This window comes from Variovorax sp. CCNWLW225, from assembly GCF_037204045.1.
Classification (GTDB): domain Bacteria; phylum Pseudomonadota; class Gammaproteobacteria; order Burkholderiales; family Burkholderiaceae_C; genus Variovorax.
Genome location: NZ_JBBCBV010000005.1, coordinates 1 through 110,487 on the forward strand (window position 1 = coordinate 1; position 110,487 = coordinate 110,487).

General features: G+C 65.8%; 108 protein-coding genes and 1 pseudogene (1 of these 109 only partly in view). 58 read left to right on the plus strand and 51 right to left on the minus strand.

Annotation, left to right across the window (positions count from 1 at the left end; all coding sequences use genetic code 11):
- Positions 1-185: 185 nt before the first annotated feature.
- The 5 genes from V9L20_RS11400 to V9L20_RS11420 all read left to right on the plus strand — a co-directional run bounded on the left by V9L20_RS11400 (position 186) and on the right by V9L20_RS11420 (position 7,570).
- On the plus strand, positions 186-1,178 hold the full coding sequence (locus V9L20_RS11400; RefSeq protein ID WP_337296679.1) for a Bug family tripartite tricarboxylate transporter substrate binding protein: 993 nt from the start codon (positions 186-188) through the stop codon (positions 1,176-1,178).
- Positions 1,179-1,233: 55 nt separating this feature from the next.
- Complete coding sequence (locus V9L20_RS11405) at positions 1,234-2,238, plus strand: Bug family tripartite tricarboxylate transporter substrate binding protein (RefSeq protein WP_443098568.1); 1,005 nt, start codon at positions 1,234-1,236, stop codon at positions 2,236-2,238.
- Between the two features lie 42 nt (positions 2,239-2,280).
- Positions 2,281-3,612 carry a sulfatase family protein gene (locus tag V9L20_RS11410; protein WP_337296680.1) on the plus strand — a complete coding sequence of 444 codons (1,332 nt, stop codon included), beginning with the start codon at positions 2,281-2,283 and terminating at the stop codon, positions 3,610-3,612.
- 329 nt (positions 3,613-3,941) lie between these two features.
- The gene (locus V9L20_RS11415) at positions 3,942-5,849 is read left to right on the plus strand and encodes a hypothetical protein (RefSeq protein ID WP_337296681.1); all 1,908 of its coding nucleotides are present in this window, start codon (positions 3,942-3,944) and stop codon (positions 5,847-5,849) included.
- On the plus strand, positions 5,846-7,570 hold the full coding sequence (locus V9L20_RS11420) for a hypothetical protein (RefSeq protein WP_337296682.1): 1,725 nt from the start codon (positions 5,846-5,848) through the stop codon (positions 7,568-7,570). The genes V9L20_RS11415 and V9L20_RS11420 overlap by 4 nt, the downstream gene beginning before the upstream one ends.
- A 99-nt stretch (positions 7,571-7,669) precedes the next feature.
- Here V9L20_RS11420 and V9L20_RS11425 read toward each other — a convergent pair whose 3' ends face one another.
- Positions 7,670-8,818, minus strand: coding sequence for a YaaC family protein (locus V9L20_RS11425; protein WP_337296683.1), 1,149 nt, complete (start codon positions 8,816-8,818; stop codon positions 7,670-7,672).
- Positions 8,819-9,008: 190 nt separating this feature from the next.
- Entirely contained in the window at positions 9,009-10,526 is a 1,518-nt protein-coding gene (locus V9L20_RS11430) for a ComEC/Rec2 family competence protein (protein ID WP_337296684.1), read from the minus strand.
- Between the two features lie 232 nt (positions 10,527-10,758).
- Here V9L20_RS11430 and V9L20_RS11435 point away from each other — a divergent pair, with 232 nt between their 5' ends.
- The 3 genes from V9L20_RS11435 to V9L20_RS11445 all read left to right on the plus strand — a co-directional run bounded on the left by V9L20_RS11435 (position 10,759) and on the right by V9L20_RS11445 (position 13,210).
- The gene (locus tag V9L20_RS11435) at positions 10,759-11,586 is read left to right on the plus strand and encodes an HDOD domain-containing protein (RefSeq protein WP_337296685.1); all 828 of its coding nucleotides are present in this window, start codon (positions 10,759-10,761) and stop codon (positions 11,584-11,586) included.
- 190 nt (positions 11,587-11,776) lie between these two features.
- Positions 11,777-12,346: a PadR family transcriptional regulator gene (locus tag V9L20_RS11440; protein WP_337296686.1), complete on the plus strand. Its 570-nt coding sequence runs from the start codon at positions 11,777-11,779 to the stop codon at positions 12,344-12,346.
- 15 nt (positions 12,347-12,361) lie between these two features.
- The gene (locus V9L20_RS11445) at positions 12,362-13,210 is read left to right on the plus strand and encodes a siderophore-interacting protein (RefSeq protein WP_337296687.1); all 849 of its coding nucleotides are present in this window, start codon (positions 12,362-12,364) and stop codon (positions 13,208-13,210) included.
- 135 nt (positions 13,211-13,345) lie between these two features.
- Here the strand turns inward: V9L20_RS11445 and corA are convergent, their stop codons facing one another.
- Together corA and V9L20_RS11455 are read right to left on the minus strand one after the other, a co-directional pair.
- Positions 13,346-14,323 (minus strand): magnesium/cobalt transporter CorA, encoded by a 978-nt coding sequence (gene corA / locus V9L20_RS11450; RefSeq protein WP_337296688.1) that lies wholly within the window; start codon positions 14,321-14,323, stop codon positions 13,346-13,348.
- A gap of 34 nt (positions 14,324-14,357) precedes the next feature.
- Complete coding sequence (locus tag V9L20_RS11455) at positions 14,358-14,981, minus strand: hypothetical protein (protein ID WP_337296689.1); 624 nt, start codon at positions 14,979-14,981, stop codon at positions 14,358-14,360.
- A gap of 185 nt (positions 14,982-15,166) precedes the next feature.
- On the opposite strand from V9L20_RS11455, the gene mutS reads away from it, so the two are divergent.
- The 4 genes from mutS to V9L20_RS11475 are packed head-to-tail and all read left to right on the plus strand — an operon-like array spanning position 15,167 to position 20,171.
- A complete protein-coding gene (gene mutS / locus V9L20_RS11460) occupies positions 15,167-17,764 on the plus strand; it encodes a DNA mismatch repair protein MutS (protein ID WP_337296873.1) in 2,598 nt (865 codons plus the stop codon).
- Positions 17,765-17,792: 28 nt separating this feature from the next.
- Positions 17,793-18,632, plus strand: coding sequence for a proteasome-type protease (locus V9L20_RS11465; protein WP_157614818.1), 840 nt, complete (start codon positions 17,793-17,795; stop codon positions 18,630-18,632).
- Positions 18,633-18,649: 17 nt separating this feature from the next.
- On the plus strand, positions 18,650-19,459 hold the full coding sequence (locus V9L20_RS11470) for an alpha/beta hydrolase (protein ID WP_337296690.1): 810 nt from the start codon (positions 18,650-18,652) through the stop codon (positions 19,457-19,459).
- Between the two features lie 10 nt (positions 19,460-19,469).
- On the plus strand, positions 19,470-20,171 hold the full coding sequence (locus V9L20_RS11475; RefSeq protein WP_258501315.1) for a response regulator transcription factor: 702 nt from the start codon (positions 19,470-19,472) through the stop codon (positions 20,169-20,171).
- 31 nt (positions 20,172-20,202) lie between these two features.
- Here V9L20_RS11475 and V9L20_RS11480 read toward each other — a convergent pair whose 3' ends face one another.
- Positions 20,203-21,477, minus strand: coding sequence for a YadA family autotransporter adhesin (locus tag V9L20_RS11480; protein ID WP_337296691.1), 1,275 nt, complete (start codon positions 21,475-21,477; stop codon positions 20,203-20,205).
- An 821-nt stretch (positions 21,478-22,298) separates the two neighbouring features.
- On the opposite strand from V9L20_RS11480, the gene V9L20_RS11485 reads away from it, so the two are divergent.
- A complete protein-coding gene (locus V9L20_RS11485; protein WP_337296692.1) occupies positions 22,299-24,083 on the plus strand; it encodes a sensor histidine kinase in 1,785 nt (594 codons plus the stop codon).
- A 47-nt stretch (positions 24,084-24,130) separates the two neighbouring features.
- The gene (locus tag V9L20_RS11490) at positions 24,131-24,814 is read left to right on the plus strand and encodes a response regulator transcription factor (protein WP_337296693.1); all 684 of its coding nucleotides are present in this window, start codon (positions 24,131-24,133) and stop codon (positions 24,812-24,814) included.
- Positions 24,815-24,817: 3 nt separating this feature from the next.
- Here the strand turns inward: V9L20_RS11490 and V9L20_RS11495 are convergent, their stop codons facing one another.
- The 4 genes and pseudogenes from V9L20_RS11495 to V9L20_RS11510 form a co-directional block, all read right to left on the minus strand.
- Entirely contained in the window at positions 24,818-25,642 is an 825-nt protein-coding gene (locus V9L20_RS11495) for an undecaprenyl-diphosphate phosphatase (protein ID WP_337296694.1), read from the minus strand.
- A gap of 81 nt (positions 25,643-25,723) precedes the next feature.
- On the minus strand, positions 25,724-26,389 hold the full coding sequence (locus V9L20_RS11500) for an aspartate/glutamate racemase family protein (RefSeq protein ID WP_337296695.1): 666 nt from the start codon (positions 26,387-26,389) through the stop codon (positions 25,724-25,726).
- Between the two features lie 13 nt (positions 26,390-26,402).
- Positions 26,403-27,318, minus strand: a pseudogene (locus V9L20_RS11505) (transporter substrate-binding domain-containing protein).
- Positions 27,319-27,377: 59 nt separating this feature from the next.
- Positions 27,378-28,712, minus strand: a complete 1,335-nt coding sequence (locus tag V9L20_RS11510; RefSeq protein ID WP_337296697.1) for an aspartate aminotransferase family protein — start codon at positions 28,710-28,712, stop codon at positions 27,378-27,380.
- A 146-nt stretch (positions 28,713-28,858) separates the two neighbouring features.
- Here V9L20_RS11510 and V9L20_RS11515 point away from each other — a divergent pair, with 146 nt between their 5' ends.
- Positions 28,859-29,725, plus strand: coding sequence for a MurR/RpiR family transcriptional regulator (locus V9L20_RS11515; protein ID WP_258501324.1), 867 nt, complete (start codon positions 28,859-28,861; stop codon positions 29,723-29,725).
- Positions 29,726-29,839: 114 nt separating this feature from the next.
- A complete protein-coding gene (locus V9L20_RS11520) occupies positions 29,840-30,205 on the plus strand; it encodes an SPW repeat protein (protein ID WP_337296698.1) in 366 nt (121 codons plus the stop codon).
- Between the two features lie 11 nt (positions 30,206-30,216).
- Here the strand turns inward: V9L20_RS11520 and V9L20_RS11525 are convergent, their stop codons facing one another.
- From V9L20_RS11525 to V9L20_RS11540, 4 genes are read right to left on the minus strand one after another with little or no spacing between them, the layout of a single operon-like run.
- Entirely contained in the window at positions 30,217-31,659 is a 1,443-nt protein-coding gene (locus V9L20_RS11525; RefSeq protein WP_337296699.1) for an efflux transporter outer membrane subunit, read from the minus strand.
- A gap of 8 nt (positions 31,660-31,667) precedes the next feature.
- On the minus strand, positions 31,668-34,910 hold the full coding sequence (locus V9L20_RS11530) for an efflux RND transporter permease subunit (RefSeq protein ID WP_258501445.1): 3,243 nt from the start codon (positions 34,908-34,910) through the stop codon (positions 31,668-31,670).
- Positions 34,907-38,014: an efflux RND transporter permease subunit gene (locus V9L20_RS11535; RefSeq protein WP_337296700.1), complete on the minus strand. Its 3,108-nt coding sequence runs from the start codon at positions 38,012-38,014 to the stop codon at positions 34,907-34,909. Before V9L20_RS11535 ends, V9L20_RS11530 begins: the two co-directional genes overlap by 4 nt.
- A 43-nt stretch (positions 38,015-38,057) precedes the next feature.
- Positions 38,058-39,392, minus strand: a complete 1,335-nt coding sequence (locus V9L20_RS11540) for an efflux RND transporter periplasmic adaptor subunit (RefSeq protein WP_337296701.1) — start codon at positions 39,390-39,392, stop codon at positions 38,058-38,060.
- A 229-nt stretch (positions 39,393-39,621) separates the two neighbouring features.
- On the opposite strand from V9L20_RS11540, the gene V9L20_RS11545 reads away from it, so the two are divergent.
- The 4 genes from V9L20_RS11545 to V9L20_RS11560 all read left to right on the plus strand — a co-directional run bounded on the left by V9L20_RS11545 (position 39,622) and on the right by V9L20_RS11560 (position 42,431).
- Positions 39,622-40,143: a DUF6622 family protein gene (locus V9L20_RS11545; RefSeq protein WP_337296702.1), complete on the plus strand. Its 522-nt coding sequence runs from the start codon at positions 39,622-39,624 to the stop codon at positions 40,141-40,143.
- Between the two features lie 64 nt (positions 40,144-40,207).
- Positions 40,208-40,501 carry a 2TM domain-containing protein gene (locus V9L20_RS11550; RefSeq protein WP_337296703.1) on the plus strand — a complete coding sequence of 98 codons (294 nt, stop codon included), beginning with the start codon at positions 40,208-40,210 and terminating at the stop codon, positions 40,499-40,501.
- A complete protein-coding gene (locus V9L20_RS11555) occupies positions 40,498-41,595 on the plus strand; it encodes a sensor histidine kinase (RefSeq protein WP_337296704.1) in 1,098 nt (365 codons plus the stop codon). Before V9L20_RS11550 ends, V9L20_RS11555 begins: the two co-directional genes overlap by 4 nt.
- Positions 41,592-42,431 carry a LytR/AlgR family response regulator transcription factor gene (locus tag V9L20_RS11560; protein ID WP_337296705.1) on the plus strand — a complete coding sequence of 280 codons (840 nt, stop codon included), beginning with the start codon at positions 41,592-41,594 and terminating at the stop codon, positions 42,429-42,431. The genes V9L20_RS11555 and V9L20_RS11560 overlap by 4 nt, the downstream gene beginning before the upstream one ends.
- Positions 42,432-42,525: 94 nt before the next feature.
- Here V9L20_RS11560 and V9L20_RS11565 read toward each other — a convergent pair whose 3' ends face one another.
- On the minus strand, positions 42,526-42,876 hold the full coding sequence (locus V9L20_RS11565) for a hypothetical protein (RefSeq protein WP_258501455.1): 351 nt from the start codon (positions 42,874-42,876) through the stop codon (positions 42,526-42,528).
- A gap of 134 nt (positions 42,877-43,010) precedes the next feature.
- Between V9L20_RS11565 and V9L20_RS11570 the strand changes: the two genes are divergently transcribed.
- The 4 genes from V9L20_RS11570 to V9L20_RS11585 all read left to right on the plus strand — a co-directional run bounded on the left by V9L20_RS11570 (position 43,011) and on the right by V9L20_RS11585 (position 47,334).
- A complete protein-coding gene (locus V9L20_RS11570; RefSeq protein WP_337296706.1) occupies positions 43,011-44,825 on the plus strand; it encodes a glutamine--tRNA ligase/YqeY domain fusion protein in 1,815 nt (604 codons plus the stop codon).
- A complete protein-coding gene (locus V9L20_RS11575; protein ID WP_337296874.1) occupies positions 44,825-45,361 on the plus strand; it encodes a pseudouridine synthase in 537 nt (178 codons plus the stop codon). Before V9L20_RS11570 ends, V9L20_RS11575 begins: the two co-directional genes overlap by 1 nt.
- Positions 45,362-45,403: 42 nt before the next feature.
- Entirely contained in the window at positions 45,404-46,318 is a 915-nt protein-coding gene (locus V9L20_RS11580; RefSeq protein WP_337296707.1) for a peptidoglycan DD-metalloendopeptidase family protein, read from the plus strand.
- Positions 46,319-46,386: 68 nt separating this feature from the next.
- Positions 46,387-47,334 carry a restriction endonuclease gene (locus V9L20_RS11585; protein WP_337296708.1) on the plus strand — a complete coding sequence of 316 codons (948 nt, stop codon included), beginning with the start codon at positions 46,387-46,389 and terminating at the stop codon, positions 47,332-47,334.
- Between the two features lie 5 nt (positions 47,335-47,339).
- On the opposite strand, the gene V9L20_RS11590 is transcribed toward V9L20_RS11585, so the two are convergent.
- From V9L20_RS11590 to V9L20_RS11605, 4 genes are all read right to left on the minus strand, one after another.
- The gene (locus V9L20_RS11590; protein ID WP_337296709.1) at positions 47,340-48,275 is read right to left on the minus strand and encodes a succinylglutamate desuccinylase/aspartoacylase domain-containing protein; all 936 of its coding nucleotides are present in this window, start codon (positions 48,273-48,275) and stop codon (positions 47,340-47,342) included.
- A gap of 78 nt (positions 48,276-48,353) precedes the next feature.
- Positions 48,354-49,484, minus strand: a complete 1,131-nt coding sequence (locus tag V9L20_RS11595; RefSeq protein ID WP_337296710.1) for a Fic family protein — start codon at positions 49,482-49,484, stop codon at positions 48,354-48,356.
- 73 nt (positions 49,485-49,557) lie between these two features.
- Positions 49,558-50,760 (minus strand): ammonium transporter, encoded by a 1,203-nt coding sequence (locus V9L20_RS11600; RefSeq protein WP_337296711.1) that lies wholly within the window; start codon positions 50,758-50,760, stop codon positions 49,558-49,560.
- Between the two features lie 179 nt (positions 50,761-50,939).
- Complete coding sequence (locus tag V9L20_RS11605; RefSeq protein WP_337296712.1) at positions 50,940-51,839, minus strand: LytTR family DNA-binding domain-containing protein; 900 nt, start codon at positions 51,837-51,839, stop codon at positions 50,940-50,942.
- 161 nt (positions 51,840-52,000) lie between these two features.
- Between V9L20_RS11605 and V9L20_RS11610 the strand changes: the two genes are divergently transcribed.
- The gene (locus tag V9L20_RS11610) at positions 52,001-53,233 is read left to right on the plus strand and encodes an acyltransferase family protein (RefSeq protein ID WP_337296713.1); all 1,233 of its coding nucleotides are present in this window, start codon (positions 52,001-52,003) and stop codon (positions 53,231-53,233) included.
- On the opposite strand, the gene V9L20_RS11615 is transcribed toward V9L20_RS11610, so the two are convergent.
- Positions 53,169-53,588: a PaaI family thioesterase gene (locus tag V9L20_RS11615; RefSeq protein ID WP_337296714.1), complete on the minus strand. Its 420-nt coding sequence runs from the start codon at positions 53,586-53,588 to the stop codon at positions 53,169-53,171. The two genes, V9L20_RS11610 and V9L20_RS11615, sit on opposite strands and share 65 nt — an antisense overlap.
- Positions 53,589-53,789: 201 nt before the next feature.
- Here V9L20_RS11615 and V9L20_RS11620 point away from each other — a divergent pair, with 201 nt between their 5' ends.
- On the plus strand, positions 53,790-55,439 hold the full coding sequence (locus V9L20_RS11620; protein WP_337296715.1) for a DUF4139 domain-containing protein: 1,650 nt from the start codon (positions 53,790-53,792) through the stop codon (positions 55,437-55,439).
- A gap of 11 nt (positions 55,440-55,450) precedes the next feature.
- Here the strand turns inward: V9L20_RS11620 and ylqF are convergent, their stop codons facing one another.
- Positions 55,451-56,422, minus strand: coding sequence for a ribosome biogenesis GTPase YlqF (ylqF, locus tag V9L20_RS11625; protein ID WP_337296716.1), 972 nt, complete (start codon positions 56,420-56,422; stop codon positions 55,451-55,453).
- Between the two features lie 209 nt (positions 56,423-56,631).
- On the opposite strand from ylqF, the gene V9L20_RS11630 reads away from it, so the two are divergent.
- The 3 genes from V9L20_RS11630 (at position 56,632) to V9L20_RS11640 (ending at position 58,269) form a co-directional block, all read left to right on the plus strand.
- Positions 56,632-57,240 carry a cell envelope protein SmpA gene (locus V9L20_RS11630; protein ID WP_337296717.1) on the plus strand — a complete coding sequence of 203 codons (609 nt, stop codon included), beginning with the start codon at positions 56,632-56,634 and terminating at the stop codon, positions 57,238-57,240.
- Positions 57,241-57,383: 143 nt separating this feature from the next.
- Complete coding sequence (locus tag V9L20_RS11635; RefSeq protein WP_126746152.1) at positions 57,384-57,812, plus strand: CBS domain-containing protein; 429 nt, start codon at positions 57,384-57,386, stop codon at positions 57,810-57,812.
- Positions 57,813-57,909: 97 nt separating this feature from the next.
- Positions 57,910-58,269 (plus strand): HPF/RaiA family ribosome-associated protein, encoded by a 360-nt coding sequence (locus V9L20_RS11640; protein ID WP_126746153.1) that lies wholly within the window; start codon positions 57,910-57,912, stop codon positions 58,267-58,269.
- 19 nt (positions 58,270-58,288) lie between these two features.
- Here V9L20_RS11640 and V9L20_RS11645 read toward each other — a convergent pair whose 3' ends face one another.
- From V9L20_RS11645 to V9L20_RS11670, 6 genes are all read right to left on the minus strand, one after another.
- A complete protein-coding gene (locus V9L20_RS11645) occupies positions 58,289-58,744 on the minus strand; it encodes a MerR family transcriptional regulator (protein WP_337296718.1) in 456 nt (151 codons plus the stop codon).
- The gene (locus V9L20_RS11650) at positions 58,734-59,159 is read right to left on the minus strand and encodes a nuclear transport factor 2 family protein (RefSeq protein WP_126746155.1); all 426 of its coding nucleotides are present in this window, start codon (positions 59,157-59,159) and stop codon (positions 58,734-58,736) included. Before V9L20_RS11650 ends, V9L20_RS11645 begins: the two co-directional genes overlap by 11 nt.
- Before the next feature lie 101 nt (positions 59,160-59,260).
- Complete coding sequence (locus V9L20_RS11655) at positions 59,261-60,184, minus strand: SDR family NAD(P)-dependent oxidoreductase (RefSeq protein WP_337296719.1); 924 nt, start codon at positions 60,182-60,184, stop codon at positions 59,261-59,263.
- A gap of 118 nt (positions 60,185-60,302) precedes the next feature.
- Positions 60,303-60,683, minus strand: a complete 381-nt coding sequence (locus V9L20_RS11660) for a response regulator transcription factor (RefSeq protein ID WP_337296720.1) — start codon at positions 60,681-60,683, stop codon at positions 60,303-60,305.
- A gap of 189 nt (positions 60,684-60,872) precedes the next feature.
- Positions 60,873-62,429: a glutamate--cysteine ligase gene (gshA, locus tag V9L20_RS11665; RefSeq protein ID WP_337296721.1), complete on the minus strand. Its 1,557-nt coding sequence runs from the start codon at positions 62,427-62,429 to the stop codon at positions 60,873-60,875.
- Between the two features lie 183 nt (positions 62,430-62,612).
- A complete protein-coding gene (locus V9L20_RS11670) occupies positions 62,613-63,278 on the minus strand; it encodes an alpha/beta hydrolase (RefSeq protein ID WP_337296722.1) in 666 nt (221 codons plus the stop codon).
- A 108-nt stretch (positions 63,279-63,386) separates the two neighbouring features.
- On the opposite strand from V9L20_RS11670, the gene V9L20_RS11675 reads away from it, so the two are divergent.
- Positions 63,387-63,878, plus strand: coding sequence for a Fur family transcriptional regulator (locus V9L20_RS11675; protein WP_337296723.1), 492 nt, complete (start codon positions 63,387-63,389; stop codon positions 63,876-63,878).
- A gap of 14 nt (positions 63,879-63,892) precedes the next feature.
- Here V9L20_RS11675 and zigA read toward each other — a convergent pair whose 3' ends face one another.
- Positions 63,893-65,086 (minus strand): zinc metallochaperone GTPase ZigA, encoded by a 1,194-nt coding sequence (gene zigA, locus V9L20_RS11680; RefSeq protein ID WP_337296724.1) that lies wholly within the window; start codon positions 65,084-65,086, stop codon positions 63,893-63,895.
- 110 nt (positions 65,087-65,196) lie between these two features.
- Between zigA and V9L20_RS11685 the strand changes: the two genes are divergently transcribed.
- Complete coding sequence (locus tag V9L20_RS11685; RefSeq protein ID WP_337296725.1) at positions 65,197-65,853, plus strand: glutathione S-transferase; 657 nt, start codon at positions 65,197-65,199, stop codon at positions 65,851-65,853.
- On the opposite strand, the gene V9L20_RS11690 is transcribed toward V9L20_RS11685, so the two are convergent.
- From V9L20_RS11690 to V9L20_RS11700, 3 genes are all read right to left on the minus strand, one after another.
- A complete protein-coding gene (locus V9L20_RS11690) occupies positions 65,854-66,651 on the minus strand; it encodes an enoyl-CoA hydratase/isomerase family protein (protein ID WP_337296726.1) in 798 nt (265 codons plus the stop codon).
- Positions 66,652-66,710: 59 nt separating this feature from the next.
- Positions 66,711-67,133 (minus strand): hypothetical protein, encoded by a 423-nt coding sequence (locus V9L20_RS11695; RefSeq protein WP_337296727.1) that lies wholly within the window; start codon positions 67,131-67,133, stop codon positions 66,711-66,713.
- Positions 67,134-67,260: 127 nt separating this feature from the next.
- Positions 67,261-67,533 carry a DUF2164 domain-containing protein gene (locus V9L20_RS11700; RefSeq protein WP_337296728.1) on the minus strand — a complete coding sequence of 91 codons (273 nt, stop codon included), beginning with the start codon at positions 67,531-67,533 and terminating at the stop codon, positions 67,261-67,263.
- A gap of 94 nt (positions 67,534-67,627) precedes the next feature.
- On the opposite strand from V9L20_RS11700, the gene V9L20_RS11705 reads away from it, so the two are divergent.
- Entirely contained in the window at positions 67,628-67,834 is a 207-nt protein-coding gene (locus V9L20_RS11705; protein WP_337296729.1) for a hypothetical protein, read from the plus strand.
- Between the two features lie 19 nt (positions 67,835-67,853).
- Here the strand turns inward: V9L20_RS11705 and V9L20_RS11710 are convergent, their stop codons facing one another.
- Positions 67,854-68,753, minus strand: coding sequence for a DUF808 domain-containing protein (locus tag V9L20_RS11710; RefSeq protein ID WP_337296730.1), 900 nt, complete (start codon positions 68,751-68,753; stop codon positions 67,854-67,856).
- Positions 68,754-68,839: 86 nt separating this feature from the next.
- Complete coding sequence (locus tag V9L20_RS11715) at positions 68,840-69,358, minus strand: GNAT family N-acetyltransferase (RefSeq protein WP_258501488.1); 519 nt, start codon at positions 69,356-69,358, stop codon at positions 68,840-68,842.
- Between the two features lie 93 nt (positions 69,359-69,451).
- Here V9L20_RS11715 and V9L20_RS11720 point away from each other — a divergent pair, with 93 nt between their 5' ends.
- From V9L20_RS11720 to V9L20_RS11730, 3 genes are read left to right on the plus strand one after another with little or no spacing between them, the layout of a single operon-like run.
- Positions 69,452-69,601: a hypothetical protein gene (locus V9L20_RS11720; protein WP_164547877.1), complete on the plus strand. Its 150-nt coding sequence runs from the start codon at positions 69,452-69,454 to the stop codon at positions 69,599-69,601.
- Positions 69,598-69,882, plus strand: a complete 285-nt coding sequence (locus V9L20_RS11725; protein ID WP_337296731.1) for a VF530 family protein — start codon at positions 69,598-69,600, stop codon at positions 69,880-69,882. The genes V9L20_RS11720 and V9L20_RS11725 overlap by 4 nt, the downstream gene beginning before the upstream one ends.
- Entirely contained in the window at positions 69,879-70,160 is a 282-nt protein-coding gene (locus V9L20_RS11730; protein WP_337296732.1) for a 2Fe-2S iron-sulfur cluster-binding protein, read from the plus strand. Before V9L20_RS11725 ends, V9L20_RS11730 begins: the two co-directional genes overlap by 4 nt.
- 12 nt (positions 70,161-70,172) lie before the next feature.
- Here V9L20_RS11730 and V9L20_RS11735 read toward each other — a convergent pair whose 3' ends face one another.
- A complete protein-coding gene (locus tag V9L20_RS11735; protein WP_443098569.1) occupies positions 70,173-71,375 on the minus strand; it encodes an MFS transporter in 1,203 nt (400 codons plus the stop codon).
- Positions 71,376-71,570: 195 nt separating this feature from the next.
- Here V9L20_RS11735 and V9L20_RS11740 point away from each other — a divergent pair, with 195 nt between their 5' ends.
- The gene (locus V9L20_RS11740; RefSeq protein ID WP_337296734.1) at positions 71,571-72,272 is read left to right on the plus strand and encodes an RluA family pseudouridine synthase; all 702 of its coding nucleotides are present in this window, start codon (positions 71,571-71,573) and stop codon (positions 72,270-72,272) included.
- On the opposite strand, the gene V9L20_RS11745 is transcribed toward V9L20_RS11740, so the two are convergent.
- From V9L20_RS11745 to egtB, 5 genes are all read right to left on the minus strand, one after another.
- The gene (locus V9L20_RS11745; RefSeq protein ID WP_015866434.1) at positions 72,256-72,699 is read right to left on the minus strand and encodes a universal stress protein; all 444 of its coding nucleotides are present in this window, start codon (positions 72,697-72,699) and stop codon (positions 72,256-72,258) included. The genes V9L20_RS11740 and V9L20_RS11745 overlap by 17 nt on opposite strands.
- A gap of 109 nt (positions 72,700-72,808) precedes the next feature.
- Entirely contained in the window at positions 72,809-73,558 is a 750-nt protein-coding gene (locus V9L20_RS11750; protein ID WP_337296735.1) for a 2OG-Fe dioxygenase family protein, read from the minus strand.
- Positions 73,555-73,839 (minus strand): DUF427 domain-containing protein, encoded by a 285-nt coding sequence (locus V9L20_RS11755; RefSeq protein WP_015866436.1) that lies wholly within the window; start codon positions 73,837-73,839, stop codon positions 73,555-73,557. The genes V9L20_RS11750 and V9L20_RS11755 overlap by 4 nt, the downstream gene beginning before the upstream one ends.
- Positions 73,840-74,225: 386 nt before the next feature.
- The gene (gene egtD, locus V9L20_RS11760) at positions 74,226-75,248 is read right to left on the minus strand and encodes an L-histidine N(alpha)-methyltransferase (RefSeq protein ID WP_337296736.1); all 1,023 of its coding nucleotides are present in this window, start codon (positions 75,246-75,248) and stop codon (positions 74,226-74,228) included.
- Positions 75,249-75,251: 3 nt separating this feature from the next.
- Positions 75,252-76,508, minus strand: coding sequence for an ergothioneine biosynthesis protein EgtB (gene egtB, locus V9L20_RS11765; protein ID WP_337296737.1), 1,257 nt, complete (start codon positions 76,506-76,508; stop codon positions 75,252-75,254).
- 168 nt (positions 76,509-76,676) lie between these two features.
- Here egtB and V9L20_RS11770 point away from each other — a divergent pair, with 168 nt between their 5' ends.
- Both V9L20_RS11770 and V9L20_RS11775 read left to right on the plus strand, forming a co-directional pair.
- Positions 76,677-78,026, plus strand: coding sequence for an NAD(P)/FAD-dependent oxidoreductase (locus V9L20_RS11770; RefSeq protein WP_337296738.1), 1,350 nt, complete (start codon positions 76,677-76,679; stop codon positions 78,024-78,026).
- 27 nt (positions 78,027-78,053) lie between these two features.
- A complete protein-coding gene (locus V9L20_RS11775; RefSeq protein WP_258501503.1) occupies positions 78,054-78,305 on the plus strand; it encodes a hypothetical protein in 252 nt (83 codons plus the stop codon).
- Positions 78,306-78,338: 33 nt separating this feature from the next.
- Here V9L20_RS11775 and V9L20_RS11780 read toward each other — a convergent pair whose 3' ends face one another.
- Both V9L20_RS11780 and V9L20_RS11785 read right to left on the minus strand, forming a co-directional pair.
- A complete protein-coding gene (locus V9L20_RS11780) occupies positions 78,339-78,875 on the minus strand; it encodes a thermonuclease family protein (RefSeq protein WP_337296739.1) in 537 nt (178 codons plus the stop codon).
- A 99-nt stretch (positions 78,876-78,974) separates the two neighbouring features.
- On the minus strand, positions 78,975-80,675 hold the full coding sequence (locus tag V9L20_RS11785; protein WP_337296740.1) for a long-chain fatty acid--CoA ligase: 1,701 nt from the start codon (positions 80,673-80,675) through the stop codon (positions 78,975-78,977).
- Positions 80,676-80,900: 225 nt separating this feature from the next.
- On the opposite strand from V9L20_RS11785, the gene V9L20_RS11790 reads away from it, so the two are divergent.
- From V9L20_RS11790 to V9L20_RS11820, 7 genes are all read left to right on the plus strand, one after another.
- Positions 80,901-81,341: an OsmC family protein gene (locus V9L20_RS11790; RefSeq protein ID WP_281147979.1), complete on the plus strand. Its 441-nt coding sequence runs from the start codon at positions 80,901-80,903 to the stop codon at positions 81,339-81,341.
- Between the two features lie 44 nt (positions 81,342-81,385).
- Complete coding sequence (locus V9L20_RS11795; protein WP_337296741.1) at positions 81,386-82,357, plus strand: Bug family tripartite tricarboxylate transporter substrate binding protein; 972 nt, start codon at positions 81,386-81,388, stop codon at positions 82,355-82,357.
- A gap of 420 nt (positions 82,358-82,777) precedes the next feature.
- A complete protein-coding gene (locus V9L20_RS11800; protein WP_258501508.1) occupies positions 82,778-83,548 on the plus strand; it encodes a GntR family transcriptional regulator in 771 nt (256 codons plus the stop codon).
- A complete protein-coding gene (locus V9L20_RS11805; protein WP_337296742.1) occupies positions 83,545-84,345 on the plus strand; it encodes a transporter substrate-binding domain-containing protein in 801 nt (266 codons plus the stop codon). The genes V9L20_RS11800 and V9L20_RS11805 overlap by 4 nt, the downstream gene beginning before the upstream one ends.
- Positions 84,346-84,389: 44 nt before the next feature.
- A complete protein-coding gene (locus V9L20_RS11810) occupies positions 84,390-85,046 on the plus strand; it encodes an amino acid ABC transporter permease (protein WP_337296743.1) in 657 nt (218 codons plus the stop codon).
- 17 nt (positions 85,047-85,063) lie between these two features.
- Complete coding sequence (locus V9L20_RS11815; RefSeq protein ID WP_337296744.1) at positions 85,064-85,717, plus strand: amino acid ABC transporter permease; 654 nt, start codon at positions 85,064-85,066, stop codon at positions 85,715-85,717.
- Positions 85,701-86,468: an amino acid ABC transporter ATP-binding protein gene (locus tag V9L20_RS11820; RefSeq protein ID WP_337296745.1), complete on the plus strand. Its 768-nt coding sequence runs from the start codon at positions 85,701-85,703 to the stop codon at positions 86,466-86,468. The genes V9L20_RS11815 and V9L20_RS11820 overlap by 17 nt, the downstream gene beginning before the upstream one ends.
- A gap of 33 nt (positions 86,469-86,501) precedes the next feature.
- Here V9L20_RS11820 and V9L20_RS11825 read toward each other — a convergent pair whose 3' ends face one another.
- The gene (locus tag V9L20_RS11825; RefSeq protein WP_337296746.1) at positions 86,502-87,464 is read right to left on the minus strand and encodes a DUF72 domain-containing protein; all 963 of its coding nucleotides are present in this window, start codon (positions 87,462-87,464) and stop codon (positions 86,502-86,504) included.
- Positions 87,465-87,607: 143 nt separating this feature from the next.
- Between V9L20_RS11825 and V9L20_RS11830 the strand changes: the two genes are divergently transcribed.
- Genes V9L20_RS11830 through V9L20_RS11845 form a run of 4 tightly spaced genes read left to right on the plus strand, consistent with a single transcriptional unit; the run spans position 87,608 to position 89,917 of the window.
- Positions 87,608-88,174 (plus strand): DUF1439 domain-containing protein, encoded by a 567-nt coding sequence (locus V9L20_RS11830; protein ID WP_337296747.1) that lies wholly within the window; start codon positions 87,608-87,610, stop codon positions 88,172-88,174.
- Complete coding sequence (locus tag V9L20_RS11835; RefSeq protein ID WP_337296748.1) at positions 88,171-89,163, plus strand: glycerophosphodiester phosphodiesterase; 993 nt, start codon at positions 88,171-88,173, stop codon at positions 89,161-89,163. The genes V9L20_RS11830 and V9L20_RS11835 overlap by 4 nt, the downstream gene beginning before the upstream one ends.
- Positions 89,160-89,438 carry a hypothetical protein gene (locus V9L20_RS11840; RefSeq protein ID WP_337296749.1) on the plus strand — a complete coding sequence of 93 codons (279 nt, stop codon included), beginning with the start codon at positions 89,160-89,162 and terminating at the stop codon, positions 89,436-89,438. Before V9L20_RS11835 ends, V9L20_RS11840 begins: the two co-directional genes overlap by 4 nt.
- 11 nt (positions 89,439-89,449) lie before the next feature.
- Complete coding sequence (locus V9L20_RS11845) at positions 89,450-89,917, plus strand: DUF411 domain-containing protein (protein ID WP_337296750.1); 468 nt, start codon at positions 89,450-89,452, stop codon at positions 89,915-89,917.
- 29 nt (positions 89,918-89,946) lie between these two features.
- Here the strand turns inward: V9L20_RS11845 and V9L20_RS11850 are convergent, their stop codons facing one another.
- Complete coding sequence (locus V9L20_RS11850; RefSeq protein WP_337296751.1) at positions 89,947-91,245, minus strand: NAD(P)/FAD-dependent oxidoreductase; 1,299 nt, start codon at positions 91,243-91,245, stop codon at positions 89,947-89,949.
- Between the two features lie 40 nt (positions 91,246-91,285).
- Between V9L20_RS11850 and V9L20_RS11855 the strand changes: the two genes are divergently transcribed.
- Together V9L20_RS11855 and V9L20_RS11860 are read left to right on the plus strand one after the other, a co-directional pair.
- Complete coding sequence (locus V9L20_RS11855) at positions 91,286-92,335, plus strand: P1 family peptidase (protein WP_337296752.1); 1,050 nt, start codon at positions 91,286-91,288, stop codon at positions 92,333-92,335.
- Positions 92,336-92,342: 7 nt separating this feature from the next.
- Positions 92,343-93,737 carry a TAXI family TRAP transporter solute-binding subunit gene (locus tag V9L20_RS11860; RefSeq protein WP_258501527.1) on the plus strand — a complete coding sequence of 465 codons (1,395 nt, stop codon included), beginning with the start codon at positions 92,343-92,345 and terminating at the stop codon, positions 93,735-93,737.
- Between the two features lie 74 nt (positions 93,738-93,811).
- Here the strand turns inward: V9L20_RS11860 and V9L20_RS11865 are convergent, their stop codons facing one another.
- Both V9L20_RS11865 and ettA read right to left on the minus strand, forming a co-directional pair.
- On the minus strand, positions 93,812-95,095 hold the full coding sequence (locus V9L20_RS11865; protein WP_337296753.1) for a PQQ-dependent sugar dehydrogenase: 1,284 nt from the start codon (positions 95,093-95,095) through the stop codon (positions 93,812-93,814).
- A gap of 109 nt (positions 95,096-95,204) precedes the next feature.
- On the minus strand, positions 95,205-96,866 hold the full coding sequence (gene ettA / locus V9L20_RS11870) for an energy-dependent translational throttle protein EttA (protein ID WP_126746195.1): 1,662 nt from the start codon (positions 96,864-96,866) through the stop codon (positions 95,205-95,207).
- A gap of 300 nt (positions 96,867-97,166) precedes the next feature.
- Here ettA and V9L20_RS11875 point away from each other — a divergent pair, with 300 nt between their 5' ends.
- On the plus strand, positions 97,167-98,984 hold the full coding sequence (locus V9L20_RS11875) for a DEAD/DEAH box helicase (RefSeq protein ID WP_337296754.1): 1,818 nt from the start codon (positions 97,167-97,169) through the stop codon (positions 98,982-98,984).
- Positions 98,985-99,059: 75 nt separating this feature from the next.
- On the opposite strand, the gene V9L20_RS11880 is transcribed toward V9L20_RS11875, so the two are convergent.
- Positions 99,060-99,491: a hypothetical protein gene (locus tag V9L20_RS11880; RefSeq protein WP_337296755.1), complete on the minus strand. Its 432-nt coding sequence runs from the start codon at positions 99,489-99,491 to the stop codon at positions 99,060-99,062.
- Positions 99,492-99,695: 204 nt separating this feature from the next.
- Here V9L20_RS11880 and V9L20_RS11885 point away from each other — a divergent pair, with 204 nt between their 5' ends.
- Positions 99,696-100,709 (plus strand): endonuclease/exonuclease/phosphatase family protein, encoded by a 1,014-nt coding sequence (locus V9L20_RS11885; RefSeq protein WP_337296756.1) that lies wholly within the window; start codon positions 99,696-99,698, stop codon positions 100,707-100,709.
- Between the two features lie 19 nt (positions 100,710-100,728).
- Here V9L20_RS11885 and V9L20_RS11890 read toward each other — a convergent pair whose 3' ends face one another.
- The 5 genes from V9L20_RS11890 to V9L20_RS11910 form a co-directional block, all read right to left on the minus strand.
- Positions 100,729-101,925, minus strand: a complete 1,197-nt coding sequence (locus tag V9L20_RS11890) for a mandelate racemase/muconate lactonizing enzyme family protein (protein ID WP_337296757.1) — start codon at positions 101,923-101,925, stop codon at positions 100,729-100,731.
- A 73-nt stretch (positions 101,926-101,998) separates the two neighbouring features.
- Positions 101,999-103,009, minus strand: coding sequence for a TRAP transporter substrate-binding protein (locus V9L20_RS11895; protein ID WP_258501533.1), 1,011 nt, complete (start codon positions 103,007-103,009; stop codon positions 101,999-102,001).
- A 47-nt stretch (positions 103,010-103,056) separates the two neighbouring features.
- Positions 103,057-104,358 (minus strand): TRAP transporter large permease, encoded by a 1,302-nt coding sequence (locus V9L20_RS11900; protein ID WP_258501534.1) that lies wholly within the window; start codon positions 104,356-104,358, stop codon positions 103,057-103,059.
- Positions 104,355-104,900: a TRAP transporter small permease gene (locus tag V9L20_RS11905; protein WP_258501537.1), complete on the minus strand. Its 546-nt coding sequence runs from the start codon at positions 104,898-104,900 to the stop codon at positions 104,355-104,357. Before V9L20_RS11905 ends, V9L20_RS11900 begins: the two co-directional genes overlap by 4 nt.
- Positions 104,901-104,948: 48 nt before the next feature.
- Positions 104,949-105,698: a FadR/GntR family transcriptional regulator gene (locus tag V9L20_RS11910; protein WP_126746203.1), complete on the minus strand. Its 750-nt coding sequence runs from the start codon at positions 105,696-105,698 to the stop codon at positions 104,949-104,951.
- Positions 105,699-105,896: 198 nt separating this feature from the next.
- Between V9L20_RS11910 and V9L20_RS11915 the strand changes: the two genes are divergently transcribed.
- From V9L20_RS11915 to V9L20_RS11935, 5 genes are all read left to right on the plus strand, one after another.
- Positions 105,897-107,636, plus strand: a complete 1,740-nt coding sequence (locus V9L20_RS11915) for an IlvD/Edd family dehydratase (RefSeq protein WP_337296758.1) — start codon at positions 105,897-105,899, stop codon at positions 107,634-107,636.
- 1 nt (position 107,637) lies between these two features.
- On the plus strand, positions 107,638-108,546 hold the full coding sequence (locus V9L20_RS11920; protein WP_337296759.1) for a 2-dehydro-3-deoxygalactonokinase: 909 nt from the start codon (positions 107,638-107,640) through the stop codon (positions 108,544-108,546).
- On the plus strand, positions 108,543-109,184 hold the full coding sequence (locus tag V9L20_RS11925) for a 2-dehydro-3-deoxy-6-phosphogalactonate aldolase (protein ID WP_337296760.1): 642 nt from the start codon (positions 108,543-108,545) through the stop codon (positions 109,182-109,184). Before V9L20_RS11920 ends, V9L20_RS11925 begins: the two co-directional genes overlap by 4 nt.
- 40 nt (positions 109,185-109,224) lie before the next feature.
- Positions 109,225-109,962, plus strand: a complete 738-nt coding sequence (locus tag V9L20_RS11930; protein ID WP_126746207.1) for an aldolase — start codon at positions 109,225-109,227, stop codon at positions 109,960-109,962.
- Between the two features lie 158 nt (positions 109,963-110,120).
- Entirely contained in the window at positions 110,121-110,447 is a 327-nt protein-coding gene (locus tag V9L20_RS11935; RefSeq protein WP_258501542.1) for a hypothetical protein, read from the plus strand.
- Positions 110,448-110,483: 36 nt separating this feature from the next.
- Here V9L20_RS11935 and V9L20_RS11940 read toward each other — a convergent pair whose 3' ends face one another.
- Positions 110,484-110,487, minus strand: partial view of an MATE family efflux transporter gene (locus V9L20_RS11940; protein ID WP_337296762.1) — the final stretch only. The gene runs 1,406 nt beyond the window's last position; only the last 4 of its 1,410 coding nucleotides appear in the window; its start codon lies beyond the right edge, outside the window; the stop codon is at positions 110,484-110,486.

Consider the following 110,487-nt stretch of genomic DNA (forward strand, 5'->3'; position numbering starts at 1 on the left):
GCTCGACGTAATGTTCCTTGGCTTCATCAGCTTTGCGCTGATCGCCGACGGACTTCGATTGTGTTAACAGGCCCTAGTCCGGGGGATGGTTGATTAGATCAATCGAATGTAGCGTCTCTAAAGTCGTTCGCAGCCGCGGCACCCAGTCCAAGCGGCGCCACCGAACGAGAACCGGAGACATCGACATGCCCTGCCCTGATTTCGACCGCCGCCAGATCGTTGCCGCCCTGGGCGGCCTTGCGCTGGCCCCGCTGGCACCATTGGCCAACGCACAGGCGTTTACGCCCGGCCAACCCATCAAGGTGCTGATTGGCGTGCCCGCCGGCGGCACACAAGACGTGCTGACCCGCGCCATTGCAGAGCAGGTGCGCGACACGCTGGGCCCGCTCATCGTGGACAACCGCTCGGGCGCGGCAGGCCGCATTGCGGTGGAAGCGGTAAAAACCGCGGCGCCCGACGGCCGCACCCTGCTGCTGGGCACCGCCAGCATGATGACCATGTTTCCGAGCGCCTACCGCCAGCTGTCGTACGACCCGATCAAGGACTTTGTGCCCATCATCAACGCGGCGCGCTTCGAGCTGGCACTGGTCGTGCACAAGGACGTGCCGGCCAACACGCTGGCCGAGTTCATCGCCTGGGCCAAGGCGCAGGGCGACAAGCTGAGCTTTGCCTCTTACGGCGCCGGAACGCCTTCGCACTTTTTGGGCGAAATGCTCAACCGCGCGGCAGGGCTCAAGATGGTTCATGTGCCGTACCGCGGCTCTACGCCGGCACGGCAAGACGTGATGGGCGGCTCGGTGCCCGTGTACTTCGACACCATTGGCGGCGCGCAGCAGCTGCTGCCTTCGGGCCGCGTGAAGGTGCTGGCCACCAGTGGCGACAAGCGTTCTCCGCTGATGCCCAACCTGCCCTGCTTTGTGGAGGGCGGCTACAAGGACGTGGTGGCCACCGCCTGGTTTGCCTACTACGCGCCTCTTAAAACGCCGCAGCCCATCGTCGAGAAACTGCGCGCCGAATTCACCCGCGCCATCAATTCGCGCGATGTGCGCCAGCAACTGCTGCAGAACGGCATGTACCCCGTGGGCGACAACAGCGAGGCGCTTTTGAAGACCATGCGCGAAGACACGGCCCGCTGGGCAGGCATCATGAAGGCCGTGAACTTTCAGGCCAACGATTGACTGAACGACTGAACAACCAAACGACACTGATCGACTGAACGAGGAGGAACCCGACATGCTGAACAACACCCCCACCCACACGCCCATTACCCGACGCCTAGCCGCGCTGCTTGCCGCAGCCGGCCTCATGGCCTCCATGGCCGCCGTAGCCCCCCAGGCGAGCGCGCAAACGCTCGACAGCCCGCTGCACATCGTGGTCGGCTACGCACCGGGCGGCGCCACAGACCGCGTGGCGCGCATCGTCGGCGACAAGCTGGCAGCCCGCCTGGGCGTGCCCGTGGTGGTCGACAACAAGCCCGGCGCCGGCGGCCGCCTTGCGGCCCAGCAGGTCAAGAACACCCCCGCCAGCCAGAACGTGCTGATGCTTGCCAACCCCGCGGTGATGGTGGTGGCGCCCCTCGTCTTCAAGGACAACAACTACGACCCCGAGCGCGACTTCGTGCCCGTGTCGCACGTCAACGCCTACGACTTTGCGCTGTCTGTGTCGCCCCACCTGCCGGTGCGCGAACTGAACCACCTGCTCGCCTGGATGCGCGCCAACCCCAACCAGGCCAACGTGGGCGTACCCGCCACCGGCAGCCTGCCGCACTTCTTTGGCCTGATGGTGGGCGAAAAGGCCAAGGTGCAAACGCAGATCATCGGCTACCGCGGCTCCGCCCCGCTGCTGAACGACCTCATCGGCGGCCAGGTGCCGATTTCGGTCGACACCGAAGACGTGGTGCTGCCGCAGCACAACGCGGGCAAGCTGCGCATCCTGGCCCTTTCGGGCGCCAAGCGCTCGCCCTTTGCGCCCAACATTCCCACCTTCAAGGAAGCCGGCCTCGACCTGGCCGCCACCGGCTGGAACACCTTCTTCGCGCCCGCCAGCATGCCCAAGGACAAGGTCGAGCGCCTGTCCAACATGATTCGCGACGTGATGCAGGACGCCGACACCCAGCGCAAGTTCAAGGACGCCGGCATGACCCCCGTGGTGAGCACCCAGGCGCAAACCGCCGCAATGCTCAAGACCTACAAGGCGCAGTGGGCGCCCGTCGTTCAAAAGTCTGGCTACCAGCCCTGAACAACCGCCTTGCTTCAGACAGACCGACAGACAGACAAGCACATGAAAAGACCCAACATCATCTTCATAGTGGCCGACGACCTCGGCTATGCCGACCTTGGCTGCTATGGCGGCCGCGACGCCGCATTCGGCCCAGTGTCGCCCGTGCTCGACGGCCTGGCCGCCAACGGTTTGAAGCTCACCCAGGGCTATTCGAACTCGCCCGTGTGCTCGCCCACCCGCTTTGCCATGATTACCGCGCGCTACCAATACCGCCTGCGCGGCGCGGCCGAAGAGCCCATCAGGAGCAGCAGCCGCGGCAGCACCACGCTGGGCCTGCCCACCGACCACCCCACCCTGCCCTCATTGCTGAAGGCCGGCGGCTACCAGACCGCCCTCATCGGCAAATGGCACCTGGGCTACCCGCCCCACTTCGGGCCGCTGCGCTCGGGGTACGACGAATTCTTCGGGCCCATGTCGGGCGGTGTCGACTACTTCACGCATTGCGACTCCACCGGCCAGCACGACCTGTGGTTTGGCGAACAAGACAAGAAAGAAGACGGCTACCTGACCGACATTCTTTCCAAGCGCGCCGTGGACTACGTGGAACGCATGGCCGTCAAACAAAAGCAAGAGGAAGAAGCCCCCTTCTTCCTGAGCCTGCACTACACCGCCCCGCACTGGCCCTGGGAAACTCGCGACGACGCCGAGAAGGCGCCGACAGTGAAAGACAACCTCTTCGACCTGGCCGGCGGCAACATTCATGTGTACCGCCGCATGATCCATCACATGGACGAAGGCATCGGCTGGATCATGGCCGCGCTCGAAAAGCACGGCATGGCCGACAACACCCTGATGGTGTTTACCAGCGACAACGGCGGCGAACGCTTTTCAGACAACTGGCCCCTGGTCGGCGGCAAGATGGACCTGACCGAAGGCGGCATTCGCGTGCCATGGATCGCGCACTGGCCCGCCGTGATTGCCAAGGGCGGCGAGAGCAAGCAACTGTGCATGACCATGGACTGGTCCGCCACCATGCTCGACGCGGCTGGTGTGAAGGCCGATGCGGCCTACCCGCTCGATGGCGTGTCGCTGATGCCCGTGCTGAAAGACGCAAAGCACAGCTTCCGCAGGCCGCTGCACTGGCGCATGAACCATCGCGGGCAGGAAGCGATGCGCGACGGGGACTGGAAGTACCTGAAGGTGGACGGCAACGAATACCTGTTCAACATTCCGGCCGATGAGCGCGAGCGGGCGAATTTGGGGAAGAAGGAGCCGGACAGGTTGGCTGCGATGCGGGCGGACTGGCTGGCTTGGAATGCGACGATGCCTGGGATTCCGGAGGATGCGACTGTTAGTTTGGGGTATTCGGTGAAGGATATGCCGCAGAGGTGAGAGGTGCGCCCCGGCATAGAGCGGCAACCGCTTGAGGCTGAACTCGAACACCCGGTGCCGGAGCTCGGATGACGGCGCCTTTGAACACTGTCAGTTGGACAGGCAGCACTTCAACGACCGCTGCCCATTGGCGCGTGGGCTCCCCGGTACGTTGTTCTTCGTGGCACCACAGTCCCGGTTTGCCGCAGAGCCCCTATCGGCAAGCGTGCGTGAGCCCAGGATATGCAAGAAGGTCTATGCTCGCCGCTTTCCGACAGGGACTGTTTATGCGTGACTCCTCACCCGCCAGTACTACCTGCGGCCCGGACGAGCCTGCTAGCGTTGGTCACTTGGCTTGCGCGCTACACAACAAGAACGGCCAAGACCTCGAAATCGAGATACCACCGGGCGCGCAGCTGCAGCTCGCTGGGGTCCAAGGCGCGTCGGTCTCCCAAGGCGAGCTACGCTTTGCGACGCTAGGTGACCGGAATCGGGCGGTCGCCGCGCACGTGCTTGCCGAACTAGGTGAGCGCCGCAGCGATTCCGACACCCTTTGGAACGCAGCGCGAGCTCTATGGCGCAAGGAAATCGGTCACGCCGATCTGGCCAGCGGACGGCTTCTGGCCGCAGCGCACACCGACCAGGATCTTCTGCGCACTGCCGCATGTCGGATGACGAGCGCTTCAGAGGTGTTTGAGGTGCTACACCTAGTCAAGGCAGCGTTGCCTCACTTGGACGACCTCGATCTTGATGCCCTCATCAACCTTTGCGACGTTGAGCAGCCTTTGACGCAAGGCGATATGGCTGCCGGCATTTTCTACGGCGACCTACAGCGATGGCTTGCAACGCGCCCCGCGACGGCACATGCGCTCGTTGAAAAGATCCTGGATACGCCGGCACAGACGCGAGGAAACTTGCTAGGCGCCGCTTGGATGGCTTGGTTCGGCATCGACCCTCAAGCTGCTGCCAGCGAATTGCTCGCCGTTTGCACTCGCGTGGAGGCGCCGGTGCCCAGCGTCACCTGCTGGATCGCCGGGCGGATGCTTGCCGAGTTGCCCAACGAGCCTGTGCCCGCGACTCGCCTAGAGGATTTGATCTTGCGCAGAATCTCGAGCGCGGACGCACAGGAGCACCGTGCGGGTTTGGCGGCTGCGACCTCTTTGCTTCATCTTCGTAGGCGGTTTGACGGTGCTCTGCGCAAGCAAATTGACAGCGGTGATGCCGAAGCACGTGCCTATGTCGCGCGGGCGCTTTCCCGCGAGGCCGAAGCTTTTCTCGTCGCTGACGTGTTCTTCGAATGGCTGCAACGATGTGTGGCGCTGGACGAGACGTTCGCAGGTGTACTGAGCGAACTCGACTACACGCTGTCTACCCTGTTGCGGCCAGGCTCGCAGCACATAGACGGCGTATTTGGTTTTTTCGAAGGTTGGGTCGCGGCGCAGCCTCAGGCCAAGGGCGGGCGCGATGGACGATTCGCTGAGCAATTCGACCAATGCGCCAACAAGATCTTGGAGCAACCTCATTTGAGCGCTCGCATGGTCACCCAATGGATGCTTAGGGACGGCTTGGCCTTCCCCTCCGCCACCGCAGGCGTGATTTCCAGGGTGGACCATCGTCGGGGCGGCTCGAGCCTTCGATTCGACCCAGCTTTGCTGGTCACTGCGACTGAATCTGATTTGCGGTTCCTTGGCAAGCGCGTGCTCGGCTTTTTGATCGAAGTCGATCACATGCTCTCACTCGCCCTCTCTTTGCTCGATGTGACCGATGCGAAGAATCGTGTTCACCCAATGATGAGATGGCTCCTGCTGCAGGAGATCGGCTATGACTACCCCTCCACTACGGCTAAGCAGCTACGCATTCACGCTGGGAGGACCGTCGATCCCGAAACCACGACGCTTCTGCTAGACATTGCAGCCGAACTTGACGCCCACCTCGCCGATCTTGACGACTTACCACGCCTGCGCGAATTGGCGCTGCCGCGCGCCGTGCGACGTGAATTTCGAAAGGCGCGCGCCAAGCAGATGGAAAATTCGATGCGCGAAGGACGCAAAGATTCGGCGCTGGCGCAACTGATGTCCACCGTGCACATCAAGGCGGGAGAAAGCTCTTTTCAATACGTGCAGGACGAGTTCTCGCAACCGATGCACTTCACGTCTCACTCAATTTCCGTCGAGCTCCCTCGCCGGGAGAGCTTGGACCCAGTAGGCAATGCGTACCGGATGCACACGCTGCGTGTGGCGAAGCGGGGTGGTGCATGAGCGCGGGCAACCCGATGCGCCTTGCACTGTCGCATTACCTGCGCACCCTGCGCGAACGCGACGAGTTCGATCGTCTTTTACCGGAGCTCCTGACGGAGATGGGCTACATCGCGCTGGTGAAACCGAAAGCAGGCGTACGCCAATTCGGCGTGGACTTTCCCGCCGCGGGGAAGTCGCCTGCGGACGGAATAGACGAACTGTTGCTGTTCGTCATCAAGCAAGGCGACATCGGTCGGCGAACATGGGACGGAGACCACAACGCTGTGCGACAAAGTATGGACGAAATCATTGATGTGTACCTCGCCAGTCACGTGCCACTTGGTTACGAGAACCACCGTAAGGTCGTCATCGTTGCGACCACCGGCGATCTCGGACAGGAGGTTCAAGCGAACTGGGCGGGGTACACGAACAGGCATCGGCAACTGCGCTTCGAGTTCTGGGGAGCCGATAGGGTGTCGGACCTCATTGAGTCGCACTTGTTGAACGAGCACCTCTTCGACGGACAAGATCGCGCGGATCTGCGCAAGTCTCTTGTTATGGGCGCCGACAGTGAATATCGCTTCGACGACTTGTGCCGGTTAATGCTGCGTCAGCTGGGCCTGGCCGCGGACGGCCAGTTGTCGGATACCGGCTTGAACCAGTCGCCGGCGACGCTATTGAAGGCCTTGCGTCGGGTGCATCTAGCTGCCCTTGTCTGCTCGTACTGGGCAGACGCGGAAGGCGAGCGCCGTCAGGCGCTATGGGTCATGGAACGTACCGTGCTCTGGAGTTTCCACCGCGCAGTACTGCAGCAACTGCACGATGACGCTGACATCCAATTGGCGATCCGTGACATCTGGGAATCGTACCTCGCTGCGGCGCGTCGTTATCACGATCGGATTGAGAGGCACATCCGGATCAAAGATGGCTTGTCGGGATATACCCGCGAAGGCGCAGAGTACGCCATCACCCTGCTTGAGCAAGTGGGGTTGCTTGCGTCAATCGGGCTATCAATGGTAATGACCGGTCACGCGACGCCCGATGGCGAAGATCAAAGGGAATTGATGGCAGACGCGCTGGAGAATCTGCTGCGCAACCATCCGGCAGCCGCCTCACCCCGGTTGGATGAGCAAGTCGTCGACGTTTGCTTGGCCTTGGTGCTTCTGACGCAATGTGGCCGCTTTGACACCGCGCGTTGGTGGGTAGCCGAAATCGCCGGGCGCATGAACTTTGCGTTCACACTGGACAGGATGTTCCCCGTCGGCACCGATTCACTAGACGACTTAGTTGAGCTAGAAGTAGACGCAGGCGACGAACTGAAAAAGCTGTTGAAACAATGTTCTTGGCTGCTGGCGACTATCGCTTCTTGGAGCGTGATGCTTGGCTTGGATGATATGTATGAAGCGATCGCCAAGGGTCATGCGCAAAGTTACCCTGAGGTGGGCAGCCAACTTTGGCATCCTCCGCTGAATTGGAGCGCCGGGTGGTACTACGGGCCCGCACACCACGAACGGGGAAGCAGCGAAGCACCCTATCTTCTTCCAGCGAGCGCACAAGGCCTGCGAGATCGAATCACCAAGTTCAACATCAGCGGCCGCCTCAAGTGGGAGGAGACCTCACCGGCGCTGCAGGCGGGATTGTGGGCCGTTGATTTTGTGGCTTGCCGGCACTTTCGCACGCCGGTTCCCGCGTCTATGTGGTACCACCTGCGCGACGAGCCCACATCGATGCCAAGCAGATAGGCGCTGATGACTGAACGAAAGAACCGGTCACCGGGCGGCCGCGTTTCAGGGGCCATACCTTTAAGGCTGGTAGTGGCGCACGGCGCAAGTCGAATGGAGCTATAGGATCGAGGGTTTGGCAATTTCTCGGCGACTGAATTCCGAGGCCAAGAGGTAGAGAAACTGCTGCGGCTGACCCGTGATGAAATCTTGAACACGGGGACCGAATGGCCCGTCAGTGATGAGTGGAAAGTGATGTGGCCGATAGCGCGTTATCGATCCTAGATAGTAAGCCACCGCGTATATCGAAAGTAATTGCGAAACCGTCTGCGCCGCTTCGACAGGCGGCCGCAAATAAACGTAGTGCCTTCGGTACGGCGGGATGGTCGCAACGGTAGCCCAAAGGAAGGGGCGTGCCGTATTGAAGAGTTGCTGCAGCGAGTTCCCGTATTTTGTGTTGGGGCTGACGATTGGGACGTTTTGCTGGAAGCAAACCAGCGAGCGACCGGAGCCATCGGTCTCACTGCAGGCGACTTGAGCGAACGACGCTGCCAAGCCGGATTCGACCAGAAAGGTCTTGTGGCTAACACCGATCCTCGAGAGATCATCAGTGACAAAATACAGCCCAAGCCAGAGCTCTCTCGTGGTCTTGCTGACAAAAGTTCTGATCTCATGGATCGCGACGAAGCGCTCCTTCTTGTTCGCCGCGGATGACCACAGCCGATGACCTGGAAGTATCTGAGGCAGCAGAACCGAAAGATCGTAGTCGATTTGTGCAGTAAGTCCGGCACCGTTCAGCACCGCCATGAACTCGGAGAAATTCTGCAGATCACCTCTGGCATTCGGACTTGGAAAAGCTCGCAAAAACGCATCAGTTAGCTCGCGGTTCGCAGGTCGCAGCATCTCTGACAAGCCATGTTGCGCTTTGTTGAAAGTCGTCTGCGTGCCTTTGGTGAGACAGAACGCCTTCACGAGATTCATGAAGCAGTAGTACAGAGACAATGGCCTAGCGGAAACACGCTGAGAGTCAACCGCACCCTCGTAGAAATCGCGGGCCTGCCGAGTGCACGCGAGAGCCTCAAGCCGGTTCGCCTGGGGACACGAAGTCTTAATGGATTGATCAATGATCGACCAGGGGTCAAGCGAAAAGAGAAGAGTCTGGAGGCTCGCATTGCCCTTAGGTCCAAGCTTGGTCGGCCAGAAGCTATAAGGGATCAACTTGTTGTTGACGCGTAGCCTTTCGCCGACGCGCGAAGCTGCAAGTTTCATTTTCGTCCCTCGTAAGCGATCATCAAAGCGGCGATTGTGTCCGACGGACGACTCGTGGCGAAACTGAGCGTGGCTTATTACGTTAGACAGGCCAGTAGATCAAGACAGAGCTCGCGGTCGACGGGCCGCATCCGCTGCACACCGGGACTCCGAGTCCGCTACCTTGTTCGACGCATATGTCCATTGCCTCTCAATCCTCCCGAACCAGCACATCCCCCTCAAACCGATACCGAAAATAAAACCACTTCTCAATCTCCGACTTAGCCTCAATACGAAACGCCGTAATCAGCCTTTCCCCATCGGTCTTCAGGTAGATCGCGCCGTACACCTCGACGTTGCTGCGCGCGAGCTCCTTCACGTCGGCCTTGAGCTGGACGATCTTGTCCGGCGAGAGCGTGCCCGCGGCGAGCTTGTCGATGCCGGCCAGCAGCTTGTCGACGGAGTTCTTGTCTTCCATCGCGCGCGAAGAGCGCTGGAGCTCGGTGGAAAGAATGACCGGTGCGCCGCCGCGGCCGAAGCGGCCCAGGCGGCCGAGCAGGTCGGGCCTCGGGTGGATGTGGCCCTCTTCGTCTCCCGACGAGATGATGAAGGCCGCCGGATTGACGGCATCCAGAAACGCATCGGTCACCTTTTCGGAGCCGTGGTGGCACGACTTCATGATGTCTGACCTGAAGATGTCGCGCGCCTTGGTCACCATGTCGTCGTAGGCCGGGGTGCCGGTCTTCGGGAACTTGCTATCGGCAGTGCCGGTGTAGTGCTGCAGCAGGAATTTCTCGGCTCCCTCGTTCAGGTCGCCGCCGAACAGCACGCTGAACTTGCCGTACTGGAGCCGCAGGATGACGGAATGCCCGTTCTTGGTTTCGTTGAACGAGCCCAGTTGCCGCAGCGCCGGCATGCCGTCGGGGCCTTCTTCGACGACAGGGGCCAGCACCCGAATCGTGTAGCCGCGGTCGTCGGACGGGGCAAAGTCGGGCATCCAGGCAATGTCGTCTTCCATCGTCGCGTGCTGCACAGAGAGCATGCAGATGTCCTGGATCTTCGGGTTCTCGAGCGCGGCTTTCATGACCTGCGGAAACAGGTGGTTGGTGCCGGCGTTCTCGAAAATGGTCTTTACGGTTGCGTAGTCGGTCGCAAGGTCGCCGATGTAGGCAACGGAAGCGCCGTCTTCCTTCACGGGCTTGCCGCCCAGCTTCTCCCAGGTTCCGCTCACGGGCCGCTCGACGAGCCCGTTGTGATAGACCGTGCCGAATCCGATGCCGGGGCCTGCAAACACATCCTTGAAGCCGAGGTAGTGGTCGCTGTCGGGGTGGGTCATGACGGCGGCGGCAAAGTCGAAGCCGCGGTAGGTCTGGAACCTTGCGGCGAGAAAGGCGCGCATGTTGCCGCCCTCGCCGGCGTCGATGACCACAATGCGCTCTTCGCCGTCGGTCTCGGGCGAGATCAGCACGGCGCCGTCGCCCTGGCCCACGTCGACGAAGATGATTTCCAGCGGCCGGCGGGCGACGGTGTCTTCCTTGCGGATGTAGAGCGTGCGCCGCTTGGTGGGCGAGCGGGCGGCCCAGTCGATTTCGAGCCAGCCGTCGCCAAGGTCTTTCTTGACCTTGAGGAAGTCGCCCCAGATGACTTCGCGGATCTTTTTCTTCTTGTCGTCGAAGAGGTGAACGGGGCTTCCGTCCGCGCGCAGATTGACGAATCGGTGTGCTGCCATGCGCCCGCTCCCTCTTTTTTTGACGAATCCCGCACTTTTAGCAGCGAGGGGGGGCAGGCGCATCACTCAAAAGCGGTATGGCAATAGGCAGGCGGCTCCGGACAATGGCGGCTTTGTTGCTGGAAGTCTGCATTCGGACTATGGGAGTTGACCCGATCCCTGAAGACATCAACATGTAACACTATAGTTGCAGCACAATTCCGGGCAGCGAAAACTACAGCCTGAGATCGCCATGACCCTGGACGAACTGTTTGCCGAAAGCCATTTGCTTCCCACGGTGCCCAAGGTGGTGTTCGACTTGATCGAGCTCTTGCGCAACGAGGACGCCTCTATTCCCGTGGTTGCACGCAAGGTCGAGCTCGACCAGGTGCTGACGGCCCGGGTGCTGCGCATGGCCAACTCTCCGTACTTCGGGCTGCGCCGCAAAATCCTCTCGATCCAAGACGCGATCCAGCTGCTGGGTTTCTCGTCGATCCGCTCGCTGGTGGTGAGCTCTGGCCTTACGGGCACGTTCCGCAAGGTCGACGGGGTGCATCTGCCGTCTTTCTGGTCGCACAGCCTGCGCGTGGCGGCGGTGGCCCGCTACCTTGCCGGCAAAACGCGCAGCGTGGACCAGAGCCTTGCGTTCACCGTGGGCAGCATGCACGCCATCGGCCACCTGATCATGGCCGGTGCCATGAAGGAGCAAATGGCCAAGCTCAACGCCGTGCACCCGTTCGACATGATGGGCCGGCTGGAGGTCGAACGGCAGAAGTTCGGCTTTCACTACGGCGAAGTGGGCGCCCGGCTGGCTGCCCGCTGGGAGTTTGCGCCCGAGTTCATCAGTGCCCTCTCTTGCTTTGCCAACCCGATGGAAGCCGAGCAGGTCGACCCGCTGGCCAATGTGCTGCACCTTGCCGTCTGGCGCGTTGCGCTGGAGCGCGAAGGCCTGCGCATTGGCGACTCGCAGCACATGTGGCCTGCCCAGTCGGCGGATGCCATTGGCATTTCTGAAGACGTGATGCAAGACATGCCGGCGCCCCGCGAGCTGGCGTCCGACCTGGAATCGATGATCGCCTGATCGTCGTTTGACCGTCCGTTGAGGGTGGCGCCTGCCGCCCCATTTTGCCTGGCTTCGGCCAGCGCCCTCTTCTCTCCCCTCCCCCTGGCCGAGCCTTGAACGGTGCCGCACGACGATGTGGCAGGCACAGTCGTTTGACTTTTTTAGATATATCGAAAATAATTTCGACATACTTCGAGAGGACATCGATATGCGACACCCCCACTTCGGCCACCACCATCACCACCCCTGCCACACGCCCCGCGGCGAGCACGAAGACGGCCTTTCGGGTGGCCGTGGCGGACGCGGCGGCGGGCGGGTGTTCGGCCACGGCGGCCTGCGTTTTGTGCTGCTGCGGCTCATCGCCGACAAGCCGGCCCACGGCTACGAGCTCATCAAGGCCATTGAAGACCGCCTGGGCGGCAGCTATGCGCCGAGCCCGGGCGTGGTGTACCCCACGCTCACGCTGCTCGAAGAAATGGGCTACCTGAGCGTGGAAACCGCCGACACGGGCGGGCGCAAGCGCTACAGCATCACGGCCAGCGGCCAGGAGTTTCTGGCCGTCAACAACGACATGGCCGACGCGATGATGGCCCGCATGAACGGCGGCGTCGACGGAGCCGGCCCGCGCGGCGGGCGCCCGCCGCAGGTGACGCGCGCTATTGAGAACCTGAAGCTCGCCATGCGCATGCGCCTTTCGGGCCCGCCCCTCACAGAACAACAAGCCCACGATTTCGCCGCGGTGCTCGACAGCGCCGCTCAGCAACTGGAACGCATCTAGAAAGCTTTTTCTGAAATGACCGACTTCTCGACCGACACATCTCCCGCTTCTTCTTCCCCGCCCGACCGCACGCCGCGCCGCGTGCGGCACGAGCTTCGCTTCAGGCAGCTCACGGTAAAAACGGTGCAGCGCGTCACGCCGCACCTGATCCGCGTCACGCTCACCGGCGATGACCTTGCCGGCTTTACGAGCCTGGGCTTCGACGACCACGCGAAGATCTTTTTTCCCGACGCCGCGACCGGCAAGCTCACGCTGCCTACCGTGGGGCCTGACGGCCCGGTGTGGCCCGCAGGCGGCCGGCCGACCATGCGCGACTACACGCCGCGCCGGTATGACCCGCAGGCCAACACGCTGGAGCTCGACTTTGCGCTGCACGAAGCCGGCCCCGCTACCCAATGGGCCGAACAGGCCAAGCCGGGCGACATGCTCGGCGTGGGCGGGCCGCGCGGCTCGTTCATCGTGCCGACCGATTTCGACTGGCACTTGCTCATCGGCGACGACACCGCCCTGCCCGCGATCGCACGGCGCCTGGCCGAGTTGCCGGCCGGTGCGCGCGTGGTGGTGCTGGCCGAGGTCGGCAGCGAGGCGGACCAGGTGCCGTTCGAAACGCAGGCCGAGCTCACGCTGCAATGGGTGCACCGCAAGGGCGCTGAACCGGGGCTGAGCCCGGTGCTGCTCGATGCACTCAAGGCAATGAAGCTGCCGGCCGGCGACTTTCACGCCTGGGTGGGGTGCGAGTCGGCCATTGCGAAGGCCCTGCGCGCGCACCTGGTGGGCGAGCGCGGCGCCAATCCGAAGTGGGTTCGCGCGTCAGGCTACTGGCGCCGCGGTGCCGTGGCCACGCACGACACGCACGACGAGTAAGCGCCTTGGTTTTGCTCCTTCCCCTTCCGGGGGAAGGTTGGGATGGGGGCACGGGGCGTATCAAGCGTTCGCTGCTCTCGATGCGCCGCCTGCCCCCATCCCTGCCCTCCCCCGGAAGGGGAGGGAGAAAGAAATTCAGAGCCAGCCGGCGCGCCTGAAGCGGTAGTAAAGGTAGCTGCAGGTGCCGCCCATCAGCGCCAGCGCGGCCGCATAGCCGTAGCGAAGTTTCAGCTCCGGCATGTGCTCGAAGTTCATGCCCCAGATGCCGGCAAACGCGGTGCACACCGCAAAAATGCTGGCCCAGGCGGCAAGCCGCTTGGTCACTTCGCTCTCTTCGATGGTGACCATCGACAGGTTCACCGAAATGGCCGTGCCGATGGTGTCGCGCATCGCGTCGATGGAGCCGTTGATGCGAACTAGGTGGTCGGCCACGTCGCGAAAGTATTCCTGCGAGCTCATGCAGATCTGCGGCACCCGCCCGCCGTGCAGCTTGCCGGCCGCCTCGGTCAGCGGCGCCACCGCGCGCTTGAGGATCATGCTGCGCCGCTTCAGGTCATAAAGCTGCTTGATCTTGTCGCGCGCCGCGCCGCCCTGGGTAAAGATCTGTTGCTCGATGGATTCAAGCTCCACCTCGAGCGCGTCGATCACCGGAAAGTAGCGGTCGACCACCGCATCCATCAGCGCATAGAGCACAAAGCCCGCGCCGTTGCGGAGCAAGTCGGGCTCGCGCTCGCAGCGCTCGCGCACGCCCAGAAAGCCCTGCTGGCTGCGGTTGCGCACTGAAAGCACGTAGTTCTTACCGACGAACACGTCGACCTCTCCCACGTTCACGCAATGAGCGCCTTCGGTAGAGGGCTCGACGAGGTGCATCACCACGAAGAGCGAGTCGCCGTACTCCTCGACCTTGGGGCGCTGGTGGCCGTGATGGGCGTCTTCGACCGCCAACGGATGCAGGTTGAACTCGTCCTTCATCTGCGCCAGCTCTTCCGGCGTGGCGTCGCTCAGCGCCACCCACACAAAGCAGCCGGGGCGGGTGATGTATTCGCTGATGTCCTCGACCGGGATATCGGCGAGCTTGGCGCCGTTTTCGTAGGCCACGCAGTTGATCAGCATCGGTACTCGTCCATGGTCAATCTTTGAATCGGAGTCAGGCTGCCGAGGCCGGATTCGAAGCCGCCGCCAGCGCCGCGGTGGCGGCCAGCGAAGCTTCGATGGCCTGCGTCTCGCTCTTGAGCAGCGCCAGGCCTTTCTCGGCCAACGCAGAGTGGCTTGCAACGTCGGCCCACAGGCTGGCTGCGGCTTCGGCGCAGGTCAACGATGTGAAGCGGATGCGGCCCTTTGCCAGTTCCGTGAAGCGCTTCTCGCGCAGGGGGTCGGCCCGGTCCCAGGCGCCGCCGATAAGCACTCGCCTGCCGCGCTTGACGCGGGGTTCCAGCTCGGCAAAGAACGGCAGCTTGGCGGACACCCAGCCCAGCATTCCGGAGTTCAACGCGGTGTCGAACGCCGTTGGGGCGGTGTGGGCCTTCGCAAAGCTGCGCAATGTGCCAAGCGTGTAGAGCAGCGGGTCTTTCGGCCCGGCTGCACCGCCTTCCACCGGCCTGATGACGGACGGGCCGTTGCCTGCGCGCCCGTCGGGCCGCTTCGATTTGCGCAAGTCGGCAAGCTGGGCTGGCGACATGCAGAGGTACAGCGCGGCAAACTCTGCGGGCAAGGTGGCGGTGTCGGGCAGTGCGTCCGCGTCAGGGCCTTTGAATTCATCCGGGTGAGCCATGGGCGCCTTGTTCTTCACGCGGGGTTTGCGTCGGCGGATTTTAGAGCGGCGGGTGCGCGCCGGCCGGCCGCAACCGCCGCAATGTGCACCGGCTTGCCGCTCGCTCGTCCCCGATAATCGCCCGAGTGAAAACGACGACTGCCCAACCCTCCCCCTCGACCAGCGACTTCTCGGGCCACACGCCCATGATGGCGCAGTACCTGGGCCTCAAGGCCAACCATCCGGACACCCTGCTGTTCTACCGGATGGGCGATTTCTACGAGCTGTTCTGGGCCGACGCCGAAAAGGCCGCGCGCCTGCTCGACATCACGCTCACCCAGCGCGGCCAGTCGGCCGGCCAGCCGGTGGTGATGTGCGGCGTGCCCTTTCATGCGGTCGATACTTATCTTGCGCGGCTCATCAAGCTGGGCGAATCGGTAGCCATTTGCGAGCAGGTGGGCGAAGTCGGCGCGAGCAAGGGGCCGGTCGAGCGCAAGGTGGTGCGGGTGGTTACGCCCGGCACGCTGACCGATTCGGAACTGCTCAACGACAAGAGCGAATCGCTGCTGCTCGCGGTACATGCGGGCACGCGCAACTTCTGCGGCCTGGCCTGGCTCAGCGTGACCGGCGCCGAGCTGCGGCTGGCCGAATGCCCGGCCGATGCGCTCGAAACCTGGATTGCCCGCATCGCCCCAAGCGAGCTGCTGTACAGCGCCGAGGTAACGCCGGCTTTCGAGCAGCGCCTGAAGGCCGCACGCGCGGCCACGCCTTTCACGCTTTCTATTCGCCCGGCCTGGCAGTTCGACGGCGGCCTGGGCGAACGCAAGCTCAGCGAGCAAATGGGCAGCAAGAGCTTGGCCGCGTGGAACGCCGAATCGCTCGCCAACGCGCATGCCGCCGCCGCCGCGCTGCTGGGCTATGCCGAGCACACGCAGGGCCGCGCGCTTTCGCACGTGCAGCGCCTTTCGGTTGAGCGCGACGGCGACCTGATCGAGCTGCCGCCCACCACGCGGCGCAACCTGGAGTTGGTGCAAACGCTGCGCGGCGAAGATTCGCCCACCATGTTCTCGCTGCTCGACACCTGCATGACGGGCATGGGCAGCCGCTTGCTGAAGCGCTGGCTGCTGTCGCCCCGGCGCGACCGCAGCGAGGCGCAGGCGAGGCTCGAAGCCATCGGCGCGCTGCAGTCCACAGTGCTGGGCGGCACGGCCGCGCCCTGGCGCACGCTGCGCGAACAACTCAAGAACACGAGCGACGTGGAGCGAATTGCAGCGCGCATTGCGCTGCGCCAGGTGCGCCCGCGCGAACTGCTGGCGCTGCGGCTTGCACTGGCCAAGGCGGAGCAGCTGTCGCCGCTCCTCCCCGGTTCCGCCGCGCTGCTCGACCAGATTGCCGAGCGCCTTGCGCCGCCGCCGGGATGCGCCGACCTGCTGGCAAGCGCCATCAAGCCCGACCCGTCGGCGCTGGTGCGCGACGGCGGCGTGATTGCCACCGGCCACGACGCCGAGCTCGACGAGCTGCGCGCCATCAGCGAGAACTGCGACGACTTCCTGCTGAAGCTCGAAGTGAGCGAGCGCGAACGCACCGGCATCAGCAACCTGCGGGTGCAGTTCAACCGCGTGCACGGCTTCTACATCGAGGTGACGCAAAGCGCGCTCTCGAAGGTGCCCGACAACTACCGCCGCCGCCAGACGCTGAAGAACGCCGAGCGCTTCATCACGCCCGAGCTCAAGGCTTTCGAAGACAAGGCGCTGAGCGCGCAAGACCGGGCGCTGGCCCGCGAGAAGTGGCTCTACGAGCAACTGCTCGATGCGCTGCAGCCCTCGGTGCCGGCGCTCACGCAACTGGCTGGCGCCATTGCCACGCTCGACGCGCTCTGCGCGCTGGCCGAGCGCTCGCACACGCTGCACTGGCGCGCGCCGAGCTTCGTTTCGCACCCCTGCATCGAGATCCAGCAGGGCCGGCACCCGGTGGTGGAAGCGCGGCTGGCCGAAAAGTCTTCCGGCGGCTTCATCGCCAATGACACGGTGCTCGGGCCGCAGCAGCGCATGCAGATCATCACCGGCCCCAACATGGGCGGTAAGTCGACTTACATGCGGCAGGTGGCCATCATCGTGCTGCTGGCCTCCATTGGCTCGCACGTGCCGGCGGCGGCGTGCCGGCTGGGGCCCATCGACGCGATTCACACCCGCATTGGCGCGGCGGACGACCTGGCCAATGCGCAGTCGACCTTCATGCTCGAGATGACCGAGGCTGCGCAAATCCTGCACAGCGCCACCGCGCAGTCGCTGGTGCTCATGGACGAAATCGGCCGCGGCACCAGCACCTTCGACGGCCTGGCGCTGGCGGCCGGCATTGCGGCCCAGCTGCACGACCGCAGCAAGGCCTTCACGCTCTTTGCCACCCACTACTTCGAGCTGACCGAGTTTCCGGCCACGCACCACTGCGCCGTGAACATGCACGTGAGCGCCACCGAGGCGGGCCGCGACATCGTGTTCTTGCACGAAATGCAGCCCGGCCCGGCCAGCAAGAGCTACGGCATTCAGGTGGCGCGGCTCGCGGGCATGCCCTCTGCGGTGGTCAACCATGCACGCCAGGCGCTCGAGGCGCTGGAGTCGCAGCATGCCCAGACGCGCGCGCAGGTCGACCTGTTCGCACCTCCGCCGGCGGCCGAAACGCCCATGGCCAGCGCCGTAGAATCCGCCCTGGCCGCGCTCGACCCCGACGCGATGACGCCACGGGAGGCGCTCGACGCGCTCTATGCCTTACAAAAACTGAACACGCGCGAACGCAGCGCCATGTGAGCGGGCATCCTTCGTGCGAGATGAAAAAATGACTTATTGCGTAGGCATCAAACTCAACGCCGGACTGGTGTTTCTTTCCGACTCGCGCACCAATGCGGGGGTGGACCACATCAGCACCTTCCGCAAGATGATCGTCTACGAGCAGCCGGGCGACCGCGTCATGGTGCTGCTGTCTTCGGGCAACCTGAGCATCTCGCAGTCGGTGCGCGAAATTTTGCAGATAGAAGAGCTGCGCGAAACCCGTGAAGACGGCTCGCAGGGCGACCCCATCACCATCTGGAACGCCAAGAGCATGTTCGACGCCGCGCGCGTGCTCGGCTCGGCCGTGCGCCATGTGTACGACCGCGACGCCGAGGCACTCAAGCATGCGGGGCTCGACTTCAACGTGTCGTTCATCTTCGGCGGGCAGGTCAAGGGCGAAGGCATGCGCCTCTTCCTGGTGTATTCGGCGGGCAACTTCATCGAGGCCACCACCGAGACGCCCTACTTCCAGGTGGGCGAATCGAAATACGGCAAGCCGGTGCTCGACCGCGTGCTCACGCCCGAAACCCCGCTCGACGAAGCCGCCAAGTGCGCGCTGGTGTCGATGGACTCGACCATGAAGTCGAACCTCTCGGTGGGCCTGCCGCTCGACCTGGTGGTGTACGAGGCCAACAAGTTCGAAACCGACCGCGTGATCTGCATCGACGCCGACAACCCCTACTACCGCATGATGCACAACAGCTGGGGCCAGAAGCTGCGCGAAGTGTTCGACAGCATTGAAGACCCGGTGTGGGACGACTCCGCCACCCAGCACCCGCTGAAGATGCCGGCCACGCGGCACAGCCCGCTGCGCAAGATTTCCACGCCGGACGAAAAGCTCATCTGAGCCCGGCCGCAGCAGCCATGGCGATGCCGCCCATCGTCTTCTCGCACGGCAACAGCTTTCCGGCGAGCACCTACCGCGTCGTTTTAGACAGCCTGCGCAACCGCGGCTTCGAGGTCGACGCCATAGAGAAGTTCGGGCACGACCCGAAGTACCCCGTCACCGACAACTGGCCGCACCTGGTGCAGCAGTTGGCCGACTTTGCCAAGCAGCACGCCGACCGCGCGGGCGGCCCGGTTTTTCTGGTCGGCCATTCGCTCGGCGGATTCTTGAGCCTGATGTGCGCGGCGCTGCATCCGGCGCTCGCCCGCGGCGTGGTGCTGCTCGACTCGCCGATTCTGGGCGGCTGGCGCGCAAACACGCTGAGCCTGGTCAAGCGCACCCCGCTCATGAAGACCGTGTCGCCCGGCGCCATCAGCCGCCGGCGCAAGAACAAGTGGGAGCACCGCGAAGCCGTGTTCGAGCACTTCCGCAGCAAGAAGGCCTTTGCCAAGTGGGACGAGCAGGTGCTGCACGACTACATCGACCACGGCACCTTCGACAGCGAAGACACGCGCGAACTGAGCTTCGACCGCAACGTGGAAACGGCCATCTACAACACCTTGCCCCACAACCTGGGCGCGCTGCTGCGCCGCCATCCGCTCAAGTGCAAGGTGGCCTTCATCGGCGGGCGCCAATCGGCCGAGATGAAGCAGGTGGGCATGGCCATGACCCAGAAGGTGACCAAGGGCCGTATTGCAATGCTCGACGGCACGCACCTGTTTCCCATGGAAAAGCCCCTGGCCACGGCCGCGGCAGTCGAGGCGGCGCTGCGCAACCTGCTGGACTGATCGGAGCCCCATGTCTTCCTCCCAACCGGCAGTGATTGAAGCGGTCTCCCTGAGCCCTTCGCTGGTTGTCGAAGACGACCCCGCAATGCGCGAGCGCCTGGGCCGCGTGTTGGCCATGCTCGGCTACGGTGGCCCGCAGATCGCCTGGGCGGAGAGCATTGCCTCGGCAAAGGAACTGCTTCGCACACAGAGCTTTGGGGTCGCGCTGGTCGACATCGGCCTGCCGGACGGCAGCGGCGTCGAACTCATCGGCTGGATGCAGGCGGCGCATCCCAAGGTGCCTGCCGTGGTGATTTCAGCCTGGCGCACCGAAGAAACCATTTTCGCGGCGCTGCGAGCCGGCGCCATCGGCTACCTGCTGAAAGAGCGCGACGACCTCGAGCTCAGCATTGCGCTGCGCAGCATCGAACAAGGGGGTGCGCCGATCGACCCAGCCATTGCACGCCACATCCTCGCCTGGCTGGCAACGCAGCTGGCTTTGCCGGCGGTGGCAGCCGATGCGCCTGCCCCGCTGCCCGTGGCGCTGACACCGCGAGAGCTGAGGATTCTCGAGCTCGTGTCGCAAGGGCTCAGCAACCGCGACATGGCCGAGCTGCTGTCGATCTCGAAGCTGACGGTGGAATGCCACACCAAGAACATCTACCGCAAGCTGGCCGTCACGTCTCGCACCGAGGCCGTCTACCAGGGCCGCAGGCACGGGCTGCTGCCCTGACCGGCACCTCGCTCTTTCTTTTCTTAGCGCCTTACCAGGCGTAGCCCGCCTGCACGCGGGCTGCAATGCGGCTGCTGCTGCCGCTGTTGGTTGCGGTGGAAACACCCAGCCCCAGGTTGAAGTTGTCGCTGATCTGATAGCCGAAAGCGAAGCCGACGGCCGAAGCTCCGGCGTAGTTGCCCATGGCGGCCCCCATCCATTTCTTGCCCACGGCCAAGGTCGGCATCGAAGGCATGGCCAGTGCGGCCGCAACGCCCTGGGCTGCAAAAGCGTTGGCCTGGCTGGTCGCGTTGCTCACCGCCTGCTGCAGCTGGTTGACGTTGACGGCGTCGGTGCCCAGCAGGCCGGGCGCGACGTTCGCAATGCTGCGCAACAGACCGGTGGCGGCGTTGCCCACCGACACGGTGTTGTCACGGTCGGCCACCGACCCCTGGCCCAGCGCGACCGCGTTGCTGCCCGATGCCAGCGTGTTGGCCCCCAGCGCCACGGCGTTGTTGCCCGTGGCCACCGCGTTGTTGCCGACGGCCGTGGTGGGGTCTGCCAGCGCCCTGGCGCCGGCACCAATGGCTACCGAACCCGCATGGCTGGCTTGTGCACCGTTGCCGACGGCCACGGTGTCCTGGCCATTGGCCTGTGCATTGGTGCCCATCGACGTGCTGCCGGCACCGCTAGCGCCCGCTCCAGGCCCGCAGGCCACGGCGCCGCCCGCTCCCACTGCGCAGACCCCGCTGGACAGTGCCTGGTTCATCAAGGCCTGCAATGCCGTGACCTGCTGAACGGTGAAGTTGTTTGCCGTGGTGATGGCGGTCTGCTGAGCCTGCTGCACCTGGCCCACATTGGCGGCATCGGTTGCCACCTGGCCCGCACCGACGTTGCTGATGGTGGTGCCGGCGCCGCCGTTGGCATTGAGTTGCAGCGAAGTGCCGCCCGCGCCGTACTGCGCCGAGTTCTGCGCCAGGCCGAGCGCGGAGTCGGCCGTGCCTTGTGCGGCCGAGGCTGCGGATACCGCCGTGTTGGCTGTCTGCTGCACGGTGTACAGCTGGCTGCCGTTGACTGCATCGGTGCTTGCGGCGGTCACCGCTCCGGCGCTCACGTTGACCAGGCCGCGCGTCTGGCCCGCGCTCCCGAAAGACACCGTGTTGGCCGCCGTAGCGACAGAATTCGCGCCGATGGCCACGCTGCCGTTCGCGCCGCTTGCGACCCGGCTGCCGGAACCCATCGCCACGCTACCCGTGGCCAATGCGGCCGCGCCCGAGGCTACGCCGTTGGCGCCACCGATCGCAGTGCTGCCGCTGCCGGATGCCACGGCGCCTTGGCTGGTCCCTGAAGCGCTCCCGATGGCGATCGCGGCAGTGCCCGAGGCCTGGGCCCCGCTGCCACCTGTCGGGCCGGTGTCGAGGCAGCAAGCCTCGGGGCCCACGCTTCCCGCGCCGAGCGCAATCGCACCGCTCGCCGAGGCTTGGGCCCCGCGCCCCCCTGTGCCCCCCGTTCCCCCCGCCCCGCCGAGCGCGCCGGTTCCTCCGCCTCCGATGGCCGTTGCCCCGTTCGCAGTTGCGCTGGCCCCCGCCCCGCCCGTACCGCCGGTGCCACCGGCCGTTCCTACGCCGCCATCGCCGCCCGCACCAAGTGCGGTGGCCCCGTCTCCCGAGACACTGGCCGCAGCGCCTCCCGTTCCCGCCGTTCCGTTGATGGTTCCGGGCCCGACATTGCCTGCGGAGCCATCGACAAATCCGGCCGCGAAAGCGCTGCTCGCACACAGCAGCGAAAGGGCTGGCAGATGCCCAAGCGCTCCCCGCGCCAGCCCTTTTCTGTTCGGCTTTTTGCGCTGTACTTGGTGCGCAACGGCAGCGCGGGTCGGGAATGCCATGGCTTCTTCTTTCTTGAAAGCAAACAAAACAATAGAGACAAAGTGTGTGTTTTCGGTCTCTACTAGGCCATCCCCGAAAATTGGTAAATGAAATGCCTGATGAAGAAGCTGCGCTGCAGGCTGGCCTTCCGTTTGCGCACCGAGGCCGCCGCTTGTCGGGACCGAAGGCATGGTTTTGCAAGCTGATCGGCGCATGCGTGCTTCTCTTGGCGGCCGGCTCCGCCGTAGCGCAGCCCTCGCCTGATATCCACGTAGAAGCGGTGCGCGGCACTGGATGGAACGAGGCCGCACCTCCGGCCGACGGCTGGGCCCCCGTCACCCTGCCCGACAGCTGGGCCGCGCGCTGGCCCGGCTTCGACGGCGTGGTCTGGTACCGGTTGACCTGGAACCAGCCCACGCAAGTAGCCGAAACCGGCTTGCTGCTGCACTACCTCAACATGGCCGGTGCGGTGTCGCTCAACGGCACACCCATCTGGCGCGACGAGAGCCTGGTCGAGCCGCTTACCCGCGCCTGGAACAGCCCGCGCTACTGGCTGCTGGCCCCACCGCTGCTGCAGACGGGCCGCAACACGCTGCTGATACGGGTTTCGGGCCTTTCGGCCTATCAGGCAGGCCTCGGTCCGGTCAGCCTCGGTCCGCCGGCGGCCATGCAGGCGGCATACGGGCATGAGCGTCTCTTGCGCCGCGATCTCCAGATGCTCGGCCTGGCGGTGAGCGCGGCGGTGTCGGCCTTCTTCGCTGCGCTTTGGCTATTGCGGCGGCGCGAAACGGCCTATGGCTGGTTTGCTTTGATGTCGGTGCTGTGGCTGCTGTTCGGCTACAACCAGATCGCGACCAGCCCCTGGCCTTTTGCGAGCAACCACAGCTGGCAGGCGTCGAACACCTCGCTGCTGCTTCTGTTCAGCGTGTCTTATGCCGTTTTTGCGCTGCGCTTCTGCGAGCGCCGCATGCCGCGCCTGGAAGGCTTTGCGCTGCTGGTCGCGGTGGCCGGCGTGCTCGACCTGTGGCTTGCCGGTTCCGCGAACCTGGTCACCCACCGCGCCCTCTGGACGCTGGTAGGCGGCCTCACGATCATTGCCGTGAACAGCGCCTCGCTGGTTCACGCCGCGCGGCACCGGGGCAGCCCCATGCGTTCGCTTGCGCCCTTCATGGCACTGTCGGCGGTAACCGGCGCTCACGACCTGCTGGTGTTCACCCAGGTGATCGACAGCAACATCTACTACACGACCATGTCCTCATATGGCTTGCTGCTGGGCATGGCGCTGACGCAGGCCGGCCGCTTCGTGAGCAGCCTGAAGCGCATCGAGAACTTCAACACCGAGCTGATCGAAGAAGTGAACGCCGCCAAGTCGGAGCTGGCCGCCACGCTTGCGCAGCAGCACGCGCTGGAGCTCGCGCATGCGCGCATCGGCGAGCGCGTCAATCTTGCGAGCGACCTGCACGACGGCCTGGGCGGCATGCTGGTCGGCAGCATTGCAACGCTCGAGCGCAGGCCGGAGGAGCTTTCGGCACCGGCCCTTCTCGCCATGCTCAAGAGCCTGCGCGACGACTTGCGGCTCATCATCGACGCCACGGGCCGGCACGACGGTGCACGCGCGTTCGGCGAGCTGCTCGCGCCCCTGCGGCATCGCACTTCGCAGCTGCTCGACGCCAACGGCATCGACTGCCGGTGGCAGGTGTCAGGCATCGAGACGCTCGAGCTGCCGCCCTCGCAAAGCCTCGACCTGCTGCGCTTTTTGCAGGAGGCGCTGACGAACACCCTCAAGCACAGCGGCGGCCGGCGTGTGGATGTGGCCGTAACCTGCGCCGGCGCCGACCTGCAACTCGACGTGCGCGACGACGGCCAAGGCTTTGTCGTGGCAGACGCTGCCAAGGGCGGCGGCTCGGGTCTGCGCAGCCTGCACGCACGCGCCCGCAGGCTGGGCGCCGAGCTTCGGCTGGAGTCTCGCCCAGGTGCCACTCAGCTCGCGCTGCGCATGCCTGTCAAGACGGGAATAAACGGGGCGATACAAATTGCAATCATCGGTAACAATGGACGAGAATAAGTAAAAACGTCCCAGTTCATCGGCCCCAGCTTCAAAATGTCGAGCAAATGTCAACTTCCTACCCGGAAGCCGTTGAAGCCGTTTCTCTGAGTCCGACGCTCGTCGTCGAAAACGATCCGTCGATGCAGGAACGTTTTCGCTACATCCTGTCGACGCTCGGATGCGACGAGCCCCAGATCGTCTGGACCGAGAGCGGTGAGACGGCCATGCAACTGCTCGAGAGCCAGCGTTTTGGTGTGGCTCTTGTTGACATCGGCTTGCCCGATGGCAGCGGTATCGAACTCATCGACTGGCTGCAGGCCCACCAACCGAAAGTGCCCGCCGTCGCGGTTTCCGCGAAGCGCACCGACGAAACCATTTTTTCAGCGCTGCGCGCCGGCGCGGTGGCCTACCTGCTGAAGGAGCGCGACGATCTCGAGCTCAGCATCGGCCTGCGCAGCATCGAGCAAGGCGGCGCGCCGATCGACGCAGCCATTGCGCGGCGCATCCTGGCGTGGGACTCGAGTCACGCGGCCGATTCACCGGCCGATTCGGACACGACGCTGTCGCTGCGCGAACGCAAGATGCTCGAGCTGGTGGTGCAGGGGCGCAGCTACAGCGACATTGCCGAAACGCTTTCGGCGCCCAAGCTGGCGTTGGAGCGCCGCACCAAGGGCATCTACAGGAAGTTGGCGCTCGGCTCGCGGGCCGAGACGGCGCACGCGGGCGGCGAAGATTCCTTTTCGCGCTAAGGCTTACTCCGCCCAGACCACCATGCCGGTCCACGCCGTGGCCAGCACCACGATGCCGAAGGCGATGCGGTACCACGCAAAGGGAATGAAGTTGTGCGTGCTGATGTACCGCAGCAGCCAGCGCACGCAGAGCCACGCGCTCAAAAACGAAAACACCAGCCCCACCGAGAACAGCGGAATGTCGGCCACCGACAGCAGCGCGCGCTCCTTGTAGAGGCTGTAGGCCCCGGCGCCGATGAGCGTCGGAATGGCCAGGAAGAACGAAAAATCGGTGGCCGCCTGGCGCGAGAGGCCCAGCAGCATGCCGCCGATGATGGTCGAACCGCTGCGGCTGGTGCCCGGAATCATTGCAAAGCACTGCACCAAGCCCACCTTGAGGGCGTCCCACGTCGTCATGTCGTCGACATGCTCGATGCGCACCGAACCGGGCGGCCGCTTCTCGGCCCATAGGATGATGAAGCCGCCGATGATGAAAGTACTTGCCACGACCACCGGGGTGAAGAGATGCGCCTTGATCATCTTGCCGAAAATCAGGCCCAGCACCACGGCGGGAAGAAAGCCGAGCACCACGTTGATGGCCAGGCGCCTGGCCTTGGGCTGCCGCGGCAGCGCCACCACGGTGGAGTGAATCTTCTGCCAGTACACCAGGATCACCGCGAAGATCGCGCCCGTCTGAATGGCAATGTCGAACACCTTGGCCTTGGCGTCGTCGAAGCCGAGCAGCGAGCCCGCAAGAATCAGATGCCCGGTCGACGAGATCGGCAGAAACTCTGTCAGCCCCTCGACGATGCCCATGACAGCGGCCTTCACCAGCAAAACGATGTCCACGCTTACTCCTTTAAAGAGCGCCAATTATGGCGAGGCATCGAGTCAGGCCGGGTTCAGGCGGCCCCGTGCGGCTGCGGGCTTTTATCGGCGGCCCTGCCCGGAGCGCGCCCGCAGCGCTCGCACGGCGCTGTCTACGGTGGTGAGCACCGGCAGGCCGCTGGCTTGCTCGCAGGCGGCACGGGCGCGCGCCATGCTGAACTGTGCGAGCGCAATGCGCGTGCAGCCGCGCTCGCGCAGGGCCAGTGCCTGCGCGGCAATCAGGGCGTCGTGCCGCGCCGTATCGCCGGCATTCAACGCGTCGAGCGCGCCTTCGGCCAAGGCGGGCTCCAAAGCGAAGCCGGGCGGAAACTCGGGCGGCACCGACGCCAGCGTGGCTGCGAAGGTTGCAATGAGGCCGAGCCGGCCCTGCCCTTGGCCTTGCGCCTGCACGGCCTCGGCCACCATCGCCTCGTTGGGCTTGAGCACCGGAATGCCCGCGTGCCGCTTTGCTACCGCCTCGATGCATGGGCCGAAGGCCGAACAGGTGAAGAGAATGCCCCGCGCGCCGGTGTCGACCGCGTACTGCGCAAGCCGCTGAAAGCGCTCGTGCATCGCGGCGTCGAGCCCCCGGCCTCCGCGTGCCAGGTCGGCCGAGAGGCTGTCGTCCAGCAGGTTCATGCGCTCGGCCTCGGGCCAATCGCGCTCGAAGGCGGCGTTGATGGGCGCAACCGAATGAGAAAGCGCGTGGATCAGGGCGATGCGGATCATGCGGCAGGAATCGTCAGATGCCCTTGGACGACGGGTTGGCAAAGGCCTCCTTCGTCTCGGCGTTGAGCGGATAGTTGATGTTGATGCCCTTGGGCGGAATCGGCGACATGAACCACTTGCTGTAGAGCTTTTCCATTTCGCCCGACTTCATCATGCCCGACACCACGCGGTCGACCAGCGCCTTGAAGGCCGGGTCGTCCTTGCGGAACATGAGCGACTGGTTCTCTGCGCAGGCTCTCGCCGGTAATGACAAAGTCCTTCGGGTTGCGCGCGTTCGCAATCTGCCCGGCCAGCAGGATGTCGTCGAGCACAAAGGCCTGCGCCCTGCCGCTTTCCACCAGCAGGAACGAATCGCTGTGGTCCTTGCCGCCGAGGTTGTTCACCTCGAGGTTGCGGCCCTTGTCGGCCTCGCGCAGCAGGCGGAACGACGTGGTGCCCGTGGTGGTAACCACCGTCTTGCCCTGCAGGTCGGCAATGCTCTTGATGCCTGAATCGGCCTTGACCAGCATGCGCACGTTGTAGCGGAAGATGTCCGGTGAAAACGCCACCTGCTTCTGGCGCTCGACCAGGTTGGTGGTGGAGCCGCACTCGATGTCGATCGTGCCGTTCTGCACCAGCGGAATGCGGTTGGCCGAGGTCACGGCCTGGTATTTGATCTCGATGGCCGGCAGCTTCAGCTCGCTCTTCACCGCTTCGACGATGCGGTTGCAGATCTCGATGCTGTAGCCCACGGGCTTCAGGGCGCCGTCGAGGTAGGAGAAGCCGAACGACGACTCGCGGTACCCGAAGGTGATGGCGCCGCTCGCCTTGATCTTGGCGAGCGTGTCGTTGTTGTCCTGGGCCCGCGCGGCCGTATGCGGCAACAACAGGGCGAAGGCCACCGCGAGAGCGGCAGCACCGAAGGGAATCGGCAGACGAAGCTTGGGCATGGAAGCGCTCCTCGGAACGGCGGTTGAAAAAAACAGCGAAAGAAATTCGAGAGCGGTCGTCAGCGCGCGGCGGCGCTCGTCACCGCATCGATGGAAGCCGCGAGGCGGGCGGCGATTTCCCGCAGGTCTTGCCGCGTGGCGATAAAAGGCGGCGCGAGCAGCACGTGGTCGCCCTGTCGGCCATCTACGGTGCCGCCGAAGGGGTAGCACAGCAGGCCGCGCGCCATGGCGTCTTTCTTGATGGCTGCGTTGACCTTCAAGGACGGATCGAACGGTGCCTTGCTCGCACGGTCGGCCACGAGCTCGATGCCCCAGAAAAAGCCGCGACCGCGGATGTCGCCGACATGCGGGTGGCCGCCGAGCGCCTCGGCCAGCATGGCGCCGAACGCCACGCCGTCGTCGCGCACCTTGGCAACGAGGCCGTCGCGCCGGATCACCTGCTGCACCGCGAGCGCCGCCGCGCAGGCCATCGGATGGCCGAGGTAGGTATGGCCGTGCCGGAAAAAGCCGCTGCCCTTCGACATGGCATCGACGATCTTTCGCTGCGCCAGCACCGCGCCAATCGGCTGGTAGCCACCGCCAAGGCCCTTGGCAATGGTCATGAGGTCGGGCACCACGCCCTCCTGCTCGCAGGCGTGCAGCGTTCCGGTGCGGCCCATGCCGCACATCACTTCGTCGAGGATGAGCAGCACGCCGTATTTGTCGCACACCGCGCGCACCGCCTTGAAGTAGCCCGGCACCGGCGTGAGCACGCCGGCCGTGGCGCCGCCCACTGTTTCAGCCACGAAGGCGATCACGCGATCAGCGCCCTGCGCGACGATGGCAGTCTCGAGCTCGGCCGCGAGGCGCAGGCCGTATTGCTCGGCGCTTTCATCGGCGCGTTGCTCGCGGTACGGGTAGCACGGCGCGACGTGCGTGGCCGGCACCAGAATGGGCGCGAACGGTTCGCGGCGCCACGCATTGCCGCCCACCGCAAGCGCGCCCAGCGTGTTGCCGTGGTAGCTCTGGCGGCGCGCGATGAAGTGCGTGCGCTGCGGCTGGCCAATCTCTACGAAGTACTGCCGCGCCATCTTCAGCGCCGCCTCCACCGCCTCGGAGCCGCCGCTCACCAGGTACACATGGCTCATGCCTTCGGGCGCCGAGGAAATCAGCTCGTCGGCCAACTGCTCTGCCACCTCGCTGGTGAAGAAGCTGGTGTGCGCGTACGCCAGCTTGTCGAGCTGCGCGTGCATGGCAGCCAGCACTTCGGGGTGCGCATGGCCGAGCGAAGACACGGCTGCGCCGCCCGATGCGTCGAGGTATTCGCGCCCTTCGGCGTCGCGGATGAACATGCCCTTGGAGCCCGCGGCAACCGGCGGGCTGTGGCGAAGGTGGCGATGAAAGACGTGCGTCATGGTGGCGGGTGGCAGCAAGATGGCGGATTCGCGTTTGGAACTAACGTTTCGACGGATTATTGTTTGGAACATTTGTTCCGTCAACCGTTCCGTCGTTCCATGTCCGGTACATTCGTTCCAACAGCAGCTGCCAAAGAGACACCGCCATGGGCGCCAGAGACCAGATCCGCCAGCGTTTCAACGAACTGAGCCCCGCCTTGCAGCAGGTGGCGCGCTATGTGCTCGACCATCCGAACGAAGTGGTGACCACCTCGATGCGCAACGTGGGCACGCGCGCGCAAAGCACGCCCGCCACGCTGGTGCGCTTTGCGCAGCACCTGGGCTATGCGGGCTGGCCGCAGCTGAAGGAAGCCTTTGCCGGCGACATGGGCCTGGGCACCGAAACTTACGGCGGGCGCGCCAAGCAGCTCATCGGCCGCGCGCAGGACAGGAGCCTCACGGGCGAGATGTTCGAAGTGCAGCGCCGCAACCTGGAGGCCACGCACCAGCAGAGCGAGCAGGCGCTGCAAAAGGCCTGCGCATTGATCGAGAAGGCGCCCGCGGTGCACGCGGCGGGGTTCAGGGCCTGCTTTCCGATCGCGTTCTCGTTCGTCTACGTGTACCGGCTCTTCCGCGCCAGCGTGCACCTGGTCGACGGCCAGGGCGGCTCGCTCGAAATGCAGCAGCGCGCCTTTGCCAAGGGCGATGCGCTTGTGGTGGCCAGCTTCATGCCCTACTCGCGCGAGGCGCTGCAGGTGACGGAGGCGGCCAAGGCGGCGGGCTGCCGCATCGTTGCCATTACCGACAGCGTGGCTTCGCCGCTTTCGCTGCTGGCGGACGAAACGCTGCTCTTCACGATCAACAGCCCCTCGTTCTTTCCCTCGGTGGCGGCCGGCGTGGCCGTGACAGAGGCACTGGTCGAACTGCTCGCGAGCCGCGCGGGCAAGCCGGTGATCCGGCGCATCGACCAGGCGGAGGCGCAGTTGTTCGAATCAGGCGCGTACCTCGTGCCGCCGGTGGCGCGCGGTAGCTAAAAAAATAGGTATGGCCAACCAATCGCATGCTGCGGTGCCGCATTGCGGAACCCGGCCAGAACCGCCCGGTCAAACAGCTGTCGCAGCTTTGTGTTGCGACAGGAGGTAATGACCATGAAGCAAGTGAAACACTGGCAAGACCCGGTCAACATCGTTCTGGGTGTGTGGCTGATCGTCTCGCCCTGGGTCCTGGGTTTCCAGGACGTGACCTTCGCGATGTGGAGCACGGTAGCGACCGGTATCGCACTGGGCGCCGTGGCGCTGGGGGCGACCCTGGTTCCCCGTGCCTGGGAAGAGTGGACCGAAGGCGCGCTCGCCATCTGGCTGGCCGTATCCCCCTGGGTACTCGGCTTTGCCACCGTCGAGAACGCAATGGTCAACGCGGTGCTCGTGTCCGCGGCCATCCTGGTGCTTGCGCTCTGGGTGCTTGTGACCGACAAGGACTACCTGGGCGGGTCGATGGACCGTCACGCGCACTGAAGGCACGTTGACTACGTTGCCCCTGCCTGCCAGCCGCCGCCGAGGGCTTGGATGAGCGCCACTGCGGCGGTCTGGCGATTTACAAGCAGCTGCACCAGCGTGCGGCGTGCGTTCAACGCGGCTGCCTGCGCAGTGACCACCTCGGTGTAGCTGACCTGGCCGGCGCGATAGCGGTTGAGCAACTGCTGCTCGGTCTTGTCGGCCGCGGCCGAGGCTTCGCGCCGCAGGCCTTCCTGCTGCGCCAGTGCGGCACCGGCGGTCAGCTGGTCTTCCACGGCCTGGAAAGCGGTGAGCACCGTCTGCCGGTAACGCGCCACGCTGGCTTCGTGGCCCGCCTTGGCCGAATCGACGCTCGCACCGATGGCGCCTGCGTCGAACACCACCTGCGCCACCGAAAGGCCGAGCGCCCACAGCGTGTTGGATGCATTGAACAGGTCTTTCACGCGGCTTGCGTTGCCGCCCACCGAGGCGCTGAGCCCAAAGTTGGGAAAGTACGCCGAGCGCGCAATGCCGATCTGCGCATTGGCGGCCGCCACCGCGCGCTCGGCCGCCGCGATGTCGGGCCGGCGCTGCAGCAGCGTCGATGGCACGCCGGTCGGAATCCCCGGTACCGTGGGCGTCCACTGCGCCGCGGGCAGGCTGAAGTCGGCCGGCGCCACGCCCACCAGCATGGCGATGGCGTGCTCCAGCGTGGCGCGGGTGCGCTGCAGGCCCACACGCTCAGCCTGGGCGCTCACGAGCTGGGTCTGTGCCTGCAGCACGTCGGTCTGCGCGGCAATGCCGGCCTTGTAGCGGTTGTTCGTGATCTCGAAGGCACGCTGGTAGCCCTCGATGGTCTGGTCGAGCAGCACGATCTCGGCATCGGTTTCGCGCAGCGAGAAGTAGTTGGTGGCCAGGTCGCCAATGGCCGAGAGTCGCGCCGAAGCAAGATCGGCCTCGCTGGCCTCTGCACTGGCCTGCGCGCTGCTCACGGCCTGCCGCAGCCGGCCCCACACATCGGGCGCCCAGTCGACACCCAGCGTTGCGGCAAAAGTGCTGCTTGCGTTGCTGGTGCTGCCGGCGTTGCCGCTCCGCCTGCCGCTGCCGTCGAGCGACACCGTCGGGAACAGCGCGGCGCGCTCTCCGCGCACCAGTGCCTGGGCCTGCGCGTAGTTGGCCACGGCCGCGGCAATGTTCTGGTTCGACACCTGCACGCGGGCAGCCAGCTCGTCGAGCGTCGCATCGCCGAAAAGCTTCCACCATTCGCCGCGGTCGAGCGCGTCGGCCGGCGCGGCGGGCAGCCAGCCTTCGGCGGCCTTCTGCTCTTTCCATTCGACAGGAGCGGCCGAGCTTGGCACCTGGTACGTCGGGCCTACGGCGCAGCCGGCCACCATGGCGGCCAACACGAGTGCGGACAGCCTGCCGGGCAGATGCGAGCGAATGCGTGGTCGTTGTTTCATGGCAGGTTCGTTCATTCTTCTGTTCATGTCGGCGAGCTTGCGGCGCGGCTCAGGTGGCGCTCGTTGCCGGAGCGCCGGCGAAGCTTGTCGAGCAGCACATAGACCACAGGCGTTGTCAGCAGCGTAAGCAGTTGGCTCGCCACCAGGCCGCCGATGATCGCGACGCCCAGCGGCTGGCGCAGCTCGGAGCCCTGGCCGAAGCCGATGGCCAGCGGCAGTGCGCCGAGCGCGGCGGCCAGCGTGGTCATGAGAATCGGCCGGAAGCGCAGCAGGCAGGCCTCGCGCACCGCTTCCACGGCCGAAATGCCGCGCGCACGCTCGGCCTCGAGCGCAAAGTCGATGATCAGGATCGCGTTCTTCTTCACGATGCCGATCAGTAGAAAGAGCCCGATCAGCGCAATGATCGAAAACTCCATGCGGAACAGCAGCAGCGCCAGCACCGCGCCCACGCCCGCAGAAGGCAGCGTGGTGAGCACGGTGATCGGGTGGATCAGGCTTTCATAAAGCACGCCCAGCACGATGTAGATGACCACGATGGCCGCCACGATGAGCGCCAGCTGCTGCCCCTGCGATTGCTGCGCCGCCAGCGCCGTGCCCTGGAAGCTGCCGCGCACATTCACAGGCATGGCAATGTCCGCCTCGGCCTGCGCGACGATGCGCCGCGCATCCTGCAGCGTGACGCCCTCGCCCAGGTTGAACGAGACGGTGCTCGCGAGCTCGGTGTCCTGGTGGTCGATGGAGCTGGGCACCGCCCGCTCGCTCACCTTGGCAATGGCCGAGAGCGGCACCATGAGCGTGGTGTTGGCCGCCAGCGCCTGGCCGGTGGAAGCGGTACGCAGCCCCGGGTTGGCCGACGTGGTGGTCGATGTGCCGGTGCTCGCGTCGGTGGTGTTGGCCAGCGAGCTCACGGTGGTGGCGCCGCTCGCGGTGGTGCTGGTGGTGAGCGTCGAAGGCACGTACAGGTCCTTCAGCACCACGGGCGCGCGCTGGTAGCGCGGGGCCCATTCCATGATGACGGAATACTGGTTGAGCTCGTCGTAGATGGTGGCAACCGAGCGCTGGCCGTAGGCGTTGTAGAGCGCGTTGTCGACCGCGCTCGAGGTCACGCCCAGCCGCGCGGCGCTGTCGCGGTCCACGTCGACGAAGGTTTCCACCCCGTTGTCGGCCTGGTCGCTGTCCACGTCGGTGAGCGCGGTTTCCTGGCGCAGCCGGTCGGCCAGCTTCGCAGTCCAGGTGCGCAGGTCGGCAAGGTTGTCGCCCTTCAGCGTGTACTGGTAGGTCGAATTGCTCGAACGCCCGCCCATGCGCAGGTCTTGCACCGGGCTCAGGAAAACGCGCAGGCCGGTCAGCTGGTTGAGCTGCGGCCGCAGCCGGTTGACGACCGCCGCGGTCTTTTCGGTGCGCTGCGACAGCGGCTTGAGATTGACGAACATGAAACCGCCACCCGAGCGGCTGCCGCCCGCAAAGCCCACCACGGAATCGACCGCCGGGTCCTTGTGAATGATGTCGACCGCCTGGCGCAGCTTTTCGCTCAGTGCCACCGATGAAATGCTCTGGTCCGCGCGCAGGCCCGCATTCAGCTGTCCGTTGTCCTGCTCGGGGAAGTAGCCCTTGGGAATGGCGGCAAACAGGTAGAAGTTCAGGCCGACCACGGCCAGCAGCACCACCATGACCACGGCCTTGCTCGCGAGCGCCCAGTCGAGGCTGTGGGCATAGGTGCGCAGGCTCCACTGGTACACGCCTTCCGACATGCGCGCCAAGCGCCCCGGCGGCTTGGCATTGGGCTCCTCGGGCTTGAGCAGCATGGCGCAGAGCATGGGCGTGGTGGTGAGCGATATGACCAGCGAGATCAGCACTGACACCGACAGCGTGACCGCGAATTCGCGGAACAGCCGGCCGATCTGCCCGTCCATGAACAGCAGCGGAATGAACACCGCCACCAGCGAGAGGCTGATCGACAGCACGGTAAAGCCCACCTCGCGCGCACCGCGCAGCGCAGCCTCCACGCGGCCCATGCCGGCCTCGATGTGGCGGCTGGTGTTTTCGAGCACCACGATGGCGTCGTCCACCACGAAGCCCGTTGCCACGGTGAGCGCCATCAGGCTCAGGTTGTTGAGGCTGTAGCCCAGCAGGTGCATCACCCCGAAGGTGCCGAGCAACGACACCACCGTGGCCACCGCAGGGATGATGGTGGCGCGCGCCTTGCGCAAAAAGAGGCCGACCACCAGCACCACCAGCGCAATGGAGATCATGAGCGTGGCCTCGATCTCGCGCAGCGAGGCGCGGATGGAGTTGGTGCGGTCGGAAGCCACCTGCACCTCGATGTCCTGCGGCAGCTGCGCGCGCAGCTCGGGCAGCAGTTCGCGCACGCCATCCACGGTTTCGATGATGTTGGCGCCGGGCTCCTGCGTCACCAGCACGATCACCGCCGGCTGCCCGTTGAAGAGGCCCAGCGTGCGCGTGTTCTCCACGCTGTCGATCACCCGCGCCACGTCGCCCAGCCGTACGGCCGCGCCGTTGCGCCAGGCAATGACCATGTCGCGGTATTCCACCGCGTGGCGGCCCGGCGAGGGCGTGTAGATCTGCAGTCGGCGGTCATCGTTCTCGATCGCGCCCTTGGGCCGGTTGGCGTTGTTGGCCTGGATGGCGGCGCGCACGTCTTCGCTGCTGATGCCGAAGCGGTTGAGCGAGAAGGGTTCGAGCTCCACCCGCACGGCCGGCAGCGAGCCTCCGCCGATCTCGACCTCGCCCACGCCTTCCACCTGCGAGAGCTTCTGGCTCACGATGTTGGACACGGCCTCGTAGATCTGCCCCGGCGTGCGCGTCTTGGAGGTGAGCGCAAGAATCGCGATGGGAGCAGCCGTCGGGTTGCGCTTGCGGTAGGTCGGGTTGCTGCGCAGCGTGGCAGGCAGGTCGGCCCGCGCCGCGTTGATGGCCGCCTGCACCTCGCGCGCGGCGCTGTCGATGTTGCGCTTCAGGTCGAACTGCAGGCTGATGCGGGTCGAGCCGTTCGAGCTGGTCGAGGTGAGCTCGTTCACGCCAGCAATTACGCCCAACCGCCGCTCCAGCGGCGTGGCAACGCTCGACGCCATGGTGCTCGGGCTCGCACCCGCGAGACTGGCGGTCACCGAAATGGTCGGAAAGTCGACCTGCGGCAGCGGCGACACAGGCAGCACGAAGAACGCCGCAATCCCGGCCAGCGCGATGCCGACGGTCAACAAGACCGTGGCGATCGGGCGTTCGACGAAAGGCCTGGAGAGGTTCATTCGGCCACAGCCTCCCGCTTGCGCCCGAATCGGCGGCCCATGCGGTCAAAGGCCAGGTACACCACCGGCGTGGTGAACAGCGTGAGCACCTGGCTCACCACCAGGCCGCCGAAGATGGCCAGGCCCAGCGGCCGGCGCAGCTCTGCGCCCTCGCCCCAGCCGAACATCAACGGCAGCGCTGCAAAAAGCGCCGCCAGCGTCGTCATCAGAATGGGCCGGAAGCGCAGCAGAGCCGCCTGGTGAATGGCCTCCTGCGGCGACTTGCCCTCGCGACGCTCGGCGTCAATGGCAAAGTCGATCATCATGATTGCGTTCTTCTTCACGATGCCGATCAGCAAGATGATGCCGATGATGCCGATCACGCCCAGGTCGTTGCCCGTGACCATGAGCGCAAGCAACGCGCCCACGCCGGCCGAAGGCAGCGTCGAGAGAATCGTCAGCGGGTGGATGTAGCTCTCATACAGCACGCCCAGCACGATGTACACGCACACCACCGCCGCCAGAATGAGCCACAGCTGGTTGGAGAGCGACTTTTCGTAGGCCCCCGCCGCACCCAGGAAGCTCATCGTCATGCTCGCCGGCATGCCGATTTCCTTTGCCGCCGCGCGAATGGCCGCCACCGATTTCCCGAGCGCCACGTTCTCGGCCGTGTCGAAGCCCACCGTGGCCGCAGGGTACTGCGCCACGTGCGTCACCTGCAGCGGCGCGGACTGCTCGCGCACCGTGGCAATCGACGACAGCGTGGTCGGCGCGCCGCTGCCGGTGCGCAACTGCAGGTTGCCCAAGAGCTGCGGCGAGGCCAGCGCTTCGCGCTGTGCTTCGAGGATCACTCGGTACTGGTTGGTCTCGGTGAAGATGGTCGAGACAATGCGCTGGCCGAATGCGCTGTAGAGCGTGTCGTCCACCGAACTGGCCGTGACGGAGAGGCGCGACGCCGTGTTGCGGTCGATGTCGACATAGGCGGCCAGTCCCTTGGCGCCCGCATTGGTGGTGGCATTGCGCACCAGCGGCTCGGAGCGCAAGCGCTCCACGAGCTTTTGGGCCCAGGTGTCGACCGTATTGGTGTCCACCCCTTCGAGCGATACGCGGAATTCGGTCGGGCCGGTTTCGGCGTCGATGGTCAGGTCTTGCGTGGGCTGCAGGTACAGCGTGACGCCGGCCACCGAGCGCACCCTCTCGCGCAGGCGCTGCATGGTGGCTTCCTGGTTGCCCCGGTCGGCCTTCATGTTGATGAGCATGCTGCCGGTGTTCAGCGCCGTGTTGTTGGCCGCGTCCACCCCCACCACGGAGCTCACGCTGGCCACCTCCGGGTCGGCCAGGATGGCATTGGCGGCCTGCTGCTGCAGCTCGGCCATGCGGGTGTACGACACGTCTTGCGCGGCTTCGATGCGCGCCTGCAGCTGGCCGGTGTCCTGCGTGGGAAAGAGCCCCTTCGGAATCACCATGTAGAGCAGCACCGTGAGCGCCAGCGTGGCCACCGCCACCACGAGCGTCAGCGGCTGGTGGCGCAGCACCCATTGCAGCCACACGTCGTAGCGGGCGATCACGCGGTCGAAAAAGCGCTGCACGCTGGCACCGAAGCGCCCGCCCTCTTCGGCTTGCGGCTTGAGCCAGCGCGCCGACATCATCGGCACCAGCGTGAGCGACACCACGGCGGAAATCAGGATGGTGATGGCCAGCGTGACGGCAAACTCGCGGAACAGCCGGCCCACCACGTCGCCCATGAACAGCAGTGGAATCAGCACCGCGATGAGCGACACGGTGAGCGAGATGATGGTGAAGCCGATTTGCGTGGCGCCCTTGAGCGCGGCCTTGAACGGCGGGTCGCCCTCTTCCAGGTAGCGCGCGATGTTTTCGATCATCACGATCGCATCGTCGACCACGAAGCCCGTGGCAATGGTCAGCGCCATCAGGCTCAGGTTGTTGAGGCTGTAGCCCAGCAGGTACATCAGCCCGCAGGTGCCGATGAGCGAAATTGGCACCGCAAGGCTTGCAATGATGGTCGCGCGCACGCTGTGCAAGAAGAAGAAGATCACCAGCACCACCATCACCACGGCCAGCCCGAGCTCGAGCTGCACGTGCGAGACCGACGCGCGGATGCCGGTGGTGCGGTCGCTCAGCACCTCCACCTTCAGCGAGCCCGGCAGCGAGGCCTCGAGCTCGGGCAGTTGCTTCTTGATGGCGTCGACCGTGCCGATCACGTTGGCGCCGGGCTGGCGCTGCACGTTCAAGATGATGGCCGGGTACAGCACGGGGTCCCGCTCGCCCACGCGCAAGGCGGCCCAGGCGCCCAGCTGCGTGTTCTCGGCGCCGTCGACCACGCGCGCCACGTCGGTCATGCGCACCGGCGCGCCGTTCTTCCAGGCGACGATGAGATTCTTGTAGTCGTCCGCCGTCACGAGCTGGTCGTTGGCGTTGATGGTGTATGCCCTGCGCGGTCCGTCGAAGCTGCCCTTGGCGCTGTTGGCATTGGCCGCGGTGATGGCGCTGCGCAGCGTGTCCAGGCCAATGCCCACCGAAGCCAGCGCGTTGGTGTCCGCCTGGATACGCACCGCCGGCCGCTGCCCGCCCGAAAGCGACACCAGCCCCACGCCGCTCACCTGGCTGATCTTCTGCGCGAGCCGCGTGTTCACGAGGTTCTGCACCTCGGTGAGCGGCATGGTTTCGGAGCTCACGGCCAGCGTGAGAATGGGCGCGTCCGCCGGGTTCACCTTGGCATACACGGGCGGCGCCGGCAAGTCGGCCGGCAGCAGCGAGCCGCCGGCGTTGATGGCCGCCTGCACCTGCTGCTCGGCCACGTCCAGCGTCTGGTCGAGCGCGAACTGAAGCGTGACGATCGACACGCCCGCCGAGCTCACGGAGCTCATGCGGTTGAGCCCGGCCATCTGGCCGAACTGGCGCTCCAGCGGCGCGGTGACGGTGCGGCTCATCACCTCGGGGCTGGCGCCGGGGTAGAGGGTCTGCACCTGGATGGTCGGGTAGTCGACCTGCGGCAGCGCGGCCAGCGGCAGCAGCCGCAGGCCCACGAAGCCGGCCAGCACAATGGCCACCATCAGCAGCGCCGTGGCCACCGGCCGATCGATAAAAGGGCGTGAGGGGCTCATCGCGAACGCGCTCGCTTGTTCCGTGGGTTGATGCCGATGCTCTTCATTGCGGCGGGCGCTGGCGCCGCCGCTCTCCACCGCCTTCGCCGCGCTCTCCGCGCGGGCCCGATGCCGCACCGCGGGGCCCCGAGGCGCCGCCGCGCGGGCCCATGGCCGGGCGCTCGCCCTGCAGCTGAACAACGGCGCCGTCCTTGATGCGGTCGCCGCCTTCGGTCACCACGTTCTCGCCGGCCTGCAGGCCTGAAGTGATGGCGACCACATCGACATTCGCCTCGCCGCGCTTCACCTGGCGCATCGAGACGGTGCGGTCCTGGTTGATGACATACACGTAGTCGCCATTGGGGCCGGTGCGCACCGCCGTGACCGGTACCACCACCGCGCGCACCTTGCGCAGCAGCATCTGCACGTTGACGAACTGGCTCGGGAACAGCGTGGTCTGCGCATTGCCGAAGCGGGCCTTGGCCTTGACCGTGCCGGTGGTGGTGTCGACCACGTTGTCGAGCGTGGAGAAGGTGCCCGTGTCGAGCGTTGCCGCGCGGGTGCGGTCGAACGCGGTAACCGGCAGCGGCTCGCCCTTGGCAAGCTGCGTCTGGATGTCGGGCACGCGATCTTGCGGCACCGAGAACTGCACGTCGATCGGGTTCATCTGCGTGATGACCGCAATGCCCGTCGTTGCATTGGCTGTGACGGTGTTGCCCGCGTCCACCGCGCGCAGGCCGATGCGGCCGGCCACTGGCGCGGTGATGCGGGTGTAGTCGAGGTTCAGCTTGGCGGCGGCTTCGGCGGCCAGGTCGGTGGTGACCGTGCCTTCGAGCTGCCGGACCAGCGCGGCCTGGGTGTCCACGTCTTGCCGGGCGATGGAGTCTTGCGTCAGCAGCGTGCGGTAGCGCGCCAGGGTGACGCGCGCGGCCTCGAGCTGCGCCTCGTCGCGCTGGCGCGTGCCGCGTGCCTGCATGAGCGCCTGCTCGTAGGGCCTTGGGTCGATGCGCGCGAGCAGCTGGTTCTTGGCAACGGTTTGCCCTTCGGTGAACAGCACCTCGGTGAGCACCCCGCCCACTTGCGCCCTCAGCGTGATGGTTGCGAGCGGCGTGACCGTGCCGAGCGCGTCGATGGTCACCGGCAGCTCGATCTCGCGCGCCAGCGCATTGCCAACGGTAACGGTGGCGCCGCCGAAGCCCGGCCCGCCGGCGGAGCTGGTCTTGCGGTTGATGAGGTACCAGGCGCCGCCTCCCAGCAGCAGCAATAACAGCAGCGCAATCAGGCTGCCAAGCCAGAGCCGGCGGCGCGAAGGCGGCCGGGGCGGCGGGGACGAGGCGGGGTGTACCGGTTGAACAGCAGGCGAATCGCCGGAAGAAGGCTCGGAGTTCGGTGATTCCATGTGTGGTGTGGCAATGCGCAAGTACGGCCGCTAGTGGAGCGCTGGATCGTAGCGCTCCTGTCTTATGAACCGTAAAGCATCGGTAAAGCTTCGGAAAACGGCGCGTTTCGCGCCCCTGGGCGGCATTCCGCGCGCCCGGCCCGCATTTCGTCGCAGACCCATGGCCCGGGCTCGCATGCGCCGGCACAGTCCGGCCCATCGAATCATCTTTTCACCCAGGAGAAACGCCATGCTGCTGCAGATCATTCTTCATACCCCGAAGTGGGTCTTTGCCGTTTTTGCGCTGCTCCTGTGGCTTGGCTGCAGGCAGTTGCTGACCGGCCAAGTCAGCCTGGCCAAGGTGACGGTGATGCCCGTTGCCATGACCGGCCTTTCGCTGGCGGGCGTGATCTCGGCCTTCGGCGATTCGCCGGGTGCCCTGCTCGGCTGGGCCGTGGCCGCCGCCGCGCTGGTGCTGGTGGTGCTTCAGCAGCCCCTGCCCGCCACCACGCGCTATGACCGCGACGCTCGCAAGTTTCATGTGGCCGGGAGCGCCGTGCCGCTGGTGCTGATGATGGGCATCTTCTTCACCAAGTCCGCGGTGGGCGTGTCCCTCGCCATGCACCCTGAACTGCGCCAGCAGGCCAGCTTTGCCGCTGCAATCCCGATGCTGTACGGCGCCTTCAGCGGCATCTTCGCGGCGCGCGCCGTGCGGCTCTGGAAGCTGGCCCTCCGCACCGACGCCATGGCCGTGCAGGCCCGTGCGGCCTAAGATCGCCAGCCGATTCATCGACTGCCCCAGACCATTCGACCCATTCGTTTTTTGGAGAACCGTCATGAACACCACACAAGCCAACCCGTCCTCCCGCGACGTCGAAAAACTCGCCCGCCGCCGTGCCGGCGCCAAGATGGGCTGGTACATCCATGCCCTGGTCTACGTGCTGGTCAACCTCGGGCTGGTGGCGCTTTCCGCATCGCGCGGGCACACCTGGGCGATCTATCCGCTCATGGGCTGGGGCCTGGGCCTGCTGATCCACGGCGCGGTCATCTGGTTCATTGCGCCGGGCGGCAGTTTTTATGACCGGCTGGTGGAGCGCGAACGACGCGCGCTGCATGGAGGCAATTCTTGACGCCTGCTCCCGCTCCACGGGTCGTCTCTCTGGCAGAAAACCTGCGCGACCTGCTGCGGCATGGCCTCATCACCGCGGCCTGCTGCTGCGTGATCGCGGCGGCCATCGCCGCATCGGGCGGCGGCCCCTGGAGCGAACAGCTCGTCTATTCGCTGTCCATCGGGCTCATCAGCTGGTTGCTCATCGACGTGGGCCGGCTGCTGCTGAGCGGGCAAGAGCCCATCCGCTGGCCGCGCGGTGTTCGCGGCGTCGTGCTGGTGGCGGTGAGCGTCACCATCGGCTTTTTCGCCGGCCAGGCCATCGGCGATGCATGGAGCGGCCGTCCGCTGTTCGCGTTCTACAAGCTGGGCCAGGCGAAGATGGTTTCCACCATCGCCATCACGCTGGCAGCCACCGCCGGCATCTCTTACTTCTTCTACAGCCTTGGCAAGAGCCGGCACATGCAGGGCCAGCTCAATGTGGCGCAGCGCAACGCCACGGAAGCGCGGCTCAAGCTGCTCGAAACGCAACTCGAGCCGCACATGCTCTTCAACACGCTGGCCAACCTGCGCGTGCTGATCACGGCCGACCCGCCGCGCGCCGTGGCCATGCTCGACCGCCTCAACAACTACCTGCGCATGACGCTCAGCGGCTCGCGCGCTCTTGCGCATCCGCTGTCGGCCGAGTTCGAACGGCTGGCCGATTACCTCGAGCTGATGTCGGTTCGAATGGGCGCCCGCCTGCGCTACACGCTCGATCTGCCCGAAGATTTGCGCGACACGCCGGTGCCGCCGCTGCTCTTGCAGCCGCTGGTTGAAAACAGCATTCGCCACGGGCTCGAGCCCAAGGTGGAGGGCGGCAAGATCGTTGTGCGCGCGTGGCAGGACGCGGGCCGCCTGGTCATCGAAGTGAGCGACACCGGTGTCGGCCTCGACGTGGCCCGGCCCTCGCCGATCGACGGTGACGAAGGCGGCGAAGGCAGCGGCTTCGGGCTCGAACAGGTGCGCGAACGGCTTGCCACCATGTACGGCGACCAGGGCCGCATGAGCCTGGCCGCCGCGCCCGCGGGCGGAACCCGCACCACGCTCAGTTTTCCCTTGCCCACAGCCGCATGAAACCCACCGCCCTCATTGCCGAAGACGAGCCCCTGCTCGCCCACGCCCTCAAGGCCGAACTGGCCGCAGCGTGGCCCGAGCTGCAGGTGCTTGCCACCGCGGGCGATGGCCGCAGCGCCGTGCGCGAGGCGCTGCGGCTGCTACCCCAGGTGCTGTTCTTCGACATTCGCATGCCGGGCCTCGACGGCCTGGGTGCCGCGGCCGAACTGGCCGACCGCTGGCCCACCGACGAGGCGCCCATGCCGCAACTCGTCTTCGTGACGGCCTACGACGAATATGCCGCCCGCGCCTTCGAGACCCAGGCCATCGACTATGTGCTCAAGCCGGTGCAGCCCGAGCGCCTGCGCAAGACCGTGCTGCGGCTCCGGCAGGCGTTGGCGGCGCAGCAACAGGCCAACCCGGCTTCGGCCGTTGCCGACGAGGCCCTGGAGAGAACCCTTGCGCAGTGGCGCCAGGTGCTTGCCGCTGCGGGTAACGGCGGATCGCCGCCGCCCGCCTCCGCCACCCCGCTGAAGATGATTGCCGCCAGCGAAGCCGGTGGAAGCACCGTGCGCATGGTTCCAATCGACGAAGTGCTGTACTTCGAGGCGGCCGACAAGTACATCCGCGTGCTGACCGCCAGGCATGAATACCTGATCCGCACGCCGCTGAAGCAGCTGCTGACCCAGCTCGACCCCGAGGTCTTCTGGCAGGTGCACCGCGCGGTGGTGGTGCGCAGTGCGGCCATCGAGGCCGTGCACCGCGACGAGGCCGGCAAGCTGCACCTGGACCTGAGGGGCCGGCCCGAAAAAATTCCTGTCAGCCGGCTTTACGGCCACCTCTTTCGCGCCATGTGAAATCGACAGTCGAACGCGCATAAAAAAGCCGACTCCCCTTCAAGGGAGCCGGCTTTTTTTGACTTTGCGAATCGCGCCTTGAAGGCGCTATGGCTTAACGCCAGTGGCGATGGCCGTGGCCGTGCCCATGACCGCGGTAGTAGCCACGCGGTGCGTAATACGCCGGGGGAGCGTAGTACACCGGTGCCGGGCGGTAATACACCGGCGGCGGCGGACGGTAGTACACCGGAGGCGGCGGCGCGTAATACACAGGCGCCGGGGCTGCATAAACCGGGGCCGGGTAGTAGGCCGGAGCGCCAACGCCCACGGACACGCCCGGAAGGCCCACGCCCACAGACCAGCTCACGTCGCCGCGGGCACTGGCCGAAGTGGCCGCAAACAAAGCGCCGGCTGCCACGACACCCGCGGCGGCCCATTTGAAGAAGGTTGAACGTGTGAGGCTCATGATCTTTGAACTCCTGGTTGGGGCGTTTCCGCCCATGTAGGTATTGAACGCGCCAAATGCAAAGCGGTTGCCCGCCGTAATGTGAAGAACGTTGCCAAAAGTAACCGGGAGGGGGTGCCCTCTAGAATGCCGCAATGACCTCCCCGACCGACAAAGACAGCGCGAAAACGGCCGCTGCACCGAGTAATTTCTTGCGCCACGTGATCGAAAACGACCTTGCGCAGGGTGCCTATTCTGGCCGCAAGTGGGGTGGCTCGCCCGGCGACGCCGCCCATCACGCCCAAGGCATGCCCGACCCGGCGAAGGTTCGCATGCGCTTTCCACCCGAGCCCAATGGCTACCTGCACATCGGCCATGCCAAGAGCATCTGGCTCAACTTCGAGCTGGCCAAGGAATACGGCGGCGTGTGCCACCTGCGCTTCGACGACACCAACCCGGAGAAGGAAGAGCAGGAATACGTCGATTCCATCCGCGACGCGGTCAAGTGGCTCGGTTACGAAACCTACCTGGCAGACCGCCCCAGCGCCCCGGGCACCCTGCAGCCGCACGAGTATTTTGCGAGCGACTACTTCGACTTCATGTACCGCGCTGCCGAATACCTGATTGGCGCCGGCCTGGCCTATGTGGACGAGCAAAGCGCCGAGGAAATCCGCGCCAACCGCGGCGACTTCAACACGCCCGGCACCGACAGCCCCTTCCGCAGCCGCAGCGTGGAAGAAAACCTCGCCCGCTTTCGCGCCATGCGTGACGGCCAATTGCCCGACGGCGCCGCCATCCTGCGCGCCAAGATCGACATGGCGAGCCCCAACATCAACATGCGCGACCCCGCGCTGTACCGCATACGGCGCGCAACGCACCACAACACCGGCGATACGTGGTGCATCTACCCGATGTACACCTTTGCGCACCCAATCGAAGACGCGCTGGAGCAGATCACCCACTCCATCTGCACGCTGGAGTTCGAAGACCAGCGCCCCTTCTACGACTGGCTGCTCGACCGCCTGGCCGAAGGCGGCCTCATCGCGAGCCCGCATCCGCGCCAGTATGAATTTGCGCGCCTGAACGTCACCCACGTGCTCACCAGCAAGCGCAAGCTGCGCCAGTTGGTCGAAGAAAAGCACGTCGACGGCTGGGACGACCCCCGCATGCCCACCCTAGCGGGCCTGCGCCGCCGCGGCTACACGCCCGAGGCACTGCGGCTGTTCTGCGAACGCAGCGGCACCACCAAGTCCGGCGGCTGGATCGACTACGCCAGCCTCGAAGCCGCGCTGCGCGACACCCTCGACCCCATCGCGCCGCGCGCCATGGCCGTGCTCGACCCCGTGAAGCTGGTCATTACCAACTGGGGCGAACTCATGGGTGGCGACGAGGTACTCGACGACTGCTCGGCTCCCGTGCACCCGCATCACCCCGAAATGGGCAAGCGCGAGTTCAAGCTCGGCCGCGAGGTGTGGATCGAACGCACCGACTACGAGGAAGTGCAGCCCAAGGGCTTCTTCCGCCTGTTCCCCGGCAACAAGGTGCGGCTCAAATACGGCCATGTCATCGAATGCACCGGCGGCACCAAGGACGCGAGCGGCAAGCTCATTGAAGTGCAGGCCACGCTGGTGCCCGACACCAAGAGCGGCACACCCGGCGCCGACGCCATCAAGGTGAAGGGCAACATCACCTGGGTGGCTGCAGCGGACGCCGTGCAGGCCGAAGTGCGCTTGTATGAGCGGCTGTTTGCGGCGGCCAACCCGGGCAGCGGCGAGCTGATGGACGAGCTGAACAAGGCCAGCCTCGAAGCTTGCACGGCCTATGTAGAGCCTTCGTTGGCAAAGGCCGAGCCCGGCGTCGGCATCCAGTTCGAGCGACATGGGTACTTCGTGCGCGACACCAAGGCGAGTGCCGACGGCAAGCCGGTGTTCAATCGCGCCGCGGGCATGCGGGACAGCTGGGGCAAGTAATTCCGTCTCGCCTCATCCGCTTCAACAAGCCCTATGGCGTGCTCAGCCAGTTCACGCCAGAGGGTCGCTGGCGCGGGCTGAAAGACTTCATCGACATTCCCGGCGTCTACGTCGCCGGCCGCCTCGATGCCGACAGCGAAGGCCTGCTGCTTCTCACCGATGACGGCCAACTCCAGGCGCGCATTGCCGATCCGCGCTTCAAGATGGAGAAAACCTATTGGGTGCAGGTGGAAGGCGTGCCCACCGAGGAGGCGCTGGCCGCGCTGCGCGAAGGCGTGCAACTCAACGATGGCCTCACGCGGCCAGCCCGCGCGCGTCTGCTCGATCCACCGCCCGATGTGTGGGTGCGGCAGCCGCCCATCAGGGAACGCAAGAGCATTCCCACCGCATGGCTGGAGCTGGCGATCAGCGAAGGCCGCAACCGCCAGGTGCGGCGCATGACCGCTGCCGTGGGGCTCCCCACCCTGCGCCTGATTCGCGCTGCCATCGGGCCGCACACGCTGGACGGACTGGCGCCCGGCGCCTGGGCGGAGTAGCGCAGCGGCGCCACGGCACACCTTTCATTCATTCGATCTCTTATGCGCAGCAACAGCTCCCATTTCTCCGATCTCCTCTCGCCCACTCTGCTGAATCGCCGCCGCGCATTGCTCGGCACGCTGGGCCTGCTGGCGCTGCCTGTTGCAACGCATGTCAGCGCCGCGCCCCCTGCGAAGCCAAAGCAACAGCGCCCCGACGTCTGGCCGCACGCGTCTCAGGTGCCCGGCGGCGTCGCACGCCTGTCGCTCGGCCCGAGTGCCAAGCGACCGGCCGCCTTTTCAGGCGATGTCCCATTGCTTGTGCTGGGCGACGCCATCGAGTGGACGGCGCTGGTGGGCATTCCGCTTGCGGCCACGCCAGGCGACGCAACCATCTTTGTTCGCCCCGAAAGCGGTGCAGAAAAACAGATCGCCTACACCGTGGAGCCCAAGCAATACCGCGAGCAGCGCCTGACCGTGCCGCCGCGCACCGTCGATCTCTCGCCAGAAGACGAGGCGCGCTACGAGCGCGAACGCGCGCACTTGGCGACCGTGATGGCCACGTTCACCGATCTGCGGCCCGATGCCTCGCTGCAGATGCGCGTCCCCGTGCCGGGCCGCCGCTCCAGTTCGTTCGGCCTGCGCCGCGTGTTCAACGGCCAGTCGCGCAATCCGCACAGCGGCATGGACATCGCGGCCGGCACCGGCACGCCCGTGCTGGCGCCGCTGCCGGGGCGGGTGATCGATACGGGTGACTACTTTTTCAACGGCGGCACCGTATGGCTCGACCACGGCGGCGGCCTGCTGACGATGTATTGCCACCTGAGCCGCGTCGACGTGAAGGTGGGCGATGTGCTGAAGACCGGCGAGCAACTTGCGGCCGTGGGAGCCACGGGGCGGGTGACGGGGCCGCATCTGCACTGGTCGGTGATGCTGAACCGGGCGATGGTGGATCCGGCGCTATTCATTGCGGCTTGAGTACTCACCCTGAGGCCGGAATTCCGCTCTCCTCATAAACTCGCGCCACTCAAAAACAGGGGTGGGCAATGGCCAAGCAAACAAGAGCCGAGCGACGCCGGGAGCGCGCACGAAAAGAACTGGCGGGCAAGGGCTGGACGGTGATCATCGTCGGCGTTCTGCTGCTGGTGGGACCGAGCTTCATGCAGGGCTCGATCATCGGGACCGTCGGCCCCGCACTTCGACCGGCCGGCTGGGCAGCGCTGGCGCTCGGAGCGGTGCTGCTGGCACTGCATTACTTCGTCGCACGCAAGGCGGCGCTCCCTGAGGTGAAGCGCGCTGCACAACAGCCAACTATTGCCAAGGTGACGCAGCCCACACCACCACCTTCTGGCGCCGCAAAACGCGAGCCTGTATTTGCGTCAATGCCTTCCCAGCCAAGCCGCTCTCCCGCAGAACCCGCGCCGCAGCACACGCAACGCTGGAGCCCAGCCGTACTCGCAGCCATCGAATGGCGCCGCTTCGAGGCCCTGTGCGAAGCGCTCTATGCGCAAGCAGGATTTACTACGCGCAGCCAATCGCACGGTGCGGACGGCGGCGTCGACATCTGGCTCCAATCCAAACACAGCGACGTGCCGCGCATCGTTCAATGCAAGCACTGGCAAGGCAAAGTGGTGGGGGTGAAGGAAATGCGGGAGTTCTTCGGCGTGATGGCCTCGCATCAGATGAAGAGCGGCACTTACGTCACGAGCGGGGCTTTCTCTGCCGACGCCAAGGCGTTTGCCAAGGCCAATGGCATCCATGCGCAAGATGGCGCCGCCCTGCTCGAATTGATCGGCCAGCGCACGCCCGAGCAGCAAGCTGCATTGCTTGCCGTGGCCTACGAAGGCGAATATTGGCGGCCTACTTGCGCAAGCTGCGGCACCAAGATGGTGGAGAGATCGTCGACCAAGAGCGAAGGCAGCTTCTGGGGCTGCGCCAACTTCCCCAAGTGCCGCGGCAGGACGATTCCGAAGTCGAAAACGTCCGCCGCGTAACTGCCTCAGATCGGCTTCGTCAGATACACCGCCTCGCGCCCCACGATCACGTGCTGCGCGGGCATGAAGATCGTGCACTCATCGCATGGCGCGCGAATCTCGTCCGGGCCGTTGGTGGCAATCAGCTCGCCCTTGGCAAAGGTCTCGAAGCCGATCAGCGGGCGCACGAACGCAAACTCTTCCGACTTGATGATGTGCGTTTGCAGCAGCTCGAAGCGGCGCTGCGGGCCGGGCGCGGGCACAGCCGGGTCTTTGTCGATGAGGCCGAAGTGCGCCAGAAAGTCGAGCGAAATGGCGATGGCCAGCTCTGACGCTGAGCGCAGGAAGTGCTGGCCGCATTCGGCGACCAGCGCCACGCCCTTGCCATCGGGCTGGCCGTGGCGGCCATGCTGGATCAGCGGCGTGCCGGAGCCCAGGCCGTCGGGCATGACCAGGTGCACCGGGGGGCGGCCGAGGGCGAGTGCCGCTTCGGCATTGCGCTCATAGGCCGGGTACACCCAGAACGGAACCACAGGCTGGCTGGTGGAGTGAATGTCCAGGATGTGGTCGGCCGCGCTCACCACCGGGCGCAGCACGCGGGCGCGGCGCAACTCGGGGCTGTCTTCGGGGCCGTCAAGCCATTCGGGCGACCAGATGCGGTTGAGGTTATGCACCAGCTGGCGGCTGTCGGAGGGCAGCGCCTCGTTGAACGACTCGTACGCCTCCACGTTGGCAAAGCTCACGGTGAGCGTGCCGATCTTGGGGCGCACGTTGGTGTCGAGCAGGTGCGTGGCGGCAGTCATGCCGCAGATTTCGTTGCCGTGCGTGAGCGCGTTGATCAGCACGTGCGGCCCGGGCTTGCCGGATTCGAAGCGGTGCACGTAGTCGATACCGATGTTGCCCTTGCGGTAGGCGGAGATGTCGCGGGGGAGAACTTCGAAGGCGGGGGGCGTTTGGGTCATTGGCTGTGTGAATATTCAAGCGGAGGGGTCGGGCGAGTTTGCTACAGGCGGCGCTTTTTTGCTCCTGTGCTAGCCCAGCTACATCGGGCGAACAAGTGCGTACCGGGTTGCTTTGCCCTGCCCTGTTCTTTCGAGCAAGCCCGATGCCACCATTTCGGTCAGCTCCCGATAGGCAGTGGCGCGCGACACACCTGCGATAGCCACATATTTCTCCGTGCTCATGCCACCAAGAAATCCGTCGGGCCCGGCGTCATAGAGCTTGTTCAACACCTTGCGCTGGCTCGGCGTGAGTTGCGGATGCGCAGTGTCCAGAAGTGCCCAGAAGCCAGCCTTGGCGCCCGCAGCCTGGATCTGGGCCAGCGTTGCGAGGCACGCCTTTTCAACACAGCCGACAAACCAGCGCACCCACGGTGTGACATCCATGCTTTCCTGGGCACTGGCGGCCTGCAATTGGTTGTAGTAACCCGCGCGGTCGAGCCATAGCTGCTGAGACATGCTGAAGAGACGCTGGCTACTGCGGAGATCCTGCGCCAGCGCCAAGTCGCTCAGAGCGCGGCCGATCCGGCCATTGCCATCTTCGAATGGATGGATGGTTTCGAACCACAAGTGCGCGATGGCGCTGCGCACGATGCCGTCCATTGCGGGCTGCTCCCGACTGTGCTCGAACCATTCGAGCAACGCTCTCATCTGAGCCGGCACATCGCGTGAAGGCGGCGCTTCATAGTGCACCGTATCCGGCTTGCCGATGCGCGGGGTGACGATCTGCATGGGGTCTGCGTGGACACGGTAGCCACCCGTCACGATGCGTGTGATGCCGCTTCGTCCGTTCGGGAAAAGCGCAGCGTGCCAATCGAGAAGTCGCTCTTCTGAAAGTGGCTCATCCCAACGCGCAACGGCTGCTTCAACAATGTCGAGCGTGGCTTCCGTACGCGCATCTCTTGGCATGCGATCGGTTGGCGTGAGCCCAAGCCGCCGGGCCGCCGAAGCGCGCACCGAATTGACCTGGAGTGTTTCGCCCTCGATCTGGGCGGTAGAGATGGCTTCTTGCGTCCACTCGCCAAGTTGGAGTTCGCTCAGGTCGACGAGTTGAAGGTTGCCCGCCACGCCCAGCATGCGCCCCTGTGCAAGGCGCGCAGCCGACAGCGCCGGTTGCAGTGCCTGCGCGTCGACTTCAAAGCGCGGCCATTTTTTGGCTTGCCAGATCCACATGAAGCGCATTCTAGGCAAATACGCTTCATATTTGAAGCGTATTTGCCGAAAATACGCTTCAGCCCGGCTTCGCTTACCAGTTCACCTCGCGCTCCGGCGTTGCCGAAATGTGATGGATCGACAGGTCCGCGCCGTCGTATTCCTCTTCCTGCGTGAGCCGCAGGCCCATCGCGGCCTTGAGCACGCCGTACACCGCCGCGCCCGCAAGAGCAGCCCACGCCACGCCCATCAAGGTGCCGATGAGCTGCGCCCACACGTTCACCCCGCCGATACCGCCCAGCGCCTGCGTGCCGAAGATGCCGGCCGCAATGCCGCCCCAGGTGCCGCACAGGCCGTGCAGCGGCCATACGCCGAGCACGTCGTCGATCTTCCACTTGTTCTGCGTGAGCGTGAACATGAAGACGAAGATGCCGCCGGCCACGCCACCCACCACCAGCGCGCCCAGCGGATGCATCAGGTCGGAGCCGGCGCACACGGCCACCAGCCCGGCGAGCGGGCCGTTGTACACAAAGCCAGGGTCGTTCTTGCCCATGGCCAGCGCCACCAGCGTGCCGCCCACCATGGCCATGAGCGAATTGACGGCCACGAGCCCGGAAATCTTGTCGATGGTCTGCGCGCTCATCACGTTGAAGCCGAACCAGCCCGCGCACAGGATCCACGCGCCGAGCGCCAGAAAAGGAATGTTCGAGGGCGGATGCGCGCTCAGCGATCCGTCGCCCCGGTAGCGGTTGCGGCGCGCGCCCAGCAGCAGCACGGCGGGCAACGCGAGCCAGCCGCCCACCGCGTGCACCACCACCGACCCGGCAAAGTCATGAAACTCGTGGCCGGTGGCCGAGGCAATCCACTCCTGGATGCCGAATGCCTTGTTCCACGCAATGCCCTCGTACAGCGGATAGACAAGGCCGACGATGACCGCCGTGGCAATGAGCTGCGGCCAGAACTTGGCGCGCTCGGCAATGCCGCCCGAAATAATGGCCGGAATGGCCGCGGCAAAGGTCAGCAGAAAGAAGAACTTCACCAGCTCGTAGCCGCTCTTGGCCGCCAGCTCGGTCGCGCCCACAAAGAAGTGGGTGCCATAGGCCACGCCATAGCCGACGAGGAAGTACACGACTGTCGAGACCGAGAAATCGACCAGGATCTTGACCAGCGCATTGACCTGGTTCTTCTTGCGCACGGTGCCCAATTCCAGAAAGGCAAAGCCGGCATGCATGGCAAAGACCATGATGGCGCCGAGAAGGATGAACAGCGCATCTGCGCCCTGTTTGAGTGCGTCCATGGGAGCTTCTTGCAGTTTTTGATTTGAATTGGTGCATTGCACCCGAATTGCTCGGGGCAGCGCCCCAAGGAAGCAAAAATGGTGCCTGAGGGCTCTTTCATGGTGCGCAAACGCGCTGAATGAGCGTTCCCAGTGCAGAAGCTGCACCGGAACAGGACGCACGAACAAGCTATCGCCGCTCAGCTCAAGCCCGCACGCAGCACATCGCGGTAACGCCGGCTGCACGGCACGGTGGATCCATCGTGCATGTGCAGCCGGGCGTCGCCACCGTCGAGCGGCTCTATCTCCTTGATGCGCCCCAGGTTGACCGCGTGGCTGCGGTGCACGCGCACGAATCGGGCGGGGTCGAGCTGGGTCAGAAAGTCGGTGAGCGTGGCGCGCAGCAGGTAGTCGTGGCCGTTGACGTGCAGGCCGACGTAGTTGCCTTCGGCCTGGAGCCAGTCGATGTCGTCGGCGGCAATCAGAAATTCGCGCCGCAGCTTGCGCACCAGAAAGCGCTCGGGCCGCGAGGGCTGCGCAGGCGGCGCCGGTTGATGCACGTCAGGCTCGGCGGGCGCCGCCTCGGGCGGGTCGAGCACGCGCGCCTCGCCCTGCAGTCGCAGCATGAAGACGCCGTAGACCCAGATGCCGAACACCATCGACAGGTACGCGCGCACGTCCTTCAGGTATTCGTAGCCCCAGCGCCCCGTCCAGCCCGCGAAGTCGTAGCGCTCGCCCATGGCCGAATAGACCATGGCCCGCAGCGCGAACATCGCGGCCACGTGCACCAGGCTGAAGACGACGCTGGCAGCCAGGTGCCAGGCCAGGTAGCGCAGCAGGTGCGTGCGCGCGAGCGGCGACAGCCTGCGCTGGACGGCGACCACCGCCGGCACCAGCGCCAGCAGCACCAAGTGGCTGGACACCTCCCAGGTCACGATCTCCCAGGCGGCGCGGGGCACCGCGCGGTCACGCGCATCGATCAGCGCCACGGTGGTGTTGAAGACCGCCTGCAGCGCCATGAAGACGACCCAGAAGCCCACTTCCACCCAGCGGCGGATGGGCTCGTAGCGCTCGTACAGGTTCTTTCGGGAGGCTCCCATGCCCGGGATTCTCGCGATGATCCGCGCACCGGCGGGCGAATTTCGTCCCTGGTGGGCACCGCTCGTCACAAACAAGGCGCGATCCGTCCCTTTGGTGCGCTGCCGGCGGCGGCTGGACACGACCATGGCGGCTTCTCTGTTGCGTCATCCGAGGAGTTTCGATGCCTGCACCCGCAGCCGATCGCCGGCACGACATCGATGCGCTGCGCGCGCTGGCCTTCCTGCTCGTCATCCTGTACCACGTGGCGATGTACTACGTGGCCGACTGGCCCTGGCACCTGAAGAGCCCGCATGCGGGCGAATGGCTGCAGTGGCCGATGCGCGTGCTCAACCTCTGGCGCATGGACCTGGTGTTCCTGATCTCGGGCGTATCGCTGGGTTTTTTGAGCCGCAATCAAGGCACCTGGCAGTTGCTGCGCAGCCGCGGCGCCCGGTTACTGCTGCCGCTGGTCTTCGGCATGGCGGTGATCGTGCCCTACCAGGCCTATGCCGAAGGCGTGGCCAGCGGACTGGTGGCGCCGGGCTTCGGCGCCTTCTTGCTGCGCTACCTGCCCATGAACGACCCATGGCCCAAGCAGGCGTTCGCCGGCGCGGAGTTCGGCATTACCTGGAACCATCTTTGGTACCTGCCCTATCTGTTCACGTACACGGCGCTCATCGCGCTGACGCTGCCGCTGTGGCGCTCGCGCGCGGGCCAGTGGATGCGCCGCAGCTTCAACGGGCTGCGCGGCTGGAAGCTGCTGTGGCTGCCGGCGCTTCCTTTATTGCTCTGGACGATGCTGCTGGCCCGGCACTTTCCGCCGACGCACAACCTGATTCGCGACTTCTACCTGCACAGCATCTTCTTCACCGTGTTTTTGTACGGCTACTGGATGGGCGCGGACACCGGCGTGTGGCGCGAGCTGGCGCGCGTGCGCCGCGTGTCGCTCGCGCTGGCCGCGGCGGCGATTGCGGCTTTCATCGTGCTGCGGCTCGGCGCGAAAGGCCCGCCTTCGGGCGTGGTGATGGACACACTGCGCATGCTCTACCTGTGGCTGGCGGTCGCCACCATCCTGGGCCACGGCCACCGCTACCTGAACAGGCCTTGGCCGTGGCTACGCTGGGCCAACGAGTCGGTGTACCCGTGGTACGTGCTGCACCAGACGCTGATCATCGCGGGCATTGCGTTGCTGGCCCCTTTTGCCCTGGGCCCGGTGCTGGAGCCAACGCTGCTGGTCGCGCTGACCATCGCCGGCTGCTGGGCACTCACCGACGGGCTGATCCGCCGCTTCAACTGGCTGCGGCCGCTGTTCGGGCTCAAGCTCCGGCGCATCGCTGGCAAGTCAGAAATTACTTCACCGGCAGAGCCCCGTCCACCGGAACCAGGATGGCACTCCCGGTCGCCACGAGCTTGAGACTGTCGCCTTCGCCCTGACCGTAGAGCTCGGCGGTGGTGAACACCTGCTTGCGGCCTGCCTTCACGACCTTGCCCCTCGCAATGAAGGCGCGGCCCAGCGCGGGCGAGAGGCAGTTCACCGAAAAGTGCGATGCCAGCACCCGGCCCGCCACGGTCGACGCCGCAAAGCCGCAGGCCGTGTCGAGCATTGCGCCGATGAGCCCCGCGTGCAGAAACCCGGCGTACTGGCCCATGTCCTCCTCGCGCCATTCCATGCGCAGTTCGGCTTCGCCGGCGGCGGCCCGGGTCACTTCGAAGCCGGCCCAGCGATTGAAGGCGGCGGTCTTGTTGATGGCCTGAATGGTGTCGAGCATGGCTGTCTTTCAGAGAAGAAGGATGAAGCGTCGAAAACGGAAAAGCCACTCTACGAAGCGGCTCCGCTGCGCGCCGTCGCGCCCGCGACCCGCAAGGCCCGCGCAGTTGCGTTGGCGACAGCGCACTTTTTTTTGCGGCTTTAACCCCGGTCGGCGAGCCCCGCCGTATGAGTGGAGGAACGAACCACTACCGAGGCTCCGATGAAAGCAATCTCTTCTTCTTCCTTCTTCCGTGCCAACCTGCGCGCCACCGTCGTTGCCGCGGCCTGGCTGATTCTCAACACCGGCGCGTATGCGCAGGCCGTGGCGTCCACCGGGGGCGCGGATGCGTCGCGCATCACGCAAGTCAAGGTCTATCCCGGCAGCGCCACGGTGGAACGCGTGGCGCGGGTTGCAGCCGGCAGTCGATCGGTCACCTTCGCCTGCCTGCCCGCCGGGCTCGACGTGCAGAGCCTGCAGGTGTCGGCCGGCGCATCGGTGCGCGTGGGCGAGACTTCGGTGCTCAGCGAGGCGCGCGAACTCTCGGCGCGCTGCGCCACCAGCGCGCTCGACGGCCGCATCCGCGAACTGGAAGACCAGAAGGCCGCCCTGCAGGCGGAAAACGAGGCCCTCGGCATGGTGACGGGCTATCTCAAGGGCCTCTCTGGCGGCGGAGGCGAATCGGCACAGGGCGCACGCGCGCCGATGGACGCGCGCAACCTTGCCGCAATGACCGATGCGATGCGCCGCACCGGGCAAGACTCGCTGCTGAAGCAGCACCAGATCCAGCGCAAGCAGACCGACATCGACCGCCAACTCAACCCGCTGCTTGCCGAACGCAAGCGCTCGCAAGGCGACGGTGCCCAGGTGATGGCGGTCACCGTGACGCTGGCCGCCAGCGCCGATGCCGATGTGAAGCTGAGTTACCAGGTCAACGGCCCCGGCTGGACGCCCACCTACCGCGCGCTGCTCGACACGGCCACGCGCAAGGTGCGCATCGAGCGGCAGGCCCTGGTGGCGCAAGCCACGGGCGAAGACTGGCGCGGCGTGAAGCTGGTGCTTTCCACCGGCCAGCCGCGGCGCGAAACCACCGGCCGCACCCCGAGCGCATGGCGCATCGGCATCGAGCCGCCGCAGCGTGCGCCGGCGAGCCCGGTAGCCATGATGGCAGCGCCGGCGCCCGCTGCATCCTTCGACCGGAAGCGCGCAATGGCTGAAGCTGCGGAGCCGCTTTTCGACGTGGCCGTGTTCGACAACAGCTTTGCCACCGAATTCGCCGTGCCGCAAAGCATCGACGTGCCCTCCAACGGCCAGCGCGTAACGCTGGCGCTGGGCCAGCATGAAGACACGGCAAAGCTGGCCGCCCGCACCAGTCCTCGCGTCGACGCCAGCGCCTTCCTGGTCGCCGAACTCGCGCAACCGTCAGGCGTGTGGCCAGCCGGGGCGCTGCAGCTGTACCGCGACGGCAACTTCGTCGGCAGCGGCCGCTGGAACGCGCCCAGCGACGCGAAGCTCACGCTCTCCTTCGGCCGCGACGAACTCGTGCGCGTGCAACCCGAGCCCGAGCAAGACAGCCAGGGCACGGGCGGCTTCGTCGGCTCGCGCGCCGAGCGCAAGGTGCAGCGCGCCTATGTGGTCGAAAACCGCCACCGCACGCCCATCGCGGTGCAGGTGCTCGAGGCCGCGCCGGTGTCGGTCGACGAGCAGGTACGCGTGGCCGCGCAGTTCTCGCCGCAGCCCGGTGAGCTGGCCTGGAACAAGCAGCCCGGCCTCGCGATGTGGAGCTTCGATCTGGACCCTGGTAAGACCGCACGCGTGGCGGCCGACTACACCATCAGCTACCCGAAGGACGCCCGGCTGCAGATGCGCTGAGCGCGCCCTGTTCAGTGCGGCTCGGGTGCCTGGCCTTCGGCGGGGTCGGCACCCGGCTTGCGCTTCTTGCCGCGCGCCGCTTTCTTTGCCTGCCGCTCGGCGTCGATACGCTGCCCCTCGGCGAGCCACCGCGCAAACTCTTCGGGTGTTTCGAGCGTGATGCGCCCGAGATTGCCGGCGCGAAACTCGTGCATCACGATTTCGGCGGCTTTCTGCAGGTTGACGCGGCCCTTGCCCAGCAGCGCGCCGCGCTTGCGGCCGATGAGGTCGAGCAGTTCCTCGTCCTTCATGGCGGCGATGGCGGCGGCGTCATGCTCGGCCAGCTTGAAGCGCGCGGTGATTCCCTCCGCGTAATGCGTCTTCAGGTAGTTGAGCAGCTCCAGCGCCACTTCTTCCTCGTCGAAGGCATTGCGCCCCACGGCACCGCTGGCGGCCAGGTTGTAGCCGCTCTTGGGCACCACGATGCGCGGCCACAGCATGCCGGGCGTGTCCCACAGGTAGAAGTCGTCGGCCAGCGTGATGCGCTGCTCCAGCTTGGTAATGCCGGCCTCGTCGCCGGTCTTGGCCTTGCGGCTGCCGGTCAGCGTGTTGATGAGCGTGGACTTGCCCACATTGGGAATGCCGCAGATCAGCACGCGCATCGGCTTGGCCATGCCGCCGCGGTTGGGCGAAAGCTCGTGGCAGGCACGCACGATGGCCTGCGCCGGCGTCGTCTGGCTCGCGTCGAGTGCAATGGCGCGCGTGGCCGGCAGCGCGTTGTAGTGCGCGAGCCAGAGCGCGGTGCGCGCAGGGTCGGCCAGGTCCTGCTTGTTGAGCACCTTCAGCGACGGCCGCCCGGCCGTGAGTTCGGCCAGCATCGGGTTGGCGCTGGAGCCCGGCAGCCGCGCATCGAGCAGCTCGATGACCACGTCGATGTCCTTCACCCGCTCGGTGATGGCCTTCTGGGTCGTGTACATGTGCCCGGGGAACCACTGGATCGCCATCGATGGATGCTCTTTCTTTTCGCTCTGTCTGGGGAGGGGCAGGCCCGAAGGCCGGGTGCGCATTGTCGACGGGGAACGTGCGGCAGATCACACCGCTACGTTTTCCATAGCTGCAGACGGCCATTTTGCCTGTGCTGCGGCGTGCCGCGCCCCTAGAATCCGCGCGCTGCACCCGCAGCCGCTTTCAAATAATTACCCGAGGGAAATCCATGCTCAAGCGCCTTGCCGCTGCCGCCCTGCTGGCAGCCACCGTTGGTTCCGCGACAGTCGCAACAGTTGCCCATGCCCAGCGCCCCACGCCGCCGCAGGGCCCGATGATCGACGGCTACCTGTGCTGCAACATGCGCACCTATGGCAGCTCCATCAGCGACATCAACTATGACGAGCAAGGCACCAGCATCGTGGCCGTGGGCACGCCGGCCCGCATCACGGCCTACGACATGCGCTGGTTCAGCGCCGACCTGGCCGGCAAGCCGCAGCGCATCAAGAACGACTACAGCCGCAACATCACGCTGATCGACTTTGCCAGGCGTTACGTGGTGACCGAAGACCCCAGGCACAAGATGGCGGCCTTTCCGCCCGCGATCCGCAATGCCATTCTTGCCGTGAAGGTGATGCCCGGCATGACGCGCGAGCAGGTGCTGATGGCCATCGGCTACCCCGTTGCGGCCGAGAACCCCAGCCTCGACGCACCCATGTGGCGCTACTGGCGCGACAGCTGGTCCGAGTACCAGGTCAACTTCGACGAGAAGGGCCTGGTCAAGTCGGTGGTGGGCGACCCGGTGGCACTCAGCCGCGTGCTGGCACCAACACCTTAGTTCGCGTTGGCGCGCGTCTCGGCGAGCCACGTGCAATCCACTAGATGTTTTGCATCGCGGGGGGCGGTTCCGCCCCTATCATTTGACTGAACGCGGCGCATCGGCGCGTCGGTCGAATTGAAACTTTTGATGGAGTTACCGCGATGAAACCCGTCTCCGAACTGCTCAAGCGCCACGACTCCGCGGCTTGGCGCACCTCGCCGGACGCCAGCGTGTTCGATGCGCTGGCCACGCTGGCGCATTTCGAAGTGGGCGCGCTCATGGTGATGGACGGCGAGAAGCTGGTGGGCTTTCTCTCCGAGCGCGACTACACCCGCAAGGTGGCGCTGCAGGGCAAGAACTCCAAGGAGATGAAGGTCTCGGAGATCATGACGCCCGACGTGATGACCGTGACCCCGCAAACCCGCACGCGCGCCTGCATGGCGCTCATGAGCCAGCGCAAGTTCCGCCACCTGCCGGTGGTCGACGGCGACAAGGTGGTGGGAATGATCTCCATCCAGGACTTGATGGACGACATCATTGCCGACCACGAAGTGACCATCGCGCAGCTCACGACCTATATCCAGAGTTGATCCCATGCCTGCCCCAAGGTGGGGAACACGCCTACGCGCGCCCGGCCTGTTTAGGGCGCACAGTAGGGGCTCGTTCATCCATCAGCAGGAACACGGCATGCAGATTCAGGTCAACACGAGCAACGGTGTCAACAACAAGGACGCGCTGGAGCGCTGGGCCGATACGGAGATCAAGCAACAGCTGAGCCGCTTCGTCGACGACGTGACGCGCGTCGAAGTGCATCTGAGCGACGAAAACCATGACAAGGCCGGTGCGGGCAACAAGTGCTGCGTGATGGAAGCACGGCTTGCACACCACCAGCCGCTGGCCGTGACGCAATACGCCACCACCCTGGACGAAGCCTTCAGGGGCGCGGCCGAAAAGCTCAAGCGCCTGCTCGACAACACGCTGGGCCGGTTGAACAACCACCGCGACCGCGACTCCATCCGCAAGGACGCGGGCTTTATCGCGGAATAGCTCCGGCAAGCGCCTGCGCTTACCGCCGGGTGCGGGGCTTCCGCGCGGGAGCCTTGGGGCCGGGTGTCTCGACGGGAATCAACGGCGGGCGGTGGCCGGTCTGCATCCACTCGTCGTAGAAGTCGATCTTGCGGTCGACCAGCGACAAGGCGCGCTTCCACTCGGCAATGGTCTCGGTCACGCGCGCGCGATGCGCCGCGAGCAGGTCGCGCCGCTGCGGCAGCGTGGTCTTGCCCTGCAGCGCGAGCGCGGTGTACTCCCGCATCTCGGCAATGGTCATGCCGGTGCGGCGCAGCCGGTCCATCAGGTCGAGCCAGCCCACGTGCAGCTCGCCATAGAGGCGCCGGCCGCCTTCGTCGCGCGAAACGCCGGGCACGAGGCCTTGCGCCTCGTACCAGCGAATTGCGTGCACCGTGCGGCCGGTGCGCGTGGCAAGCTCGCCGATGTGGAACGGGGTGCCGCCGTCAGCCGGCATGGGCGGCGGCGGACGGCGCCTGCAGCGCCTCCTGCACCAGTGCGGTGTCGAAGTACTCGGTCAGTTCTTTCACCTTGCCTCCTTCGAGTCGATAGACGTAGCAATAGCGGTTGTTGTAGCGCTTGCCGGCCTTGGTGGGCACGTCGCCGCTGAACAGCACCACCACCCGGTCGTCTTCGGCAATGATGCGCTCGGTCTTGCTCCGGTAAGGGCCCGCGAACTGCGCGAACAGCGGCTTGATCAGCTCTTCGCGGATGGCCGCCTTGCCCGCATAGGTGCGCGACCATGGCGTGGTGCCTTCGAGCGTCCAGGCGGCATCGTCGGCCAGGCTGTCGATGAAGAGCTGGCCGTTGCCCTCGTCCAGCGCGGCATGGATGCGCTGCACCAGCGCCTTGTTGTCTGTCGTCGTGTTCATGGCTGCATTTCCTCTTGGAATGAATGAACCGGAAGTGCCCGGTGAATTCATTGGAAATGCTCGAGTGCACTCTAGGTCAAGCGCCATGAACAGGTTTCGCGTCAGCCCTTGCCCGCGTGGGCCATGGCCTTGCCCACTTCGTTGCTGCCCTGGGCCGAACCGCTCTGGGGCACGATCTCGCCCTCGCGCGAGGTCACCTCGGCAAGCCGCGCGGCCAGTTGCTCGGGCGTGTCCGCGCCAATGCCCAGCCAGGCGCCCTGCGTAAGGGTGATGTGCGCGGCCTCGAAGGTGCCTGCGCCAGCGCAAAGAATGGTGCGGTTCGGCGCGTCGGCGGAGGCCAGCACCAGCATGGCGGGCACCACCGCCTCGGGCTTGAGGGCGTCGAGCACTTCCTTCGGCATCAGGCCCTCGGTCATCCGCGTGGCCGCGGTGGGCGCCAGGCAATTGACGCGGATGTCGTTCTTGGCGCCTTCGATGCTCAGCGTTTGCATGAGCCCCACCAGCGCGAGCTTGGCGGCGCCGTAGTTGCTCTGGCCGAAGTTGCCGTAGAGCCCGGAAGACGAGGTGGTCATCACGATGCGGCCGTATTTCTGCTCGTTCATGAGCGCCCAGACGGCCTTGGTGCAGTTCACCGCGCCCATCAGGTGCACGTCGACCACCAGCTTGAAATCGGCAAGGCCCATCTTGGCAAAGCTCTTGTCGCGCAGGATGCCGGCGTTGTTGACCAGGATGTCGACCCGGCCCCAGGCATCGACGGCCTGCTGCACCATCGCCTGCACCGCGTCGAAGTCGGTCACCGAGGCGCCGTTGGCCATGGCCTCGCCGCCCGCGGCCTTGATCTCGTCCACCACGGCTTGCGCGGCGCTCACCGAGCCGCCGGAACCGTCCGCCGCGCCGCCCAGGTCGTTGACCAGCACCTTGGCCCCGCGCGCCGCCAGGGCCAGCGCATGCTGCCGGCCGAGGCCGCCGCCCGCGCCGGTCACGATGGCCACTCGGCCCTTGAAGTCGATGGTGCTTTGGGTCATCTCTTGCTCTCTTGCTTTCTTTCCGTGGGGAATGGGGGTGTAGCCGATGGCCGCCGCTGGCGGCCGCGTGGCGTTTTACCCCAGAAAAGCACGCCGGCGCGAGCGGCCGCGTGCGCGCTCAGTCACGCGCGTGACGCAGCGTTTCGCAGTAGGCCACCAGCTGGTCGAGCTCGGCCGATTTGTCGAAGAAGGCATCGGCGCCCAGTTGGGCGGAGCGCTGGCGCATGTCGGAGGTGGCGTAGTTGCTCAGCACCACGACTTTCTGGCCGGCCATGCGGTCGCGGCAGGCCCTCACCACGCCGAGGCCGTTGCCGCGCTCCAGGAAAAGATCGACGATGGTCAGGTCCCACTCGTCGCGATGCTGGCGCAGCCAGCGCACCGCCTCTTCCTCGCTGCTGGCGCAGGCGACCACGTCCGCATCGGCCACGTCGTGCAGAAAGCCGACGAGGTTTTCACGGATGAGGGCGCTGTCCTCGACAAGATAGGCCTTGAAGCTCATGCCGGGATCTCCGGCCGAGCCACGGGCCGGAATACGAATCTGTTGCTTGCGGGGTGCATGCTGCCCATGGTCTCCGGCGCGGCGGCGCGCGCGGTGAGTCATGCAGGCCAATGCCTGTAGGCCATGGGCGCCCGCGCCTGTCGTCAGGCGGGCTGCACCCTGGTGAGACGCGTAGGACAGCCAGCCGGGTCAGGCCGCGACGGCCATCCGCCCACGGCCAAGCCCCAGGCGAGCCGGCGACACGTACTGCTCGCGGTAGATCTCGAAGGGCATGGTGTCGGCGGCCTCGATGCGCCTTTGCTCCTGGATCGACTCCTCGGTCATGCGCTCGAACTCGGCCTGCTGCTCGGGCGGGAACGGCAGGGCCAGAAGCGCCGCGCGAGTCTGCTCGGACTGCGCGCGAATGAAGCCGATGAACGAGTTGCCGTGGCGTTGCTCCACCGCCGCCAGAACGCGAGCCGAAGGCAGGCTGTCCGAGTTTTGCAGGGCGGCAAGCGCCGCCTGCACCGCGTCGGCATGGTGCGTGCCGCCGTTCGCGGCATCGAGCGCGGCGGCAATGGGCAGGCACTGCTCCACCAGTTCGATGCCCCAGTCGGCCAGCGCCACTTCGCGCCCGCCCCGCAGCAGGTGCAGGCCCGGCTCGCGCCCGCGCGCGGCGGTGAGGTGCTGGTTGTGGGCCAGCTCGGCAATTTCCTGCGGGGTGTCGGCCGGGCTGTCGCTCAGCAGGCACTGCAGCAGGAACACATCGATGAAGCGCATCGTCTGCGCGTTGATGCCCACCGGCTCGAAGGGGTCGAGGTCCATCAGCCGCACCTCGACGTATTCGACGCCGCGCTCGCGCAGCGCATGCAGCGGGCGCTCGCCCGGGTTGATCACGCGCTTGGGGCGGATGGTGCCGTAGAACTCGTTCTCGATCTGCAGCAGGCTGGTGGCAAGCTGGTTGTAGTCGCCGCCCAGGTTGCGGATGCCAATGGCTTCGTAGGCCGGCCAGGGGCGCGTGAGTGCGTCCTGCAGCGAGGCGCCATAACCTTCGAGGCTGTTGTAGCTCACGGCCAGCGAGGCCTGCGCGTCGCTCTGGTAGCCCAGGCGCCCCATGCGCAGCGAGGTGCCATGCGGCATGAACATGCTGCCGTCGCCCAGCGGCTGGAGCTCGTGCGGGCGGCCCGCGACAAAGCTCGAACACAGCGCCGGCGAAGCGCCGAACAGGTAGAGCAGCAGGAAGGCGTGGCGCCGGAAATTGCGAATGAGCGCGAAATACTGTTCGCTGGACACATCGGGCAGCGACCAGTTGTAGTGAATGCCCGAAATGGTCTGCATGCGCCGCCCGTAGCGGTGACTCAGGCCCATGCGGTAGACGCTCTTGGCGCGCCCCACGTTGGAGGAGCCGTAGCGCCCGATGGGAATGGTTTCGTCCGTCGGCAGGCCGCAGGGCATGCTCGACACCCACAGGCGCTCGTCGCCGAGCGAGTCGAGCACGCGGTAGGTGAACTGGTGCACGCGGGTCAGCTCGTCGAGCGCCGACTCCACATTGGCATGCACGCCCGTAATGAGCTCGAGCTGCGATTCGCTGAAGTCGGTGGTGATGTGCGGATGGGTGAGCGCCGATCCGAGCGCAATCGGATGCGGTGTGAGCGCGAGTTTGCCGTCCGGCAGGGCGCGCAGGCTTTCTTTCTCGATGCCGCGCCGCATCCCCTTCAACCTCGCGGTTGAGAGCGCACCCAACCTCTCCTGCAATCTGCTGCTCATATTGTTATACCCGTCGATCTTCTGAGGGGCTGGAAGGTAGCACGCCCGCGCGGGCACTGCTCGTGCAGGGAATCCCTCCTTCCGCTATGCTGGCCACCGCTATCGTTTTGCTAGCAGAGTTCATGGGGCTTGCGCTTTCGGAGTGGCCGGATGGGAGGCTGGAGCCAGTCGCAGGGCGCCGCGTTATGCCGCCAGCACGCGCAGCAAAAACCGGTTCAGGTCGGCAATTTCTTCCATGCAGACCGAATGCGCCATCGGGTATTCATGCCACTCCACGCTGTAGCCCAGGGCGGTGAGCGCGTCGCGCGACATCAGCGCCCTGTCGAACGGCACCACCGGGTCTTGCCGGCCATGGGCCAGGAAAACCGGGGTTTCGTGGTTGGCCGCGTGGCGCTCCGCCGCGGTGGTAGCCGCAATGGGCAGGTAGCCCGAGAGGCCGACGATGCCCGCCAGCCGCTCCGTATGGCGCAGGCCCGTCATCAGCGCCATGGCGCAGCCTTGGGAGAAACCGGCCACCACGATGCGCTCGGCCTTGATGCCGCGGGCTTTCTCGTTGGCAATGAGCGCCTCGATGGCGGCCTGCGAGCGGCGAAGGCCCGCCTCGTCTTCGCGCGCGGCCAGGTCGGCCACCGCAATGTCGTACCACGCCGGCATCTGGTAGCCGCCGTTGATGGTGACCGGGATCACCGGCGCATTCGGGAACACGAAGCGCACTGGGCCCACGCTCGACAGGTCGAGTTCGTTGGCAATCGGCACGAAGTCGTTTCCATCGGCGCCAAGGCCGTGCATCACGATCACCGTGGCGGTGGGATGGGGAGCGGTTTCGATTTCGATCGGGGAGCGGGACATGGTCGGTAGAAGGTATTCAGAGACGCCAAAAACCAGACCTTAGCGCATTCGGGCCGGCCGGGGCGCGGTCTCACGGAATGCAACACAATGGCGGTTCACGCAAAACCCATGAGCCCACACCCCAAGCCCTCCCCTGCCGCTGCCGCCGCCGTCGCCGCCGCCGCCGCGGCATCAGGCAGCGAAGCCCTGCTGCGCAGCAGCGGCCTGCGCGTGACGCGCGCCGCACAAACCGTGCTGGACCTGCTGGAACGCGCCCCGCAGCCCCTGACGCACGACGACGTGGTTGCCGCCTACACCGGCGCCACCGGAGCCCCGCCCGACCGCGTGACGATCTACCGCGTGCTCGACCGCCTCGTCGAAGCCGGCCTGTGCGACCGCCGCGTGGGCGCGGACCGCATCAACCGCTTTGCACGCCATGTGGAAGCCGCTTCGGGCAACATCTTCGAGTGCGACCAGTGCCACAAGGTGCTGGCGCTGCCTTCGGACCCGGAACTGCCCAAGGTGATGAGCCGGCTGGGCCGCGAGCTGCGCAAGCAAGGCATCGACACGCGCCATACCGCGCTCACGCTGCACGGCACCTGCGGGGATTGCAGGGGCTGAGCTCTGCAGGGCGGCTACACGTTCCAGGACGGAAAAGGGTCCGGAAGGTTGGCCCACCACGAAGCGCCGTAGCGCATTTCGCTCTCGGTCAGCAGGCAGGCATCGAGCCGCGCGCGCAGGTCGGCTTCGTCCATTCCAATGCCGATCAGCACCAGCTCCTGCCGCGCATCGCCGGTGGCCGGATCCCAGTTCTTGCGGATGATCTCCAACGCTTCTTCATCGGCAGGCCAGTGTTCGCGCGGCACCGCGGCCCACCACAGGCCGGCCACGCCATAGCGGCAGGCGCCGCCGGCTTGCGACCAGGAGCCCGCGCGCGTGGCCCGGCTTGCGAGCCAGAAGAACCCCTTGGAGCGCACCACGCCCTCCCACTCGCCTTGCACCAGGTCCCAGAAGCGCTGCGGATGAAACGGCAGCCGCGCGCGGTAAACGAAGCTGCGAATCCCGTAGGTGTCGCTCTCGGGCGAATGCTCGCCGCGGAGTTCGGCCAGCCAGCCGGGTGCCTGCTCGGCCTGCTCGAAATCAAACAGGCCCGTGTCCAGCACGCGGTCGAGCGCAACGCGGCCGAACTCCGACGTCTCGATGCGCGCACGTGGGTTGAGGCTGCGCAGAATGGCCATCAGGCGGCCGCGCTCTTCAGCGGTGACGAGGTCGGTCTTGTTGACCACCAGCACGTCGCAGAACTCTATCTGCTCGATCAGCAGGTCGACCACGGTGCGCGTGTCTTCATCGCCGAGCGACTGGCCGCGCTCGCCCAGGCTGTCGGGCGAGCCGTAGTCGCGCAGGAAGTTGAAAGCGTCGACCACCGTCACCATGGTGTCCAGCCGCGCCACGTCGGCCAGGCTCTTGCCGTCTTCGCCGGCAAAGGTGAAGGTCTCGGCCACCGGCAGCGGCTCCGAGATGCCGGTCGATTCGATCACGAGTTGGTCGAAGCGCCCTTCCTTCGCGAGCCGGCCCACCTCGATGAGCAGGTCTTCGCGCAGCGTGCAGCAGATGCAGCCGTTGCTCATCTCGACCAGCTTCTCGTCGGTGCGCGAAAGCTGGGCGCCGCCGCCCCGCACCAGCGCTGCGTCGATGTTGACCTCGCTCATGTCGTTGACGATGACCGCCACGCGCCGCCCCTCGCGGTTGTGCAGGATGTGGTTGAGCAGCGTGGTCTTGCCGGCGCCGAGAAAGCCGGACAGCACGGTAACGGGGAGGCGTTGGTTCATGAGCGTGGCTTTATATGCAACAGAATTGCATTATATGAAGCAATGCAACCATGTTGCATTTAACCCATGCGGCAATTCTCCGCTCGGCCTCGCATAGACTCTTGCGTCAGATGCAGCACTTGAGCCTCCCCGTTCTCTACAGCTTTCGCCGTTGCCCGTACGCAATGCGCGCCCGCCTGGCGCTGGCCGCCAGCGGCGAGCCGTGCGAACTGCGCGAAGTGGTCTTAAAGAACAAGCCCGCCGAGATGCTCGCCGCGTCGCCCAAGGGCACGGTGCCCGTGCTGGTGCTGCCCGAGGCGGCGGTGCTGGAGCAAAGTCTCGACATCATGCTGTGGGCCCTGCGCCGCAACGACCCGCTGCGCTGGCTCGAACCCGAGGCGGGCACGCTCGACGACATGCTCGCGCTCATCGCCACCTGCGACAACGACTTCAAGCCGCAGCTCGACCGCTACAAATACCCGGGGCGGTTCAGCGAATTGCCGGAGAACGCATGCGAAAGCGGCTCCCGGTTTCTTTCGCAGCTCGAGGCAAGGCTTGCCGCCGGTTCCCAGCTTTTCGGCACGCGGGCCACGTTGGCCGATGCCGCGGTCATGCCCTTTGTGCGGCAGTTCGCAATGGTCGATCCCTCATGGTTCGAAAGCCAGCCCTGGCCGCAGCTGCGCAGCTGGCTCGCGGGTTGGACCGGGTCGCAACTGTTCGAGCGCGCGATGCGGAAGTACTCGCCGTGGGTATCGGGCGCGGCCGGCGTCGCCTACCCGCCCGCCTGATCAGCCGAAGTTCGGCGCCCGCCGTTCGCGCAGCGAGGCCACGCCCTCGCGCACGTCGGCGCCGGCAAAGCCCATGAATTCGAGCGCCAGCGAAGCGTCGAACGTCGGCCCGGCCTGGCGCAGCCAGTTGTTGAGCGCGTACTTGGTGAGGCGAATCGCGCTCTGGCTGCCGGCCGCCAGCCGGTCGGCCACTTCGTAGGCGCGCGGCAGCAGGTCGGCTTCGTCCACCGCGAGCGACACCAGGCCGATGCGCTCGGCCTCCTCGCCGCTCACCGGCTCGCACAGCAGCAGGTGGTACTTGGCTTTGGCCATGCCGCACAAGAGCGGCCAGACGATGGCCGCATGGTCGCCCGCCGCCACGCCCAGGCGCGTATGGCCGTCGACGATCTTCGCGCCCTTGCTCGCAATGGAAATATCGGCCAGCAGCCCCGCCACCAACCCGGCGCCCACGGCCGGGCCGTGCATGGCGCTCACGATCGGCTTGTCGCAGTTGATGATGTTGTAGACGAGGTCGCGCGCTTCTTTCCACACACGCTGGCGCACCGCGTCGTCGGTGGTCATGTCCTGCACCATGGCCAGGTCGCCGCCGCCGGAAAAGCCGAGCCCTTCGCCCCGCAGCACCGCGCAGCGCACCGTGTCGTCGGCCGCCACGTCGCGCCAGATTTCCGCAAGCTCCCGGTGGCCGTCATGGCCGGCCGTCGGCAGCTTGCCGTTGGCCGCGCGCATCTGGATGTCGAGCACCGCATCGTGGATGCCGCGGCGCGTGATGGCAAGGGTCTGGTAGCGGGTGTAGTCCATGCGTGTCTCCGCCCCGCATGGCGTGCGGGGATGTTCTTCTGCGTCGAAAGACGGGAACGTTATTTTCGCGCGGCAAGCTCGCGGCAGCGCTGCACGTTGGCTTCGAAGCGCGGTGCCAGCCCGGGCTCGCACACGTCGCCCGAGGGGTTGAGCTTGCACATGCCGACCACCGCGTAGTCCATCACGGCCTCGGTGCACATCGGGTACTTCGCCAGGTCGGGGTTGGCCTGGGCCTTGAAGCCCCAGCGCTCGGAGAACTGCACCACGCGGGCGGTGGCGCCGTGGAAGAAGCTGCGGTCGCGGGCCGCGATGGCGGCCTCCATGCGGGGCAGTTCCTCGTTGAGATAGCCCACGGCTTCCAGCGGAAAACCCGAAGGATCAGGCTGTGCGGCGGCAAGGGTTGCGGCCAGCGCAAGCGGCACGGCAGCGAAGCTGCGCAGCAGCGAAGACCTGGAGAAGATGGGCGCGCGGTTGTATTGCATGGGTTCCCATTTTGCAGTGACGGCGTAACCATGTGTATGTTCATGGAAAGCCGGCCCCCTGCGGGCCACGCCCGCGTCGCCCCTGCACAACGCCCGCTGGCGCATTCGCTCGCTCCAGACGCCCCGGTCACTTGCCCTTTTTCTGCCGGTCGAACTTGCGCCAGTACTGGAACTCGTCTTCATGCACTTCGAGGTCGACCTCCGAGATGCGAGCCTGCAGGCGCTCCTGCACGTCGGCCACCGCCTTGTTGTAGACGATGGGCCCGACTTCCTCGAGAAAGAAACCGAGCAGCGCGCCGGCGGCGATGTTGCCGATCGGCTCTTCCATGTTCTCGCGGAAGTAGCGTTCGATCGACGCGATGGCCTGTTGCGGTGCTTCCTTGGCGATCTCGATGGTCATGCGGTTCCTTGGGTTTTTGCCGTTCGATTCTGCAGCGCATTCGTCTTGCGACAATGGCGCACCTGCCGATCTTCACCAGCGACTCCACGACACCATGGCTTCAAGACAACTCCGCACGCTCGAACGCGGCATTCTTTGCGTACTGATCGGCGCCGCCGTGCTGCTGGGGCCGCGCTTCCTGCAAGGCACGCGGTGGTTCGAGATGGTGGCGGGCGCGTCGGCGGTCGGCTGGTTCGCCCTTGCACTGGGCGTGGCGCTGATCGTGGTCGACCTGGTGCAGCGCGCCAAGGCGCGGCGTTAGTAAAAATGCCGCGCCGCGCTCAGCGGCGGAGCTTCTTGATGAGCTCGACCACCGCAAGCACCACGGCGCCGGCAACAAGGCCGACACCCGCGTTCACGCCCATCGATCCGAGTGCGCCGAACACACCGCCGGTGGCTTCGGCCCAGTGTTCGACTGCGTGGCCGAACGCGGGAACGCCGTGCACCAGGATGCCGCCGCCCACGAGGAACATGGCGGCGGTGCCCGCAATCGACAGCCCCTTCATGAGCCAGGGCGCCGCAACCAGGATGCCGCGGCCCAGGGCCTGCGCGGCCTTGCTGGCCTGCTGGCTCAGGTAGAGGCCCGCGTCGTCGAGCTTGACGATGCCGGCCACCAGGCCGTAGACGCCGACGGTCATGATGAGCGCAATGCCCGCGAGCACGGTGAACTGCGTGACGAAGGGCTGGCCCTGAACGGTGCCCAGCGTGATGGCGATGATTTCCGCCGAAAGAATGAAGTCGGTGCGCACCGCACCCTTGATCTTGTCCTTTTCGACGGCAACCACGTCGATGGTCTCGTCGGCCACCGCCCGCTCGTGGCGCGCCGTGTCGGCCTCGTGCTCCTTCTTGTGCAGGAACTTGTGGGCCAGCTTCTCGCAGCCCTCGAAGCACAGGAACGCACCGCCGATCATCAGCAGCGGCGTGACGAGCCAGGGCAACCAGGTGCCGATGGCCAGCGCCGCGGGCACCAGGATGAGCTTGTTGATGAACGAGCCCTTGCACACCGCCCAGACCACCGGCAGCTCGCGGTCGGCCTTGACGCCCGAAACCTGCTGCGCATTGAGCGCGAGGTCGTCGCCCAGAACGCCGGCCGTTTTCTTGGCGGCTACCTTGGTGAGGATCGAGACGTCGTCCAGAACGGTGGCGATGTCGTCGAGCAGCAGAAGCAGGCTGGTGGCCATGGCAATGGTCGGTGTAAAAAAAAAGAATCGGCGAGCTTAGCCGCAACCGCGGCCCTCGCCGGCAATACCCGTACGCGGCAGGCGCGTCAGACGACGTTGCGCTTGAGGCGGATTTCTTCGACGCGCACCGTGCCGAGCGCCGTGGTCTTGGCGGTCTTCATTTCGCGCTTGAAACCGGCAAGCTCGAAAAAGCGCATGGCGCGGTCGTTGCGAATCGGCACCCACGCGGTCACGGTGGTGCAGCCTTCTTCCTCAAGGCCCTCGCGGGCGGCGTCCCAAAGCGCCACGCCGAGGCCCTTGCCCCAATGCTCGGGTTTGACATAAAGAGCCCAGATCTCGCCTGCGGTGGAAGGCGTCTTGGGATCGCGCGAGCGGTCGAAGCCGACGAAGCCGACGATTTCGCCGCCCAGCACCGCCACCTGCACCTGCGGCTCGCTGAACTCGATGGCTTCGCGCCACTTGGCCTCGCGGGTGGCGGGGGCCAGCGTGCGCAGCTCTTCCTCGGGCAGGATGCCCTGGTAGGCAGCCTGGGCGGCCAGGGTGTGGACTTCGGCGACGGCCTTGGCGTCGCGCATCGTGGCGGGGCGAACTTCGTAATCTGACATGAATGCGGAAAATCAAATGGAACCGCGTATTGTCGCCGCACCGCTAAACTGCTTGTTGCACACGCACCAGACACACATCAACAGGAGGTAGATATGGCCAAGGGTCAACAACGCGCGAACAAGGAAGCCAAGAAACCGAAGAAGGACACTTCGCCGCCCAAGCCCGCGGGCACTGGCGGGATCGAGCCGGTCCGCACGATCACCACCGCGGTTATTCCGCGCGGCAAGCTCAAGAACAAGTGACCGACGAAAAGCCAGCGCCCGCCAAGCCGGCCCAGCCGCGGAACCCGTTGCACGGGCTCACGCTGGAAGCCATCGTCACGGCGCTGGCCGACTACTACGGCTGGGAACAGCTCGGCCATCTCGTTCCCATCCGCTGCTTCACCTTCGAGCCGAGCGTGGGCTCCAGCCTCAAGTTCCTGCGCAAGACGCCGTGGGCGCGCGAGAAGGTCGAAAGCCTTTATCTCTTCATGCTGCGCGAACAGCGCCGCGAGCAGCAGCAACAACAATCCCCGCAGCGATGAGGGTTCGGCTCGAACCATCGGGCCTTGGTTTCGAGGCCGAGACCGGCACCACGCTCCTGAAGGCGGCCGAGTCGGCCGGCATCGAAATGCCGAGCTCCTGCCGCAACGGCACCTGCCGCACCTGCATCTGCCAGCTGCTGTCGGGCTCGATACGCCACACCGTCGAATGGCCCGGCATGAGCGCCGAGGAAAAGGCCGAGGGCTGGATACTGCCCTGCGTGGCCGAGGCGCAGAGCGATCTTTCGATCGATGCGCCCAAGGCGTTCTCGCTGTTCTGAGAGCCGACCTGTTCAGCCTTGCTTGACGGCCTGAGCCGGCGCCGCGACCACCAGACGGTCGCGCTGCGCGAGCGATGGGAACAGCTTGAACCAGCCCAGCGCCACCATCATGGTTCCCACGCCGCCCAGCACCACCGAGCCCACCGGCCCCAGCAGCGCAGCCGTGGCGCCGGATTCGAACTCGCCCAGCTGGTTGCTGGCGCCGATGAAGATCGAATTGACCGCGCTCACCCGGCCTCGCATGGCGTCGGGCGTTTCGAGCTGCACGAGCGTCTGCCGGATCACCACGTTGACCATGTCGGCCCCGCCGGACACCGCCAGCGCAATCAGCGAAACGACGAAGCTGCGCGAGATGCCGAACACCACCATGCACATCCCGAAGAGCCCGACGGCGATCAGCAGGGTGCGGCCGATATGGCGCTCGATGGGCCGGCGCGTGAGCGCAATCGACATCACCAGCGCACCCGCGGCGGGCGCGCTGCGCAGCAGCCCGAGGCCCCACGGCCCCGTGTGCAGGATGTCCTTGGCGTAGATGGGCAGCAGCGCCACGGCGCCACCCAGCAGCACCGCGAAAAGATCGAGCGACACGGCGCCGAGCACGGGCTTGCGCCTCCAGATGAAATTGACCCCCGCGAACACCGTGGCCAGCGTGACCGGCTCGCGCGCCGCCGGGGTATGGGCATAGCGCAGCCGCAGCACCAGCACGCAGGCAATGGCAAAGCACAGCACGCTTGCGCCGTACACCACCGCCATGCCCGCCACGAACAACAGGCCGCCGAGCGCCGGCCCGCCGATGATCGCGCCCTGCATGCCGGCCGAGCTGAAAGCCATGGCCCGCGGCAGCATGGTGGGCGGCACCAGCAGCGGCGTCAGCGCCTGCTGGGCCGGCATCTGGAAGGCGCGCACCGCGCCGAGCACCAGCGACAAGCCCAGCAGCAGGCCGCGCGTATCGAAGCGCTGCGCCACCGCGAGCAGCAGCACCAGCGCCACCACCCCCTGCACCGCAAAGCAGGCCGCAACGATGCGGCCGCGATGGCGGCGGTCGACCACGTGGCCGGCCAGCAGCGCCAGCACTAGCGCGGGAACGAACTGATAGAGGCCGACCAGGCCGAGATCCCACGCGCTGCCGGTGAGCTCGTACATGTGCCAGCCGATGGCCACCAGCAGCATCTGCGACGCCGCGGTGCCGAAAAGCCGCGCCACCCACAACTGCATAAACGGACGCTCGCGCCTGAGTTGGGAAAAGCTCGGGGGCGCGGGAACGGCGGCGGAAATGGGAGAAGGAGAGGCAGGAGAGGCGGGGCCGGACATCCGTTCGAGGATAGCCGAGGCTTCATGAGCCTCGCATGAGGGCGGGCTCTCCGCCCTGCCCCCCTGCTGCCGGCCTTCTCTCTACACTCTGCCGCATCCATGCCCGACACCGACCTTGCTATCGACCTCGTCCACGAAGACGCCCACCTGCTGGTGCTGAACAAGCCTGCGGGCCTGCTTTGTGTGCCCGGGCGCGGCGAGGACAAGCAGGACTGCCTGAGCGCGCGCGCCATGCGGCGGTGGCCCGACGCGCTGATCGTTCACCGGCTCGACATGGCGACCAGCGGGCTGGTGCTGATGGCTCGCGGGGCCGCCATGCAGCGCGCGCTCGGCGATGCGTTTGCCAACCGGGTGATGCACAAGCGCTACGAAGCCATCGTCGACGGTGCCATGCCGGTGCGCGATGAATGGTCGGTCATCGATGCACCGTTGATGGCCGACTGGCCGCGGCGCCCGCTGCAGAAGGTGGATCCCACGGGCAAGCCCAGCCTCACGCGGTGGCGGGCGCTTTCCTCAACAATCAATGAAGAAACTGCGGCCACGCATGTGCTGCTGGAGCCGCTCACGGGCCGCTCGCATCAGCTGCGCGTGCACCTGCTGTCGATCGGCCATCCGATCTTGGGCGATGCGCTCTATGGCAGTGCCGAGGTCCAGGCGCGCGCCCCGCGCCTGCTGCTGCATGCGAGCGAGCTGGGCTTCGTGCACCCAGCGACGCAGCAGATGCTTCGCTTTCAGAGCCAGCCGGACTTCGCTCCTCTTCTTCTTTCTTTTTCTTCTCTTTTTTCTACAGCCCGCCCTTGACCACGAGCACCGGCATGGGTGCGTCCTGGAGCACACGCTGGGTCACGCTGCCGAGCAGCAGCTTCTCGATGCCGCTGCGGCCATGCGAGCCCATCACGATCAGGTCGGCCGCAATGGCAATGGCGGTGTCGACGATGCCTTCGTGCACCACGTGGCCGTCGATCACGCGCTGGTCGCTGTGCAGGCCTTCGGCCGCCAGCGCGGCCACGCCGCGCGCGAGTGCTGCATTGGCGCTTGCGGTGGCCGCGGCCAGGTATTCGTTCTGGCCGAGCGCGTAGTCCGCACCCACGCCGATGAAGGGATAGTTGTCGATCACGTGGATCAACGTGATGCGGCTTCCGAACGCCAGAGCAAGGCCGCTGGCCTTGCTGACCGCGAGCATGGAAGTTTCGGAGCCGTCGATCGGAACCAGGATGTGATTGAACATGGCGGACCTCACTTTCGTTCGTTCGCAGACAGGCGCGGCTCGCAACCGAACCGGGCCTCCAATTTAACCCCTAGGCCGGGGCGTGACTGTAGGACTCAAGCCAGCGGGGTCAATCCCCCTGGAAACCCTGAGCGCGGCAGGTAACCACGAGGGTGTCGCGCCAGCCGGCGGCCCCCTCTTCGGTCGGCTGGATCGGCGTGGACTCGTGGATCACGCGCGCATCGTCGAGCAGCAGCAGCGTCCACGGCTCGGTCATGGTGAACCGCTCGCCGCGCCTTCCGTTGGCTTCGAACACGCGCGTTTCGCCGCCCTTGATTCCACTGCGTCCCACCAGCGCCACCGCCACCAGGTCGACACCGTCGCGGTGCGCGCCTTCAGGCGTGGGCCGGCCGATGCCGCCTGCGGTGTCGATGCGGAACTGGTGCGCCTCGACGAACCACGGTTGCGCCGCGGTATTGCGCATGCCGCTTGCCGCTTCGCCCAGGCGCTGCAGCAGGCGCTGCCATACCGGCTGCGCCACCGTGGCCTCGTGCATGGGCGCAAACCAGCGCTGCATGCCGCCGTGCAGCGCGTTGTATTCCACCGGCTGCCAGTGCGCACGGTGCGGCACCTGCGCAATCGCCTCGCCCTCGACGGTGAAGCACGCATGGCGCCGCGTGCGGTAGCGGCCGCCGTCCTTCAGGTATTCGTCCGGTGGAAGATTGTTCCAGTCGGCGTGCAGCGCTTCGAGTTCGTCGAGCGGCACGCCGAGCCACTCGCTCACGCCTTGAGGGCTGAGCACCGCATAGCCCTGTTCGCGCAGCGCAGGCAGCAGCTCGGCCGGCTGGATGAACGGCGGTGCGAATGCAGCGTTGGTCACGACGCGGTGACCTTCACGTCCTTCCAGAACGCGACGCGATCACGGATTTCTTCGGCTTCGGGCTTGGGGTCTGCGTAGTACCAGGCGGCGTCCGTATGGAGCTCGCCGTTGACCAGCAGCGAGTAGTAGCTGGCCGTGCCCTTCCAGGGGCAGGTGGTCTTGTGGTTGCTGAAGGTGACGTGGTCGCGGTTGAGCGAGCTCATCGGAAAATAGTGGTTACCTTCGACGAGCACGGTGTCGTCGCTTTCGGCGATGGTGACGCCGTTCCAGGTTGCTTTCATGTGTTGCTCTCCACGGGGAAGGGATATTGTGCCCTTTGGCGTTGTTTGTTTCCCGGGACCGGGCCTCGCCCAGCGGGCGCCCAACCATGTGGCGCGCAGCGCCGCAATGGCTTGGCCGAGCGAAGCAAAGGCCCGTTCGGTTTCCAAGCCCCTCTGTATGCGCCGAGGAGCGGAGGGTTTTGCGGATCAGGGCTCGCAGCTGTTTGAGCGAAGCGAGTTCTGCGAGACCCCGCGAAACACGAGCACCGCAGGTTGCCCGCAGCGAAGCGGAGGGTCGCAGACAGTGGGGTCGCCTTTCTTTTGCCTACGTTTCTTTGGCGAAGCAAAGAAAAGTAGGTCGCCCGCCGGGGCGAGACCCGGCCTCGGAACTCAAAAAAACAAAAGAATCACGCCCCCAACCAATGCACACTAAACAGCCTCTCAGGATCCGTCCAAACCGCCAACGGCCGGAACCCCGCCTTCACAGCCAGCGCCCGCAGCCCATCCACAGTGAACTTATGCGAGTACTCGGTATGAATCGTCTCCCCTTCCTCGAACCCGAACCGCTCACCGTGCAGTGAAACAGCCTGAGCCCGACGGCTCACCAGGTGCATCTCGATCCGCTGTCTCGGCGCGTTGTAGAACGCCGAATGCGCAAAGCCATCCAGATCAAAATCGGCATCGAGCTCGGCATTGGCGCGCCGCAGCAAATTCAAGTTGAACGCAGCCGTCACCCCTTGCGCATCGTTGTAAGCAGCATGCAACCGAGCCGGGTCCTTCACCAGGTCGACGCCGATCAGCAGCCCGCCCCCTCGCAGCATCCGCGCGGCAAGCTGCAGAAACGCCAGCGCCTCCTCAGGCTCGAAATTCCCGATCGTCGACCCCGGAAAAAACCCCACGCGCTTGCCCGCGCCGGGCATCGGCGCAGGCAGCACCAACGGCATGGTGTAGTCCGCCGCAATCGGCTGCACCACCAGTTCGGGGTAGTCGGCCTTCAGCCGCGCGGCGGCGGCCTGCAGGTGTTCGCCCGAAATGTCGATGGGCAAATAGCGCTTGGGCGCCTCCAGCGCATCCAGCAGCAGCCGCACCTTGGTCAGGGAGCCGGCACCGAACTCCACGATTTCGGCACCGGGGCCGATCTGCTCGGCAATCTCGCCGGCGCATTCGCCGAGGATGCGCAACTCGGTTCGCGTGGGGTAGTACTCGGGCAATTCGCAGATGCGGTCGAACAGCTGCGAGCCGGCCGCGTCGTAAAAAAACTTGGGCGAAATGCTGCGCGGCTTGCGCGCAAGGCCCGCCAGCATCGCGCGGCCGAATTCGCAGAGCGGCGGCTCACTCGTTGCCGCTGCGGCGGTGGCCGGCGCCGCAGGCTTGCGCTGCTGCTGTGCGGCGGCGAACGAGAAGGAGGACGAGGATGTTGGATTGCGCATGATTCAGACGTCTTTCGCGAGCCTTAGCCCCGAGAACTGCCAGCGCGCCGCCGGCGGAAAAAAGTTGCGGTAGCTGGGCCGCGTGTGCCCGGCCGGGGTGGCCACGCTGCCACCGCGCAACACCAGTTGACCCACCATGAACTTGCCGTTGTATTCGGCGGCAATGCCGGGCATGGGCCTGAAACCGGGATACGGGTCGTACGACGAACGCGTCCACTGCCAGACGTGGCCGGTCATCTGCGAGATGCCGGGCGCGTCGAAGGCGGCCTCCCATTCGAACTCGGTGGGCAGCCGCGCGCCGGCCCATTCGGCATACGCGGCGGCTTCATAAAAACTCAGCTGCGAGACCGGTGCATCGGCTTCCATGGACCGAACGCCGTGCAGGCCGAACACTTGCCAGCCGCTTTGGTGCTGCTGCGGGCCGAGCCGCGGATCGTCGGGCGCGAGCCAGTAGGCCGGATGCTGCCAGCCCTGCGCCTGCACCGCGGCCCAGCCGTCGGACAGCCAGAGCTCGGGCCGCTTGTAGCCGCCGTCGGCAATGAACTGGGCGTAGTCGCCGCAATTCACCAGCCGGTCGGCAATGGCATAGGGCTGCAGCAGAGCTGCGTGGCGCGGCGTTTCGTTGTCGAAGGCAAAACCCAGCTGCGGCCCCTCATGGCCGACCTGAACCACCCCGCCGGTCTGCGGCAGCCAGCGCATTGCTGGCGGCACCGCGGCCAGCCGCAACGCGGGGCCCGCCGCGGGCTTGTAGGCGGGCAGCAGCGGGTTGCATGACAGCGCATGAAGAATGTCGGTGAGCAGCAGCTCCTGGTGCTGCTGCTCGTGGTTGAGGCCCAGCGTGACGATGGGCTCCATGGCGGCCCAGTCCTGCTCGCCGAAGTCGCGGTCGAGCAAGGCGAGCACCGCCTCGTCGACATGGCTGCGATAGGCATGCACCTCGTCCACCGAGGGGCGCGTGAGCAGCCCGCGCTGCGGCCGCGGGTGGCGCGGGCCGAGCGCCTCGTAGTACGAGTTGAAAAGGTAGTGAAAGCGCACGTCGAAGGGCCGGTAGCCCGCGGCGTGAGGCTGGAGCAGCACGGTCTCGAAGAACCACGTGGTGTGCGCAAGATGCCACTTGGTGGGGCTTGCATCAGGCATCGACTGGATGCACTGGTCTTCGGCGGACAGCGGCGCGGCGAGCGCCAGGCTGGCAGCTCGCACTTCGCGGAACTTGTCGCGCAATGCGCTCGCCGCCTGGGTGATCGGCCGGGAAAGCGTCATGGAGTCTCCAGTCGGGTCAGCCGCTCGTTGTAGCCGATTCGTATTGCCGCAGCACGTAGGACAAGTTCTCGCCCTGGCTCTCTTGCGGCGGGGGCGTCAAATCGGTGGGGGCAGCCACTTTGGCACAAGACGCGCCGGCGTGCAGGGCGGCTGCGTATCATCCGTTCGATGCAAACGAACAACGCCTCCGCCCGCCCCCACGTCGTCATCGTCGGTTGCGGATTCGGCGGGCTCGAAGCGGCCCGCAGGCTCGACAGCGCCGACGTGGACGTGACGGTGATCGAAAAAACCAATCACCACCTGTTCCAGCCCCTGCTTTACCAGGTGGCGACCGCCGGGCTGGCCGCGCCGTCGATCGCGGCGCCGGTGCGCGCCCTGTTCCGCAAGCAGCCACGCATCACCACGCTGCTGGGCGAAGTGAGCGCCATCGACGCGGCGGGCCGCGCGGTTCAGCTGACCAACGGCAGCCGGGTGAGCTACGACCACCTGATCGTCGCGGCCGGCGCCACCCACAGCTATTTCGGCCACGACGAATGGGCGCCCCTCGCGCCGGGCCTCAAGACGCTGGCCGATGCGTTCGAGATCCGCCGGCGCGTGCTGATGTCTTTCGAGGCGGCCGAGACCGCTACCGACCCGCAGCGCCGCCGCGCGCTGCTGACCTTCGTGGTGATCGGCGCCGGGCCGACCGGCGTCGAAATGGCCGGCACCCTGGCCGAAATTGCCAAGCACACCCTTTCCGGCGAGTTCCGCCACATCGATCCGGGCAGCGCGCAGGTGCTGCTGGTCGAAGGCGGCCCGCGCGTGCTGCAGGCCATGCCCGAAAGCCTGAGCCAGAAGGCGCTCGAGCAGCTTGAAAAACTCGGCGTGGAAGTGCGGCTCAATGCGCGCGTGACCGCCATCGACGCCAACGGGCTCGAGGTGCAGTCAGGCGGCGGCGGCGCAGACGGCGCGCCGGCCACCAGCTACCGCATCGAGAGCAGTTGCGTGGTGTGGGCAGCGGGCGTTGCCGCCTCGCCGCTGGGCCGCATGCTTGGCGAAGCGACCGGCGCCGAATGCGACCGCGCAGGCCGCATCAAGGTCGAGCCCGACCTGAGCCTGGCCGGCCACCCCGAAATCAGCGTGGTCGGCGACCTTGCGGCCGCCATGAGCTACGCGCCCGGCAAGCCGCCCAAGCCCGTGCCGGGCGTGTCGCCCGGTGCCAAGCAGATGGGCCGCGCCGCCGCCTCGAACATTCTTCGCCGCATCGCCGGCACGCCCACGGTGGCCTTTCGCTACCGCGACTACGGCAACCTGGCGACCATCGGCCGCAACTCGGCAGTGGTCGACCTGGGCACACCCTTTGGTCCGCTGCGCTTCAGCGGACGGCTCGCATGGCTGTTCTGGCTGTTTGCGCACGCGTATTTCCTCATCGGCTTTCGCAACCGCATCGTCGTGATGATGGACTGGGCCAGCGCGTACTGGAGCTTCCAGCGCAATGCGCGCGTGGTGGCGGACGTGCAGGGCAAGAGCGAGTCTTAGCCGCAAAGCTCCGAGGGCCTGCCCGACATGTCATTGACCCTGTGGATTGCCGTGCATGCGCTCGACGCGGTGTTCTGGCTGTGGGTCTTGCGCTGGGGCGGCGCGGCATGGCTCGAAGGCACCTTTGCCTCGGGCTTTCTGATCAGCATCTTTGCGCCGCGCTGGAGCGCCGAGGGCATTCGCATGTTTGCGCTACTGATGCTGGTGGTGTGCGCCATCAGCTTTCTCGCGGGTGTTTTTGTGCCCTCGCTGCGCTGCTTTTATGGGGGCGCCTGCTGAGGCGCTGTTTCGGCGGTCTGTCTCTCGAACGGCTCAGAACAGAGAGTCGTTCGACGATGCGTTCTCGCGCTGACGGCGCCGCCACTCCCACGGCGCGGTCGGCTTGACACCGGCCCACAGGCCCAGGCGCTGCTCACGCGCGCTTTCCTGCAGCTTGAACAAACCGCCGCCGCGCCGCGTGGCGATGCCGTTGAAGTCGTACACCCAGGCCCATCCTTCGGCCACCATCCGCGTTCCGGCGTCCTGCCCGTCGCAGTTCACGTCGGCCACCGTGCGGCCATAGCGGTCGGTGTCGCGTTCGGTGATCACGGCCTGCTCGAAGTAGCACAGGCGGCTCAATGCCTGCCGGCTGCGCTGTCCGTAGGGCTGGGCTCGTTCCGGCGCATCGATGGCGGCAATGCGCACCTTCACTTCCTCGTAGGAGCCGAAGCGCCCGCAGCGGGCGGTGAGCGTGTCGCCGTCGCTGATGCCCACAACGAGGCAGGTTCGCGGCGAAGCCGCGTGCGACAACTGGGGCGAAAGCAGCGGAAGGAGCGCGAGGCAGACGGCGGCGAGAGAACGCAAACGCATGGAGCAGAGAGAGAGAGAGAGAGAGAGAGAAGGAACGTGGCGGAGAAAGCCACGGATTCTCGTTGCGAACTGCCCCGGCCCTCGCCCACGAACCCGCTGTTACGCGGCAGTCTCGTTCTCGTCTTCCTGCAGCAGCCGCCACATCACCTTGCCGCTGCCGCTCTTTGGCAGTGCGTCGACGAACTGCACCTTGCGCGGAATCTTGTAGACGGCCATGTTCTCGCGGCACCAGTCGATGATTTCCTGCTCGGTGGTGTTCTTGTGCGTGGCGCGCAGCACCACCACGGCCTTGACCGATTCGCCGCGGTAGCTGTCCTTGGTCGAGATGACGCAGGCCTCCTGGATGGCGGGGTGGCGGAACATCAGCAGCTCGACTTCGGCGGGCCACACCTTGAAGCCGCTCGCGTTGATCATGCGCTTGAGCCGGTCGGTGATGAAGAAGTAACCGTCCTCGTCCATGCGGCCCATGTCGCCCGAGCGGAAGAAGCGCTTGCCCTCGAATTCGACGAAAGCGGCCTTCGTCGCGTCCGGCCGTTTCCAGTAGCCCTGGAACACCTCGGGGCCGCGGATGATGATCTCGCCCGATTCGCCGACGGGCATTTCGGCCAGCGTGTCGGGGTCGACCACGCGCGCGTCGGTGCTCATGAAGGGAATGCCCAGGCACTGCTGCTTGGGGTGGTCCGACGGATTGGTGTGCGAGGGCGCCGCGGTCTCGGTAAGGCCATAGCCCTCCTGGTACTTGAGGCCGTATTGCTCGAAGAGGCGCTGCGCCACGGCCTGCGGCATGGCGGCGCCCCCTCCGCCGACGTGCGTGATGCTCGACAGGTCGTAGCTCGCAAAGTTGGGGCTGGCCATGAGATCGATCACCATGGTGGGGATATTGGTCCAACTCGTGACCTTCCAGCGCGAGATGAGCCGCCCGGCCACCTCGCGGTCCCAGCGCGGCATGATGACCAGCGTGCCCGCCGCGAGGATGGAGGTGTGCATCATGCTCACCACGCCGGTAATGTGGAACATGGGCACCACGGCCAGCACCACCGCTTCGGACGTGGCCTGGCCCCAGAGCTGGCCGGCCACCGCGTTGTGCATGAGGCTCGAATGGTGGTGCACGCACCCCTTGGGAAGGCCGGTGGTGCCGCTGGTGTAGGGCAGCAGTGCCATGTCGTTGGCGCCCACCACATGCTCGGGCGCCGCGTGTCCCGCCGCCAGCGCATCGGTCCAGGCCATGGCCTTGCCTTGCGCCAGTTCGGGCAGCGGGTGGCGGGTGGTGAGCCATTCTTTCCATGCCGGCGCGGGCGCATCGTCGCCGGTTGCATCGGCGTCGAAGGCATCGGTGAACTGGGTCACTATGAGGTGGTCGAGCTGCTGCTCGGGCGGCAGCGCGTTGCTGGCCTTGGCCAGCTCGCCGGCCAGGTCGCCGGTGGTGATGGCCACCTTCGCATCGGGGTCGACGATGTAGTGCTTGAGCTCTTCGGCCCGGTTCATCGGGTTGACGGGCACCACCACGGCGTTGGCGCGCAGGATCGCGAAATGCGCGATCACCAGCTGCGGGCAGTTCTGCATATTGAGCACCACCCGGTCGCCGCGCTTCACGCCCAGGGCATGCAGCGTGCCTGCCAGGCGTTCGACCTGCTCGGCGAATTCGCGGTAGTTCATCACGCGGCCGAAGAACACCAGCGCGGCCTTGTCGGGATAGCGTGCGGCCGAGGTCGCGAGGTTGTGCCACAGCGAGGTGGCGGGAACGGTGATCGAATGCGGAAGGCGCTTGGGCCAGAACTTGTGATGCGGGCGTTGTTGCATGGTCAAGGCGGGCGGACGAAGAGAGAAAGAAAAAAGGCAGCCCGCAGCCTAAGCCGCCCCGGCCGCGGCTCCCATCGGGGAAGCCCCCCGGAGCGTCACCTTGGTGACGCTCATTCTTCTCACTTTGGACATACCGCGCACGCGCCGTGCGACTACAGACACGGCGGGCTTTTCAGGCGATACCTGTCGGTCCCTCCATCCACCCACCGCAAAGAAGGAACTCTCATGGCAGCAGACAAGCACGCAAGCGTTCACTGGGAAGGCGCCGGCAAGACCGGCAAGGGCCAGATCAGCACCGAGACCGGCGCCCTCAAGGACTACCCCTACGGCTTCGCGAGCCGCTTCGAGGACGACAAGCGCGGCACCAACCCCGAGGAGATCGTCGGCGCGGCCCATGCGGCTTGCTTCACGATGGCCTTTGCCTTCGCGCTCGAGAAAGAAGGCTTCACCGCCACCAAGGTAGACACCAGGGCCGCGGTGCGGCTGGCGAAGGACGGCGAAGGCTTCAAGATCGACCGCATCGCGCTCGAGCTGGACGCCACCGTGCCGAACCTGGACGAAGCCAAGTTCCAGCAGATCGCAGCCGCCGCCAAGGCGGGCTGCCCGCTGTCGAAGGCGCTGGCCAGCGTGCCGGAGATCACGCTGAAGGCCACGCTGGCAGGCTAGCACTGCTGCTTATGATCGTCTCCACTAAAAAGAGGAGACGATCCATGGCTCACCCCGTCCGCGCCGCCATCCTGGCGGCTTTTGCCATCGCGTCGTTCGGCGCGGCCGCCCTGGCCGCCTATCCAGACAAGCCGATCAAGGTGGTCATCGGCTTTCCGGCCGGCGGCCCTCTGGACCAGCACGCGCGCCTGCTGACCGACAAGCTGCAGGCCGTGCTCGGCCAGCCGCTGATCGTCGACTACAAGCCTGGCGCGGGCGGCTCGGTGGGCGCCGATGCTGTCGCCAAGAGCCCGGCCGACGGCTACACGCTCATGCTGGCCAACACCGGCGTCGCGGTGATCAACGGCGCGCTCTACAGCAAGCTGCCCTACAACACGCAGCGCGACTTCGTGCCCATTGCGCGCACCGCAATGCAGCCGCTGGCCCTGCTGGTCACGCCCAAGCTGCCGGTGCAGAACCTCAAGCAGTTCGTCGACTACGCCAAGGCGCGGCCCGGCCAGGTCAACTACGGTTCGGCCGGCAATGGCGGCATCAGCCACCTGGTGCCAGAGATGTTCAAGACGGCGACAGGCATCTTCATGGTGCACATCCCCTACCGCGGCAGCGCCCCGGCGTTTACCGACCTGATGGGCGGTCAGGTGCAGTTCATGGCCGAGTCGATTCCGCAGGCCGCCAACTATCACAAGCAGGGCAAGGTTCGCGCCCTGGCCGTAACCAGCCGCGAGCGCAACCCCGCCCTGCCCGATGTACCGACGGTCATCGAATCGGGAATCAAGGGCTTCGAGGTGGTGGGCTTCTACGGCTTCTTCGCCCCGAAGGACACACCCAAGGACGTGGTCGCTAGGTTGAGCGATGCATTCAAGCAGGTACTGACCAGCCCCGAGGTTCGCGACCGCATGGTGAGCCAAGGGGCGGACCCGGCCTACCTGGGCAGCGAGGACTTCGCGCGCTTTCTTGCCACCGAGACGCCGCGCTGGGACAAGGCGGTGAAGGCTTCGGGCGCTCGGATGGATTGATTGGCTGGCGGTTTTTGGTGCTGTCGTTCGGGGCGTGTGCAAAGGCCACCGGGTACTCCCCTCCGCGAATGTCCCCCGCCTTCGGCTCCTCCTTTATTTCGCTGCGGGGAGTACCCGATGCCCTGTGCACTGGGACACGCTCTGGGTGTACCGCTGATCAACGACTGCTCTGAATCACGCTCCCGCTGGCGGGGTGCCTTGCGCAGCGAAATAAAGGAGGAGGCCGCAGGCCGGGGGACATTCGCGGAGAAAGGTACCCCGTCGGCGGGAGCGCCGCCCTGAACAGCGGCGCCCCAAACAAGCGCCCCGAAACGAGTACCTTGAACCAAGCGCCACGCACCACCGGCATGCAGCGCAAACCCATTTCGGTGCACATATCTTGCATACCAGTTGGCACAAAAGCTGCTGGTATGCAGGCCAATGTCTACATCCGCATCCGAAATCAGTGCACGCATCGTCGAAGCGGTGATGGCGCAGAAGCTCGCCCCCGGTTCGCGCCTGGGCGAGCAGCAGCTGGCCATGCTCTTCGACTGCAGCCGCACCATCGTGCGCGAAGCCCTCACCCGCCTGGCGGCGCGCGGCATCGTGACGGTGAGCGCGCGGCGTGGCTGGTTCGTCATTGAACCTTCGCAGGAAGAAGCGCGCGAAGCCTTCGAGGCGCGCCGCGTCATCGAGCTTGGCCTGATTCGCAGTACGGGCAGCACCGGCAAGATCGACAAGACCGCGCTGCGCCAGTTGAAGGCGCACCTTCAGCGTGAAAAGGCGGCGCTGAAGGAAAGCGACGTCGGGAACCGAAGCTTTCTCTTGGGCGACTTTCATGTGTGCTTGGCCGAATGCCTGGGCAACACGCTGCTGGCAGACACGCTGCGCGACTTCACCGCGCGCACCACGTTGATCGCCATGCTCTATCAGAGCACGCACGACGCAGTGCAGTCTTGCGAAGACCACGTGCAGATCGTTGCCGCACTCGAACGAGGCGACCACGCCGGCGCCGAAGCCCTGATGGCTGCGCACATCGGCACCGTGCAGTCCGCATTGCGCGTGCAGGCGCCTACGGATCCGCTCGCGCAACTTCGCGACGCGCTGGCGCCACTGCAACAGAACACCGCGGCCAGGCCCAAGCGGCGCAAGGCGGCCGCGTCTTCTCCCAACGACACCGATTCTTCGACTTACCTAGGAGCCCTGCTATGACTTTCTCTTCGTCCAAACGCCACCTCACGCTCGCGCTTGCTTCCGTTGCCATGCTGGCCGCAGCCGGCACCGCCCAAGCCCAGAACGCGCTCGACAACGTGCTGAAGGCCAAGACCATCAAGATCGCCGTGCCGACCGACTACCCGCCGTACGGCTCGGTCGACAAGAACATGAAGCCGCAGGGCCTCGACGTTGAAATGGCCGAGCTCATTGCCGGCAAGCTGGGCGTGAAGGTCGAGCTGGTGCCCGTGACCAGCGCCAACCGCATTCCTTACTTGCAGACGCGCAAGGCCGACCTGGTGATTTCCACGCTGGGCAAGAACGCCGAGCGCGAGAAGGTCATCGAGTTCTCTTCCGCCTACGCCCCCTTCTTCCAGGCCGTGTATGCGGCCAAGAGCATGAAGCTCACCAGCTTTGCCGACATGGCCGGCAAGACCGTGGCCGTGACGCGCGGTGCGATGGAAGACCAGGAACTGAACAAGGTGGCGCCGCCCAACGTCGACTACCGCCGCTTCGAAGACAACAACGCGACCATCGCCGCCTTCGTGGCCGGCCAGACGCAAACCCTTGCGACCAGCGCCGCGGTGGCGGGCGACATGCTCGCCAAGAACCCGAAGGTGAGCGCCGAATTCAAGCTGCTGCTGAAAGACAGCCCCTGCTTCATCGGCATTGCCAAGGGCGAAACCGCATTGAAGGCCAAGGTCAACGAGATCATTGCCGCGGCCAAGAAGGACGGCACGCTGGACACCATGTCGAAGAAGTGGCTGGGCAAGGCCGCCGGCGACCTGCCGGTCTGACCGACCACCGCTGAACCCCGACAAGCAAAGAAGAAGGCGCGGCCATGGAATTCGACTTCGGTGCAGTTCTTGTCGACTGGCGGCTGCTTGCCAAAGGGGTGGCCTGGACGGTGGGCCTCACGGCCATTGCCACCCTCATCGGCATGGCCGTGGGCGTGGCCTGCGCCTGGGCGCGCGCCAGCGGGCCCGCGTGGCTTCGCTGGCTTGTCGGCAGCTATGTGGAGCTGATCCGCAACACGCCCTTCATCGTGCAGCTGTTCTTCATCTTCTTCGGGCTGCCGGCTGCGGGCGTCAAGCTCACGCCGGAGGCGGCGTCGATCATTGCGATGGTGCTGAACCTCGGCGCCTACGCCACCGAAATCATTCGCGCCGGCATCGAGGCGACGCCCAAGGGGCAGATCGAAGCGGCCGTGAGCCTGGCGCTCAACAAGGTGCAGGTGTTCACCCGCGTCATCTTGCCGCCGGCACTCAAGAAGGTATGGCCCGCCATGGTGAGCCAGATCATCATCGTGATGCTGGGCTCCGCGGTGTGCGGACAGATTTCCACCGAAGAGCTGAGCTACGCGGCCAACCTCATCCAGAGCCGCAACTTCCGCGCGTTCGAGGCGTTCATTGTCGCCACGCTGGTGTACCTGGCGCTCGCCGTTGGGCTGCGCAGGCTGCTCAACTGGGCCGGGCCGAAGTTCTTCTTCGGCCGCTGAAAAAAGAGGGAGAACACATGGTCGATTTTTCTCTCTGGGACATCCTGCGCAACCTGCTCATGGCACTGCGCTGGACCGTGGTGTTGTCGCTCATCGCCTTCATCGGCGGCGGGCTGGTCGGCGGCCTGTTGCTGTTCCTGCGTTTGCGCGGCGGCAGCGTCATGAACCGGGCCGTCGGCTTGTACGTGCAGCTTTTCCAGGGCACGCCGCTGCTGATGCAGCTGTTTCTTGCCTACTTCGGCATTGCGTTGTTCGGCGTCGATGTGTCGGCATGGACCGCGGCGAGCGTGGCGCTCACCCTCTACACCAGCGCCTTTCTTACCGAAATATGGCGTGGCTGCGTGGCCTCCATTCCCAAGGGCCAATGGGAGGCTTCAGGCAGCCTGGCGCTGAGCTTTGCCGAGCAGATGCGCCACGTGATCCTGCCGCAGGCGGTGAAGATCGCCATTGCGCCGACAGTCGGCTTTCTGGTGCAGGTCATCAAGGGCACGGCACTCGCCTCGGTGATCGGCTTTGTCGAACTCACCAAGGCCGGCAGCATGATTTCGAACGCCACCTTCCAGCCCTTTGTGGTGTTCAGCTGCGTGGCGCTGCTTTACTTTGTGCTGTGCTTCCCGGTAAGCCTGTACGCCAAGAACCTCGAGAGGAAATCCCATGGCCGCCGTGCTTGAACCCCAGACTTCCGCCGCACCCATCGTGCGCGTGACCGCGCTGCGCAAATCGTACGGTGCCAACGAGGTGCTCAAGGGCATCGACCTCGAAGTGAAGCGCGGCGAGGTCATCGCCATCATCGGCAAGAGCGGCTCGGGCAAGAGCACTCTGCTGCGCTGCATCAACGGGCTCGAAGTGTTCCAGGAAGGCTCGCTCACGGTCGACGGCAAGCCCCTGCTGCACGAGAGCGCCATGGCCATGCGCGAGCTGCGCCAGCGCGTGGGCATGATCTTCCAGAGCTTCAACCTTTTTCCGCACCTCACCGTCGGCAAGAACGTGATGCTCGCGCCCACGCTGGTGAAGAAGCGCAGCAGCCTGGAAGCCGCCTCGCAAGCGCGCAAGCTGCTCGACCGCGTGGGCCTTGGCGAAAAATTCGACGCCATGCCCGACCAGCTTTCCGGCGGCCAGCAGCAGCGCGTGGCCATTGCACGCGCGCTGGCGATGGAGCCGGCGGTGTTGCTGTGCGACGAGATCACCTCCGCGCTCGACCCCGAACTGGTCGGCGACGTGCTGCGCGTGGTGGAGTCGCTGGCCGACGAGGGCATGACGCTCCTGATGGTCACGCACGAGATGAGCTTTGCACGCAAGGTGAGCGACCGCTTGATCTTCATGCACCAGGGCCGCGTGCATGAGATGGGGCCGCCGGCGGAACTGTTCGGCAATCCGCAGACGGCCGAGCTGAAGCAGTTTCTCTCGTCGTTGCACGACTAAGGCGACTGAGGCGACTGAGGCGGAAAGCTGTCGCTACTTGCGGGCCCGCGCCTTCGTACGCTTGCCCACGGCCATTCCGGGCGGCGGATCGAAGTTGTCGTCGGGCCCGATGCCGGTCTCCAGGCCGAGCCGGGCTGCCAGGTGCGCGGCATCGTACGGTGCATGCACCTTCACGTCGTTGTCGAAGTAGCAGTACACATCGCGCCCCTTCTTGCGTGACAGCAGGCGCGAGGGTTCGGCCAGCCTTGCGTCCTTGACCTGCCGCCCGTTGCGCCAGGCATCGATGCGCTCGGCCCAGCGATCGAGCGCCTCGTCGCTGTAGCCACTCGCGTAGAGCTCCTTGTCGCCGTGCAGCCGCATGTAGACGAAATCGGCGCAAAGGTCTTCGAGCAGGGGCCAGCGCCCCGCGGTGTCGGCAACCACCAGCGCAACGCCGTGGCGGCGCAGCATTGCAATGAAGCCCGGGGTCTCGAAGCTCGCATGCCGCACCTCCATGGCATGGCGGATCTGCAGCTTTGCGGGCACCTTCAGAAACGCGCGGTCGTCGTCCAGCTTTTCGTTGTGTTGCCGTGCCAGCGCAAGGGCAGACCGGCCGTCCCGCGGCAAGAGCGCCAGAAACTCCTCGAGCCGATCGGCGTTGTAGGCGAAGGACGGCGGCAACTGCCACAGAATCGGCCCCAGCTTGCCGCGCAGCGCAAACACGCCCGACGCAAAGAAGTTGGCCAGCGCGGTACGCGGCTCCTTGAGGCGAAGGTTGTGCGTGATGTAGCGCGGCCCCTTCACTGCAAAAACAAAATCGTCGGGCGTCGCGTCGTGCCACGCCTGGTACGACACGGGGCGCTGCAGCGAATAGAACGAGCCGTTGATCTCGATGGTAGGGAGCATGCGCGAGGCAAAGTCGAGTTCGAGGCGCTGCGCCAGCCCCTTCGGGTAGAAACGACCCCGCCATGGCGCATAGCGCCAGCCAGAAATTCCTATTCGCGTGGTGCCCTGCATCGTTCGTCTTCTGTTCCGCCGAAGCGCAAAGGTTGCGCCCCGGGCATTCCCCAGGCGTAGGAAAATTGCCTTTTCGTGTAGCAGCGCGCGGAACGGAACCATGCAGGATGTGGCAAGCTCCCAGAAGTATGCAAATTCGCACCTTGCCCCCCCACTCCCGCCGCTGGATGCTGCACGCGCTCCTGGGCGCCGCGGCCCTGCAGTCGCCGCTCTCGGCACTGGCCGGCTTCAACTTCTTTACCAGCGAATACACCGCAACGCGCGATGAGCTGCAAACGCAGATCGCCAAGCGCTTTCCGGTGGCCGAGCGCTATGCCGAAATTTTCATGGTCGGCCTGCGCGATCCGCAGTTGGGCCTTGACGCACGCGGCAACCGCGCGGCCATCACGGCCACGCTGACCATTGCGAGCCCCCTGCTGGCCACATCGCCCGTGCAGGGCGTGGTCTCGGTCAGCAGCGCGCTGCGCTACGACGCCGCCACGCGCGCGCTGCGGCTCGACCAGCCCAAGGCCGAGCGGCTCGAGCTGCAGGGTGTGGAGGGGCGCGATGCCGAGCGGCTGCAGAAGATGGGCGCGGTGGTGGCGCAAGAGCTGTTGCAGGGCCAGGTGCTGCGCAGCTTTACCGCGGACGAGCTCACGGTCGGACGCAAGACCTACGAGATCGGCGACATCACCGTGCAGGACGACGGCATCAAGGTGCAGCTGAAATGAAATACCCACTGCTTGCCGCCGCATTGCTCGTTGCGGGCTGCGCGGCGATTCTCCCCACGGCCAAGCAGCACTTCGACCTGCAGGCCCACCGGGGCGGGCGCGGCCTTGCGCCCGAGAACACCCTGGCGGCGTTCTCCAGGGCCATCGACCTGGGCGTGACCACGCTCGAACTCGACATCGGGCTCACGGCCGACGGCGTGGTCGTCATCTCGCACGACACCGCGCTCAATGCCGACCACACGCGCGACGCGAACGGCGCATGGCTTGCATCGAAGACAGGCCCGGCTGTTCGTTCGCTCACGCTGGCGCAGCTTCAGGGCTACGACGTGGGCCGGCTGAACCCCGCGAGCAACTACGGCAAGCAGTTCGCGCTGCAACAGCCGCGCGACGGCGAGCGCATTCCCACACTGGCGGCCTTGTTCGACCATGTGCGCGCACGCGGCGCGAGTGCGGCCACGGTCCGCTTCAACATCGAAACCAAGATCGACCCGACCAAGCCCGACGACACCGCCGCGCCCGAGCCGATGGTGCGCGCCCTGCTCGCAGAAATCGACAAGGCGCAGATGGGCGGCCGGGTGACGGTGCAGAGCTTCGACTGGCGCACGCTGGCGCTGGTCGGCCAGCTTGCGCCTCAATTGCCGCGGGCTTACCTGAGCTCTCCGCGCACGCTCAAGGACAGCCGCTGGACAGCGGGCTTCAACGCGGCCGACTTCGCTTCGACACCGCAACTGGTCAAGGCCGCCGCCGGTACCCCCGGCGCGCCCGTGGCCTGGTCCCCGGCCTATGCCGATCTGACGCCGGCCGCCATCAAGGAAGCGCAAAAGCTCGGCTTCAAGGTGCTGCCCTGGACCGTGAACCAGCGCGCCGACATGCTGCGGCTCATGGACTGGGGCGTGGACGGCATCATTACCGACTACCCTGACGTGCTGCGCGACCTGATGCGCGAGCGCGGCCTCTCGCTGCCGCCGCCCGGAAAGGCCGGCACATGAGCGCCGCAACGCAACTCGACGCCATCCGCACGCGCATCGACGCACTGCGCAACGGGCGCGGCGAATCGGTCACCGCACTCTCGAACGAAGCGCGCGCAAGCAGCGAACTGCTGGCAGCCCTGCCGCCGCGCTACGGCGAAGTGCTGCTGAACCTGCTCGACCGGCTGGAATCGAGCGCGCTGTTCAGCGAAGAGAGTTGTTCCTTCAGCCAGAAAGACCTGCTCGACAACCTGCAGGTATGGGTCGACAAGGCCCGTGCGCAACTCGTGTCTTGAGGAGAACCCACATGCAAAGACGAACCCTGCTTCTGCGCGCCGCCCCGGTGCTGGCGCTCGCATCGACGACGGCATGGCCGCTGGCCGCATTGGCCGCCGCACCGATGGTCGAGATCTGGAAAGACCCGAACTGCGGCTGCTGCCAGGACTGGGTGAAGCACCTCAACGCGAACGGCTTCGCAACCCGCGTACACGACAACGGCAACGATGCCGCACGCACGCGGCTCGGCATTCCGGCCAAGCTGGGCTCGTGCCACACCGGCCTCGTCGGCGGCTATGCGCTCGAAGGCCACGTCCCGGCGCGTGAGGTGCACAGGCTGTTGAAGGAAAAACCCAAGGCCGTCGGCCTTGCCGTACCGGGCATGCCGGTCGGCTCGCCCGGCATGGACGGCGCCGCCTACGGGGACCGGCGCGATCCGTACGACGTGCTGCTGGTGCTCGGCGATGGCGGCAGTCGCGTCTACCAGAGCTACCGCTGAGACGACCCCGCGCCGGGGGAACGCGACGTTCAGCTGAAGCGGCCAGGGTCGAATGGAGCGAGCGGCGACTCGGGCGTTGTGCCCGCAAGCAATTGCGCCGCGAGCTTTCCGGTGCGCGCGGACCCGCACAGGCCGACGTGCCCATGCCCGAAAGCCAGCACCACATCCGCACTGGCCTTTGAGGCGCCGATGCATGGCAGGCCATCGGGCAGGCTGGGCCTGTGGCCGAGCCAGTGCTTCACCGAGACCGATTCCGCTGCCCGGTCGCCGAGCGCGGGGAACATCGATTGCAGGTGCCGGTGCAGGATCTCGGCGCGGCGCCAGTCGGGCGCGGCTTCGAGCCCGCCGATCTCGACCTGCCCTGCGGCGCGCAGCCCGCCATCCATCCAGTGCGCGATGAGTTTGCCGTCGGCCACCATGGTCGGCGTGCGCGGCCCCACTGCGGCGCCTTCGACAACGACGTGATAGCCGCGCTCCGATTCCAGAGGCACCGGGGAACCGGCCGCCGCAGCCAGCGGACCTGAGCGCGCGCCGGCGCAGATGGCGGCGGCATCGCAGGCGATTTCACCGGCCTCGGTCAGCACCGCGCGCAGCCGGCCTCCTTCGATACGAAAACCCGTCGCGCGCGTTGCCACGCGTTGCGCACCGGCCTCGAGCGCATGCTGCGCGAGCGCGGCCACGTAGGCGCCCGGATTGCGGCAATGCCCGGCCTCGGGCACGAAGATGCCGAGCGTGTAGCGGGCGTCCAGGTCGGGCTCGCGCTCTCTCAGCGTGGGCTCCAGCCATTCTTCCCATTGCACGCCGGTGCGCCCGCGCACGCGCCAGCCGAGCGCGTCGCCCTCGAACTCTTCGCGTGAACGGTACGCATGCAACAGCCCGCGCTGTTCGATGAGCTGCGGCACGCCGGCCTCGGCGGCAAGCCGGGCATGCAGTGCCGGTGCATCGGCGAGCAGCGTGCGCAGCGCGTCGGCGGTGCGCTGCACGCGTGCCTCGGTCCAACCGGAAGCCAAGTAGCGCAGCAGCCACGGCAACGCGCGCGGCAGGTAGCGCCAACGCAGCGCCAGCGGGCCGAGCGGATCGGCCAGCCAGCCCGGCACCTTGCGCCATGCACCCGGCAGCGCGGGCGGCACCACCGAATGCGAGGACAACCAGCCCGCGTTGCCATAGCTCGTGGCATGCGGGCCGCCGGGTTCGCCGGGCTCCACCACCGTCACGCGCAGGCCCGCGCGCAGTGCCTCGATGGCGGTTGCGCTGCCCACGGCGCCCGCACCAATCACGACTGCGTGGCGCACAGCACCGTCTGCGGAGAAACTTCTTGCAACTGTCATGGCGCCTATCGTAGAGGGCGCGGTCCCATAATCGGCCGCCATGCCTGCTTCGTCATCCGCACCCGCTTCTCTTTCTTCGTCTTCAGGCGCCATCACCGATGTCTCCGGCATCGAAGTGGGCCACTTCTCCGACACGCGCCGGCCCACCGGCTGCACGGTGATTCTTGCCCGCGACGGCGCGGTGGCCGGCGTCGACGTGCGCGGCGCCGCACCGGGCACGCGCGAGACCGACCTGCTCTCGCCTGGCAACCTGGTGCAGCAGGTGCACGGCATCATGCTGGCGGGCGGCAGCGCCTGGGGCCTGGCTGCCGCCGACGGCGCAATGCGCTGGCTCGAGGAACGCAACATCGGCATGGACGTGCGCTTTGGCACCCTGCCCATCGTGCCGGCCGCCGTGCTGTTCGACCTGCCCATGGGTGATGCGCGCATCCGCCCTGATGCGGCGGCCGGCTATGCAGCCTGCGAGGCGGCCACCCGAGATGCGCCGGAAGAAGGCAACGTGGGCGCCGGCAGTGGCGCGCTCGTGGGCAAGCTCTTCGGCGTGCACCGCGCGATGAAGGGCGGCATCGGCACGGCCTCGGTCACCGTGGGCGGCGTGACGGTCGGCGCGCTCGTCGCGGTCAATGCGCTGGGCGACGTGATCGACCCCGACACCGCACAGCCGGTGGCCGGCGCGCGCACCGAAGACGGCCTTGCCCTGCTCGACACACGCCGCGCGCTCTTGCGCGGCGACCTCCCCAAGCCGCTGCTCGCGGGCACCAACACCACGGTCGGCGTGATCGCGACCGATGCGGTGCTGACCAAGGTGCAGGCCAACCGCCTTGCCAGCGTGGCGCACGACGGCCTCGCGCGCGCCATCAACCCGGTGCACACCATGAGCGACGGCGACACACTTTTTGCGCTGGCCACCGGCCGTGTTCCGCTCGAAGGCGCCGGCGCCGAATCCAGGCCCGGCATGACCGTGCTCGGCACCATGGCGGCCGAGGCGGTGGCGCGCGCCACCTTGCGTGCCGTTCTTGCGGCGCGCGCCGTCACCGCTGGCGATTTGCATGTTCCCTGCGCGGGCGACCTCGCAGCTACGAAAGGTTGAACTCCTCATGGCCATGCCCAAGACGCTGAAGCTGATCCTGCTGTCGATACGCGACCTGATCGCCTCTGCCGGTCCTGTCGTGTTCCTTGTGATCGGCGTGCTGATTGCCGCCTACTGGTGGCTGCAGCCGCAGCCGCCCAAGCACGTGACGCTGGCCACCGGCCCCACCGGCAGCGCGTACGCGCAGTTCGGCAAACGCTATGCCGAGGTGCTCAAGAGCAGCGGCATCGAGGTGGAGCTCAAGGCCACCACGGGATCGACCGAGAACCTGCAGCTGCTGCGAACCGGCGGCGCCGACGTGGGCTTTGTGCGCGGCGGCAGCGCCGACCCGGTGGCCGACGAGGAAGCCGGGCTCACATCCCTCGGCAGCCTGTTCTTCGAACCGATATGGCTCTTCTATCGCGCCGACACCGCGCAGAAGATCGACCGCAAGACAGCCACGCTGACCTCGCTCACGCAGCTGCGCGGCTTGCGCGTGAACGTCGACATGCCCGGCAGCGGCCTGCCGGAGATCATGGACAGGCTCTTCAAGGCCAACCACCTGGAGGCCGACGCGCTGCAGCTGTCGAACCTTGAACAGGCGGCCGCGGCCGAAGCGCTGCAGGCCGGCCTGCTCGACGTTATCGTGCTGGCTTCGGCGCCGCAGTCGCCGCAGGTGCAGCGCCTGCTGCGCGCACCCGACATCAAGCTGATGGACTTCGGCCAGGCCGACGCCTACTCGCGGCGCTTTCCCTTTCTTTCAGCGGTGACGCTGCCGCGCGGCGTGGTCGACCTGTCGAAAGACCTTCCGCCCTCGGATGTCACGCTGCTCGCGGCCACCACGTCGATGCTTTCGCGCGACGAAACGCACTCGGCGCTGCGGCAGCTTTTTGCGCAGGCCGCCCAGGGCTTGCACAGCGATGCGGGCTGGTTCAACCGCGCGCGCGACTTCCCCAACACCCGCACCAGCGAACTGCCCGTGAGCCCCGAGGGCGACCGCGCCATCAACGGCACGCCGCCGTTCTGGCAGCGCTATCTTCCGTTCTGGGCCAGCAACCTGATCGAGCGCATGTGGCTGGTGCTTGGCGGCCTGCTGGTGCTGATGCTTCCGCTGAGCCGCGTGGTGCCGCCGCTCTATCAGTTCCGCGTGCGGCGGCGCGTGTTCCGCTGGTATGCGCGGCTGCGCGACATCGAAGCCAAGATCGATGCGCAGCAAGGCGGGCGCGAGGAATTGCTGAGCGAGCTCGAAGAGCTCGACCGCGTGGTGAACAAGGTGGCCGTGCCGCTTTCCTACGCCGACGAACTCTATGCGCTGCGCAACAATATCCACACGGTGCAGCGGCGCGTGCAGTTGCGCTGGCCGCAGCCGGGCGACTTCGCGCCCCGGACACCGCCGCCAAAGGAATCCATAGAAAGCGCTTGACTTGGAGCGCGCTCCAGGTTGCGACCCGCGTCGCGGGCACAGCTTGATCTGTCTGAAAAGCGCCGGCCGCGCCGTCAGCGCTGAAGGCGCAGCAGCTTGCCGTTATCGGTCAGCACATAGAGCCAGCCGTCCCGGCCCTGGCGAACATCGCGCACGCGCTCGCCGCGGTCTGCGAGCAGGCGCTCGCGGCCGATGACAGTGTCGCCGCTCAGCGTGAGCCGCCAGAGCGCGGTACCGGCCAATGCCCCTACGAACAGGTTGCCCTGCCACTCCGGGATGTTCGTCGCGGTGTAGAAGGCCATTCCGCTCGGCGCGATCGACGACTTCTGCGTGCCTGGGGTCCAGACCGAACCGTCGATCTTTTCCCACCAGGTCGCAGGCTGCTCCATGCCCGCCTTACTGGTGCCCTCGCCCACCTGGGTGAGGGTTCCGTACTCCTGGCCATAGCTGATCACCGGCCAACCATAGTTGCGGCCGGCCTGTGTGAGGTTGATCTCGTCGCCGCCCTGCGGTCCGTGCTCGCTGGTCCAGAGCTGATCCGTGCCCGGCCGCATCGCGGCGCCCTGCGGGTTGCGGTGGCCGTAACTCCACAGCTCCGGCTGCGCGCCAGCGACGCCGAAGTTGGGATTGCCGGGCGCCGGGGCGCCCTCCGTCGTAAGGCGTGCCACCTTGCCGTTGCCGCGCGACAGGTCTTGCGCGAATCCGCGCTGCGTGTCGATCTGGCGGTCGCCCATGGTCACGAACAGATAGCCCAGGCGGTCGAATGCCAGGCGTGAGCCGTAGTGCCCACTGCTGCCGCTCACCTTGGGAGCCTGCCGGTAGATCACCGTGACGTTGCTCAGTGTGCGATTGGCGGTATCGAGTTGGGCGCGTGCCACGGCCGTGCCGTTGAGCGCGGCGTTCGCACTGTCGCGCTCGGCGAAGCTCAGATAGATGCGGCCGTTGCTGGCAAAGGCCGGATCGAGCGCCACATCGAGCAGGCCGCCTTGGCCGTCGGTATCGACCACCGGTGCACAACACACTGTGTCGGCCCCACCATTGACAGGCGTGCCATCGGCGTTGCGCAGCCGCAGTTGACCCCCGCGCTGAGTGACGAGCATTCGGCCATCCGGCAGAAAAGCCACGCTCCAGGGGTTCGACAAGTCGGTGGCCAGTTCCGTCACGCGGAGCGGGCCGGAAGGCGGTGCAGGCGCGGCGCCGGAGACGGGTTGGGGCGCCGGTGCCGGGGATGGGGTCGTGACCGCGGCCGGCGGACCCAACGCGGCAAGCGAAAAGTTGCCGCCCCCGCCGCCCCCTCCGCCGCAACCGGCCAGCCATATCGGTGCGGTGAACCAGAGGATGCGTGTCGACATCGTCATGACCGGCCTCTTTCGACAGAATGGACCGCACCATGGTGACACCGCGACCGACCGGGCGCAAAGAAAAACCGCCCGAAGGCGGTTTCATTTGGTAAGCACCGCGGCAGCGTTACTTGAGTGCCTTGTAGCGCATGCGCTTGGGCTTGGCGCCTTCTTCGCCAAGGCGCTTCTTCTTGTCGGCTTCGTACTCCTGGTAGTTGCCGTTGAAGAAGGTCCACTGGCTGTCGCCTTCGGCCGCGAGGATGTGCGTGGCGATGCGGTCGAGGAACCAGCGATCGTGGCTGATGACCATCACGGTGCCGGCGAACTCGAGCAGTGCATCTTCCAGGGCGCGCAGGGTTTCCACGTCCAGGTCGTTCGACGGTTCGTCAAGCAGCAGTACGTTGCCGCCCGCGATCAGCGTCTTGGCCAGGTGCAGGCGTCCGCGTTCACCGCCCGACAGCGTACCGACCTTCTTCTGCTGGTCGGCGCCATTGAAGTTGAAGCGGCCCGCGTACGCGCGGCTCGCCATCTGGAACTTGCCGACATTGATGATGTCCAGGCCATTCGAGATGTCTTCCCACACGGTCTTTTCGGACGCCAGCTCGTCGCGGTGCTGGTCGACGAAGGCCATCTTCACGGTCTGGCCGATGATGACCTCGCCCGAATCCGGCTTCTCCTTGCCCGCGAGCAGCTTGAAGAGCGTCGACTTGCCGGCGCCGTTCGGGCCGATGATGCCGACGATGGCGCCCGGCGGCACGGTGAAGCTCAGGTTGTCGATCAGCATGCGGTCGCCGAAGGACTTGCTGACGTTGTGGAACTCGAACACCTGCTGGCCCAGCCGCTCGGCCACAGGAATGAAGATTTCCTGCGTCTCGTTGCGCTTCTGGTATTCCATGTCGCTCAGCTCTTCGAAGCGGGCCAGGCGGGATTTGCTCTTGGCCTGGCGTGCCTTCGGGTTCTGGCGCGACCACTCGAGTTCCTTCTTCAGGGCCTTGGCGTGGGCTTCTTCGCTCTTCTGCTCCTGCGCCAGGCGTTCGCCCTTCTGCTCGAGCCAGGTGCTGTAGTTGCCCTTCCACGGAATGCCGCGGCCGCGGTCCATTTCCAGGATCCACTCGGCTGCGTTGTCGAGGAAGTAGCGATCGTGGGTAATAGCCACCACGGTGCCCGTGAAGCGCTGCAAGAACACTTCGAGCCACTCCACCGATTCGGCGTCCAAGTGGTTGGTCGGCTCGTCGAGCAGCAGCATGTCGGGCTTGGACAGCAAGAGGCGGCACAGCGCCACGCGCCGCTTTTCGCCGCCTGACAGCAGGCCGATCTTCGCGTCCCACGGCGGAAGGCGGAGGGCATCGGCGGCGATTTCCAGCTGATGCTCGGAATCGGTGCCGGCGGTGGCAATGATGGCTTCGAGCTGGGCCTGCTCGGCCGCCAGCGCGTCGAAGTCGGCGTCTTCGGCACCATAGGCGATGTACACCTCTTCGAGGCGCGCCTTGGCGGCAAACACCGCGCCCATGGACTCCTCGACCGATTCGCGCACGGTGTGCTCGGGGTTGAGCTTGGGTTCCTGCTCCAGATAGCCGATCGTCATGCCCGGCATGGGCAGCGCCTCGCCCTCGAACTCCTTGTCCACGCCCGCCATGATCTTGAGCAGCGTGGACTTGCCCGAGCCGTTCAGGCCGAGCACGCCGATCTTGGCGCCGGGGAAGAAGGAGAGCGAAATGTCTTTCAAGAGTTGCCGCTTGGGCGGCACGGTCTTGCTGACACGGTTCATCGAATAGACGTATTGGGCCATCTGTGGATAGTTACCTTGGGTAGCGGAAATTGGGGGAAAAGTGCGGGCGCCAGAAGAAGCTTTCGGACGCGGCAAACCATAGATTATCGACTCATGCGACAATAAGCACCGTTGCCGGGTCCAGTTGCCCGCAACACCGGCTCTCTGCCGGGGACGAAGAAAGACCTTTCCAACCCTTTTGCGAGGGCGGACTTTCCGGCTCCCACCCCTGACCTTCATCTGCCTTGACTGGCTCGGCGTTACCAAAAGACGCCTAGCGGGCCGATGCCACTGCGCCGTGTATGGCGCTTATTGTTTCCAATGAATTTTGACGAACTGAAGCTGGCCCCCGCCATCTTGAAGGCTGTGCACGAGCACGGTTACGACACCCCCACCCCCATCCAGGCGCAAGCCATTCCCGCGGTTCTCGAAGGCCACGACCTTCTGGGCGGCGCCCAGACCGGCACCGGCAAGACGGCCGCCTTCACGCTGCCGATGCTGCACAAGCTCAGCATGGGCGCCAGCGCCACCAACAAGTTCGGCGGCATCGGCATTCGTGCCCTGGTGCTCACCCCCACGCGCGAACTCGCGGCCCAGGTCGAAGAGTCGGTCCGCACCTACGGCAAGTACCTCGAGCTCGACTCCACCGTGATCTTCGGCGGTGTGGGCATGAACCCGCAAATCAGCAAGCTCAAGAAGGGCGTCGACATTCTCGTGGCCACCCCCGGCCGCCTGCTCGACCTGCAGCAGCAAGGCATGCTCGACCTGAGCCAGGTGCAGATGCTGATCCTCGACGAAGCCGACCGCATGCTCGACATGGGCTTCATCCACGATGTGAAGAAAATTCTCGCGCTGGTGCCCCGGGAAAAGCAGAGCCTGCTGTTCTCGGCCACCTTCAGCGACGAAATCCGCGACTTGGCCGCCACGCTGCTCAAGAACCCGCAAAGCATCCAGGTCACGCCGCGCAACACCACCGTGCAGCGCATCACCCAGGTGATCCACCCTGTGGGCCGCGGCAAGAAGAAGGCGCTGCTCGCGCACATCATCAACGAGAACAAGTGGAGCCAGGTGCTCGTGTTCACGCGCACCAAGTTCGGCGCCAACAGCGTGGCCGAGTTCCTGACCAAGAACGGCATCGAGGCGATGGCGCTGCACGGCAACAAGAGCCAGAGCGCACGCACGCAGGCGCTGGCCGGCTTCAAGAGCGGCGACATCCGCGCGCTGGTGGCCACCGACATTGCGGCCCGCGGCATCGACATCGACGAGCTGCCGCACGTCGTCAACTACGAAATCCCGAACGTCAGCGAAGACTACGTGCACCGCATCGGCCGCACCGGCCGCGCCGGTTCGAGCGGCGAGGCCGTGAGCTTTGTCTGCCTGGACGAAGAAGGCTTCATGCAGGAAATCGAACGCTTCACCAAGCAGACGATTCCGGTGCAGTTCATCGAAGGCTTCGGCCCTGAAGACGGCGAACGCGCCGAGCCCATCGCCATGGGCCGCCAGACGATCTGGGGCGGCGCAGGCCGTCCGCCAAGCCGCGATGTGATGCAGGCAGCCGCCAAGGCCGCCCGCACCGAAATGCTGCAACGCATCCGCGAGAACAAGGCCGGCCAGGGTGGCGGCGAACGCGCCGGTGGTGGTGGCGGCAACGGCGGCGGTCAACGCCGCGGCGGCGGCCAAGGTGGCGGCGGTCAAGGCCGCAACGCCAATGGCGGCGGCCAAGGCCAAGGCCCGCGCGGCCAGGGCGCTCGCCCGGCACAAGGCCGCGGACCGCAAGGCCCGGCGCGCGCACCGCACCACGCGCCCCAGCATCATCAACAGAATCACCTGCCGCATGACGAGCGCCAACCGCGCCATCACGGCAACAGCCACAGCCCGACGCAAGCCAACCAGGTTGCGCACCTGCGCGCCGAAGCGGTCGCGGGTGGCGACGGCCAGCCGGATCCGTTGCGCACGAGCGTCGACCACATGGGTGGCGGCCGCGGTCGCGGCGGCCGTTCAGGCGGCGGTGGCGGTGGTGGCGGCTACGGCGGCAACCGTTCGGGCGGCGGTGGCCGCTCGGGTGGTGGCGGCTACGGCGGCGGCGGTGGCGGCAACCGCTCCGGCGGTGGCGGCGGCGGCCGCTCGTTCGGCCGTTAAGCGGAACCGCGGGTAGAACACCTGCCTCGCAATTGAACAAGGGCACCTCGGTGCCCTTTGTTTTTTCCGGGTCGCTCAGAGCTTTCCGCTGTCGGCCGGGTTGTGCACGATCTGGATCAGCACGTCCGGCGTGTAATTCCTGGTGCGCGAAATCTCGGCGATTTCTCCGCCCGCCGTGCCGGCGAAGACGAGCACGCCCTGCCCCTTGTAGGCCAGGTAGTGACGCCAGCGGTCGGTGCCGTTGTAGGTGGGAATCCAGGCTTTGCCCGTGTTCCTGACGGTCTCGGCGTTGGGCTTGCCCGCGATCCTGATGACTTCGGCGTAGCTCATGCTGGGCCGCAGTTGGGCGAAGGCCGTGCCGGGCACCGGCTGGCCGACGACAGTGCGCTCCTCGTCTTCTTCCGCCGCAACCAGCGCGCGCCGGCTCGGCTCGTACAAAGGGGCGGACCGGCAGGCGGCAAGTGCGATGCACGCCAGCAAGATGGCGCAGGTCGATCGAATCTTCATGTCTATTTCCTCCCGTTCGGAATTTGATGCAGCGCTGGATTGTCGTTTTACAAGTGTCGACACAAACGTTGCAAGAACGCAAATTCTGCACATTTCTCGCGCCTTTTGTCAGCTGCGCAACAAAGCGCCATTGATCGTGTTTTCTCCCGTTAATACCAAAGGCGTCGCGCCGCGCGGCATGCGGGCCCGACACAATCCGAAGCCATGCAGTACATACCGCCCAACTACGCCACCCTCTTCGTTGCGACCTGCAACCTGCTGAATCTCGCGAACCCGCACCGCGTGTACTACGAGAACCAGGACGCCTACGACGAGCGCGAATACGACCGCAAGATCGGCTGGATCGGCGAGCGCTTTCACGCGCTGAATGCCGATGTGCTGGCGGTGCAGGAGGTCTGGGACGAGAGCGCGCTGAAGGCCGCGATTGCGCGCAGCGGCTTGCGCTATGACTTCGTCTCGGTATCCGGCGCCGAGAACACGCCGCCGCACAACGGCGCGCAGGGCACGCCGCGGGTCGGCATTGCCACGCGGCTGCCGATGGACCACGCTCAATCCTTTGTCGACTTTCCACCGGGCTTCGGCGTCGACGTGCCGGGCCTGGGCCCGCACACGCGCTTCGAGCGCCCGCCCTTTCTGGTCACGCTGCGCATGAAGCACGGACAGCAGGTGCATGTGCTGACGGTCCACCTGAAGTCCAAGCGCCCGAAATTTTTGCAGGACGCACAAGGCAACCACCTCGAGGACCGGGAAGACCGCAAGGTGGGCGCCATGGCTTCGCTGCGCTCGCTCGTCATGCGCGGCGTTGAAGCGGCTGCCCTGCGCTGCATCGTGATCGACCTGCTGCAGGGCACGGACACGCCGCTGGTGGTGATGGGCGACTTCAACGACGAGCCGCACAGCGTGACCACGCAACTGGTGGCCGCCACTTCCGATGTGGCTTACGACAAGGCCGCCCGCGACGTGGCGCTATTCAACGCCTACGAGATGCAGGGCGAATCGGCGCTCAAGAAAGACGTGGCCTATTCGCACATCCACCAGGGCTTTCCGGCGGTGCTCGACCAGATCTTCGTGAGCGAGGAGTTCGTTGCGGCCAGCCGGCGCAGCCTGGGCGACGTGCGCCGGGTCGATTATTTCAACGACCACCTGCACGAAGGGCGCGACCGTTCACGCTCGGACCACGGTTTTGTGCGGGCGCTGCTGAGGCTGCGCACCGATTGAGCGTCGGCCGCAACGAAGCTCAGAGCTTCGAAACCCGCACCATCGCGTCGGCCCGCTTGTGCAGGTCTGGCAGCAGTTCCAGGCCGAGCCCGGGCTTGTCGTTCAGGCTGATCATTCCGTTCTCGACCTTTGGCAGCTCGGTAACGAGCTCCTTGTACCAGCCGGTGAAGAAGGCGCGCACGCTCTCCTGGATGAGCGCGTTCGGCGCATGCAGGCTCAGGTGCGTCGACGCGGCCCAGACCACGGGGCCGGTGCAATCGTGCGGCGCCACCGGCAGTTGCCAGGCATCGGCCATGGCTGCGATCTTGCGCGCTTCGGTAAGGCCGCCGCACCAGCTCAGGTCGAGCATGGCCACGCCGGCCACGCCGGTCTGCAGGTAGTCCTTGAAGCCCCACTTGTAGCTGAGCGTCTCGCTCGCGCAGATGAGCGCATCGCAATCCTTCGCGTACTGCTTGAGCAGGTCGAGGCTGTCCATGCGGATCGCGTCTTCGTGCCAGAAGGTGTCGAACTCCTTCAGCGCACGGGCAATCTTTTGAGCCATCGGCAGGCGCCACAGGCTGTGGAACTCGACCATGATGTCCATCTTGCTGCCGACGGCGTTGCGGATCTTTCGGAATGGCTCCAGTGCGGTGTCGAGATCGGCATTGCTGATGTACTGGCCGTGGCTCTTTTCCGCGGCCGGGTCGAAGGGCCAGATCTTCATGGCCGTGATGCCTTCGGACAGCAGCGATTCGGCCAACTCGTCGGCATGATTCAGGAAGCCCTGCAGGTCTTCGTAGGGCCCGTTGTTGTTGGCCAAGCCCCAGTTGGAGCTGGTCTGGTTGGTGGCGCTGCGGATGTACTGGTAGCCGGCACAGGTGTTGTAGATACGGATCGCATCGCGGCTCTTGCCGCCCAGGGCGGTGTGCACCGGCATGTTGGCGGCCTTGCCGAACAAGTCCCACAGCGCAATGTCGACGGCCGAGTTGCCGCGCGTTTCCACGCCCGACCCACGCCAGCCCAGGTAGCCGGTGATGTCGCGGTTGCGCGCCTCGATCTGCAGCGGATCGGTACCGAGCAGCTTCAGCGCCGCCCATTCATGCAGATAGGCTTCGACCGCCTCGGCGCCCATGAAGGTTTCGCCAAGGCCGACCAGGCCCTCGTCGGTGTGCAGGCGCACCCACACGATGTTGGGAAACTCGCCCAGGCGGATGGTTTCGACTTCGGTGATCTTCAATTTTTGAAACTCCACAATAAAAAGGGCCGCGGCAGCTTGCGCTGCGCGGCCCCGATACCACGTCAGGAATCGATCAGCCGCCGCGCGCCTTCTTCAGCGCGTCGGTCACCACGCCCACGGCTTCGGCGCCGATGTTGGGCACGTTCTTGTCGTACACGGGCTTCACCTTGTCCAGCATGCGCTTCTGCTCGGCCGGCGACACGTCGTTCACCGTCATGGTCTTGCGCAGGTTGGCAAGCGCCTTCTCGTTGAGCGCGCGATTGGCTTCGCGCTGGACCTTCTGGCCTTCCTTGGCGGCTTCGCGCAGCACGGCCTGCTCTTGCGGGTTGAGCTGGTCCCACAGCTTCTTGCTGTAGAGAATGAGGAAAGGCGTGTAGGCATGGCGCGTCACGCTCAGGTACTTCTGCACTTCGCTGAACTTCGAGGTCTCGATGGTCACGAAGGGGTTTTCCTGGCCGTCGATGGTGCGGGTTTCAAGTGCGGTGAACACTTCGCCAAAGGCCATGGGCACAGCATTGGCGCCCAGCGTCTTGAACGAGTCCAGGAAGATGTTGTTCTGCATCACGCGCAGCTTCACGCCTTCGAAGTCCTCGGGCTTGGCCACGGGCTTCTTGCTGTTAGTCAGGTTGCGGAAACCGTTCTCCCAGTAGGCCAGGTTCACCAGGCCCGCGGCTTCGAGCTTCTTGTTGAAGTATTCACCGGCTGGGCCGTCGAGCACCGCATCGGCTTCTTTCTCGTTCGCAAACAGGAACGGCAGGTCGAACGCGCCGAGCTCCTTCACGATGCCGACCAGCGGCGAGCTGGAGGTGCACACCATTTCTTGCGTGCCGGCGCGAAGCGCCTGCGTGGCCGGCAGGTCGCCGCCAGCGGCGCCGCCCCAGAAGGCGACGATCTTCATCTTGCCGCCGGTCTTGGCGGCCAGCACCTCTTGCATCTTCTTGACGCCCACGCCCACCGGGTGGTCTTCGTTCACGCCATTGGTGAACTTGATGGTGCGCTCGGCAAATTGCGCAATGGCACCGGTCGATGCCAGCAGGCCGCCGGCCACGAGGGCGGCGGTCATCAGGGTTCTGCGGAACAACATGGTTTGTCTCCTTCGATTGAGGTTGAATGAACTGACGAAAAAAGCAACTAGCGACCCATCCACCACTGGAGCGGAACGGTCACGATCTGAGGGAAGAACACCAGCGTGAACAACACGACCAGGTGAGCGATGAAGAATGGCATCACGCCCTTGAAGGCGTCGTCCATCGAGATGCGCGCCACGCCGCTCACCACGTTGAGCACCGTACCCACGGGCGGCGTGATGAGGCCGATGGCGTTGTTCATGATGAACAGCACACCGAAGTACACCGGGTCGATGCCGGCCTTGAGCACCACCGGCATCAGCACCGGCGTGAGGATCAGCACGGTGGGCGTGAAGTCGAGCGCGGTGCCCACGATGACGATGAGCACCATCATCACGAACATCAGCAAGACCTTGTTGTCCAGGAACGGCTCGAGCAGCGACACCACTTCGCCCGGGATGTTGGCTACCGTGATGAGCCAGGCGCTCACCATGGCAGCCGCCACGAGGAACATCACCACCGCGGTCGTCTTGCCGGCAGCCAGCGTGAGCCGGTACAGGTCCTTGAACTTGAGCTCGCCGTAGACGAAAAGGCCGACGATCAGCGAATAGACCGCCGCCACCACCGCCGCTTCGGTCGGAGTGAAGATGCCGAACTTCATGCCGCCGATGATGATGAGGGGCAGCGCCAGCGCCAGGCTGCCCTGCGCCGTGACCTTGAGCCGTTCGCCCCAGCCCACGCGCGGCGCGGACTTCACGTCCTCCTTCTTGGCGACGATCCACCAGGCGATGCCCACGGCGACGCCCATCAGGATGCCCGGCACGATGCCGGCCAGGAACAGTTTGGTGATCGACACGTTGCCGGCCACACCGAACACGATGAGGCCGATCGACGGCGGAATGACCGGCGCGATGATGCCGCCCGCGGCAATCAGGCCGGCCGAGCGATCGAGCCGGTAGCCGGCTGCCTTCATCATGGGAATCAGCAGTGCGGCCAGCGCGGCCGTGTCGGCCACGGCAGAGCCCGACAGCGACGCCATGATGATCGCCGCCAGCACCGCCACATAGCCCATGCCGCCGCGGTAATGCCCCACCCATGCCATCGCCAGGTTGACGATGCGACGGCTCAGCCCCCCGGCGTTCATGAATTCGCCCGCCAGAAGGAAGAACGGTACGGCGAGCAGCGGAAAGTTGTCGGCGCCGTCGACGAAGCGCTGCGCAATGATCTGGCTGTCGAACGCCGGCAGGCCACCGGTGTAGGCAAGCCAGCCCATCAGCGATACGCCGCACACCAGCAGCGAATACGAAATTGGAATACCCAGCGCCATGGCACCGAGCAGCGACACGATGAAGATGGTGACTGTCATTGCGCCACCTTGCCGTGTGCGGACACTTCGAGCACTTGCTCTTCGGATTCCATGACCTGAATCAACTCCTGCTCCGGGACCCTTCCGCGGAACAGCCGCCACAGCTTTTCGATATTGAAGATGCCCATGACCACGGCAACCACGTAGCCGATGCCGTAGATCCAGATCATCGAGATGCCGACCACCGGAGATATGTTGGTGACTTGCAGCTCGTGCATTTCATACGTGCCCATGAGGAACAGCACGTTGCAGAACAGCATGAGCGACTGGCTCATGAAGAAGCAGAACTTCTTGCCGCCCAGCGGCAGCCGCTTGATGAGCGTGTCGACGCCCAGGTGCGCGCCTTCGCGCATTGCCACCATGGCACCGATGTAGGTGAGCCAGATGAAGCAGTAGCGCGACATCTCGTCGGACACGGAGATGCCCGAGTTGAAGCCGTAGCGAAGCACCACGTTGCCGAACACCATGACGACCATGGCCACCATGCACACCACTACCAGGAATTCCAGCACACGGAAAAATCCGTCGATCACCCTATTCATGAGTCCATCTCCTTTTTGCTTCTGCTGTTGTTATGAATCTTTTGCTCGCTAGAGCGGAAACGCCTTGAGCCTGGTGGCCGGACGGCTGATGCGCGGGAGCTTCTTGCGCGAGGCGAGCACCTGCTCGATGTCGTGGCGTGCACCGTCGATCAGCACCAGCACGGCTTTTTCGGCGCGTGCGGAGTCTCGCGCAATCACGGCGTCGAGCACCGCGCGATGCAGCGGCAGCGAACTGGCGGGCCCGTTCTTGCGGCTGGTCGATATTTCGAAGCTCGTGCGCAGCAGCGCGCCCAGCGCGCGGCTCATCTGCACCAGCATGCGGTTGTGGCTGGAGCGGATGAGTCCTTGATGAAAACGCAGGTCGGGCGTGATGTAGTCGCCGCCGAACTCGATGGCGCGCTTCATGCCCGCGTAGGCTTCCTCCATGTCGGCGATGTCTTCGGCCGTGGCGCGCAGAGCGGCCAGCCCTACGGCGGCGGGCTCGACCACGCGGCGCAGGTCCTGCAGGTCGCGCAAAAACTCGGCCGACAGGCCCGCCTCGGTCTGCCAGACGATCACGTCGGCATCGAACCAGTTCCACTGGTCCGCCGGCTGCACACGCGTGCCGACCTTGGGCCCGCTGGTGACAAGCCCCTTGGCAATCAGCGACTTGATCGATTCACGAATCACGGTGCGGCTGACGCCGAGTTCCTCGCACAGAAGAGGTTCCGGCGGAATGGACGCGCCAGGCGCATAGCGGCCAGCGACGATGTCGCTTCCGATGCGGTCGACGGTATTGCCGTGAACGTTCTTGATCATGCGTGCCTGTTGTTTGTCTTTGTTGGGTTTTCTTGCTCTTGCTTCTTGGCGTTAATGACCGGCCGCGCACACCGCCAGCCACTCGAAAACCCTGAACGCCGTGACAGCGTCTCACGCTTATCATATGATGATTGAAAACGCATTTCGGCAGGAAAAACCCTGACCTGCCGGCACACTTCCAGTTACCGGAGACAAGCGATGACCACCCCGCCGAAGAAGAAAAATCCCGAAGACCTGCGCAGCCAGCAATGGTTCGGCCGCAATGACCGCGACGGCTTCATCTATCGAAGCTGGATGAAGGGCAAGGGCGTGCCGCACGACCAGTTCGACGGGCGTCCGGTCATCGGCATTTGCAACACCTTCAGCGAATTCACGCCCTGCAATTCGCACTTCCGCACGCTTGCCGAGCAAGTGAAGATCGGCGTGTACGAGGCAGGCGGTTTTCCCGTCGAGTTTCCGGTCATGTCGCTCGGCGAAACGCTGCTGCGCCCCACGGCCATGCTGTACCGCAACCTTGCGAGCATGGACGTGGAAGAAAGCATTCGCGGCAACCCGCTCGACGGCGTGGTGCTGCTCATGGGCTGCGACAAGACCACGCCTGCGCTCATGATGGGCGCGGCCAGCGTCGACCTGCCGACCATCGGCGTCTCGGGCGGCCCCATGCTCTCGGGCAAATGGCGCGGCCAGGAACTGGGCTCGGGCACCGGCGTGTGGCAAATGAGCGAGCAGGTGCGCGCCGGCACGCTCAAGCTCAAAGACTTCTTCGAAGCCGAAAGCTGCATGCACCGCAGCCACGGCCACTGCATGACCATGGGCACCGCAAGCACCATGGCCTGCATGGTCGAATCGCTCGGCATCGGCCTGCCGGGCAATGCGGCTTATCCGGCGGTCGACGGCCGCCGCAACGTGCTGGCGCGCATGGCCGGCCGCCGCATCGTCGACATGGTGCATGAAGACCTCAACATGTCGAAGATCCTCACGCGCCAGGCCATCGAGAACGCCATCAAGGTCAATGCGGCCATCGGCGGCTCGACCAACCTGGTGATTCACCTGCTGGCCATTGCAGGCCGCATCGGCGTGGACCTTTCGCTCGACGACTTCGACCGGCTGGCTTCCGAGCTGCCGTGCCTGGTCGACCTGCAGCCCTCGGGCCGCTTTCTCATGGAAGACTTCTGCTACGCGGGCGGCCTGCCGGTGGTCATCAAGGAAATTGCGGAGCACCTGCACAAGGACGCCATCACCGCCAACGGCCAGACGCTGTGGGACAACGTGAAGGACGCCGAAAACTACAACCCGCAGGTGATCCGCACGCTGGCGGAACCCTTCAAGGACAAGGCCGGCATCTGCGTGCTGCGCGGCAACCTCGCGCCCAACGGCGCCATCATCAAGCCGAGCGCCGCGACACCCGAGCTGCTGGTGCACAAGGGCCGCGCGGTGGTGTTCGAAAACGCCGACGACCTGCACAAGCGCATCGACGACGAGAACCTGGACATCGACGAGCACTGCGTCATGGTGCTCAAGAACTGCGGCCCGCGCGGCTACCCCGGCATGGCCGAGTCGGGCAACATGCCGTTGCCGCCGAAGGTGCTGCGCAAAGGCATCACGGACATGGTCCGCATCAGCGATGCGCGCATGAGCGGCACGGCCTACGGCACGGTGGTGCTGCACACTTCGCCCGAAGCCGCGGCTGGCGGTCCGCTCGCGCTGGTGCAGGACGGCGACATCGTCGAACTCGACGTGCCCAACCGCAAGCTGCACCTGCATGTGAGCGACGAAGAACTGGCCAAGCGGCTCGAAAAATGGGTCGCGCCCAAGGCGCCGCTCGATTCGGGCTACTGGAAGCTCTATGTCGACACGGTGCTGCAGGCCGACCAGGGGGCCGACCTGGCCTTCCTGCGCGGCCGCCGCGGAAGCTTTGTGCCGCGCGACAATCACTAGGATGACAAGACTGGTAGCCATCGACTGGGGCACGAGTTCCCTGCGCGGCGCATTGCTCGACGCGGGTGGCAAGGTGCTCGAAGAGCGGAGCGACACGCGCGGCATTCTCAAGGTGCCCGCGGGCGGCTTTCCTGCGGTGTTCGATGAGCTGTTCGGCGACTGGATGCAGCCAGAAGGCACGCGCTGCCTGATCTCCGGCATGGCCGGCAGCAAGCAGGGCTGGGTCGAGGCGCCGTATTGCGCCTGCCCCGCGGGCCGCGTCGAAGTGGGCCGCAAGATCATCGACATCGATGCGCCGCCGGGTTCGCGCATTGCCATCGTGCCGGGCCTCAGCGACGAGCATGACGGTGTTCCCGATGTCATGCGCGGCGAAGAAGTGCAGATCTTCGGCGCCATGGCATTGATGGACGTCGACGAAGGCGTGTTCGTATTGCCGGGAACCCACAACAAGTGGGCCACGGTCAAGAAGGGCCGCGTTACGGGCTTTCGCACCTTCATGACCGGCGAGTTCTATGCGCTGCTGAGCCAGCATTCGATTCTTGCGCGCACGCTCGATGCCGATGCACCGCTCGACGAAGCCGCTTTCGTGCAAGGCGTTACCCGCGCCGACAACGGCCAGGGCCTGCTGCACAACGCTTTCGGTGCGCGCACGCTGGCGCTGTTCGAACGCATGCCCAGGCAGGAACTCGCGAGTTATCTCTCGGGCCTCCTGATCGGCGAAGAGCTGCGCACGCAATCGCTGCATGCCTTCGGCGAAGTGGTGCTGATCGGCTCCCCCGCACTCACCCAACGCTACACGCTCGCGCTGAGCGCCACCGGCACCGCCACCCGCACGCACGGTGCCGAAGCCACCTGGGCCGGACTGCATGCGCTGTCCGGCTTTCTCGACGCAGACAGAACGCCCTCATGACCACTCCCCAAGAAAAATTCGACGCCGCGATGCGCGAGCTGCCGCTGGTCGCCATCTTGCGCGGGCTCACGCCACCCGAGGCCGCCGATGTGGGCGACGCCATCGTCGAGTCCGGCTTCCGGCTGCTCGAGGTGCCGCTCAATTCGCCCAAGCCCTATGCCAGCATCACGCTGATGCGCACGCGCTTTCCGCAAGCGCTTGTGGGTGCCGGCACGGTGCTCGATGCGCAGCAGGTGCGCTACGTGCATTCAGCCGGCGGCGAGCTCATCGTGTCGCCCAACTTCAACGCCGAGGTCATCGCCGAAGCCGTGCGGCTCGGCATGGTGTGCCTGCCCGGCGTGATGACGCCGACCGAAGCTTTCGGCGCGCTGGCCGCGGGCGCCACCGGACTCAAGCTCTTTCCGGCCGAGCTGGCATCGCCCGCGGTGGTGAAGGCGCTGCTTGCGGTGTTGCCCGCCGGCACGCCGCTGATGCCCGTGGGCGGCATCACGCCGGCCAACATGGCCGAGTGGCGTGCGGCTGGCGCGTCGGGCTTCGGCATCGGCTCTGCGCTCTATAAGCCGGGCAAGCAAGCCTCGGAGGTGCGCGCCGATGCTCAGAAATTCGTTGCAGCCTATGCGGGCGCAATCCACGCCTGAAGCATTTTTTTCTTTCAACCACATCCACGAGGCCCCGTCGATGTCCGCAGATTCAGACTACGCCAGCCCCGCCGTGCGCAAGTTGCGCGAAGACCTTGCGCTCGCATTGCGCGCAGCCGCACACCACGGCCTGTCCGAAGGGGTCTGCAACCATTTCAGCGTGATGCTCCCGGGCGCGCAAGACCGCTACCTGATCAACCCTCGCGGCCTGCACTGGAGCGAGATCGGGCCCGACGACATCGTGCTGATCGACGTGCACGGCGAGGTGCTTGCCGGCCGCCACCGGGTGGAACCGACCGCCCTCTTCATCCACGGCGCGGTGCACCGCATTACTGGCCACGCCGTCGTGCTGCACTGCCACATGCCCTATGCGACCGCGCTCACGCTCACGGTCGATCGCGCGCTCGACCCCACGCTGAGCCAGAACGCGATGCGCTACATGAACCGCATCGCGATCGACGCGGTGTACAACGGGCTCGCGCTCGACGATGCCGAGGGCGAGCGCATCGCACGCGCCATGGTGGGAAAAGACGTGGCCTTTCTCGCGAACCACGGCGTGGTCGTGGCGGGCGCCACCATTGCGCACGCCTACGACGATCTCTACTACCTCGAACGCGCAAGCCTGCACCAGGTGATTGCGCAATCGACCGGTCGCCCGCTGGTTCCTGTCGACCCCGAGATGGCCGCCCACGCAGCCGCGCAAATCCAGGGCGAACGCGAGCAGTCCGACCTGTTTTTCGAGGCGCTCCGGCGCATGCTGCCTCCGCCACACGGCTGACGTCCGTTCGGCCGGTTCCGGCCGCGGCACAGGGCGCCTAGGATGGCGGAACGGCTGCGCAGCGGCTTACAGCTCTTTATCGGATTTCGCGCGAGCCTTACACAGCGTTCACATGGAAGCCCGACGATAGGGCTTCCAACCACTCCATTGGAGTTGCCATGAAAAAGCTCATCTTCGCAATCAGCGCCGCTGCCCTGCTTTCGCTGACCGCCCTCAGCGCTCCGGCCCAAGCCCAGACCGGCGGCCGCTTCATTCAGGCCCAGGTGTATGTCGTGCCCGCGCCGCCGCCGCCGCGCCATCACTACTATGCTCCGCCGCCTCCGCGCCACCACTACTACGGCCCGGGCTACCACCGCGGCCACGACCGCTACGAGCACCGCCGGCATCGCCATTGGGAAGAGCGCCGCTACGGCCGCAGGGACTACGACGGCGACGGCGTTCCCAACCGCTACGACCGCCGGCCCGAGAACCCCTACCGCTATTGATTTCGCGCGCCGGGCCTTGCCTGGGCCCGAGCCGGCTCAG

What these genes read in the sequence shown, in the direction of transcription:
- egtD (WP_337296736.1), bottom strand. Translation starts at nt 75,248, where the DNA reads ATGCGCAATCCAACATCCTCGTCCTCCTTCTCGTTCGCCGCCGCACAG.
- V9L20_RS11745 (WP_015866434.1), bottom strand. Translation starts at nt 72,699, where the DNA reads ATGTTCAATCACATCCTGGTTCCGATCGACGGCTCCGAAACTTCCATG.
- V9L20_RS11405 (WP_443098568.1), top strand. Translation starts at nt 1,234, where the DNA reads ATGCTGAACAACACCCCCACCCACACGCCCATTACCCGACGCCTAGCC.
- V9L20_RS11920 (WP_337296759.1), top strand. Translation starts at nt 107,638, where the DNA reads ATGACAAGACTGGTAGCCATCGACTGGGGCACGAGTTCCCTGCGCGGC.
- V9L20_RS11825 (WP_337296746.1), bottom strand. Translation starts at nt 87,464, where the DNA reads ATGCAGGGCACCACGCGAATAGGAATTTCTGGCTGGCGCTATGCGCCA.
- V9L20_RS11595 (WP_337296710.1), bottom strand. Translation starts at nt 49,484, where the DNA reads ATGTGGATCTGGCAAGCCAAAAAATGGCCGCGCTTTGAAGTCGACGCG.
- V9L20_RS11935 (WP_258501542.1), top strand. Translation starts at nt 110,121, where the DNA reads ATGAAAAAGCTCATCTTCGCAATCAGCGCCGCTGCCCTGCTTTCGCTG.
- V9L20_RS11695 (WP_337296727.1), bottom strand. Translation starts at nt 67,133, where the DNA reads ATGCAATACAACCGCGCGCCCATCTTCTCCAGGTCTTCGCTGCTGCGC.
- mutS (WP_337296873.1), top strand. Translation starts at nt 15,167, where the DNA reads ATGATGGCGCAGTACCTGGGCCTCAAGGCCAACCATCCGGACACCCTG.
- V9L20_RS11795 (WP_337296741.1), top strand. Translation starts at nt 81,386, where the DNA reads ATGGCTCACCCCGTCCGCGCCGCCATCCTGGCGGCTTTTGCCATCGCG.
- V9L20_RS11550 (WP_337296703.1), top strand. Translation starts at nt 40,208, where the DNA reads ATGAACACCACACAAGCCAACCCGTCCTCCCGCGACGTCGAAAAACTC.
- V9L20_RS11525 (WP_337296699.1), bottom strand. Translation starts at nt 31,659, where the DNA reads ATGAACGAACCTGCCATGAAACAACGACCACGCATTCGCTCGCATCTG.
- V9L20_RS11785 (WP_337296740.1), bottom strand. Translation starts at nt 80,675, where the DNA reads ATGCAACAACGCCCGCATCACAAGTTCTGGCCCAAGCGCCTTCCGCAT.
- V9L20_RS11815 (WP_337296744.1), top strand. Translation starts at nt 85,064, where the DNA reads ATGGTCGATTTTTCTCTCTGGGACATCCTGCGCAACCTGCTCATGGCA.
- V9L20_RS11860 (WP_258501527.1), top strand. Translation starts at nt 92,343, where the DNA reads ATGGCCATGCCCAAGACGCTGAAGCTGATCCTGCTGTCGATACGCGAC.
- V9L20_RS11690 (WP_337296726.1), bottom strand. Translation starts at nt 66,651, where the DNA reads ATGGACTACACCCGCTACCAGACCCTTGCCATCACGCGCCGCGGCATC.
- V9L20_RS11540 (WP_337296701.1), bottom strand. Translation starts at nt 39,392, where the DNA reads ATGGAATCACCGAACTCCGAGCCTTCTTCCGGCGATTCGCCTGCTGTT.
- V9L20_RS11535 (WP_337296700.1), bottom strand. Translation starts at nt 38,014, where the DNA reads ATGAGCCCCTCACGCCCTTTTATCGATCGGCCGGTGGCCACGGCGCTG.
- V9L20_RS11900 (WP_258501534.1), bottom strand. Translation starts at nt 104,358, where the DNA reads ATGACAGTCACCATCTTCATCGTGTCGCTGCTCGGTGCCATGGCGCTG.
- V9L20_RS11925 (WP_337296760.1), top strand. Translation starts at nt 108,543, where the DNA reads ATGACCACTCCCCAAGAAAAATTCGACGCCGCGATGCGCGAGCTGCCG.
- V9L20_RS11805 (WP_337296742.1), top strand. Translation starts at nt 83,545, where the DNA reads ATGACTTTCTCTTCGTCCAAACGCCACCTCACGCTCGCGCTTGCTTCC.
- V9L20_RS11545 (WP_337296702.1), top strand. Translation starts at nt 39,622, where the DNA reads ATGCTGCTGCAGATCATTCTTCATACCCCGAAGTGGGTCTTTGCCGTT.
- V9L20_RS11820 (WP_337296745.1), top strand. Translation starts at nt 85,701, where the DNA reads ATGGCCGCCGTGCTTGAACCCCAGACTTCCGCCGCACCCATCGTGCGC.
- V9L20_RS11615 (WP_337296714.1), bottom strand. Translation starts at nt 53,588, where the DNA reads ATGCTCGACACCATTCAGGCCATCAACAAGACCGCCGCCTTCAATCGC.
- V9L20_RS11835 (WP_337296748.1), top strand. Translation starts at nt 88,171, where the DNA reads ATGAAATACCCACTGCTTGCCGCCGCATTGCTCGTTGCGGGCTGCGCG.
- V9L20_RS11875 (WP_337296754.1), top strand. Translation starts at nt 97,167, where the DNA reads ATGAATTTTGACGAACTGAAGCTGGCCCCCGCCATCTTGAAGGCTGTG.
- V9L20_RS11445 (WP_337296687.1), top strand. Translation starts at nt 12,362, where the DNA reads ATGACCGACTTCTCGACCGACACATCTCCCGCTTCTTCTTCCCCGCCC.
- V9L20_RS11770 (WP_337296738.1), top strand. Translation starts at nt 76,677, where the DNA reads ATGCAAACGAACAACGCCTCCGCCCGCCCCCACGTCGTCATCGTCGGT.
- V9L20_RS11530 (WP_258501445.1), bottom strand. Translation starts at nt 34,910, where the DNA reads ATGAACCTCTCCAGGCCTTTCGTCGAACGCCCGATCGCCACGGTCTTG.
- V9L20_RS11650 (WP_126746155.1), bottom strand. Translation starts at nt 59,159, where the DNA reads ATGAACACGACGACAGACAACAAGGCGCTGGTGCAGCGCATCCATGCC.
- V9L20_RS11845 (WP_337296750.1), top strand. Translation starts at nt 89,450, where the DNA reads ATGCAAAGACGAACCCTGCTTCTGCGCGCCGCCCCGGTGCTGGCGCTC.
- V9L20_RS11850 (WP_337296751.1), bottom strand. Translation starts at nt 91,245, where the DNA reads ATGACAGTTGCAAGAAGTTTCTCCGCAGACGGTGCTGTGCGCCACGCA.
- V9L20_RS11565 (WP_258501455.1), bottom strand. Translation starts at nt 42,876, where the DNA reads ATGAGCCTCACACGTTCAACCTTCTTCAAATGGGCCGCCGCGGGTGTC.
- V9L20_RS11430 (WP_337296684.1), bottom strand. Translation starts at nt 10,526, where the DNA reads ATGGCAGCACACCGATTCGTCAATCTGCGCGCGGACGGAAGCCCCGTT.
- ylqF (WP_337296716.1), bottom strand. Translation starts at nt 56,422, where the DNA reads ATGGCGATCCAGTGGTTCCCCGGGCACATGTACACGACCCAGAAGGCC.
- V9L20_RS11710 (WP_337296730.1), bottom strand. Translation starts at nt 68,753, where the DNA reads ATGGCCACCAGCCTGCTTCTGCTGCTCGACGACATCGCCACCGTTCTG.
- V9L20_RS11855 (WP_337296752.1), top strand. Translation starts at nt 91,286, where the DNA reads ATGCCTGCTTCGTCATCCGCACCCGCTTCTCTTTCTTCGTCTTCAGGC.
- V9L20_RS11590 (WP_337296709.1), bottom strand. Translation starts at nt 48,275, where the DNA reads ATGACCCAAACGCCCCCCGCCTTCGAAGTTCTCCCCCGCGACATCTCC.
- V9L20_RS11400 (WP_337296679.1), top strand. Translation starts at nt 186, where the DNA reads ATGCCCTGCCCTGATTTCGACCGCCGCCAGATCGTTGCCGCCCTGGGC.
- V9L20_RS11660 (WP_337296720.1), bottom strand. Translation starts at nt 60,683, where the DNA reads ATGAGCTTCAAGGCCTATCTTGTCGAGGACAGCGCCCTCATCCGTGAA.
- corA (WP_337296688.1), bottom strand. Translation starts at nt 14,323, where the DNA reads ATGCTGATCAACTGCGTGGCCTACGAAAACGGCGCCAAGCTCGCCGAT.
- V9L20_RS11895 (WP_258501533.1), bottom strand. Translation starts at nt 103,009, where the DNA reads ATGTTGTTCCGCAGAACCCTGATGACCGCCGCCCTCGTGGCCGGCGGC.
- V9L20_RS11715 (WP_258501488.1), bottom strand. Translation starts at nt 69,358, where the DNA reads ATGTCAGATTACGAAGTTCGCCCCGCCACGATGCGCGACGCCAAGGCC.
- V9L20_RS11775 (WP_258501503.1), top strand. Translation starts at nt 78,054, where the DNA reads ATGTCATTGACCCTGTGGATTGCCGTGCATGCGCTCGACGCGGTGTTC.
- V9L20_RS11440 (WP_337296686.1), top strand. Translation starts at nt 11,777, where the DNA reads ATGCGACACCCCCACTTCGGCCACCACCATCACCACCCCTGCCACACG.
- V9L20_RS11645 (WP_337296718.1), bottom strand. Translation starts at nt 58,744, where the DNA reads ATGCCGGCTGACGGCGGCACCCCGTTCCACATCGGCGAGCTTGCCACG.
- V9L20_RS11620 (WP_337296715.1), top strand. Translation starts at nt 53,790, where the DNA reads ATGAAAGCAATCTCTTCTTCTTCCTTCTTCCGTGCCAACCTGCGCGCC.
- V9L20_RS11705 (WP_337296729.1), top strand. Translation starts at nt 67,628, where the DNA reads ATGGCTTCAAGACAACTCCGCACGCTCGAACGCGGCATTCTTTGCGTA.
- V9L20_RS11755 (WP_015866436.1), bottom strand. Translation starts at nt 73,839, where the DNA reads ATGAAAGCAACCTGGAACGGCGTCACCATCGCCGAAAGCGACGACACC.
- V9L20_RS11610 (WP_337296713.1), top strand. Translation starts at nt 52,001, where the DNA reads ATGCCTGCACCCGCAGCCGATCGCCGGCACGACATCGATGCGCTGCGC.
- V9L20_RS11475 (WP_258501315.1), top strand. Translation starts at nt 19,470, where the DNA reads ATGTCTTCCTCCCAACCGGCAGTGATTGAAGCGGTCTCCCTGAGCCCT.
- V9L20_RS11865 (WP_337296753.1), bottom strand. Translation starts at nt 95,095, where the DNA reads ATGACGATGTCGACACGCATCCTCTGGTTCACCGCACCGATATGGCTG.
- V9L20_RS11640 (WP_126746153.1), top strand. Translation starts at nt 57,910, where the DNA reads ATGCAGATTCAGGTCAACACGAGCAACGGTGTCAACAACAAGGACGCG.
- V9L20_RS11500 (WP_337296695.1), bottom strand. Translation starts at nt 26,389, where the DNA reads ATGATCCGCATCGCCCTGATCCACGCGCTTTCTCATTCGGTTGCGCCC.
- V9L20_RS11735 (WP_443098569.1), bottom strand. Translation starts at nt 71,375, where the DNA reads ATGCAGTTGTGGGTGGCGCGGCTTTTCGGCACCGCGGCGTCGCAGATG.
- V9L20_RS11455 (WP_337296689.1), bottom strand. Translation starts at nt 14,981, where the DNA reads ATGGCTCACCCGGATGAATTCAAAGGCCCTGACGCGGACGCACTGCCC.
- V9L20_RS11635 (WP_126746152.1), top strand. Translation starts at nt 57,384, where the DNA reads ATGAAACCCGTCTCCGAACTGCTCAAGCGCCACGACTCCGCGGCTTGG.
- V9L20_RS11700 (WP_337296728.1), bottom strand. Translation starts at nt 67,533, where the DNA reads ATGACCATCGAGATCGCCAAGGAAGCACCGCAACAGGCCATCGCGTCG.
- V9L20_RS11840 (WP_337296749.1), top strand. Translation starts at nt 89,160, where the DNA reads ATGAGCGCCGCAACGCAACTCGACGCCATCCGCACGCGCATCGACGCA.
- V9L20_RS11465 (WP_157614818.1), top strand. Translation starts at nt 17,793, where the DNA reads ATGACTTATTGCGTAGGCATCAAACTCAACGCCGGACTGGTGTTTCTT.
- V9L20_RS11515 (WP_258501324.1), top strand. Translation starts at nt 28,859, where the DNA reads ATGGGCGCCAGAGACCAGATCCGCCAGCGTTTCAACGAACTGAGCCCC.
- V9L20_RS11605 (WP_337296712.1), bottom strand. Translation starts at nt 51,839, where the DNA reads ATGGGAGCCTCCCGAAAGAACCTGTACGAGCGCTACGAGCCCATCCGC.
- V9L20_RS11510 (WP_337296697.1), bottom strand. Translation starts at nt 28,712, where the DNA reads ATGACGCACGTCTTTCATCGCCACCTTCGCCACAGCCCGCCGGTTGCC.
- V9L20_RS11630 (WP_337296717.1), top strand. Translation starts at nt 56,632, where the DNA reads ATGCTCAAGCGCCTTGCCGCTGCCGCCCTGCTGGCAGCCACCGTTGGT.
- ettA (WP_126746195.1), bottom strand. Translation starts at nt 96,866, where the DNA reads ATGGCCCAATACGTCTATTCGATGAACCGTGTCAGCAAGACCGTGCCG.
- V9L20_RS11880 (WP_337296755.1), bottom strand. Translation starts at nt 99,491, where the DNA reads ATGAAGATTCGATCGACCTGCGCCATCTTGCTGGCGTGCATCGCACTT.
- V9L20_RS11600 (WP_337296711.1), bottom strand. Translation starts at nt 50,760, where the DNA reads ATGGACGCACTCAAACAGGGCGCAGATGCGCTGTTCATCCTTCTCGGC.
- V9L20_RS11730 (WP_337296732.1), top strand. Translation starts at nt 69,879, where the DNA reads ATGAGGGTTCGGCTCGAACCATCGGGCCTTGGTTTCGAGGCCGAGACC.
- egtB (WP_337296737.1), bottom strand. Translation starts at nt 76,508, where the DNA reads ATGACGCTTTCCCGGCCGATCACCCAGGCGGCGAGCGCATTGCGCGAC.
- V9L20_RS11470 (WP_337296690.1), top strand. Translation starts at nt 18,650, where the DNA reads ATGGCGATGCCGCCCATCGTCTTCTCGCACGGCAACAGCTTTCCGGCG.
- V9L20_RS11740 (WP_337296734.1), top strand. Translation starts at nt 71,571, where the DNA reads ATGCCCGACACCGACCTTGCTATCGACCTCGTCCACGAAGACGCCCAC.
- V9L20_RS11810 (WP_337296743.1), top strand. Translation starts at nt 84,390, where the DNA reads ATGGAATTCGACTTCGGTGCAGTTCTTGTCGACTGGCGGCTGCTTGCC.
- V9L20_RS11915 (WP_337296758.1), top strand. Translation starts at nt 105,897, where the DNA reads ATGACCACCCCGCCGAAGAAGAAAAATCCCGAAGACCTGCGCAGCCAG.
- V9L20_RS11420 (WP_337296682.1), top strand. Translation starts at nt 5,846, where the DNA reads ATGAGCGCGGGCAACCCGATGCGCCTTGCACTGTCGCATTACCTGCGC.
- V9L20_RS11685 (WP_337296725.1), top strand. Translation starts at nt 65,197, where the DNA reads ATGCAGCACTTGAGCCTCCCCGTTCTCTACAGCTTTCGCCGTTGCCCG.
- V9L20_RS11580 (WP_337296707.1), top strand. Translation starts at nt 45,404, where the DNA reads ATGCGCAGCAACAGCTCCCATTTCTCCGATCTCCTCTCGCCCACTCTG.
- V9L20_RS11585 (WP_337296708.1), top strand. Translation starts at nt 46,387, where the DNA reads ATGGCCAAGCAAACAAGAGCCGAGCGACGCCGGGAGCGCGCACGAAAA.
- V9L20_RS11675 (WP_337296723.1), top strand. Translation starts at nt 63,387, where the DNA reads ATGAGCCCACACCCCAAGCCCTCCCCTGCCGCTGCCGCCGCCGTCGCC.
- V9L20_RS11780 (WP_337296739.1), bottom strand. Translation starts at nt 78,875, where the DNA reads ATGCGTTTGCGTTCTCTCGCCGCCGTCTGCCTCGCGCTCCTTCCGCTG.
- V9L20_RS11885 (WP_337296756.1), top strand. Translation starts at nt 99,696, where the DNA reads ATGCAGTACATACCGCCCAACTACGCCACCCTCTTCGTTGCGACCTGC.
- V9L20_RS11930 (WP_126746207.1), top strand. Translation starts at nt 109,225, where the DNA reads ATGTCCGCAGATTCAGACTACGCCAGCCCCGCCGTGCGCAAGTTGCGC.
- V9L20_RS11670 (WP_337296722.1), bottom strand. Translation starts at nt 63,278, where the DNA reads ATGTCCCGCTCCCCGATCGAAATCGAAACCGCTCCCCATCCCACCGCC.
- V9L20_RS11560 (WP_337296705.1), top strand. Translation starts at nt 41,592, where the DNA reads ATGAAACCCACCGCCCTCATTGCCGAAGACGAGCCCCTGCTCGCCCAC.
- V9L20_RS11655 (WP_337296719.1), bottom strand. Translation starts at nt 60,184, where the DNA reads ATGACCCAAAGCACCATCGACTTCAAGGGCCGAGTGGCCATCGTGACC.
- V9L20_RS11425 (WP_337296683.1), bottom strand. Translation starts at nt 8,818, where the DNA reads ATGAAACTTGCAGCTTCGCGCGTCGGCGAAAGGCTACGCGTCAACAAC.
- V9L20_RS11435 (WP_337296685.1), top strand. Translation starts at nt 10,759, where the DNA reads ATGACCCTGGACGAACTGTTTGCCGAAAGCCATTTGCTTCCCACGGTG.
- V9L20_RS11790 (WP_281147979.1), top strand. Translation starts at nt 80,901, where the DNA reads ATGGCAGCAGACAAGCACGCAAGCGTTCACTGGGAAGGCGCCGGCAAG.
- V9L20_RS11905 (WP_258501537.1), bottom strand. Translation starts at nt 104,900, where the DNA reads ATGAATAGGGTGATCGACGGATTTTTCCGTGTGCTGGAATTCCTGGTA.
- V9L20_RS11410 (WP_337296680.1), top strand. Translation starts at nt 2,281, where the DNA reads ATGAAAAGACCCAACATCATCTTCATAGTGGCCGACGACCTCGGCTAT.
- V9L20_RS11520 (WP_337296698.1), top strand. Translation starts at nt 29,840, where the DNA reads ATGAAGCAAGTGAAACACTGGCAAGACCCGGTCAACATCGTTCTGGGT.
- zigA (WP_337296724.1), bottom strand. Translation starts at nt 65,086, where the DNA reads ATGAACCAACGCCTCCCCGTTACCGTGCTGTCCGGCTTTCTCGGCGCC.
- V9L20_RS11910 (WP_126746203.1), bottom strand. Translation starts at nt 105,698, where the DNA reads ATGATCAAGAACGTTCACGGCAATACCGTCGACCGCATCGGAAGCGAC.
- V9L20_RS11720 (WP_164547877.1), top strand. Translation starts at nt 69,452, where the DNA reads ATGGCCAAGGGTCAACAACGCGCGAACAAGGAAGCCAAGAAACCGAAG.
- V9L20_RS11570 (WP_337296706.1), top strand. Translation starts at nt 43,011, where the DNA reads ATGACCTCCCCGACCGACAAAGACAGCGCGAAAACGGCCGCTGCACCG.
- V9L20_RS11800 (WP_258501508.1), top strand. Translation starts at nt 82,778, where the DNA reads ATGTCTACATCCGCATCCGAAATCAGTGCACGCATCGTCGAAGCGGTG.
- V9L20_RS11490 (WP_337296693.1), top strand. Translation starts at nt 24,131, where the DNA reads ATGTCAACTTCCTACCCGGAAGCCGTTGAAGCCGTTTCTCTGAGTCCG.
- gshA (WP_337296721.1), bottom strand. Translation starts at nt 62,429, where the DNA reads ATGAGCAGCAGATTGCAGGAGAGGTTGGGTGCGCTCTCAACCGCGAGG.